Annotated in this window: 106 protein-coding genes, 1 tRNA gene, 3 rRNA genes and 1 pseudogene (2 of these 111 only partly in view); 49 read left to right on the forward strand and 62 right to left on the reverse strand. The window is 69.3% G+C overall.

What is annotated here, in order from left to right:
• The 3 genes from ABRP24_RS00545 to ABRP24_RS00555 all read left to right on the forward strand — a co-directional run.
• Positions 1-224: the final stretch of an allophanate hydrolase subunit 1 gene (locus ABRP24_RS00545; RefSeq protein WP_349849597.1), read on the forward strand. It extends 418 nt beyond the left edge of the window; only the last 224 of its 642 coding nucleotides appear in the window; the start codon falls outside the window, past its left edge; it ends in the stop codon at positions 222-224.
• Positions 221-1,105, forward strand: coding sequence for a biotin-dependent carboxyltransferase family protein (locus tag ABRP24_RS00550; protein ID WP_349849595.1), 885 nt, complete (start codon positions 221-223; stop codon positions 1,103-1,105). The genes ABRP24_RS00545 and ABRP24_RS00550 overlap by 4 nt, the downstream gene beginning before the upstream one ends.
• Positions 1,106-1,168: 63 nt before the next feature.
• A complete protein-coding gene (locus ABRP24_RS00555; RefSeq protein WP_232750604.1) occupies positions 1,169-1,471 on the forward strand; it encodes a putative quinol monooxygenase in 303 nt (100 codons plus the stop codon).
• An 87-nt stretch (positions 1,472-1,558) separates the two neighbouring features.
• On the opposite strand, the gene ABRP24_RS00560 is transcribed toward ABRP24_RS00555, so the two are convergent.
• From ABRP24_RS00560 to ABRP24_RS00575, 4 genes are all read right to left on the reverse strand, one after another.
• Positions 1,559-1,741, reverse strand: coding sequence for a hypothetical protein (locus tag ABRP24_RS00560; protein ID WP_349849593.1), 183 nt, complete (start codon positions 1,739-1,741; stop codon positions 1,559-1,561).
• Between the two features lie 62 nt (positions 1,742-1,803).
• Positions 1,804-2,865 (reverse strand): DUF2891 family protein, encoded by a 1,062-nt coding sequence (locus ABRP24_RS00565; RefSeq protein ID WP_349849591.1) that lies wholly within the window; start codon positions 2,863-2,865, stop codon positions 1,804-1,806.
• Positions 2,852-3,934, reverse strand: a complete 1,083-nt coding sequence (locus ABRP24_RS00570; RefSeq protein WP_349849589.1) for a DUF979 domain-containing protein — start codon at positions 3,932-3,934, stop codon at positions 2,852-2,854. Before ABRP24_RS00570 ends, ABRP24_RS00565 begins: the two co-directional genes overlap by 14 nt.
• Positions 3,931-4,638 carry a DUF969 domain-containing protein gene (locus tag ABRP24_RS00575; RefSeq protein ID WP_027465970.1) on the reverse strand — a complete coding sequence of 236 codons (708 nt, stop codon included), beginning with the start codon at positions 4,636-4,638 and terminating at the stop codon, positions 3,931-3,933. Before ABRP24_RS00575 ends, ABRP24_RS00570 begins: the two co-directional genes overlap by 4 nt.
• A gap of 97 nt (positions 4,639-4,735) precedes the next feature.
• Here ABRP24_RS00575 and ABRP24_RS00580 point away from each other — a divergent pair, with 97 nt between their 5' ends.
• Complete coding sequence (locus ABRP24_RS00580) at positions 4,736-5,380, forward strand: GntR family transcriptional regulator (RefSeq protein WP_111024726.1); 645 nt, start codon at positions 4,736-4,738, stop codon at positions 5,378-5,380.
• An 82-nt stretch (positions 5,381-5,462) separates the two neighbouring features.
• Here the strand turns inward: ABRP24_RS00580 and ABRP24_RS00585 are convergent, their stop codons facing one another.
• The gene (locus tag ABRP24_RS00585) at positions 5,463-6,041 is read right to left on the reverse strand and encodes a TetR family transcriptional regulator (RefSeq protein ID WP_349849586.1); all 579 of its coding nucleotides are present in this window, start codon (positions 6,039-6,041) and stop codon (positions 5,463-5,465) included.
• A 300-nt stretch (positions 6,042-6,341) separates the two neighbouring features.
• On the opposite strand from ABRP24_RS00585, the gene ABRP24_RS00590 reads away from it, so the two are divergent.
• Genes ABRP24_RS00590 through ABRP24_RS00600 form a run of 3 tightly spaced genes read left to right on the forward strand, consistent with a single transcriptional unit; the run spans position 6,342 to position 9,566 of the window.
• Complete coding sequence (locus tag ABRP24_RS00590) at positions 6,342-7,808, forward strand: DUF6421 family protein (RefSeq protein WP_349849584.1); 1,467 nt, start codon at positions 6,342-6,344, stop codon at positions 7,806-7,808.
• The gene (locus tag ABRP24_RS00595; RefSeq protein WP_301600024.1) at positions 7,805-8,488 is read left to right on the forward strand and encodes an SDR family NAD(P)-dependent oxidoreductase; all 684 of its coding nucleotides are present in this window, start codon (positions 7,805-7,807) and stop codon (positions 8,486-8,488) included. The genes ABRP24_RS00590 and ABRP24_RS00595 overlap by 4 nt, the downstream gene beginning before the upstream one ends.
• A 4-nt stretch (positions 8,489-8,492) precedes the next feature.
• Positions 8,493-9,566: a low specificity L-threonine aldolase gene (locus ABRP24_RS00600; RefSeq protein ID WP_349849582.1), complete on the forward strand. Its 1,074-nt coding sequence runs from the start codon at positions 8,493-8,495 to the stop codon at positions 9,564-9,566.
• A gap of 54 nt (positions 9,567-9,620) precedes the next feature.
• On the opposite strand, the gene ABRP24_RS00605 is transcribed toward ABRP24_RS00600, so the two are convergent.
• Positions 9,621-11,114, reverse strand: coding sequence for a CitMHS family transporter (locus tag ABRP24_RS00605; protein WP_301596572.1), 1,494 nt, complete (start codon positions 11,112-11,114; stop codon positions 9,621-9,623).
• 153 nt (positions 11,115-11,267) lie between these two features.
• Here ABRP24_RS00605 and ABRP24_RS00610 point away from each other — a divergent pair, with 153 nt between their 5' ends.
• From ABRP24_RS00610 to ABRP24_RS00620, 3 genes are all read left to right on the forward strand, one after another.
• A complete protein-coding gene (locus tag ABRP24_RS00610) occupies positions 11,268-12,989 on the forward strand; it encodes a sensor histidine kinase (RefSeq protein ID WP_349849580.1) in 1,722 nt (573 codons plus the stop codon).
• The gene (locus tag ABRP24_RS00615; RefSeq protein ID WP_173035209.1) at positions 12,986-13,648 is read left to right on the forward strand and encodes a response regulator; all 663 of its coding nucleotides are present in this window, start codon (positions 12,986-12,988) and stop codon (positions 13,646-13,648) included. The genes ABRP24_RS00610 and ABRP24_RS00615 overlap by 4 nt, the downstream gene beginning before the upstream one ends.
• A 93-nt stretch (positions 13,649-13,741) precedes the next feature.
• A complete protein-coding gene (locus ABRP24_RS00620) occupies positions 13,742-14,080 on the forward strand; it encodes an SdpI family protein (RefSeq protein ID WP_111057928.1) in 339 nt (112 codons plus the stop codon).
• A gap of 52 nt (positions 14,081-14,132) precedes the next feature.
• On the opposite strand, the gene ABRP24_RS00625 is transcribed toward ABRP24_RS00620, so the two are convergent.
• Entirely contained in the window at positions 14,133-15,404 is a 1,272-nt protein-coding gene (locus tag ABRP24_RS00625) for an endo-1,4-beta-xylanase (RefSeq protein ID WP_349849578.1), read from the reverse strand.
• A gap of 271 nt (positions 15,405-15,675) precedes the next feature.
• Here ABRP24_RS00625 and ABRP24_RS00630 point away from each other — a divergent pair, with 271 nt between their 5' ends.
• The gene (locus ABRP24_RS00630) at positions 15,676-16,296 is read left to right on the forward strand and encodes a hypothetical protein (RefSeq protein ID WP_349849576.1); all 621 of its coding nucleotides are present in this window, start codon (positions 15,676-15,678) and stop codon (positions 16,294-16,296) included.
• Between the two features lie 110 nt (positions 16,297-16,406).
• On the opposite strand, the gene ABRP24_RS00635 is transcribed toward ABRP24_RS00630, so the two are convergent.
• Complete coding sequence (locus tag ABRP24_RS00635) at positions 16,407-16,913, reverse strand: hypothetical protein (RefSeq protein WP_301565876.1); 507 nt, start codon at positions 16,911-16,913, stop codon at positions 16,407-16,409.
• Between the two features lie 253 nt (positions 16,914-17,166).
• Here ABRP24_RS00635 and ABRP24_RS00640 point away from each other — a divergent pair, with 253 nt between their 5' ends.
• Together ABRP24_RS00640 and ABRP24_RS00645 are read left to right on the forward strand one after the other, a co-directional pair.
• Positions 17,167-17,676 (forward strand): hypothetical protein, encoded by a 510-nt coding sequence (locus ABRP24_RS00640; RefSeq protein WP_349849574.1) that lies wholly within the window; start codon positions 17,167-17,169, stop codon positions 17,674-17,676.
• 538 nt (positions 17,677-18,214) lie between these two features.
• Positions 18,215-19,534 carry a family 20 glycosylhydrolase gene (locus ABRP24_RS00645; protein ID WP_349849572.1) on the forward strand — a complete coding sequence of 440 codons (1,320 nt, stop codon included), beginning with the start codon at positions 18,215-18,217 and terminating at the stop codon, positions 19,532-19,534.
• A 56-nt stretch (positions 19,535-19,590) separates the two neighbouring features.
• Here ABRP24_RS00645 and ABRP24_RS00650 read toward each other — a convergent pair whose 3' ends face one another.
• The gene (locus ABRP24_RS00650) at positions 19,591-20,532 is read right to left on the reverse strand and encodes a LysR family transcriptional regulator (RefSeq protein WP_027465957.1); all 942 of its coding nucleotides are present in this window, start codon (positions 20,530-20,532) and stop codon (positions 19,591-19,593) included.
• Positions 20,533-20,652: 120 nt separating this feature from the next.
• Between ABRP24_RS00650 and ABRP24_RS00655 the strand changes: the two genes are divergently transcribed.
• Positions 20,653-21,612: a putative oxygenase MesX gene (locus ABRP24_RS00655; RefSeq protein WP_349849570.1), complete on the forward strand. Its 960-nt coding sequence runs from the start codon at positions 20,653-20,655 to the stop codon at positions 21,610-21,612.
• A gap of 37 nt (positions 21,613-21,649) precedes the next feature.
• Positions 21,650-22,699 carry a methionine synthase gene (locus tag ABRP24_RS00660; RefSeq protein WP_214521884.1) on the forward strand — a complete coding sequence of 350 codons (1,050 nt, stop codon included), beginning with the start codon at positions 21,650-21,652 and terminating at the stop codon, positions 22,697-22,699.
• Positions 22,700-22,837: 138 nt separating this feature from the next.
• On the opposite strand, the gene ABRP24_RS00665 is transcribed toward ABRP24_RS00660, so the two are convergent.
• From ABRP24_RS00665 to ABRP24_RS00680, 4 genes are all read right to left on the reverse strand, one after another.
• Positions 22,838-23,290 carry a DUF1648 domain-containing protein gene (locus ABRP24_RS00665; protein WP_349849568.1) on the reverse strand — a complete coding sequence of 151 codons (453 nt, stop codon included), beginning with the start codon at positions 23,288-23,290 and terminating at the stop codon, positions 22,838-22,840.
• A complete protein-coding gene (locus ABRP24_RS00670) occupies positions 23,290-24,138 on the reverse strand; it encodes a serine hydrolase domain-containing protein (RefSeq protein WP_349849566.1) in 849 nt (282 codons plus the stop codon). Before ABRP24_RS00670 ends, ABRP24_RS00665 begins: the two co-directional genes overlap by 1 nt.
• A 269-nt stretch (positions 24,139-24,407) precedes the next feature.
• Positions 24,408-24,806, reverse strand: coding sequence for a hypothetical protein (locus ABRP24_RS00675; protein WP_194650808.1), 399 nt, complete (start codon positions 24,804-24,806; stop codon positions 24,408-24,410).
• 145 nt (positions 24,807-24,951) lie between these two features.
• Positions 24,952-26,838: an alpha/beta hydrolase gene (locus ABRP24_RS00680; RefSeq protein WP_349849564.1), complete on the reverse strand. Its 1,887-nt coding sequence runs from the start codon at positions 26,836-26,838 to the stop codon at positions 24,952-24,954.
• A gap of 505 nt (positions 26,839-27,343) precedes the next feature.
• On the opposite strand from ABRP24_RS00680, the gene ABRP24_RS00685 reads away from it, so the two are divergent.
• The 12 genes and pseudogenes from ABRP24_RS00685 to ABRP24_RS00740 all read left to right on the forward strand — a co-directional run bounded on the left by ABRP24_RS00685 (position 27,344) and on the right by ABRP24_RS00740 (position 36,185).
• Positions 27,344-28,255: a CPBP family intramembrane glutamic endopeptidase gene (locus ABRP24_RS00685; RefSeq protein WP_349849562.1), complete on the forward strand. Its 912-nt coding sequence runs from the start codon at positions 27,344-27,346 to the stop codon at positions 28,253-28,255.
• A 124-nt stretch (positions 28,256-28,379) separates the two neighbouring features.
• Positions 28,380-28,805 (forward strand): hypothetical protein, encoded by a 426-nt coding sequence (locus ABRP24_RS00690; RefSeq protein WP_349849561.1) that lies wholly within the window; start codon positions 28,380-28,382, stop codon positions 28,803-28,805.
• A 3-nt stretch (positions 28,806-28,808) separates the two neighbouring features.
• Positions 28,809-29,077 (forward strand): annotated as a pseudogene (locus ABRP24_RS00695) (methionine synthase); the annotation flags it as partial.
• Between the two features lie 589 nt (positions 29,078-29,666).
• On the forward strand, positions 29,667-30,533 hold the full coding sequence (locus ABRP24_RS00700) for an ATP-binding cassette domain-containing protein (RefSeq protein ID WP_349850024.1): 867 nt from the start codon (positions 29,667-29,669) through the stop codon (positions 30,531-30,533).
• Positions 30,530-31,720: an ABC transporter permease gene (locus ABRP24_RS00705; protein ID WP_349850022.1), complete on the forward strand. Its 1,191-nt coding sequence runs from the start codon at positions 30,530-30,532 to the stop codon at positions 31,718-31,720. The genes ABRP24_RS00700 and ABRP24_RS00705 overlap by 4 nt, the downstream gene beginning before the upstream one ends.
• A 70-nt stretch (positions 31,721-31,790) precedes the next feature.
• Positions 31,791-31,964 carry a hypothetical protein gene (locus tag ABRP24_RS00710; RefSeq protein ID WP_301600004.1) on the forward strand — a complete coding sequence of 58 codons (174 nt, stop codon included), beginning with the start codon at positions 31,791-31,793 and terminating at the stop codon, positions 31,962-31,964.
• A 42-nt stretch (positions 31,965-32,006) separates the two neighbouring features.
• Positions 32,007-32,165 (forward strand): hypothetical protein, encoded by a 159-nt coding sequence (locus ABRP24_RS00715; protein ID WP_349850020.1) that lies wholly within the window; start codon positions 32,007-32,009, stop codon positions 32,163-32,165.
• A 34-nt stretch (positions 32,166-32,199) separates the two neighbouring features.
• Entirely contained in the window at positions 32,200-32,361 is a 162-nt protein-coding gene (locus ABRP24_RS00720) for a hypothetical protein (protein WP_371836698.1), read from the forward strand.
• A 318-nt stretch (positions 32,362-32,679) separates the two neighbouring features.
• The gene (locus tag ABRP24_RS00725) at positions 32,680-34,497 is read left to right on the forward strand and encodes an alpha/beta fold hydrolase (RefSeq protein WP_349850018.1); all 1,818 of its coding nucleotides are present in this window, start codon (positions 32,680-32,682) and stop codon (positions 34,495-34,497) included.
• The gene (locus ABRP24_RS00730) at positions 34,494-35,048 is read left to right on the forward strand and encodes a hypothetical protein (protein WP_301600001.1); all 555 of its coding nucleotides are present in this window, start codon (positions 34,494-34,496) and stop codon (positions 35,046-35,048) included. Before ABRP24_RS00725 ends, ABRP24_RS00730 begins: the two co-directional genes overlap by 4 nt.
• A complete protein-coding gene (locus ABRP24_RS00735) occupies positions 35,038-35,808 on the forward strand; it encodes a class I SAM-dependent methyltransferase (protein ID WP_349850015.1) in 771 nt (256 codons plus the stop codon). Before ABRP24_RS00730 ends, ABRP24_RS00735 begins: the two co-directional genes overlap by 11 nt.
• A gap of 218 nt (positions 35,809-36,026) precedes the next feature.
• Positions 36,027-36,185, forward strand: a complete 159-nt coding sequence (locus ABRP24_RS00740; protein ID WP_349850013.1) for a hypothetical protein — start codon at positions 36,027-36,029, stop codon at positions 36,183-36,185.
• Positions 36,186-36,666: 481 nt separating this feature from the next.
• Here ABRP24_RS00740 and nrdF read toward each other — a convergent pair whose 3' ends face one another.
• The 4 genes from nrdF to nrdH form a co-directional block, all read right to left on the reverse strand.
• Positions 36,667-37,641, reverse strand: a complete 975-nt coding sequence (nrdF, locus tag ABRP24_RS00745) for a class 1b ribonucleoside-diphosphate reductase subunit beta (protein WP_017886894.1) — start codon at positions 37,639-37,641, stop codon at positions 36,667-36,669.
• Between the two features lie 90 nt (positions 37,642-37,731).
• Positions 37,732-39,837: a class 1b ribonucleoside-diphosphate reductase subunit alpha gene (gene nrdE / locus ABRP24_RS00750; RefSeq protein WP_349850012.1), complete on the reverse strand. Its 2,106-nt coding sequence runs from the start codon at positions 39,835-39,837 to the stop codon at positions 37,732-37,734.
• Between the two features lie 17 nt (positions 39,838-39,854).
• Positions 39,855-40,271 (reverse strand): class Ib ribonucleoside-diphosphate reductase assembly flavoprotein NrdI, encoded by a 417-nt coding sequence (gene nrdI / locus ABRP24_RS00755; RefSeq protein ID WP_027465945.1) that lies wholly within the window; start codon positions 40,269-40,271, stop codon positions 39,855-39,857.
• A 110-nt stretch (positions 40,272-40,381) separates the two neighbouring features.
• A complete protein-coding gene (gene nrdH / locus ABRP24_RS00760) occupies positions 40,382-40,615 on the reverse strand; it encodes a glutaredoxin-like protein NrdH (protein ID WP_017886897.1) in 234 nt (77 codons plus the stop codon).
• Positions 40,616-40,970: 355 nt separating this feature from the next.
• Between nrdH and ABRP24_RS00765 the strand changes: the two genes are divergently transcribed.
• Both ABRP24_RS00765 and ABRP24_RS00770 read left to right on the forward strand, forming a co-directional pair.
• Positions 40,971-42,176, forward strand: coding sequence for an MFS transporter (locus ABRP24_RS00765; protein WP_071245113.1), 1,206 nt, complete (start codon positions 40,971-40,973; stop codon positions 42,174-42,176).
• 197 nt (positions 42,177-42,373) lie between these two features.
• Positions 42,374-43,192, forward strand: coding sequence for an aldo/keto reductase (locus tag ABRP24_RS00770; protein ID WP_232750631.1), 819 nt, complete (start codon positions 42,374-42,376; stop codon positions 43,190-43,192).
• A gap of 5 nt (positions 43,193-43,197) precedes the next feature.
• Here the strand turns inward: ABRP24_RS00770 and ABRP24_RS00775 are convergent, their stop codons facing one another.
• On the reverse strand, positions 43,198-43,536 hold the full coding sequence (locus tag ABRP24_RS00775) for a hypothetical protein (protein ID WP_051596813.1): 339 nt from the start codon (positions 43,534-43,536) through the stop codon (positions 43,198-43,200).
• Positions 43,537-43,654: 118 nt separating this feature from the next.
• On the opposite strand from ABRP24_RS00775, the gene ABRP24_RS00780 reads away from it, so the two are divergent.
• From ABRP24_RS00780 to ABRP24_RS00795, 4 genes are all read left to right on the forward strand, one after another.
• Positions 43,655-44,485 (forward strand): hypothetical protein, encoded by an 831-nt coding sequence (locus tag ABRP24_RS00780; protein ID WP_349850009.1) that lies wholly within the window; start codon positions 43,655-43,657, stop codon positions 44,483-44,485.
• 63 nt (positions 44,486-44,548) lie between these two features.
• Complete coding sequence (locus tag ABRP24_RS00785) at positions 44,549-45,070, forward strand: ribonuclease H (protein WP_027465941.1); 522 nt, start codon at positions 44,549-44,551, stop codon at positions 45,068-45,070.
• 58 nt (positions 45,071-45,128) lie between these two features.
• Positions 45,129-45,329 (forward strand): type II toxin-antitoxin system VapB family antitoxin, encoded by a 201-nt coding sequence (locus ABRP24_RS00790; RefSeq protein WP_111232839.1) that lies wholly within the window; start codon positions 45,129-45,131, stop codon positions 45,327-45,329.
• 5 nt (positions 45,330-45,334) lie between these two features.
• A complete protein-coding gene (locus ABRP24_RS00795) occupies positions 45,335-45,733 on the forward strand; it encodes a PIN domain-containing protein (protein ID WP_371836699.1) in 399 nt (132 codons plus the stop codon).
• Positions 45,734-45,740: 7 nt separating this feature from the next.
• Here ABRP24_RS00795 and ABRP24_RS00800 read toward each other — a convergent pair whose 3' ends face one another.
• Complete coding sequence (locus ABRP24_RS00800) at positions 45,741-45,992, reverse strand: DUF6458 family protein (RefSeq protein WP_027465939.1); 252 nt, start codon at positions 45,990-45,992, stop codon at positions 45,741-45,743.
• Positions 45,993-46,056: 64 nt separating this feature from the next.
• On the reverse strand, positions 46,057-48,627 hold the full coding sequence (locus tag ABRP24_RS00805) for a DUF3516 domain-containing protein (RefSeq protein WP_349850005.1): 2,571 nt from the start codon (positions 48,625-48,627) through the stop codon (positions 46,057-46,059).
• 122 nt (positions 48,628-48,749) lie between these two features.
• On the opposite strand from ABRP24_RS00805, the gene ABRP24_RS00810 reads away from it, so the two are divergent.
• Positions 48,750-49,763, forward strand: coding sequence for an LLM class flavin-dependent oxidoreductase (locus ABRP24_RS00810; RefSeq protein WP_027465937.1), 1,014 nt, complete (start codon positions 48,750-48,752; stop codon positions 49,761-49,763).
• 490 nt (positions 49,764-50,253) lie between these two features.
• Here ABRP24_RS00810 and ABRP24_RS00815 read toward each other — a convergent pair whose 3' ends face one another.
• Positions 50,254-52,734, reverse strand: coding sequence for a glycoside hydrolase family 3 C-terminal domain-containing protein (locus ABRP24_RS00815; protein ID WP_349850003.1), 2,481 nt, complete (start codon positions 52,732-52,734; stop codon positions 50,254-50,256).
• Between the two features lie 176 nt (positions 52,735-52,910).
• Between ABRP24_RS00815 and ABRP24_RS00820 the strand changes: the two genes are divergently transcribed.
• Positions 52,911-53,501 (forward strand): TetR/AcrR family transcriptional regulator, encoded by a 591-nt coding sequence (locus ABRP24_RS00820; protein ID WP_027465935.1) that lies wholly within the window; start codon positions 52,911-52,913, stop codon positions 53,499-53,501.
• A gap of 113 nt (positions 53,502-53,614) precedes the next feature.
• A complete protein-coding gene (locus ABRP24_RS00825; protein ID WP_071245140.1) occupies positions 53,615-54,478 on the forward strand; it encodes an NAD(P)-dependent oxidoreductase in 864 nt (287 codons plus the stop codon).
• Between the two features lie 3 nt (positions 54,479-54,481).
• Here the strand turns inward: ABRP24_RS00825 and ABRP24_RS00830 are convergent, their stop codons facing one another.
• Together ABRP24_RS00830 and ABRP24_RS00835 are read right to left on the reverse strand one after the other, a co-directional pair.
• A complete protein-coding gene (locus ABRP24_RS00830) occupies positions 54,482-56,068 on the reverse strand; it encodes a methyltransferase (protein WP_349850001.1) in 1,587 nt (528 codons plus the stop codon).
• Entirely contained in the window at positions 56,065-56,430 is a 366-nt protein-coding gene (locus tag ABRP24_RS00835; protein ID WP_071245119.1) for a helix-turn-helix transcriptional regulator, read from the reverse strand. Before ABRP24_RS00835 ends, ABRP24_RS00830 begins: the two co-directional genes overlap by 4 nt.
• 103 nt (positions 56,431-56,533) lie before the next feature.
• On the opposite strand from ABRP24_RS00835, the gene ABRP24_RS00840 reads away from it, so the two are divergent.
• Positions 56,534-57,790 (forward strand): MFS transporter, encoded by a 1,257-nt coding sequence (locus tag ABRP24_RS00840; protein ID WP_349849999.1) that lies wholly within the window; start codon positions 56,534-56,536, stop codon positions 57,788-57,790.
• A gap of 10 nt (positions 57,791-57,800) precedes the next feature.
• Here the strand turns inward: ABRP24_RS00840 and ABRP24_RS00845 are convergent, their stop codons facing one another.
• Complete coding sequence (locus tag ABRP24_RS00845) at positions 57,801-58,250, reverse strand: TIGR02611 family protein (protein WP_173035268.1); 450 nt, start codon at positions 58,248-58,250, stop codon at positions 57,801-57,803.
• 130 nt (positions 58,251-58,380) lie between these two features.
• The gene (locus ABRP24_RS00850) at positions 58,381-58,713 is read right to left on the reverse strand and encodes a TraR/DksA C4-type zinc finger protein (protein WP_349849997.1); all 333 of its coding nucleotides are present in this window, start codon (positions 58,711-58,713) and stop codon (positions 58,381-58,383) included.
• Positions 58,714-58,763: 50 nt separating this feature from the next.
• Here ABRP24_RS00850 and ABRP24_RS00855 point away from each other — a divergent pair, with 50 nt between their 5' ends.
• Positions 58,764-59,801 carry an LLM class flavin-dependent oxidoreductase gene (locus ABRP24_RS00855; protein ID WP_111235972.1) on the forward strand — a complete coding sequence of 346 codons (1,038 nt, stop codon included), beginning with the start codon at positions 58,764-58,766 and terminating at the stop codon, positions 59,799-59,801.
• 10 nt (positions 59,802-59,811) lie between these two features.
• On the opposite strand, the gene ABRP24_RS00860 is transcribed toward ABRP24_RS00855, so the two are convergent.
• Positions 59,812-61,272, reverse strand: a complete 1,461-nt coding sequence (locus tag ABRP24_RS00860) for a P-loop ATPase, Sll1717 family (RefSeq protein ID WP_139178820.1) — start codon at positions 61,270-61,272, stop codon at positions 59,812-59,814.
• Between the two features lie 300 nt (positions 61,273-61,572).
• Between ABRP24_RS00860 and ABRP24_RS00865 the strand changes: the two genes are divergently transcribed.
• The gene (locus ABRP24_RS00865; RefSeq protein WP_349849995.1) at positions 61,573-62,019 is read left to right on the forward strand and encodes a DUF2510 domain-containing protein; all 447 of its coding nucleotides are present in this window, start codon (positions 61,573-61,575) and stop codon (positions 62,017-62,019) included.
• 146 nt (positions 62,020-62,165) lie between these two features.
• Here the strand turns inward: ABRP24_RS00865 and ABRP24_RS00870 are convergent, their stop codons facing one another.
• The 28 genes from ABRP24_RS00870 to infC form a co-directional block, all read right to left on the reverse strand.
• Positions 62,166-63,146 (reverse strand): site-specific tyrosine recombinase XerD, encoded by a 981-nt coding sequence (locus ABRP24_RS00870; protein WP_349849993.1) that lies wholly within the window; start codon positions 63,144-63,146, stop codon positions 62,166-62,168.
• A gap of 37 nt (positions 63,147-63,183) precedes the next feature.
• A complete protein-coding gene (locus ABRP24_RS00875) occupies positions 63,184-63,783 on the reverse strand; it encodes a DUF1349 domain-containing protein (RefSeq protein WP_349849992.1) in 600 nt (199 codons plus the stop codon).
• On the reverse strand, positions 63,780-64,355 hold the full coding sequence (locus ABRP24_RS00880) for an NUDIX hydrolase (RefSeq protein WP_071245128.1): 576 nt from the start codon (positions 64,353-64,355) through the stop codon (positions 63,780-63,782). Before ABRP24_RS00880 ends, ABRP24_RS00875 begins: the two co-directional genes overlap by 4 nt.
• Before the next feature lie 99 nt (positions 64,356-64,454).
• Positions 64,455-66,170 carry a CTP synthase gene (locus ABRP24_RS00885; protein ID WP_111057956.1) on the reverse strand — a complete coding sequence of 572 codons (1,716 nt, stop codon included), beginning with the start codon at positions 66,168-66,170 and terminating at the stop codon, positions 64,455-64,457.
• 125 nt (positions 66,171-66,295) lie between these two features.
• Entirely contained in the window at positions 66,296-67,990 is a 1,695-nt protein-coding gene (gene recN, locus ABRP24_RS00890) for a DNA repair protein RecN (protein WP_349849990.1), read from the reverse strand.
• Positions 67,991-68,006: 16 nt separating this feature from the next.
• On the reverse strand, positions 68,007-68,930 hold the full coding sequence (locus ABRP24_RS00895; protein WP_071245131.1) for an NAD kinase: 924 nt from the start codon (positions 68,928-68,930) through the stop codon (positions 68,007-68,009).
• A complete protein-coding gene (locus ABRP24_RS00900; RefSeq protein WP_349849988.1) occupies positions 68,927-69,760 on the reverse strand; it encodes a TlyA family RNA methyltransferase in 834 nt (277 codons plus the stop codon). The genes ABRP24_RS00895 and ABRP24_RS00900 overlap by 4 nt, the downstream gene beginning before the upstream one ends.
• Entirely contained in the window at positions 69,753-69,920 is a 168-nt protein-coding gene (locus ABRP24_RS00905) for a hypothetical protein (RefSeq protein WP_175474972.1), read from the reverse strand. The genes ABRP24_RS00900 and ABRP24_RS00905 overlap by 8 nt, the downstream gene beginning before the upstream one ends.
• A 10-nt stretch (positions 69,921-69,930) precedes the next feature.
• Positions 69,931-70,902 carry an HAD-IIA family hydrolase gene (locus ABRP24_RS00910; RefSeq protein ID WP_349849986.1) on the reverse strand — a complete coding sequence of 324 codons (972 nt, stop codon included), beginning with the start codon at positions 70,900-70,902 and terminating at the stop codon, positions 69,931-69,933.
• Positions 70,903-70,933: 31 nt separating this feature from the next.
• On the reverse strand, positions 70,934-71,773 hold the full coding sequence (locus ABRP24_RS00915) for a hypothetical protein (RefSeq protein ID WP_349849984.1): 840 nt from the start codon (positions 71,771-71,773) through the stop codon (positions 70,934-70,936).
• Positions 71,774-73,162: 1,389 nt separating this feature from the next.
• Positions 73,163-73,279, reverse strand: a 5S ribosomal RNA gene (rrf, locus tag ABRP24_RS00920).
• 158 nt (positions 73,280-73,437) lie between these two features.
• Positions 73,438-76,565: ribosomal RNA gene (locus ABRP24_RS00925) — 23S ribosomal RNA — on the reverse strand.
• A gap of 427 nt (positions 76,566-76,992) precedes the next feature.
• A 16S ribosomal RNA gene (locus ABRP24_RS00930) occupies positions 76,993-78,514 on the reverse strand.
• Together the 16S, 23S and 5S rRNA genes form the textbook arrangement of a ribosomal RNA operon.
• 581 nt (positions 78,515-79,095) lie before the next feature.
• The gene (gene tyrS, locus ABRP24_RS00935; RefSeq protein ID WP_349847788.1) at positions 79,096-80,409 is read right to left on the reverse strand and encodes a tyrosine--tRNA ligase; all 1,314 of its coding nucleotides are present in this window, start codon (positions 80,407-80,409) and stop codon (positions 79,096-79,098) included.
• 63 nt (positions 80,410-80,472) lie between these two features.
• A complete protein-coding gene (locus ABRP24_RS00940; protein ID WP_176709398.1) occupies positions 80,473-81,171 on the reverse strand; it encodes a DNA-3-methyladenine glycosylase in 699 nt (232 codons plus the stop codon).
• Entirely contained in the window at positions 81,168-82,604 is a 1,437-nt protein-coding gene (gene argH, locus ABRP24_RS00945) for an argininosuccinate lyase (protein ID WP_027466542.1), read from the reverse strand. The genes ABRP24_RS00940 and argH overlap by 4 nt, the downstream gene beginning before the upstream one ends.
• Positions 82,605-82,642: 38 nt before the next feature.
• Positions 82,643-83,839 carry an argininosuccinate synthase gene (locus ABRP24_RS00950; RefSeq protein ID WP_027466543.1) on the reverse strand — a complete coding sequence of 399 codons (1,197 nt, stop codon included), beginning with the start codon at positions 83,837-83,839 and terminating at the stop codon, positions 82,643-82,645.
• An 18-nt stretch (positions 83,840-83,857) separates the two neighbouring features.
• Positions 83,858-84,781, reverse strand: a complete 924-nt coding sequence (argF, locus tag ABRP24_RS00955) for an ornithine carbamoyltransferase (RefSeq protein ID WP_071405139.1) — start codon at positions 84,779-84,781, stop codon at positions 83,858-83,860.
• Entirely contained in the window at positions 84,778-86,001 is a 1,224-nt protein-coding gene (locus tag ABRP24_RS00960) for an acetylornithine transaminase (RefSeq protein WP_027466545.1), read from the reverse strand. Before ABRP24_RS00960 ends, argF begins: the two co-directional genes overlap by 4 nt.
• Entirely contained in the window at positions 85,998-87,050 is a 1,053-nt protein-coding gene (argB, locus tag ABRP24_RS00965) for an acetylglutamate kinase (protein ID WP_110865442.1), read from the reverse strand. Before argB ends, ABRP24_RS00960 begins: the two co-directional genes overlap by 4 nt.
• Positions 87,050-88,249, reverse strand: a complete 1,200-nt coding sequence (argJ, locus tag ABRP24_RS00970) for a bifunctional glutamate N-acetyltransferase/amino-acid acetyltransferase ArgJ (RefSeq protein ID WP_349847787.1) — start codon at positions 88,247-88,249, stop codon at positions 87,050-87,052. The genes argB and argJ overlap by 1 nt, the downstream gene beginning before the upstream one ends.
• Complete coding sequence (locus ABRP24_RS00975; RefSeq protein ID WP_071244125.1) at positions 88,246-89,343, reverse strand: N-acetyl-gamma-glutamyl-phosphate reductase; 1,098 nt, start codon at positions 89,341-89,343, stop codon at positions 88,246-88,248. The genes argJ and ABRP24_RS00975 overlap by 4 nt, the downstream gene beginning before the upstream one ends.
• Positions 89,344-89,420: 77 nt before the next feature.
• Positions 89,421-91,913, reverse strand: coding sequence for a phenylalanine--tRNA ligase subunit beta (pheT, locus tag ABRP24_RS00980; RefSeq protein ID WP_349847786.1), 2,493 nt, complete (start codon positions 91,911-91,913; stop codon positions 89,421-89,423).
• On the reverse strand, positions 91,913-92,953 hold the full coding sequence (gene pheS / locus ABRP24_RS00985) for a phenylalanine--tRNA ligase subunit alpha (RefSeq protein WP_027466550.1): 1,041 nt from the start codon (positions 92,951-92,953) through the stop codon (positions 91,913-91,915). Before pheS ends, pheT begins: the two co-directional genes overlap by 1 nt.
• Positions 92,954-93,048: 95 nt before the next feature.
• The gene (locus tag ABRP24_RS00990) at positions 93,049-93,900 is read right to left on the reverse strand and encodes an RNA methyltransferase (RefSeq protein WP_349847785.1); all 852 of its coding nucleotides are present in this window, start codon (positions 93,898-93,900) and stop codon (positions 93,049-93,051) included.
• Between the two features lie 65 nt (positions 93,901-93,965).
• Entirely contained in the window at positions 93,966-94,349 is a 384-nt protein-coding gene (gene rplT / locus ABRP24_RS00995; protein ID WP_017887975.1) for a 50S ribosomal protein L20, read from the reverse strand.
• Positions 94,350-94,377: 28 nt separating this feature from the next.
• Complete coding sequence (gene rpmI / locus ABRP24_RS01000; RefSeq protein ID WP_017887976.1) at positions 94,378-94,572, reverse strand: 50S ribosomal protein L35; 195 nt, start codon at positions 94,570-94,572, stop codon at positions 94,378-94,380.
• A gap of 60 nt (positions 94,573-94,632) precedes the next feature.
• Positions 94,633-95,307: a translation initiation factor IF-3 gene (gene infC, locus ABRP24_RS01005; RefSeq protein ID WP_081827403.1), complete on the reverse strand. Its 675-nt coding sequence runs from the start codon at positions 95,305-95,307 to the stop codon at positions 94,633-94,635.
• A 283-nt stretch (positions 95,308-95,590) separates the two neighbouring features.
• Between infC and ABRP24_RS01010 the strand changes: the two genes are divergently transcribed.
• Positions 95,591-95,941: a DUF1844 domain-containing protein gene (locus tag ABRP24_RS01010; RefSeq protein ID WP_027466553.1), complete on the forward strand. Its 351-nt coding sequence runs from the start codon at positions 95,591-95,593 to the stop codon at positions 95,939-95,941.
• Between the two features lie 76 nt (positions 95,942-96,017).
• Here ABRP24_RS01010 and ABRP24_RS01015 read toward each other — a convergent pair whose 3' ends face one another.
• The gene (locus ABRP24_RS01015) at positions 96,018-97,331 is read right to left on the reverse strand and encodes a phosphotransferase (protein ID WP_349847784.1); all 1,314 of its coding nucleotides are present in this window, start codon (positions 97,329-97,331) and stop codon (positions 96,018-96,020) included.
• Positions 97,332-97,459: 128 nt separating this feature from the next.
• On the opposite strand from ABRP24_RS01015, the gene ABRP24_RS01020 reads away from it, so the two are divergent.
• From ABRP24_RS01020 to ABRP24_RS01035, 4 genes are all read left to right on the forward strand, one after another.
• Positions 97,460-98,953, forward strand: a complete 1,494-nt coding sequence (locus tag ABRP24_RS01020; protein WP_349847783.1) for a CHAD domain-containing protein — start codon at positions 97,460-97,462, stop codon at positions 98,951-98,953.
• A gap of 20 nt (positions 98,954-98,973) precedes the next feature.
• A complete protein-coding gene (locus tag ABRP24_RS01025; protein WP_027466555.1) occupies positions 98,974-99,429 on the forward strand; it encodes a MaoC/PaaZ C-terminal domain-containing protein in 456 nt (151 codons plus the stop codon).
• 90 nt (positions 99,430-99,519) lie between these two features.
• Positions 99,520-101,400 (forward strand): glycoside hydrolase family 2 TIM barrel-domain containing protein, encoded by a 1,881-nt coding sequence (locus ABRP24_RS01030; protein ID WP_349847782.1) that lies wholly within the window; start codon positions 99,520-99,522, stop codon positions 101,398-101,400.
• A 150-nt stretch (positions 101,401-101,550) separates the two neighbouring features.
• A complete protein-coding gene (locus tag ABRP24_RS01035) occupies positions 101,551-102,771 on the forward strand; it encodes a hypothetical protein (protein ID WP_301626735.1) in 1,221 nt (406 codons plus the stop codon).
• A gap of 105 nt (positions 102,772-102,876) precedes the next feature.
• Here the strand turns inward: ABRP24_RS01035 and ABRP24_RS01040 are convergent, their stop codons facing one another.
• A complete protein-coding gene (locus tag ABRP24_RS01040) occupies positions 102,877-103,932 on the reverse strand; it encodes an amidase domain-containing protein (protein WP_349847781.1) in 1,056 nt (351 codons plus the stop codon).
• A gap of 107 nt (positions 103,933-104,039) precedes the next feature.
• On the opposite strand from ABRP24_RS01040, the gene ABRP24_RS01045 reads away from it, so the two are divergent.
• A complete protein-coding gene (locus ABRP24_RS01045) occupies positions 104,040-104,423 on the forward strand; it encodes a hypothetical protein (RefSeq protein WP_071405149.1) in 384 nt (127 codons plus the stop codon).
• A 72-nt stretch (positions 104,424-104,495) separates the two neighbouring features.
• On the opposite strand, the gene ABRP24_RS01050 is transcribed toward ABRP24_RS01045, so the two are convergent.
• The 4 genes from ABRP24_RS01050 to galU all read right to left on the reverse strand — a co-directional run bounded on the left by ABRP24_RS01050 (position 104,496) and on the right by galU (position 107,491).
• Positions 104,496-104,571, reverse strand: a tRNA-Ala gene (locus ABRP24_RS01050).
• Positions 104,572-104,644: 73 nt separating this feature from the next.
• Positions 104,645-105,736 carry a hypothetical protein gene (locus ABRP24_RS01055; RefSeq protein ID WP_349847780.1) on the reverse strand — a complete coding sequence of 364 codons (1,092 nt, stop codon included), beginning with the start codon at positions 105,734-105,736 and terminating at the stop codon, positions 104,645-104,647.
• Positions 105,737-105,853: 117 nt separating this feature from the next.
• On the reverse strand, positions 105,854-106,513 hold the full coding sequence (locus ABRP24_RS01060) for a GNAT family protein (protein WP_349847779.1): 660 nt from the start codon (positions 106,511-106,513) through the stop codon (positions 105,854-105,856).
• An 87-nt stretch (positions 106,514-106,600) separates the two neighbouring features.
• On the reverse strand, positions 106,601-107,491 hold the full coding sequence (galU, locus tag ABRP24_RS01065; RefSeq protein WP_027466560.1) for a UTP--glucose-1-phosphate uridylyltransferase GalU: 891 nt from the start codon (positions 107,489-107,491) through the stop codon (positions 106,601-106,603).
• 115 nt (positions 107,492-107,606) lie between these two features.
• Here galU and ABRP24_RS01070 point away from each other — a divergent pair, with 115 nt between their 5' ends.
• The 3 genes from ABRP24_RS01070 (at position 107,607) to mscL (ending at position 109,054) form a co-directional block, all read left to right on the forward strand.
• The gene (locus ABRP24_RS01070) at positions 107,607-108,191 is read left to right on the forward strand and encodes a 5-formyltetrahydrofolate cyclo-ligase (RefSeq protein WP_071244110.1); all 585 of its coding nucleotides are present in this window, start codon (positions 107,607-107,609) and stop codon (positions 108,189-108,191) included.
• 1 nt (position 108,192) lies between these two features.
• On the forward strand, positions 108,193-108,483 hold the full coding sequence (locus ABRP24_RS01075) for an FmdB family zinc ribbon protein (RefSeq protein ID WP_027466562.1): 291 nt from the start codon (positions 108,193-108,195) through the stop codon (positions 108,481-108,483).
• 76 nt (positions 108,484-108,559) lie between these two features.
• Entirely contained in the window at positions 108,560-109,054 is a 495-nt protein-coding gene (gene mscL, locus ABRP24_RS01080; RefSeq protein WP_071244106.1) for a large conductance mechanosensitive channel protein MscL, read from the forward strand.
• Between the two features lie 99 nt (positions 109,055-109,153).
• Here mscL and ABRP24_RS01085 read toward each other — a convergent pair whose 3' ends face one another.
• Positions 109,154-109,738: a CDP-alcohol phosphatidyltransferase family protein gene (locus ABRP24_RS01085; RefSeq protein WP_051596961.1), complete on the reverse strand. Its 585-nt coding sequence runs from the start codon at positions 109,736-109,738 to the stop codon at positions 109,154-109,156.
• A gap of 302 nt (positions 109,739-110,040) precedes the next feature.
• Positions 110,041-113,868 carry an ATP-binding protein gene (locus ABRP24_RS01090; protein WP_083404080.1) on the reverse strand — a complete coding sequence of 1,276 codons (3,828 nt, stop codon included), beginning with the start codon at positions 113,866-113,868 and terminating at the stop codon, positions 110,041-110,043.
• 163 nt (positions 113,869-114,031) lie between these two features.
• Here ABRP24_RS01090 and ABRP24_RS01095 point away from each other — a divergent pair, with 163 nt between their 5' ends.
• Positions 114,032-114,699, forward strand: the 5' portion of a protein-coding gene (locus tag ABRP24_RS01095; RefSeq protein WP_027466565.1) for a CoA ester lyase. Its footprint extends 205 nt past the window's final position; the window shows 668 of its 873 coding nt (coding positions 1-668); its start codon is at positions 114,032-114,034; its stop codon lies off the right edge, out of view.

The following is a 114,699-nucleotide window of genomic DNA, read 5'->3' on the forward strand; positions in this document are numbered from 1 at the left end:
ATCGGCCGCTCGACCTGCCCCGCCGCAGCACCGCCCGCACGGCCGTCCCGAGCGGGGCCGTCGCGGTGGCCGGCGAGTTCAGCGCCGTCTACCCGAGGACCTCCCCCGGCGGCTGGCAGCTCATCGGCCGCACCGACGTTCCGATGTGGTCGCTCGACCGCACGCCCCCGGCGGTCGCCCCCGCCGGCACGCTCGTCCGCTTCGTGGTGGCGGGTGCGGCATGACCGCGCTGACCGTCGTGCAGGTCGGCTACGGCGCGACCACGCAGGACCTCGGGCGCCCGGGCTTCAGCGACATGGGCCTCGGCGCGGCCGGAGCAGCCGACCGCGGGTCCGCAGCGCTCGCCAACCGGCTGGTCGGCAACCGTCCCGACGCGGCCGTCCTGGAGGCCCTGCTCGGCTCCGTCACGCTGCGCGCCGACGCGTACGTGGTCGCGGCCACCACCGGCGCGGTCTGCCCCGTCGAGGTCGAGCGGGCGGACGGGTCGGTCCGCGGGGCGGCGTCACACGAGGTGCTGCTGCTGGCTCCGGGCGACACGCTCCGGATCGGCACCGCGACCGTGGGCCTGCGCGCCTACGTCGCGGTCCTCGGTGGCTTCGCGGTCGACCCGGTGCTCGGCAGTCGCTCGTGGGACTCCCTCGCGCGCCTCGGTCCGCCGCCGCTGTCCGCCGGTGACGTCCTGCCCGTCGGTGACGCCCGGGTGTCGTGGCCGATCGTCGACGCGGTGCCGCAGCCCGAGCTCCGGTGGCCCGACGAGCCGGTCGTGCTCGACGTGGTGCCCGGACCGCGCGACGACTGGTTCACCCCGGAGTGGCGTGCGACCCTGACCGGTCAGGACTTCTCCGTCAGTGCGGACAGCAACCGCGTGGGGGTCCGCACCACGGCCGAGACGCCGCTCGTCCGCTCCGTGGCACGCGAGCTGCCGAGCGAGGGCGTGGAGACCGGTTCACTGCAGGTGCCGCCCGAGGGCTTCCCCGTGCTGTTCCTCGCCGACCACCCGGTGACCGGCGGCTACCCGGTCGTCGCGGTCCTGACACCGTCGTCGATCGACCTCGCGGCGCAGCTCCGTCCGGGCGATCCGCTCCGGTTCCGCATCGTCGACTGACCGACCCGGAACAAGCGCAGGGGGTCGGGGGTTGGCTTGGACACCGCTGACGAAAGGTTCCCCATGTCGATGACCGTCCTGCTCGAGGTCCAGTTCCAGAGCGATGCCCCCGACGACGCACTCCGGGGTGCGATCCGCGAGACGCTCGAACAGACCGCGTCGTTCCACGGCCTGGAGTCGCTCGAGGTCCTGGTCGACGACGAGGACCCGGCGCGCATGGTCGTCGTCGAGTCGTGGACGACCGCAGAGGACCACGACACCTACGTGGCCTGGCGTGCGACGCCGGAGGGCGCTCCGGCGATGGCACCGTTCCTCGCCGCCGCTCCGGTCACCCGCACCTTCGCGCGGACCCTGCCGCTCGACTGAGCGGATACCGACACCGAAACTGACGCCAACGCCGGTGCTGACGCCGACGTCGGCACCGGCACCGCGGCACGACGGCGGCGCGATGGCTCAGACCGTGTCGTCGTCGGTGTCGAGCGGCACCGGTCGGTCGTCGTCGGGGAGCAGTTCGTCGTCCGCGTCGTCGACCACCGGCAGGTCGTCGGGGTCGAGAACGGTCGGCTCCGGTTCGTAGTCGGTGTCCTGCGCCTCGCGGAAGTCGTCGAGGGTCTCGTCGTCCTTCGGATCGCTCATGGCCCCGAAGGTACCTCCGGATCCTCGTCGTGTCCGCAGACGATCAGCGGTCCTGAGGACGATCAGCGGGCGGCGTGCTCCCGGGCCTCCATGGCGTCCCAGGCGAAGCTCGCCAGCCAGTGGGTGGAGTAGTACTCCTCGCCCACGCTCGCCGCGAGCCCGGAGGCCAGCAGCCGATGGGCCGCGTCGTCGAGCAGGTCGGCGATCCCGGGGCCGGAGTCGTCCGAACCGTCGGCGCGGAGTGCGTCCGCGATGCGCCGGGCCGAGCCCGCCCGCGACAGGTCGAGCCCGAACAGGTGCACCTGCTGCGGATCGTTCTCGTCACGGACCACGGTCGACCGCAGGACCGCGTCGCCCGGCTGCACCGCGGCGAAGAATCCGCGCGCCCACGTGGTGAACTCCGGGGCGGGCAGCACCGCCCGCATCAGGTCGGCTTCGGCGAGGCCCGCGGACAGGAAGTCGTGCCCGCTCCGCTCCCAGGCGAAGGGCCACCCGGCGTCCGCGCCGAACCAGTCCTTCGCAGCCCCCTCGACGGCTGCCGCCAGGGCCGGACGGTCGAGCGACCGGGCAGCCTCGAGCACGAGCAGCAACCCGAACGCCGAGTTCGAGTGCACGCCGTGCCGGACCGGGTGCGCGGCGCCGTCGATCCACCGGACGACCAGGTCTTCGAGGACGTCGACGACGGGCGCGAAGCCCGGCGCCAGTGCCCGGACGGCGGGCACCTCGGACGCCGACACCTCGGCGCCGAGCCGGGCGAGCCAGGCCCAGCCGTAGGGGCGCTCGTAGTGCGGCGTCCCACGCAGGTAGGCCGCCTCGGTCGCCAGGTGATCCGTCGTGAGGTGCGCCTGCAGGATCGAGGTGAGCCGGGCCTCCAGGTCGGTGGGCAGGCCGTGCGCGACCAGGCGCGCCGCGAGCCAGTGCATGTGCACCGACGAGTGCCAGTCGTACGACGTGGCGAAGGCGGGGTGGAGCTCGACGGGCAGTGCCCGGTCGTCCGGCCCGGACGTCGCGTGGTGCGCGGCGTAGGGGTACTCGCGGGTCGTGTTGTCCGCGGCGACCGCCGCGAAGCGGTCGGCCCACGCGGCCCGGGTCAGGTCGATCGGGGCGGCATCAGAATGCGACAAGGTACATGACTCCCATGTTGACGACGAGCAGGATGGCGGCGGTGGGGATCTGCGCCTTGATCGGGCCGTACTTGTCCCGCATCTCGAGCAGGGCAGCCGGCACCAGGTTGAAGTTCGCGGCCATCGGGGTGACGAGCGTGCCGCAGAAGCCGGCGAGCATGCCGATCGCGAAGATCGCGGCGGGGTTGCCGTCGAAGCCCTGCACCAGGACGGGCCAGCCGATCGCGGCCGTCATGATCGGGAAGGCGGCGAAGGCGTTGCCCATGATGATCGTGAACAGGGCCATGCCCAGGCAGTAGATGACCACGGCGGCGAGCAGCGAGCCGTCGGGCAGGACCGACTTGATGATCGTGCCGACGGCGTCACCGACCCCGGCCTGGGTGAAGACGATGCCGAGCGTCGAGAGCATCTGCGGCAGCAGCGCCGCCCAGCCGATCGCCTGCAGCAGGCGACCGCCCTCACGGATCGGGGTGGCGATCCTCGGCGGGCGCAGGACGAACACGGCCACGACCACGGCGAGCACCGAACCGATGCCCAGACCGGTCAGGGTCGCGCTGCCCTCGGCGAGCAGCGGTTCGCCACCGAACGAGATGAGCGGGCCGAGCGTCGCGACCAGCACGGCGACCACCGGCACCACGAGGGCCGGGATGAAGAGCCGGTTGCCGTACTTCGTCGCGAAGGCCGCGCGCTCGTCCGGGCTGGTGGTGGCGAGCACACTCGTGCTGCCGCTACCGGCATTCGTGACCTTCTGCGTCACGCCGGTGGGTTCGGCGGGGCCGGTCTCGGCACCCGTGCCCGCGCCGGGGATGCTCGCGATCCGGGTGCGGCTCGTCGTGCCGGTGAAGCCGAGTCCGGCGAGCGCGACCATCACGAGGACGGCGATCCCGAGCGTCCAGGCCGGGACGGTGCCGGCGGCGACGAAGGTGCCGGTGAAGAACGACAGCCCGAGGATGCCCCAGAACGCCGCGTTGCCCAGGCGCTTCGCGTGCGCGGTGTCGGTGACGATCAGGACGGCGACGGCGATGAAGAACGCGCCGATGAGCCAGTAGAGCCATTCGCTGGTGATCACGCTGCTGCCCCCAGGGTCGGGGCGTCGGCACGGGCGTCCGCCGCCATCTTGTCGAGTCGGCGGTCGAACAGCAGCAGGCGTCCGCCGTGCACGATGAGCGCCGCGATGCCCGTCGGGATCGCCCACAGGGCCAGGTCGATCGGCTCGAGCGACAGCCCGTAGGTCGAGTCGACGAACGTCGTGATGAGCAGGATCGAGCCGACCGCGACGAAGACGTCCTCGCCGAAGAACACACCGACGGTGTCGGACGACGCCGAGTAGCCCTTGATCTTCTCGCGCATGCGGTCGTCGATCCGCCCGTACTTCTTGGTGGCCGCGCCCTCGGCCATCGGGTAGACCAGCGGACGCACCGTCTGCGCCGGCCCACCGATGCTGGTCAGGCCGACCGCAGCGGTGACCTGCCTGATCACCAGGTACCCGGCGAGCAGACGACCCGTCGTGAGCTTGTCGAGCTTCGCGATCAGGCGCTTCGCCTGGTCCTGCAGGCCGTAGCGCTCGATCAGACCGATGACGGGCAGGACGAGCGCGAAGGTCGTGACGGACCGGCTCGAGGCGAACCCGTTGCCGAACGCGTCGAGGATGCCGACGGGACCGATCCCGCCGATGGCCGCGGTCACGATGCCCGCGACCGTGACGACGAGGAGCGCGTTGATGCGCAGCGCGAAGCCGACGATGACGACGGCGACGCCGATGAGGACGAACATGCGGGACAGTCTGGACCGCATTGTTCAACAATCGCAAGAGCCGGTTCTGGTCTGTAACACGCCCTTCACAAACGCCACCCGTGCCAGGATCGGTGCCATGACCCGAACCGTCGGCGGCGCTGACTCCACGGCCACGCGGTTGCGCACCATGATCGCGTCGGGCGGGTTCTCCCCCGGGGCGCAGCTGTCCGAGGAACGGTTGAGCGACCAGCTCGGGGTCTCACGGAACACCCTGCGCGAGGCCTTCCGGCTGCTCGCCCGCGACCGTCTGGTCGAGCACGTGTTCAACCGCGGGGTCTTCGTCCGCCGGCTCTCCGCCGCCGACGTCACCGATCTCTACGCGGCTCGGCGGGTGCTCGAGGAGGCAGCCGTCCGCGCCTGCACCCCCGACGCACCGGCACTCGCCGAGGCCGCCGCAGCGGTCGCCGACGCCCGGGCAGCAGCGTCCGCGGGCGACTGGGGCGCGGTCGGGACCGCCGACATCCGCTTCCACGCCGAGCTCGTGCGCGCGGTGCCGAGCGAGCGGATCCACGCCCTGATGGACGGCCTGCTCGCCGAGATGCGGCTCGCCTTCCTGACCACCGCGGACCCGGCCTCGTTCCACGCCGACTTCGTCGAACGCAACGACGCGATCGTGTCCGCGTTGCGCGGTGGCGACCAGGACGCCGCCTCGGCGCTGCTCGCCGACTACCTCGACGACGCGGAGCGGACGCTGCGGGTCGCCGCCGGCGCAGCCGACTGAGGGGCGGCCAGGAGGCCCGGTGCGGCCCCGTCCCGCACGCTCGGTCCCAGCGCCCTCACGCTGGTGCTCGCGGCCCCTTCGGTCAGGACTTCCCGCCGAGCAGGGCGGCGACCGCGTCCACCACGACCTGGCGACGCCGCGGCGGCGTCACGGCCTGCACCAGCGGCTCGTACTCCGGAGCGGTCGCGCTCCAGAACGCCGCGGTGTGCAGCACGAGTCCGAGCAGCACCGCCGGACGGAACGCCCGCGGCAGGACCCCGGCGCGCTGCGCGTGCTCGACCTCGGCCACCGCGTCGGCGTAGCTCGTCGCGACGGACTCGAGCGGGATGTCGGCACGCTCGAGCCGGTGCCACGTCGCGAGCCGCTGGGCCCAGGGGCGACGGACGTACGAGTCGTGCACCCGGCCGGCCCATGCGGCGAGGTCGGCGGTGTCGAGCGGGGCCTCGGCGAACGTCTCGGTCGCGGTGTCGGCGACGAGCGCGTCGAACAGCCCCTCCTTGCTGCCGAAGTAGTGGAAGACCTGCGCCTTGTTGCTCGACGCTGCGGCACCGATCCGTTCGACCCTGCCGGCGGCCAGTCCGACCGCAGCGAACTCGTCCCGCGCAGCGAGCAGGAGCCGGGCGCGCATCGCGTCAGCGGCTGGGGGCGTGAATCGGGCCATGGCCACCACCGTACCGATCACACGGCAGCCGAGCCGTCGATGCGGACCAGCGCGCGCAGCAGCCCTGCCCCGAGGCCAGTCGACAGCACTCCCCGGTCCCTTCCGGAGATCCCAGCCACGCGGAGCGACGGTTCCGTGCGCGGCTCGCGTGGATGCCCGCGCGAGCGCCGTGACGACGCACGATTCCACCGGAGATGGGCAACTTTGCGTCCCCCGAACTTCCCTAGGCTCGAGACGATCCGGTAACGCGCACCACTCGTCCGCAGATCCGCGGCCGACCCCAATGACGGGAGGTTCGACATGTCCCAGTTCGTCCAGAAGATCTCGCAGGACGCCATCGTCGGAGAGCCCGAGGTGGTCGAGGACCACCTGTCGGTGCGCGAGATCGCCGCCCACCCCGCCTGGCTCCGGCTCAAGCGTGCGGTCGTCGCCCTGCAGGCCCTGCAGACGCGGGACGGCTCCGTCCCCGAACCGTCCGACCACGCCGCTGCTGCCGGTCACGTCGCGGTGATCGTGCCGGCGATCGCCGAGCTGGCGCCGCACTTCCCGCACGACGCCGCGTTCCTGCAGGTGCTGCAGCACGACTTCGCTCGCTGGCAGGAGCAGGGCTTCGGCGTCCCCGACTTCCTCGACTCCCTCACCGCGTTCCAGCCGCAGCAGCACCGCGTCGACGGGCTCGGCCACCTGGTCGTGTTCCCGATGGTCACGCAGAACGGCAGCACCTCGCGGTTCGTCGAAGCGGTCCTGGTCGAGGTCCTCTGGCCGGAGTTCATCGCCGAGCTCGAGGCCGGCGACCACGGCAACGCGTTGTTCGTCGCGCTGCGGTTCGTCGACTTCACCCCGGGGTACGACACGAACTCGGCGGTGCTGTTCCCCGAGACCGTCGCGATGCGCACGGTCCCCGCCTTCACGTGGGGCGCGATCTTCCAGGACCGCGAGGCCGCCCGCTACCGCCGGGTCGTCCGTGCCGCCGCCGACGTCACCAAGCTCGAGTTGCCGGCCGAGGCCGCTGCGATGCTCGACGACCAGCAGCTGACCGAGCGGGTCTTCGTGATGTGGGACATCATCCACGACCGTTCGCACATGCGCGGGGACCTGCCCTTCGACCCGTTCATGATCAAGCAGCGGATGCCGTTCTTCCTCTACTCGCTCGAGGAGCTCCGCTGCGACCTGACCGCGTTCCGCGAGTCGGTGCGTCTGGAACGCGAGCTGTCCGCCGGACCCGACGCGGGCCTCCAGGACGCGCAGCGCGCCATCCGTGACCACGCGCGCCTGGTGCAGTACGCGGTCGTCTTCGACCGCATCTTCCGCTTCGCGATCACCGGCAGCCGCGTCCGCAACTACGACGGACTCGGCGGCCAGCTGCTGTTCGCCTGGATGCACCAGCACGGCGTCCTGCACTGGACGGACACCCAGCTGACGATCGACTGGCCCGAGGTGCCGGACGTGATCATCGCCCTGAGTGACGAGATCAACGAGCTCTACCGGCGCTCGATCGACCGACCGAAGTCGGCGCACTGGCTCGCCGCGTACGAGATGCTGACCCGCACGCTGACGCCGCACCCGGCGTCCAAGTGGGCGCGTGGCCTGCCCGACGAGACGCTCGCCGGACCGCCGCGCGGCTACACCGACGCGGTGCTCGACGACGAGTTCCCGCTGTCGATGTTCTACGAGGCCCTCGACAAGAAGATGGCGACCGTCATCGCGTCCACCGCCGGCATCACCGGCACCACGGACGCCGAGCTCGTCGGCGAGGCCGCCGCGTGACCGACGGCTCGGCGGCCGGTCGCCTGGTGCTGATCGCCGGTGCGACCAGTGCCAGCGGCGCGGCCGTCGCGCGCGCACTCACCGCCGCCGGTGCGTCCGTCGTCGCGGTCGGCACCAGACCCGACGCCCTGGAGGCCCTGCGTGCGTCCGTCCCGGGCGTCGCGACCCGCACGTGCGACCTGTCGGACCTCGGTGCGGTCACCGCGTTGGCCGACGACGTCCACGCGGACGCCGGCCGCGTCGACGGACTGGTCCACCTGGTCGGCGGGTGGCGCGGCGGTGGCAGCATCGTCGGCCAGTCCGACGCGGACTGGGACTTCTTCGACCGCGCCTTCCGGACCCTGCGGAACACGACCAGGGTCTTCCACGACGACCTGGTGGCGTCCCCTGCCGGACGGCTCGCGTTCGTGTCGTCCACCGCGGTCGACTCCCCCACCGCCGGCGCCGCGAACTACGCGGCGGCGAAGGCCGCGTCCGACGCCTGGGTCCGGGCCGTCGCGCAGGGGTTCCGGAAGGAGGCGCCGGAGACCGCCGCGGCCACCGTGTTCGTCGTCGGCGCGCTGTCCGGCCTCGAAGCGCGGCTCGGCGCCGAGGTCGTCCGGCTCTGGGACGCCCCATCGGCCGACGTCAACGGTGCCCGCATCCCGCTCACGGCGCCTGATCCCTCGAACCTAGGATGAACGAGTGACCCTCCGACTGCACGACCTGGACCTGCGGGGCTTCGCCTCGGACAACTACGCCGGCGTCCACCCCGACATCCTCGCCGCCATCGCCGCGGCCAACGACGGCCACCAGATCGCCTACGGCGAGGACGTCTACACCGCACGTCTCAACGAGGTGATCCGCGAGCACTTCGGGTCGCAGGCCGAGGCGTTCCCGGTGTTCAACGGCACCGGCGCGAACGTCGTCGGCCTGCAGTCGATGCTGCCGCGTTGGGGAGCGGTCGTGTGCACCGCGACCGCGCACATCCACACCGACGAAGCCGGTGCGCCCGAGCGCGTCGCCGGCATCAAGCTCCTGCCGGTCGAGGCGCCCGACGGCAAGCTGACGCCCGAGCTCATCGACCGCGAGGCCTGGGGCTGGGGCGACGAGCACCGCGCCCAGCCGCTCGTCGTGTCGATCACGCAGACCACCGAGCTCGGCACCGCCTACACGGTGGACGAGGTCCGGACGATCGCCGACCACGTCCACTCGCTCGGCATGAAGCTGCACATGGACGGCGCCCGCATCTCGAACGCCGCGGCGTCCCTCGGGGTGCCCCTGCGCGACTTCACCACCGACGCCGGTGTCGACGTGCTGAGCTTCGGCGGCACGAAGAACGGCATGCTCTACGGCGAGGCGATCGTCGTGCTGAACCCGTCGGCGTCCGAGGGGTTGCACTACCTGCGCAAGATGAACATGCAGCTCTCGTCGAAGATGCGGTTCGTCTCCGCCCAGCTGATCGCCCTGCTCAGCGACGACCTGTACCTGCGCTCCGCCGGGCACGCCAACGCCATGGCCGCCCGACTGCGCGGTGCGCTGGAGGCCGGCATCGCCGACGGCAGCATCCGCGGTGTCGGCTTCAGCCAGCAGACCCAGGCGAACGGGGTCTTCGCGACCCTGCCCGCCGGGGTGGCCGACCGCCTGCGGAAGCACTTCCGGTTCTACGACTGGGACGCCAGCCGCAACGAGGTGCGGTGGATGTGCGCGTACGACACCTCGGAGCAGGACATCGACGACTTCGTCACGGCCCTGACGCGGGAGCTCGACGCCGCCTGAGCCGGTCGGGCCCGGCCCGGTCGGGCGCGCGCCGAGTCGGCACCGGCGGTCGGTTCAGCCGAACGGGATGACCCGCACGACGATCGCCACCACGAGCATCGCCATCGCCACCACGGCCGCCCGCCACAGCACCTTCCGGTGGTGGTCGCCGAGGTTCACGTTGGCCAGCGACACCAGCAGCAGGATCGCGGGGACCAGCGGGCTCTGCATGTGCACCGGCTGCCCGACGACCGAGGCCCGCGCCATCTCGGCCGGGGTGATCCCGTACGCCGCGGCGCTCTCGGACAGCACCGGCAGGATCCCGAAGTAGAACGCGTCGTTGCTCATGAAGAACGTCAGCGGCATGCTCAGCACACCGGTGATGCCCGCCAGGTACGGGCCCATCGAGTCCGGGATCACCGCGACGAGCCAGTCGGCCATCGCCGCGACCATCCCGGTGCCGTCGAGCACCCCGATCAGCACCCCGGCGGCGAACACCATCGACACGACACCGACGATGCTCGGGGCGTGCGCCACGATCTGCGCGGTCTGCTGCTTGAGCTGCGGGAAGTTCACGAGCAGGGCGATCGCCGTGCCGATCATGAACACGAAGTGCAGCGGCAGGAGCCCCAGCACGAGCGCCACCATCACGGCGACGGTCAGCGCCAGGTTGAACCAGATCCGCTTCGGCCGCAGGGTCGGACGGTTCGGGTCGAGCATCGTCTCGGCCATCGTGCCGGTCCCCGTGCTGTCGTCCCCCGACCCGGTGCCGTCCACGCCCTCGCCGTCCGCACGCCGGCCGTCGGCCTTCCCACCGCGCAGTCCGAGCGCGACCGTGGGGCTCGTGAACATCCCGCCGCCGGTCCCGCCGACCGCCGCGAGCACCCGTGACCCGGCTCGGGCGTTCGCCCGCTCCGGCACCCGCGCGCCCCGTGAGGCCTCGGTGAACTCGATCAGCCCGAGGCGCTTGCGCTCCCGCAGGCCCATCGTCCACGCGAACGTGAAGCACAGCAGCAGCCCCACCACGAGCGAGGGCACGAGGGGCACGAAGATGTCCGTCGGGTCGATCTTCAGCGCGGCGGCGGCACGGGCGGTGGGACCGCCCCACGGCACGATGTTGAGCGTGCCGTTCGTCAGACCCGCCACACACGTCATCACGACCGGGCTCATGCCGAGCTTCAGGTAGATCGGCAGCATCGCCGCCGTGACCACGATGAACGTCGTCGAGCCGTCCCCGTCGAGCGAGACCGCACCGGCCAGCAGAGCCGTGCCGAGCACGATCTTCGCCGGGTCGTTGCCGGTCACCCGCAGGATGAACCGGACGAGGGGGTCGAACAGGCCGACGTCGATCATCAGCCCGAAGTACATGATCGCGAACATCAGGAGCGCGGCCGTCGGTGCCAGCGTGCCGATCGCCTCGGTCACCATGTCGCCGAGTCCCAGACCCGCCCCGGCGAACAGTCCGAACACGGTCGGCACGATGATCAGCGCGAGCATGGGCGACATGCGCTTGGTCATGATCAGGACCATGAAGGTCAGGACCATCGCGTACCCGAGGATGACGAGCATCAGGACTCCTTCGTCCGTGTCTGGCAGTCCGGGCACGCTACGACCCGGCCTGGAGGCGCGGCGCGCTTCTGCACATTGGCGCACCATCGCGCGTTGACCGCTTTCTGCGCATTGTGCGCAGGCAGGTCGGCTCGCCCTCCGTACGCTGGGGTCGTGACCGACGACCGTTCACGGCGCCCCAGGCTCCGCTTCGCCACCGAGGTGCTCGTACTGCAGCTCGCCGTGGTGGTCGCCGTCGTCGCCCTGACCAGTGCCGTGTTCGTCCGGATCGAGGTCACCCGGCTCGAGCGCGCTGCCGAGGGGACCGCCCTCGCGATCGCACAAAGCGTCGCCGCGCAGTCCGACGTCCGGGCCGCGGTCGCCCGGCTCAGCGTCGACGGCACCGACCTCGACCCCGCGGTCCTCGCCGACGGACCCGTCCAGCGTGCGGCACTCGCAGCCCAGCGTCGGACCGGGGCACTCTTCGTCGTGGTCACCGACGACCGGGGCATCCGGCTGGCCCACCCCGACACCGACCGGATAGGCGAGATGGTGAGCACCTCTCCCGACGCCGCACTCGCCGGCCGCGAGACCGTGTCCTGGGCGCGCGGCACCCTCGGTGAGTCGGCGCGGGCGAAGGTGCCCGTCTCCGCGCCCGCAGCCGGCGGGGCGGAGACGAGCCGGGCCTCCCGGCAGTCCGCCGTCGTCGGCGAGGTGAGCGTCGGGTTCAACCGGGCACGCGTCTACGACACCCTGGTCGAGGACAGCATGCCGGTGATCGGTGCCGGGCTGGCGGCGGTCCTGCTCGCGGTGATCGCCTCGGTGCTGATCCGGCGACGACTGGTGCGGCTGACGCTCGGGCTGCAGCCGGAGGAGCTCGTGACGCTCGTGCAGAACCAGCAGGCCGTGCTGGGCGGCGTCGGTGAAGGCGTCATCGCGATCGGCCCGTCGGGGGTCGTCACCGTCTGCAACCCCGAAGCCGTGCGACTGCTCGGACTGGCCGACCCGGTCGGCCGTCCGGTGGCCTTCCTCGACCTGCCCGCGCCGCTCGGGTCGATGCTCGGCGCTTCGGCGTCGACTGCTGCTCACACCCCGGCGAGCGCCACGATCGTCGCCGGGCACCGGGTGCTGCTCGTCGACGTCCGCACGGTGTTCCGCGACGGACGCGACCTGGGCCGGGTCGCCGTCCTGCGCGACCGCACCGACGTCGAGGCCCTGACTCGACGGCTCGACGCCGTCGGGGCGATGAGCACGGCGCTCCGCGCGCAGCGCCACGAGTTCGCGAACCGGCTGCACGCGATCTCGGGGCTGCTCGACATCGGCGAGACAACGCGGGCACGCGCCTACCTGGCGGACGTGCAGGAGCGCGGGCCGCTGCGCTACCCGGTGCAGCACGCCGACCGGTTGACCGAGCCGTACCTGCAGGCGTTCCTCGGGGCGAAGGGCGTCGAGGCCGCCGAGCGCGGGGTGCTGCTGCGGATCGGGGCGGAGACGCTCGTGCAGGGGACGATCACCGAACCGGGTGACGTGACGACCGTGCTCGGCAACCTGGTCGACAACGCGGTGTCGGCGGCCCTCACCGGGGACGAGCAGTCGAGGGACGGCGGATCCCCGTGGGTGGAGGTCGAGGTGCTCGACGACGGCGCGACGCTGCACCTGTCGGTGATGGACTCCGGGCCGGGGGTGCCGGACGATGCCGCGGACTCGCTGTTCGTCCGCGGGCCGGCGGCGGCTCCTGCGTCGAAGGACGTCTCGCAGGTGCACGGGCTCGGGATCGGGCTGCCGTTGTCGCGGGAGATCGCCCGACGGCACGGTGGCGACGTGTGGCTCGCCTCCCCCGGCGGTGCCGACCACGGCGCGGTCTTCTGCGCCCGACTGGAAGGAGTGGTGTCGTGAGTTCCGTCTTCACCGTGCTGGTGGTCGACGACGACTTCCACGTCGCCGACCTGCACCGGCGGCAGGTCGACGAGGTACCGGGGTTCCGGGCGCTCGAACCCGTCGGGACCCTCGCGGCCGCCCGCGCCGCGCTGTCGAGCGGGACCGTGGACCTGGTGCTCGTCGACGTGTACCTGCCCGACGGCAGCGGGCTCGACCTGCTGCGGTCGATCGACACCGACGCCGACGCCTTCGTGCTGAGTGCAGCTTCGGACTCGGGCACCGTTCGGCGGGCGATGCGCAGCGGGGCACTCGCCTACCTGATCAAGCCGTTCGCGGCCGGGGTGCTGGCCGAGCGGCTGCAGGCGTACGCACGGTCGCGGAACGTGCTCGACGAGCGGTCGACCCTCGATCAAGAGGCCGTCGAGCGGGCGTTCCGGATCCTGCACGCCGGCGACAGCGGTGGGGCATCGCCGTCCCGGGCGGCCACGGCGGCGCTGGTGCTCGAGCAGCTCGTCGCCGGTGAGGAACGGTCCGCCGCCGAGGTGGCTGCGGCGATCGGGGTGTCGCGGGCGACTGCGCAGCGGTACCTGGCGCAGCTCACGGCAGACGGCACCGTGGCGATGCAGTTGCGGTACGGGGCTGCGGGGCGGCCGGAGCACCGGTACGTGCGGCGGTGAGTCAGCGGTCCCTGTTGCCCTTGCGTATTTCACCGGATACCGGCAGGTTTGGTCTGACACGCTCCGCGCAGCCTCACTGCGCGCACGAGCGCGATGACCGACCCAGAAGGAGACCACGTGATCGCGATCGAGACGGCGGCCGCCGTCCTGACCATCGTCCTCGTCGCACTGCCGGCGCGGGGCCTCATCGGCAGGAACGGGCTCGTGGGCATCCGGACCCGGGCGACGATGCGCAGTGACGAGAACTGGATCCTCGGGCACCGAGCAGCGGTCGTCCCGACGAGCATCGCCGGCGGCGCGACGGTGGTCGTGAGCCTGGTCTACATCGCACTCGGACGCGCCGACGACGTTCCCGCGTTCGTCGCGTGCGCCGCGATCCTCGTCGGTGGAGCCCTCTGGGGCGTGGAGGCGGCACGACGCGCGACCAGGTGACGGACTGGAGGCGCGGGGCGGGGCCGCACCGGGCCTCCAGTCCGTCAGGTGGTCACGCGACGATCTGCACCTGCGTGGGCACGTCGGTGACGGCGATCGCCGTGGACGCGCCACGCACGTCGACGCGGTAGTCGCCACGGAAGCCGCGGACCTGCACTCGACCGCGGTCGTCGGTGCGCAGCACCGTCGGGCCGAGCCACCACTCCTCCTTGACCAGGTGGCGGAGCGCGTCGTAGGACGGCTTCGGGGTGCCGTCGGCGCGGACGAGTCCGATCGGGGCGCCGAGCCAGGCGCCGGCGTCGGTGATCCCCCAGTAGGTGATCGCTTCGACAGAGGGGTGCCCCACGAGGCTCCGGTAGTGCCGCTCGATGTCGTCGGCCTGGCGCGCCTCGCCCTCGGGCGTCGACGGCCACGAGGCCACCTGGTGGTCGTTGAGGTCGACGATGTGCGCGGGCATGAGGTCACCGGAGACGAGCGAGGTCTCGGTCAGGTGCAGCGGCAGGCCGTAGCGGGCGAACCGGTCGACCATCGCGAGCATCGTGTCCTCGCCCCAGTAGCCCTGGTGCATGTGGGTCTGCAGTCCGATGGCGTCGATCTGCACGCCAGCCTCGAGCACGCCCTCGATCAGGCACTCGTACGCACTCGACAGGTCGAAGTCGTTGAGCAGCAGGGTGGCGTGCGGGTTGGCGGCGCGGGCCTCGTCGAAGGCCATCCGGCTCGTCGGGATGCGGCCCTTGGCCCGGGCGAGCGGAGTGATCGCGTTGTCGCCGTTGTCGAACACCGGCATGATGACGACCTCGTTGATGGCGTCCCAGGTGTCGATCGTGCCGGCGAAGGCGGAGACCTCGCGGCGGATGCGCTCCCGTTGGAGCCGCTCGACCTCGTCCAGCGGGAGCCCCAGCAGCCAATCGGGTTGCACGGTGTGCCAGACGAGCGGGTGGCCCTTGAGGGCGATGCCCCGGTCGCGGAACCACTGCGCCGTCGTCAGGAGCCTGGCGGTGTCCGGGGCTCCGCGCTCGGGCTCGAAGCGGCCCCAGTAGAACGGGAGCGTCGCGGTGTTGAAGACGTCGGTGTAGAGGTCGGCGAGGTGCTCGGTGCCTGCCGCGTCGTGCGCTCCGCCGTTCGATCCGCCGGTCGCTTCGCCGTTCGCTCCGCCGGTCGCTTCGCCGTTCGCGAGGCCGACGAAGTCGAAGCCGATGTTGCCGAAGGCGAAGGCGTGACGGGTCTGTTCGACGGTGAGGTCGACATCGGGGATCGGGTTGGCGGTGCCGTCGATGACCGTCAGGGTCGTCTCACCGAAGCGGTGCTCTGTTGCGTGCGTCATCGCGCGTCCTCCGACATCGTCGTCCGGGATTTGTTGTGCGCGCAAACATAGCAGCGGAGGGCGTGGGCGTCACGCCGCAGATTGATGGTGTGAACTCGCAGAAGCACTGCGCTCGACGCACCTCACGGTGGACGCCGGTGCTCGTCTGCGTGTTCGGAGCCACGCTTGCGCGGGACGCTGGCCAGATGCTCCTTGGCCAAGGGTCAGACTCACCAGAGCCCGGACTTCTGATGCTGACCACAGGGGCGATGAGCAGGGCTGACGGAATCCCGTGATCGATCCGGAGCGTGCAGACTCACCCTTCTTCCGGGCCCCCGACGGCCGCGTGTACGTCGATCGCGATGGCCACGCTGCCGACACCGCGTCTCGGTGGCGCCGACTCCACGATCCCGCTGGCGTACGCCGTCAGACCCGGCTCGCAACAGCGTCCGTCGTGGCGGCCTTTGCGATCGGGTACATGGCAGGCGGCGCGTTCGGCTTCGTGGTCGCGCCGCCGCTGCTGCCCGGAGACGAGCCAGTCGTTGCCCGACTCATCGGCGTGGTCCTCGGCGGAGGCGTCGTCGCCGTCCCCGCGATGCTCTTCGCCTTCTTCCGCAGCGCCGCCCCCGACCGTCGAGTGACCCCAGTACCAGACGAGGTGCTGCAGCATGCGCCCCCGGCTGCGTCGAGTTCCGACATCTGGCGGTGGTCCGTAGCGGTCATTGACGAGGCCGCGGAGCGCCGGACGATCGGGCACGAGACGAACGTCGAGCGCCCGACGGACGTCGCTCGTGCGGATCGCGCGACCGCTCGGTACGGCGAGGTGTACCGCGCCTACCTCACGGCTGCTGCCGAACTCGGGTTGCGGCCGAGGGAGCCTGCCATCGACCTACCGCCCGCTTCTTCCGACTGACCACACGGACAGCGTGCCCTTCGCGCAGGACACGGTCATCTCGGACATGCAGCAGCCGGAGGATTGCGCACGAGCTGTGGTCGAGCGGAGGTCCGTTGATGAGCCCCTGATCAGCTGGTCGACCCGCTCCCGGTCATCTCTCCGTAATCGCCGTCGGCACATTGCGATTCAGCGTCGATGCCGTAGCCACCCACTGTGGAAGCGAGGAAGTCGATCGTCTCGATCGGACCACCGCGGCCCCGGACCCCGAGATCAGGATCGTCACCGCCGCTCCGATACCGCTCGGTTGTGATGCCGAGGCTCTTCCACAACGCCTCGACTTTCCGGAGATCGTCCCTCGGGTCGGCCGCGCCCTCGCGCTGCTTCACGTACACCCAAGTGACTCCACCACTGTCGTCCGCACGCCCCGAGCCGTCAGATCCGGGGCACAGGCCGACTCGCGGTCCACTGGTGACCTTCCAAGGGCCGCCGTCCACGGCACGAGCAGTTTCATCGACGAGATCCACCACGGTGCGCTTGGCTGCATCGGGCTTCACGGTGTGGTTGGTCGAGGGACTTTCCATCGGTTTTCCTCCTGCGCATGCAGTCAGCAGAGACATCGTCACGATCGCGGCCACCGCCGCACCCGACCAACGCGCCGCGGGTCGTCCCAGCGCCGCGCTCCTTGCAATCGTGGAACCGTTCATTCGTTGGTCACCAGGCTTCCTCGTGATCGTCCGCTCGGGTCACCTTGTCACCCCGACCGGCGATGGACGGTGTGTTCGACGTGTTCGGCTGCGAACCCGCACCCTTTGGTCCTGCTGGGGAGCGCGGAGTCCCGCGAACGGGAGGATGCGGTGGGATGCCGATCTCCGGAACACTTGCCACCACATGCGCACACCGTTCCTGCACGCCCGCCGCGACCTTCGACGCAGCGCGCTGGTCATCGGCGTCGCCGTCGTGGCCCTCGTGTCACTCACGGCCTGTTCTGATCACCCGACGCCGGAGGAGAACGACAAGGCGTACTCCCGCTGGATGCAGCGCGTGCAGGACCGATGGGCAGGACAGCCCGGCGAGCTGGGCAGCGGTGCCGGCACGAACGACTCGTCCAGCCGGCTCTCCTTTGGCGATGACGGGGCCGGGGACCGTGCGCGGATCCGCGTCTCGGTCACCTGCCAGGGCGGCGGAACCGTGCAGATGGCCGTGTGGGCAGGACGCATCGGTGCGAACGGGTCGGAGACGGGCAAGCGACTCGCGTCACGCTCCGTCCACTGCAGACACGACGAGGACCTGTACGTCGTCACGTCGAGCGCGGCGATCACGATCGGCCCGACCGCCGGAGACGGCACCGTCGGCTGGTACGCGGCGGCCTACGGCGATCTCGCTGCGCGCACGCGCTGAGCGAGCACCGCAACAGCGGAGCAGCGAGCGCAGCGCTTCCCGCCACGAGCGCTGGCCGATCCTGCGACCGGGCCGGTTTCCGGCCACACCACACGGCGGCCTGGAGGCGCGGAGCGGCGCCGCCACGCGCCTCCAGGCCGTCATCCGGTCGCGTCGAGGGCACCTGCGACCCGCCCCTGGGGTGGTGGGATGCGATCGCTCACGAAGCTCGATGACTGGAGCAGGTTCGACGTCGAGGCCGTCTTCACCCTGGCCGACGACCACCGCGACGGCGGATCTGCCGGTGGGTCGCGGTGCGCCTCCGGCGTGGTCCGGACACGAAACACGTGATCCGCCTGCGGTAGAAAGGTGACGCCGTCGCGCCGGCGAACGACGCGCATTGCCGAGGGAGAACGTCGTGGTGCGTCAGCAGGGGAACGTGGGTCCCGGCTCGTCTGCCAGACGCACGCTTGCGGTCGGTCTGGCGATCGCCCTGTCGGCCGCAGCTCTGGTCGGCATCCGTGCAACGGCAGGATCAGCGGACACCGCAGTCTCGGCGGTGACGGTCACGAAGGTCACCGCGTCCACCACCGGCACCGCTGTGCGCACCACCCTGAAGGTCAAGAACACCGCCTCGGTGCGGAAGGCGGCTTCCTCCGCGTGGCTGTACCTGTCCGCCGGCACCGAGAAGTACACGCTCGGCCGGGTCGCGGTGAAGGCACTCGCCGCTGGTTCGAGCACCTCGGTCACCGCAGTCCGCGGGACACCTTCCCGTGCCGCCGCCGGCAAGTACTCGGTCCTCGCCTGCGCCGGTGCGTACTCCGCGAAGCAGTGCCGCACGTCGACGGCGACCGTCACCACCAAGCCCACGAAGCGCGCGCGTCCGGAGACGGGCGTGATGCTCGACGTCGCTCGCGCCTACTACCCCGTGGCGTTGATTAAGCGGTACATCGACCTCCTCGCCGACGACGGCGGGCGCTTCCTGCACCTGCACCTCACCGATGATGAGAACGTCGGGATCGAGAGCACGGTCCTCGGCCAGACCCCCGCGAACGCGGATCTCGACCACGGCGTCTACACGAGCCGCGTGACCCATCGTCCGTTCCTGAGCGCCGCGCAGGCACGCACGATCTCCGCGTACGGGGCCGAGCGAGGCGTCGCGATCGTGCCGGAGATCGACACCCCCGGACACATGGCCGCCGCGTTCGCCCTGCTCGAGGCGCAGCACGGCACGAAGTGGGTCGACCGCATCCGTTCGGGCGAGAACGAGCTCGACACGTCGGCGCCCGAGAGTCTCGCCCTGGCGAAGAAGCTGTACGCAGAGGTGCAGCGGACCTTCCCCTCCAGCCGAACCGTGCACATCGGCGGTGATGAATGGGGCGACGACGTCACCGCCGCCCAACGCGTCACCTGGATGAACGCGATGGCGGCCGCGCTCGACGACCGCGAGGTCTGGGCCTGGAACGACGGGATCGATCGGGTCGCGGTCGGGCGACTCGATCCGCGCATCCACGTCACGTACTGGAGCTTCGACGGCGACACCGAGGACGCAGCAGAACGGCGCGAACGCCGAGCGCGGCGGGCGAGTGCGGTCGACCTGCAGCAGGCCGGGATCGACCAGCTCAACTACAACTCGTACTACCTCTACGAGGTGCCGACCGACCTCGACCCGGCCGACAGCGATTACACGGTCGCCGATCTCCGCGAGAACTGGACGCTCCGGGCGTGGGACGGCGACTCCGGTTCGCTTCTCGCGGCTCCGATGTCGGGCGCCGCCGTCGCGATCTGGGGTGAGGACCTCGAAGACCCGCCATCCGACGCGCTCCTGCGGTGGAGCGCACCGCACGTGACGGCGATGATCGAGACCGCAGCCTCCTGACGGACGCGTGTCGTGCCTCCAGGCCGATCGCTGGAACCGCCGGACCCGCCGCTTGCCTACCCGAGCGGCTCGACGCCGTAACTGCTGACCACCGCGCGCAACTCGTCCAGGTACGTCTGCGCCTGCACGGTGAGGGGAACCGAAGCGTGCGCGATCCAGCCGATCTCGATGCGCTCGTCGACGTCGAGTGGGATGGCGACGATCTCGGGGTCGAGGTCGTCGCTGATCAGCCCGGTCGAGATCGTGTACCCGCCGAGGCCGATCATGAGGTTGAAGATCGTCGCCCGGTCCGACACCCGGATCTCCCGCTTGCTCGACATCGTCGACAGGATCTCCTCGGCCAGGTAGAAGGAGTTGTTCGCACCCTGGTCGAACGTGAGCCGCGGCAGGTCCGCGAGGTCCTCGAGGGTCGCACGCTCCCGAGACGCGAGCGGGTTCCGCTTCGCCACGAAGATGTGCGGCTGTGCGACGAACAGCGGTGTGAACACGACGCCGGCGTCCCGCAGCAGCTTGCCGAGCACCTGCTTGTTGAAGTCGTTGCGGTAGAGGATGCCCACCTCGCTGCGCAGGGTGCGGACGTCCTCGATGATGTCCCACGTGCGCGTCTCGCGCAGCGAGAACTCGTACTCGTCCGCAGCCGCCGCCTCGACCATCCGGACGAAGGCCTCCACCGCGAACGAGTAGTGCTGGGCGGACACCCCGAGCAGCCGACGCGACCGCTGGCCGCCGACGTACCGCTGCTCGAGGAGGGAGACCTGCTCGACGACCTGTCGGGCGTACCCGAGGAACTCGACGCCGTCGACGGTGAGCACGACCCCCCTGGCCGAGCGGGTGAACAGCGGGCGCCCGATCCGCGTCTCCAGGTCCTTCATCGCCGCGGACATCGTCGGTTGTGACACGTAGAGCAGATCGGCCGCTGCGCTGATCGAGCCCTCCGTCGCCACTTCGATGAAGTACCGGAGCTGCTGCAGGGTGATGTCGTTCGAGACACGAGCCATAGGCCGAGGCTATACCGGTGCATAGCGTCTCGGTATTACCTGATGGCTCGCCATTCCCGCCATGATCGATTCATCCCTCCCACCGCGCCCACGGGCCGCTCGACGAACAGATTGCCGACCATGGCGAACGACCTCACCTTCAGCATCACCCGGACCCGGTTCGACGAGGACTACTCCCCCGCCGACAGCTCCCGGCTGACCACGAACTTCGCCAACCTGGCGCGCGGCGAGCACCGTCAGCAGAACCTCCGTGCTGCGCTGGCGATGATCGACGGGCGCGCGAACGAGCTGGCCGCGGCGCACGACCGCTACCAACTGCAGCTCGACATCGTCTCGGTGGCGCTGGAGTTCTCAGACAGCGGGTCGGACGCGGAGTTCCCGCTGCTCGAGATGCTCGACGTCACGATCCTCGACCAGCACACCGGCGAGCGCCACCAGGGGATCCTCGGGAACAACTTCTCGTCGTACCTGCGCGACTACGACTTCTCCGTCCTGCTGCCCTCGGCGTCGTCCGGCATCCCGTCCGACTTCGGCCAGCTGCACGGGGCGCTCTTCCAGCGCTTCCTGGAGTCAGACGTGTTCGGGTCGCAGTTCGGTGCCGAGCCCGTCGTCTGCATCAGCGTCTCGACGAGCCAGACCTACCGCCGGACCAGGTACGTCCACCCGGTCCTCGGCGCCGAGTACGAGCACGAGCACTCCTCGCTCACCGACGACTACTTCGGTCGGATGGGCATGCGGGTCCGGTACTTCCAGCCCGCCGGGGCGGCTGCCCCGCTCGCGTTCTACACGCGCGGCGACCTGACCGGCGACTACACGGACCTCCAGCTCATCGGCACGATCGCCACCATGGAGACCTTCCAGAAGATCTACCGCCCGGAGGTCTACGCCGCGAACACCCCGGCCGGCAGCACCTACCGCCCCACCCTCGACCACACCGACTTCACGCCCACCCCGGTGACCTACGACCGCGAGGAGCGCAGCCGCCTCGGGATCACGCAGGGCCGGTGGACTGAGGAGCACCTGGTGCGGCCGCACCACGCACTCCTCGCCCGGTGGGCTGACCCCGCCCTCGCGCGCTGACTTCCTCTGCCCTTCGACTGACTGGACCGTCACTCCCATGCGTTCTCTCCTCCCCACCTCGATCGTCGGCAGCCTGCCGAAACCGTCCTGGCTCGCCGAGCCCGAGCGACTCTGGTCCCCCTGGCTCCTCGAGGGTGCCGCCCTGACCGAGGGCAAGCAGGACGCCCTGCGGTCCGCCGTGCACGAGCAGGAGCGCCGCGGCATCGACATCGTCAGCGACGGCGAGCAGACCCGCCAGCACTTCGTCACGACGTTCATCGAGCACCTGGACGGCGTCGACCTCGAGCGCAAGGAGACCGTCCGCATCCGCGACCGGTACGACGCGGCCGTCCCGACCGTCGTCGGCGCCGTGAGCCGTCGGAAGCCGGTCTTCGTCGAGGACGCTGCGTTCCTGCGGGCTCAAACCGATCGCCCCATCAAGTGGGCGCTCCCCGGCCCGATGACGATGATCGACACCCTCTCGGATCAGCACTACAAGAGCCGCGAGAAGCTGGCGTGGGAGTTCGCCACCATCCTCAACCAAGAGGCACGCGAACTGCAGGACGCCGGCGTCGACATCATCCAGTTCGACGAGCCCGCCTTCACGGTCTTCCACGACGAGGTGCAGGACTGGGGCGTGGCCGCGCTCGAACGCGCAGCCGAGGGCCTGCACGCTGAGACCGCCGTGCACATCTGTTACGGCTACGGCATCGAGGCGAACAACAAGTGGAAGGAGACGCTCGGAGCGGAGTGGCGGCAGTACGAGCAGTCCTTCCCGCTCCTGCAGCAGTCCTCGATCGACATCGTCTCGCTCGAGTGCATCCACTCCCACGTTCCCCTCGAGCTCGTCGAGCTGATCCGCGGCAAGAAGGTCATGCTCGGGGCGATCGACGTCGCGACCGAGACCGTGGAGACCCCGGAGGAGGTCGCGGAGGTGCTTCGTCGGGCGCTCGAGTTCGTCGATGCCGACAAGCTCATCCCCAGCTCCAACTGCGGGATGGCTCCCCTGGCGCGGGGTGCGGCGCTGGACAAGCTCGGTGCGCTGTCGGCTGGTGCGGACATCGTGCGGACCGAGCTCGTCGGCACGGCGGTCCCGTCGGCCCGCTGATCGCCGCGAAACACCACGGCGGCTCTCTTCCGAAAGGAGGAGGGCCGCCGTTCGTGTTGCGTCCGCCGCGTGCGCGGCTCTCGATTCGATCGGGAGGCGCGGCTGCGCTCCGGCTGGCAGGTCACGCCGGCAGTGGCGTCACCTTCCACCGCCCCTCGCGGGGGAAAACAACCAGTACGGGACAAACGCCCACACGGGCGCCGAAGCGAGAAGCCACCAAGCCGTCGGACTCAACGTCGATGACGCCAATCCCACGATGATCAACCAACTCATCGCGAGAGCTGCAACGAACCCTGCGGTGACCGCACACGAGATGCGACCTCTGCGCCGGTCTTGAGCAAAAGCGGAGCCGACGGCCGCCACGAGGAACAGCGCCTGTACCGCCGCGATCAGGATCGCGGTTCCCAACGGTGTTCCGTACCCGCTCGGGCTGCCGTCGGGGCCGAACGACGTCGCGATCCGTTCGGGCAACCGATCCCACCAGGCGCTGGTGAGCGCGACCACGATGACGACGGGGAACGCAGCAGCGGTGGCAGCGACGACCCCCTCTCGCATGCGTCGGCCGCGGCCGCTGGACATCGGTGCGTTCATCAGCGGTTGTATGTCTCCCGCACTTCCCGCTCGATGAGCGCCGTGGCGATCGCGTCGGCCGCGCGTGGAGCCTTCGCGAGCGTGTGCACCACCGCGGTGAGCCCTGCCGCGTTGGCGATGACCGCTCCTGCCACTCGCACCTCTCCGTTGATCCACGTCGATGCCCCTTCCCGCTGCCAGCTCACGGTGCGAGAGTGCCCAGCTCCGGGTTCGAGCGCCCAGTCGGCGTAGCGACAGAGATCGTCGAACGTGGACCAGACGCCCCCTGCCGCCGCGAACGACGACTCCCCGAGCGCCCACGGCTTGATGGCACGACCGAAGAGCTTCGGCACCACCCGGTCTGCTGGAGCTGGCACGAGCGCCGCAGAGCTGATCCCCGCCGGCTCGAGGACGTGCTGGCACACAGCGGCGAACCAGTCGCCGTGCACCTCGTCGAGTACTGCACCGAGGAGGGCGTACCCCAGGTTCGAGTACTCGAACTGCCCTCGGGGTGCGACCGGCACTGCGACTGCTGGTTCCAGCGGAACCCCGACGGCCTCTCCGTACGGGTCGCCGAACAGGCGGTCGCGCATCGCGGCCGGAAGCCGTGGAAGACCCGAGGTGTGGTGGACGAGGTCAGCAACGGTCATCTCGGCGTCGGGAACACCGGGGAGGTAGTGCACGACCGGTCGCTCGACTTCGAGTGTGAGCCAAGCCGTCGTGCCCACGAGCCCCTTCGTGATGCTCCCCCACTCGAGCATCGAGGCGGTGGCGTACGGCCCACGGGGCTCGCGGACGGTTCGCCAGCCGCCGGCCCTGCGAAGACTCGCGCGCCAATGTCCGGAGCTCTCAAGCGGATTCTGCGCCATGTGTCCCTCCTTGAAAACGGGCCGAAAGGCGGGCCACTGCGCCTTCCCACAACGACCGAGCTCGGCGGTGGAGACTCACGACGTGGGCATCCACGAAGAGGAGGTCGTACGCGGCCATCACCAGGGCAAACGACGTCAGACCCATGAGCAAGGCAATCGCCAGGTGGAATGTGAGCACGGCTGTGACAGCCACAGGCCTCCCCGCGCGGAAGAAGACGAGTGCGGGGAAGAACACCGACGTCAGCACGGCGTCGGTCAGCCCGGTTTCGTCATTCTTGGCTGTTGAGGCTCATCTTCTCGAAGTCCCCCGCGACGCACTGCGAGCTACCGTCGATCGTGTACCCGCGGGGATCCGCGCGGAAGTCGGACGAGCTCACCGGGCCACCCCTGCCGCGGACGCCGAGGATGGGGTCGTCGCCGCCAGTCTGGTAGCGCTCGGTCGTGACCCCGAGCTCCTTCCAGTGCTGTTCCACCGCCTCGACGTCGGCCTTCGGGTCAGCGCTCGCGGAGCGGACCATGGCGTAGACGTACTGGACGCCCCCTTGCCCAAGACCCCGGCCGCACTTCCCGAGCCCCGGACCGTCGCTGACCTCCCAGCCGTCACCGACCACGTCGGTCGAACCCTCGACGAACGTGACGATGGACTGCTTCGCTTCTTTCGTGTTCATGCCAGACCCTTCGCTGCAACCAGTGAGAACGGCGACAGCGAGCAGTACGGCTCCTGTCGCCCGGAGGACGGAGACGGCTTTCGCCCGTCGTGGTTTCATCTGGGAGTTCCTTCCAGATCACTTTGTTTCGGCGAAATCGGCATGATCAGTTCGTCAATCGTTCGGGCTGGCCGGTCGTGGCGTACGCGACGTTCTGCAACGACTGCGTGTCTTCATCGAGGTAACCGCCGCCGTACCAGGTGTGCACGCCGTGGTCGCGGACGGGCTTGAGGCCGGGCGCCCCGTCAGCGCCGAAGCTCGTCGCGCCGAACTCCGGAGCAGTCGGATCCTGATGATGGTCCGAGCTGAAGTCACGCCCGACCGCCGCCCATTCGTCGCCACTCCAATGTTCGATGATCGGCTTCACCACTTCTGCTTGTCCGGCGTAAACCGCATCGGCGTGGATTTCGTCTGCTTCGCGGATGCTGTCCGGGATCCCGGCCGAAGCGATGGTGGTGAACGAATCCACGTGCACGCCCTCGGTCGTGAGCGCGTAGGACGCGGTCGTGGTGCCGTAGGAGTGTCCGAGGACGTTGACCGTCGGCATGGTAGCGGCTCTCGTCGCGTCGAGGCCCTTGATCGACGCGGCCAGCTTCTCGCCGCCGGCCTTCGCGTAGTCGCTGCCGAACACGGCGGTACTCGCCGGCGGGACGGGCGGTGCTTCGTACCCCATCCACGCGACGACGGCATTCGTGGTGCCGCGTCCTGCGGGAGCGGCCTTTGCCTGCTCGCTGTAGACGTTCTGAGCGGCATCCGCCCAATCGGTCATGCTGCCCGTGCTCGATCCCATCCCCGGCACCGCCCAGGTGACGTTCGTGGCTTCGTCGAGATCTCCGATGGACACCGCAGCCAGGGGCGGATGGTCTGCGCTGAGTACCGTGAGGCTTCGCTGGCCCTTGCGGCCGTTGGGGTTGAGTGATGCCTTGATCGATTCGAGTGCGGAGAGGTCCTCCGCGTTCTTGCGCCCTTCGGCGCTGTAGACGCGGTCCGGACGACCGAGGTCGTCGAGGAACTGCTCGGCGGACGCGATCCGGCGGTCGAGCACAGCGACGTTCGCAGCGCCGCGCGCCCAGTACGGCGCCCCTTCGAGATTCCCCAGAGCGGTCAGCACCGAGGTCGGGAGAAGTGCGAGGTCCGTAGCGTCCGCCCTCGTCAGACCGAGATCCGCCCACATCGCCGCGACCTGGGTCGGGGTCAAGTCGTCGGCGAAGAGCCGCTGAACATCGCGGACGAGCTCGTCGTCGGTCGCCTCGTCGATCCTGGCGTTCGCCAGCGATCCGCCGCTCCCGGCTTGCTCGAACGCGTCCGCGATGCGGTCGATCCATGCGGCATCGGCTCTGTTCTCCTCGAGGAAGCGATCGAACCCAGTCACGAAGGTGCACCCCTCGATCGGCACCCAGGAACACGAAGCGGTGAACGCAGTCCATGCACTGGCGAGCGTTGCGGCCTTTGACTCGGCAGCCGCGTCCTTCGCCCGGCTGACGATACTGAAGTCGCGCAGTCGCGCCGGGTCCGCGGAGCTTCGACCGTGTCCCGTGCCACCTCCGGACCGCCTGCGTTCCCGAGGCGCGAACGCCGCGTGGATCGACGGTGGTCGGACCGCAACCTCCGACGGTTTCGGCGCACGGATCGCGACTGGGGGCAGAGTGGTGGTGGCGAGCAGGGACGTCGCTGCGGCGTGCTGGCGTTCGCGTTCGGCTTCGTTCCAAGCATCGAGTGCGTTCAGCCGTTCCTCCTCAGCCTGCGCGGAGGACTTGGCGTCGCGCACCTGACCGACGAGGTCATCCAGGACGGACGTCAACTTGCCCCGGTCGGTCGACTCAGTCGAGGCGGACTCGGTGAACCGGTCCGCGTAGGCTCCGGAAAAGTCAGCCGCTGCTCCCTCGACGGCGGACCGCCGAGCCCCCGACTGAGCGCGGAGCTCGTCCTTCGCCGACGTGGCCGCTCTGACGACGGCGTCTGCCGCCGCTGCGTCGAACTCGATCTTCCCCATGACGTCCCCCTCAGGCCCACCCCGGTCCGAATGCTGACTCTACCCGAAGCAGCGCCGAAGCATGTATTTCACACAACAGTGGGACCTCGAGGGCATCGTTGCAACGCCAGGTGCACCCGCGCCATCTGCGGAAGCAGACATCGTGCGAGCTGAAATCGTCGACACGGCGCTCCCGTCGACCCATGGTCATCGCGGTAGACCCCGGCGACTCTCTTCCGAGTGAAAGAGAGCCCCCGGTCACGTTGCGCCCTCCGCGTGCGCGGCCCTCGACCCCGCCGTTGACGCCAGGGGACGGATAACGACACCGCGTCTCGCACCACCCTTAGGGGCGTCCGAAGTTTGATATGTTGCCTTCCAGGTGATTGTTTCAGTAGGTTGATCCGCAGGCGCTCAGGTTCCTCCGCCTAGGCAAGGGAGCCGATTGCCGTGATGCGCGGCGCACTCAAGCGAACGGGGGGAGAACATGTTGGGAAGCCCGCGGGGTGTCCGCTGGAGCACGGTCGGCATGTTCGTCCTGCTGGCGTACGGTGCTCCGTGGGTGCTGCTCTGGCCAGCCATCCAGGTGAGCGCGGACCTCTCGGACCCAGCTGGGAACCCCGGTGCGTACATCGCAACCGTGGCCATGATGTTCACACCAGGCCTGGCAGCGCTGCTGGTCGCGGTCACGCTCCAACGTCGCCGTGGAAAAGCGATTCTGGTTGAGCTTGGGCTGACGGGATTCTTCACGCGTCAAGGCTGGCGTTTCGCTCTCACAGGCATCGCCGGAGCTGCTCTGCTGATCTCCGGCAGCTGGGGCCTCGGGATGCTGTTCGGGTGGGTGCAGCTCGACCCCGAACACTCCGTCGCGAAAGAACTCATCGTTCGAGTCACGGGCGAGCAACCGCCGATGCCGATGGCACTCCTGGCGCTGCTGCAGCTGCTGAACCTCCCGATCGGGATTGCCATCACCGCGATCGCTGCGACCGGCGAAGAAGTCGGTTGGCGCGGCTGGCTCCTCCCGAAACTGCTGCCGCTCGGCACTGAATGGGCGCTGTGCGTGAGCGGCGCGATCTGGGGTCTCTGGCACGCTCCCGCGATCCTGCTCGGCCTGAACTACGAGCAACGCAATCCCCTCGGGATCATCATGATGATGATTGGCTGTGTCGGCGCGGGCGTGCTGATCGGCTGGCTCCGGCTTGCGAGTGCATCGCTTCTGCCCTGCGTGCTCACCCACGCGGCACTCAACACCTTCGCCTCGTACCAGTCCGTGCTCTTCCCACCATTTGACCAACGCCTTGTCGGGCCACTCGCCATCACCGGATGGATCGTCATGGCGCTCTTGATCGTGGCGTGCGTGTTGCGGGCAACTCGACTTCGCCAGCGAAACGGCTCGCAACTGGGAAGCCCCAAGGTCCGCAACACGGAGCTGTCCCCGTAGCCGGGCGAACGTCGGAGGAACCGACCGGACCGCCGCTGCCTCGGACCCCGAGGATCGGCTCCTCACCGCCGGCCTGGAGGACGGCGTCTGCGAAGCGTCAGACTCGAGGGCGTTGACTACGTTCATGATCACCAAGGGCGTCATCCACCAGGTCGAGAGTGCGACTGTCCGGGATCGCAACGGCGTTTCAGTCGGCAGGGTCGTGCAGGTGTTCCCCTCCGACGAGGACGGCAGCGCCGCCTACGTCAGTGTCACGACGGGATTGCTCGGGCGTCAGCAGACGCTCGTCCCGGCCGACGACGCCACGTTCGACGGCACGGATGTGCACGTCGGCTACACGAAGGACGGGATCAAGGGCGCGCCGTCCCTCGGAGCAGGACGCACCTTGTCCCTCGCCGAGGCGAACGCCGTCCGCAAACACTTCGGGCTGTCCCCCACCGGCGCTGCGACAGGGGACATGGGTGACCCTCACGAGAACCTCGACCAGGCCGGGACAGCTCCGGCGGGCGCGGACGACACCGAAGGCGCAGGGACGACGCCGCCACCCTGAGCGCCCGCCTTCACCGTCTTCCACGACGAGGTGCAGGACTGGGCATGGTCGCTCTCGGGCGGGCAACGCAAAGCCTGCGCGCCGGGACCGCCGTGCACATCTGTTACGGCTACGGCGTCGGGGCCCACAACAACTGAAGGGCGACGCTCGGGGTGATCGACGTCGCTACCGAGGCCGTGAAGACCCCTGAGGAGGTCGCGAAGGTCCTTCGTCGAGCGCTCGAGTTCGTCGATGCCGACAAGCTCATGCCGAGCTCCAACCGCGGGATGGCGACCCGGCAGCACCGGACGGCTCGCCTCGGCAACGGGGGGGGGGGGGGGGCGGGGGGGGGGGGGCAATCATGTCGCGCCGCCAGGCGATCAGGTCTCGGTCCGACCTGGAGGCACCGCTCGGCTCCGCCTGGCAGATCGTGTCCGGTAGGGACTCACCCGTCGCCGGCCTGACCGTCGGTCAGTCCGAGTTCGTCATTCTTGACTGTTGTGGCTCATCTTGTCGAAGTCACGTGCGACGCCTTGCGAGCCGCCGTCGATCGTGTACCCCCGAGGATCCGCTCGGAAGTCGGAGGGACTCACCGGGCCCCCGCGCCCCGGACGCTGAGGATGGGGTCCTCGGCAGCGACGACGCCAGGGCCGGGGGGGGGGCACAGCCTGGCGGACCGGCACACTGCACGATCACGCCCGCGGTGGTTCGACATCGAGACGCCTCCCTGCCAGCACCGCATCAAGACGACGCCGCGAAGGGTTTGCATCCAGAACGCTACCGTCGATATATTGTGCTCCGGTCGAGGTTGATCTGCTGGAGGGTGTTATGGGGGACGTTATTCGCGTCGACGGTCTGGTCGTGGATCGAGGTGGTCGGCGAGTGCTCGACGGGCTGTCGTTCGCTGTCCCCGAGGGGCAGACGTACGGCTTCCTGGGTGCGAACGGCGCGGGGAAGACGACGACGATCCGTGCCCTGTTGGGACTGCTGGAGCCCACGGAGGGCGAGTTGCTGATCCACGGGGCCAGCTACGACCCGTCCCGGCGCGGCTTGGTCGGGTATCTGCCGGAAGAGCGGGGCCTGTTCCGCAAGGAGACCGTTCTCGACGTCATGGTCTTCTTTGGCCGTGTCCACGGCCTGAGTGCACGCGATGCGCGTCGTCAGGCCCTGGGGTACCTCGAGCGGTGCGGTCTCGGCGGCAAGGCGACGACGCGGATCGATCGGCTCTCCGGCGGGCAGCAGCAGAAGGTGCAGCTCGGCGTGACGATCCTCGGCACCCCCCGCGTGCTCATCCTGGACGAACCCACGAAGGGCCTGGACCCACTGAATCGCCGGCTGCTCGTTGACGTCATCGATGAACGACGTCGGGAAGGCGCGACCGTGCTGCTCGTGACGCACGACATGACCGAAGTTGAACGCTCCTGCGACGGCGTCGTGCTGCTCAAAGACGGGCAGACCTACGCTTCCGGCAGCCTGGACAGCGTCCGAGGCTCCGGCGAAGACCTCGTCCGCGTCGTGTTCCGTGGTTCGTTCCCGGACGACGGACCGTACGACATCGTCGAGCGGGACGGGGACGCCGTGGTGTTGCGACCGCGCGCGCACGTCTCGTTCGAGATGTTGATGCGGTTCCTGTGCGACCGCGGCGTGCAAGCGGAGGACTTCGGCCGCCACCGCCCGTCCCTTGAGGACGTCTTCCTGCAGCTTTACGAATGGGAACCTGCTCGCGACTCCGGGGAGATGGCTGCATGAACGGCGCCGGTCTGACGTTCCGATTTGAGTTCTTCCGCACTCTCCGGAAGCCGTCGTTCTGGATCGCCGCGTTGGTGCTGCCCGTGCTCGCGGTACTCGTCGGACTGCTGATGACCGCGGCGCCTCCGACGACTGCCGGCACCAATGTGAAGATCCCGTTCTCTTACACAGACGCCTCCGGGCAGGTCAACCCTGACGTTGCAAGGCAGCTCGGCGGTACTGCGGTTGGCCTGAGCGGCGAAGAGCGCGCCCGCCGCGCGTCCGAGACTCGCCCCTACCTCGCCTTCCCCAAACAACTCGAACAAGACCCTGTTCAGGTGTACGCCGCGGACCGCGGGCCGCTCGACAACTTGCAGTACACGAACCTCGCCCGTGAGGTCGTGCGGCAGTCAGCTGCGGCGTCCTCATCGGACCAGGCCCTCACGGCCGCGCTGCTTGGTCAAACCGCCGTCGTGTCTCATCTGACCGTGGACGGTGCCCCGCCACGGCCGATCGGCGAGATGCTGCCCCCGCTGATGTACGCGGTGGCCCTGTTCGCGATTCTGCTGATCAGCGGCAACCGGATGTTGGTCAGCACGCTTGAGGAGAAAGAGAACCGGGTCATCGAGATGATCCTCGTCGGGATCCGGCCCTTGCCGATGATCACCGGAAAGATACTGGCGCTGTTCGCGCTCACCGGAGTGCAGATCGTCGTTATCGCCGTCCCCGCCCTCGGCACGTTGCTGCTGACCGGGTCCGAACTGAACGCGCTGTTCGGCGCGGTAACCATCACAATCACCCCGACACCCATGCTCATCGGACTCCTGCTCCTGCTCGGTTCACTCGCACTCTTCACCGGTACGCTTGTTGCAATTGGCTCGCTCACCAACTCTGCGAAGGATGCGGGCCCGTACTTCGCATGTTTCCTGGTGATGATGACGCTGCCGGTATACGCGATCTCGACGGTTCTCGCCGACCCGTCCGACCAGCTCGTGCAGCTGTTCCTCTACTTCCCCTTCACGGCACCAATCACCGCACTCGTGCTGAATGCCACCGGCGTCCTCACCACGATCCAGACGGTGACCGTCGTGACCGAACTGCTCACCCTCGGGGCGGTAGCGATCACCGTCGCTGCGCAGCTGTTCAAGAACGGCGCCCTCAATGCCCCCAGCATCCGGATCCGGCGAACACCGCGCATGACCGCGTAGCCGCGGCCAACAGCCGCTCCGTGACGGAGCTGGATGGAACGACCCTCGACAACGTCAGGAAGGAGGAAACGTGCTTTCACAGCAGTGCAATGCCACCGAGTTCGCGCCGCTGACGCGGACCACCTCGGCGCAGCGGACCCGCGGCGCAGCACCGGTCATGGCGACCCCGCTCGCAGCGGCAGCCGCGACCGCGGTGTTCACCGCCGCAGCCGCCGGCGCGATCATCGGCGCGATCGCCGGCTGACCGCTCAAACACATCAATCACTCTCTGAAGAAAGGGCACTCCATGCTCGCAACCACCATCAACGCCACGACGCGCACGCCGCTCACCCGGCAGACCCGCGCTGCAGTCACCAGTGGCGCAGCGCCCGTCATGGCCACCCCTGTGATCGTCGCAGCATCTGTCGCAGCGTTCGCTGCCGGCTGGGCTGTCGGCCACGGTTGATCTCGCTCACCATCGGTCGAAGAGGGGGCAATTCGTGCTCGAACGAAGCTTCAATGCCGCCGCTCACGCTCCATTGAGTCGACAGACGCGGGCGACGACGACCACCGGCAGCACTCCGGTCATGGCGACCCCACTCGCGGTCGTCGCGACGTTCGCCATCCTCGCGGCGATCGGGCCCGGCAAGACCATCCGCTGATCGCGACAGGTCAGCTCACACTCAACGATGAGAGGCAACACAATGCTCGCAACCTCCACACACCGCGGTATCAGCGTCTCAACACGGGCGAACCAGGACTCCGCACTCGCTGCGATGCCCGTCCGGGCATCGGAAGGGCGAACGTTCGCACCCGCGCAGCCTGTCATGGCAACGCCAGCCGCTGTGGCGTTCGCCGCTGCGACAGTCGCCGCGTTCGGCGTCGGTTTCAACGTCTCCCACGCCGTAGCCGGCGGTTAGCACACACGTGGTGCGGGTCGGAGCCACTCCGGCCCGCACCATCCACTCTCGGGAAGAACCATGACCAGCATCATCGAACGTCTACTCAGTCCCCCATCCGTGAATCGTGAACAGGCGCTCTCGGGGATGGAGCGCGTCTCCGCTCTCACGCACATCGTGGCCAGCGCTGAGTACCTCGTTCGGCGCCGCATCGATGATGAGCCCGGCGCGTTGACCGCTGGTCGGAACCAAGAATCGATCATCGCGCAGTTGAACCTGCCGCGACCAGTTCGCGCCGTCGTGCAGTTCGCAAGCCACCCTCGCGTGGCAACAGCGCTCCACACCGGCCGGGTGCTTGCCGGTCTCGGTCTCGTCGCGAAGACCCCGCCCCCACTGCGAGCAGCGTGCAACGCGTACCTCGCAGTCTCCACCGCTGTGCTCTACCCGAGGAACCGGTGGGGATCCGACGGATCAGACCAGGTCACGCTCCAGACCCAAACCGCCGCGGCCATCGCCCGACTCAGCAAAGACCCGGTCGTCACGGACATTGCGCTCTCCTACATCTCCCTGCAGGGAGCGATGTCGTACGCGATCTCGGGGTGGGTGAAGCTCTTCGGCCAGTCCTGGCGAGACGCTTCAGCGCTCCCTGGCGTCATGCGGACCCGTACGTACGGATGCGGACCGGTGTACCGGTGGGCGACACGCCACCCCGACGCGGCGAAGGTGCTGACGCACTCCATGCTCGTCGCGGAATCCGCGTTCCCGCTCGTCTTCATCACACGCGGCCGCCTCACCAAGCCGATGATCGCGTGGGCACTCGCGTTCCACGTCTCCAACGCCGGGTTCATGGGTCTCGGACGGTTCGTCACCGCGTTCGCCTCGATGCACCCACCCATCGCCTACGTCACCTCCCCGCACCACGGTGGCAGCCGCAGCCGAGCACTCCCGCTTGCGACAGCCGGGCTCAGCGTCGCCCTATTGGGCGTCACCGCAGCACGGACGGTGCTTCGACGGCGACGCGTCTTGTCCGCACCGATGGGGCATGTCACCGTGACCTCACCCACCGGTAACCGGATCTCGGCGGCACGAACCGCCGGCCCCCGAGAGCGGCCAGTGTGCGTCATCGAAGCCGGCATGATGACCACCAGCAGCCACTACCAGCTCCTCGCGGACGAGCTCGCCCGCGACTTCGAGGTGATCACCTACAGTCGAGCCGGGTACGCAGCCTCACGACGCAGCAGCGCTGCACCGTTCGACTTCGTCCAGTCCGGGATCGACGCTGACGCAGTCGTCGACGCGCTCGTTGACAGCGACCGACTGATCGTGTTCATCGGGCACTCACTCGGCGGGTACCTGAGCGCGCAGCATGCCAGACGGCATGGAGCCCGAACGGCGGCGGTGGTCTACCTGGATTCCACCCACCCCGGCCAGCTGCAACGATCACCGCTGCAGAAGCAAGGCGCGGAAGGGTTCAGCGCCTCGTTCAAACTGTCGACCCCGTCGATCCGGAGCGGATGGGGATCGTTGCTCAGCACTCCTCGATGGGCAGACGAGTTCCCGACCGAGCTGCGGAACCGATCCATCACGGAATACCGCGATGCGCGTCTGTGGGTGACCGCCGAGCGCGAATGGTCGGCAGCTTTGGACGTGTTCAGCACCTGGGAGCACCCGCTTCCGCCCGTACCGGGGCGCGCGCTGGTGATCTCCGCGAGCGACACGATCGACCGCGACCCCGAGCAACACGCGCTCCACACCGAACTCGGCGAAGCGCACAGCCACGCCGCCCATCACGTCGTCGACGGGGCAACGCACGACTCGCTGATCAGCCACCGACCCCATGTTGCTGAGGTCGCCGCAGCCATCCGCACCCACCTGCTCGAGAACGAAGCAGCCGCATGAACGCACGAACCATCGCGCGGGCAGCAGCGCTCACTGCCGGCAGCAGCATGCTCGTCGCGACGTTCCTGTCACAGCACCCGAACACGGCGTTCAACCGCATCCGACGGCTCGACCCCTTCGGAGTGTTCGTTCCGAACTGGCGCTTCTTCGCCCCGGAACCCGCAATGCACGACTTCCACCTCCTGCACCGAACCCTCGACGTCGACGATGTGACCTCACCGTGGGAGGACACCACCGCGATCGCACCAAGACGCCCCATCCAGATGGTGTGGTTCCCGGGCCGCCGTGCGGAGAAGGCGACGTTCGATGTAATCAGCGAGTTCCTGCAAGCCATTCATCTCGGCTACGACCAGCTCACCGCTTACCCCGCGTACCAGGCTCTCGCCGCGAAAGCCCGCGCCGCGATCATCGACAGCGCTCCTGACTGCGGAGCGCGCATCCAGGGCTACCAGTTCCTCGTCGCCCGCAACGCGGGCATCGCGCCGGACGCCGAGCCCGAGTACCTGTTCATGTCCGCCTTCATCCCCCTGGAGCACACCGATGACCGATAAGGCGTACGCCACCTACGGAAACCAGTTCGCCGGGATCTACGACGACCTGTTCCCGCAGAACACCATCACCAGCAGCGACATCGCCTGGCTTGCCAGCCACCTCTCGAGGACACCCGGTCGAATCGTGGAGCTCGGCGCGGGTACCGGCCGCGTCGCGATCCCGCTCGCCGAACACCTCGCCGACACGGACGCGCTCGAACGGTTCCACGCCGTCGACATCTCCCCCGACATGATCGCCCACCTCGACGAACGCAACACCGGCAGGATCATCTCCGTCGTCGCGGACATCACAACGTGGACCCCACCCGCCGAGAACGATCTGATCCTGTGCGTCTGCGCGACGCTGCCGATGATCCTCGACCCCGATGAGCAACGCGCGACCATCGACGCGGCAGCACGCTCACTGGCCCCAGGCGGTCGCCTGATCATCGAAGTCCACCACGACGCCTTCGTCAGGAACCTCCACAACCAAACCCCCGATGCCGTAATCGCCGTCCCCTACCCCGGACACCGGCAGGTCCTCGTGTCGTTCCTGCACCTCGAGGACCCCCACTGGGACGTCGAACACCGCTGGATCGACGACACCGAGATGACCATCGCGGCCGAACGAAGCCGCCTCACGGCCGTCGACGAGCTCACCGCCTGGTCCACGAACAACGGACTGCACCGAGTCGGCGTGTACGGCTCCCTCTCCGGAACGCCCCTCGAACCCACGAGCCCAGTCGCAGTCGCCGTCTTCGAACGCCCCACCGACTCCTGAACCGACCCACCACCAACCGAAAGGAAACACCGATGCCTCTCTGGCTGCTGCTACTTGCCTTCCTCCCAGCCATCGCAACCGCCTGGTGGCTCGATGCTCGTCGCCGCAGCCGAGACGACGACGCGAAGTAGAACTCCTCGACCGTCCTTCATCCGCCGATCTAACCGACCGCGCCGGGCACGACACTCGTCGCGACCACTCACGCACAGGAGGAACCCATGATCGCTCGACACATCAACGCAGCCATCCCCGATCCGCTGACCCAGAACGCCAGTCAGACCCGCAACTCGGCAGCAACGCCGGTGCTGGCCACCCCGGTCGCCGTTGTCACGCTCGTCGTTGCCGTCGTTGCCGTCGTCAACGCCCCCGGACACTAGATAGCCAATTGGCTCGGATCGCGACGCCGGTGAGTTCGCGCAAAGGACGCTCACCGGCGTCGTGATAGCCCGTCGGCTACCAGACGCTCTGCATGACGCTGAGCTCTTCGGTTGCGCTGAGACCCGAGCGATGTGGTCGCTCCAGGCCCGTGATCGTTCATCCTCGAGGACGTCGGCCACGTTCGATCCGAGTAGTCGGACACGTCCGCCCATCTGCTGGAAGCTCCGTACAGAGCCCTGGGCGAGGGCCGCATCGGACGGCGGCAATCACAGCGGCAGCGATCGGGGTCCCACCCGGTACCGGAGGTCGCAAGGCGAAGCCGAACGCTGGGGGCTCCGTTCGACGCGCTCGTCGTGGGTGACACCGGCCGCACCAGTGCATCTCGCTTGAGCGCGGAGATTCGCGGTCCGCATCGTCGGGATACCAGGGAACGCCCCGCCAGCCGAAGCCAGCGGGGCGTCCCCATGAGTCAGACCAGGATCAGAAGTCCCAGTCCTCGTCCTCAGTGTTCACGGCCTTGCCGATGACGTACGACGAGCCGGACCCCGAGAAGAAGTCGTGGTTCTCGTCCGCGTTCGGCGACAGGGCGGAGAGGATGGCCGGGTTCACGTCCGTGATGTTCTTCGGGAACATCGGCTCGTAGCCCAGGTTCATCAGCGCCTTGTTGGCGTTGTAGTGCAGGAACTTCTTGACGTCCTCGGTCAGACCGACCTCGTCGTAGAGGTCCTGCGTGTACTGCACCTCGTTCTCGTACATCTCGAACAGCAGCGAGAACGTGTAGTCCTTGAGCTCGTCGCGCTCGGCCTGCGTGAGGGTCTCGAGGCCCTTCTGGTACTTGTACCCGATGTAGTACCCGTGGACGGCTTCGTCACGGATGATCAGGCGGATCAGGTCAGCGGTGTTCGTGAGCTTCGCGCGCGACGACCAGTGCATCGGCAGGTAGAAGCCCGAGTAGAACAGGAACGACTCGAGCAGCGTCGAGGCGACCTTGCGCTTCAGCGGGTTGTCGCCCTGGTAGTAGTCCATCACGATGGACGCCTTCTTCTGCAGGTTCGGGTTCTCCTCGGACCAGCGGAAGGCCTCGTCGATCTCGCGCGTCGACGCGAGGGTCGAGAAGATCGACGAGTAGGACTTGGCGTGCACCGACTCCATGAACGCGATGTTCGTGTAGACGGCTTCCTCGTGCGGGGTGATCGCGTCGGGGATGAGCGACACGGCGCCGACGGTGCCTTGGATGGTGTCGAGCAGGGTGAGACCGGTGAACACACGCATGGTCAGGGTCTGCTCGGCCGGCGTCAGCGTGTTCCACGACTGCACGTCGTTCGACAGCGGCACCTTCTCGGGCAGCCAGAAGTTGTTGACGAGACGGTTCCAGACCTCGACGTCCTTGTCGTCCTGGATGCGGTTCCAGTTGATGGCCTGGACCCGATCAATGAGCTTCAGCTTCTCGACCAACGTGTGTTCCTTACAGAGATGGTGACTAAGTGACGGACTGGAGGCGCGGTGCGGGTTGGCACCGCGCCTCCAGGGAGCAGAGCGGCAGCTCTACAGCATGCAGCTGACGCAGCCCTCGACCTCCGTGCCCTCCAGCGCGAGCTGGCGGAGACGGATGTAGTAGATCGTCTTGATGCCCTTGCGCCATGCGTAGATCTGCGCCTTGTTGATGTCACGCGTGGTGGCGGTGTCCTTGAAGAACAGCGTCAGGGACAGGCCCTGGTCCACGTGCTGCGTCGCCGCGGCGTACGTGTCGATGATCTTCTCGGCACCGATCTCGTACGCGTCCTGGTAGTAGTCCAGGTTGTCGTTCGTCATGAACGGCGCCGGGTAGTAGACGCGGCCGAGCTTGCCTTCCTTGCGGATCTCGATCTTCGACGCGATCGGGTGGATCGACGACGTCGAGTGGTTGATGTACGAGATCGAACCGGTCGGCGGGACGGCCTGCAGGTTCTGGTTGTAGATGCCGTGCTCCTGGACGGACGCCTTCAGCGCCTTCCAGTCGTCCTGCGTCGGGATCGTGATGTTCGAGTTGTCGAAGAGCGAGGCAACACGAGCGGTCGCGGGGGTCCACGTCTGGTCGGTGTACTTGTCGAAGAACTCACCCGACGCGTACTTCGAGTCGCGGAAGCCGTCGAAGGTCTCGCCGGTCTCGATCGCGATCTTGTTCGACGCACGAAGGGCGTGGAACAGCACCGTGTAGAAGTAGATGTTCGTGAAGTCGATGCCCTCTTCGGAGCCGTAGTAGACGCGCTCACGAGCGAGGTAGCCGTGCAGGTTCATCTGGCCGAGGCCGATGGCGTGCGACTTGTCGTTGCCGTCCTCGACGGAACGCACCGAGGTGATGTGCGACATCTGCGAGACCGAGGTCAGGCCGCGGATGGCGGTCTCGATGGTCTTGCCGAAGTCGGGCGAGTCCATCGTCAGCGCGATGTTCAGCGAGCCGAGGTTGCAGGAGATGTCCTTGCCGATCTCCTTGTAGGACAGGTCCTCGTTGAAGGTCGTCGGGGTGTTGACCTGCAGGATCTCCGAGCACAGGTTGGACATGTTGATCCGACCCTTGATCGGGTTGGCCTTGTTCACCGTGTCCTCGAACACGATGTACGGGTAGCCCGACTCGAACTGGATCTCGGCGATGGTCGTGAAGAAGTCACGCGCCTTGATCTTCGTCTTCTTGATGCGCGAGTCGTCGACCATCGCGCGGTAGTTCTCGGAGATCGGGACGTCGCCGAAGGGGACGCCGTAGACCTTCTCGACGTCGTACGGCGAGAACAGGTACATGTCCTCGTTGTTCTTCGCGAGCTCGAACGTGATGTCCGGCACGACGACGCCGAGGGACAGCGTCTTGATGCGGATCTTCTCGTCGGCGTTCTCGCGCTTGGTGTCGAGGAACTTCATGATGTCCGGGTGGTGGGCGCTGAGGTAGACCGCGCCGGCACCCTGACGCGCACCGAGCTGGTTCGCGTAGGAGAAGGAGTCTTCCAGCAGCTTCATCACGGGGATGATGCCCGAGGACTGGTTCTCGATCTGCTTGATCGGGGCACCGGCCTCGCGGATGTTGGAGAGGAGCAGGGCCACGCCGCCGCCGCGCTTCGAGAGCTGCAGCGAGGAGTTGATGCCGCGCGAGATCGACTCCATGTTGTCCTCGATGCGGAGCAGGAAGCAGGAGACGAGTTCGCCGCGCTGTGCCTTCGCCGTGTTGAGGAACGTGGGGGTCGCGGGCTGGAAGCGGCCGGCGACGATCTCTTCGACCAGGTCGATGGCGAGCTGCTCGTTGCCCTGGGCCAGGCCGAGGGCGGTCATGACGACGCGGTCCTCGAAGCGCTCGAGGTACCGCTTGCCGTCGAACGTCTTGAGCGTGTAGCTCGTGTAGTACTTGAACGCGCCGAGGAACGTCTGGAACCGGAACTTCTTCGAGTACGCCAGGTCGTTGAGTCGCTGGATGAAGTCCAGCGAGTACATGTCGATCGTGGCTTTTTCGTAGTACTCGTTCTCGACCAGGTAGTCGAGCCGCTCCTTCAGGTTGTGGAAGAAGACGGTGTTCTGGTTGACGTGCTGCAGGAAGAACTGCTTGGCGGCCTCACGATCCTTGTCGAACTGGATGTTCCCGTCCGCGTCGTAGAGGTTGAGCATCGCGTTGAGGGAGTGGTAGTCCATCCCCGTCTGCGGCGACGTCAGATCGACGTCTGCAACTGCTGCGTCCAAAATGCATCCAATCCTGAGTTGACCGCCGACACGTCGTCAGGGGTCCCGAAGAGTTCGAATCTGTAGAGAAGGGGGACGTTGCACTTCTGCGCGATGACGTCCCCTGCGAGGCCGTACGCCTCGCCGAAGTTCGTGTTGCCACCCACCACCACGCCGCGGATGAGCGAGCGGTTGTGGGCGTCGTTGAGGAACTTGATGACCTGCTTGGGGACTGCACCCTCGCCGTTGCCGCCACCGTAGGTGGGCAGGACCAGGACGTAGGGCTCGTCGACGTGCAGGAACGGTTCGCTCGGGTAGAGCGGGATCCGGTCCGCGTCGCGTCCGAGCTTCTCGACGAAGCGCGCGGTGTACCCGGACACGCTCGAGAAGTAGACCAATCGGCTCATGGTGCGCTCCTCTGGAGAAGGTGCGGAACAGGCGGACCGAGGGTGTCCTGCGGGCGATCGCCGGGCCTCCTGAACGGGACCGGGGTGACCGTCCGCAGGACGGGAGACGACTACGCCAGTTCGGCGCTGAGGGTCGCGATCTTGTCGGGGCGGAAGCCCGACCAGTGGTCGTCGTCCGTGACGACGACGGGGGCCTGCATGTAGCCGAGGCTCTTGACGTGCTCGAGCGCTGCTTCGTCCGTGGAGACGTCGTGCACTTCGTACTCGATGCCCTTGTTGTCGAGGGCCCGGTACGTCGCGGTGCACTGGACGCAGGACGGCTTGGTGTAGACGGTGACGGCCATGTTCTCCCCTGGTTCCTACTGGTTTCTGCTGTGCTGTGGAGGTGGTGCTGATGTCTGTCCGCAGTCGTGTCCGGGAGGGGCCGCTGCGATGCCTCCACACTACATCTAGTGGCTAGCCGCAGCACCGACCACAAGAGGAAGTGTTACAGCCATGTAGTTCTCCACAACGTCCTCCACAGTCTGTGGATTCCCGGGAGGCCCGAGTTTCCGCCAGTCTGCGGCCGACCACCGACACTTCCCCACACCCGTGGACAGTCCCGATCCACAAGTGTGGAATCAGCGCATCGGCGTGTCGCGAACCGCCCCTCCCCAGGACGGGGGACAGCCCCGTCCGGCCGGTCCGTACACTCGTCTCGTGAGTACGTACGGGCCCCTCCTGAAGACCCCTGGCGTGGGTCGTGTCATCGCCGCACAGCTCACCGCGCGGTTCCCGTTCGGCATGCTGTCGCTGGCCTACCTGCTGCACGTCGAACACGTGTTCGGCTCCTACGGCGCGGCCGGTCTGGTGCTGGCGACGACGAGCATCGGGCAGGCGCTGGCCGGTCCCCTGACGAGCCGGTGGATGGGCAGCTGGGGCATGCGCCCCGTCCTCATCCTGACGAGCATCGTCGCGCTGATCAGCATGGTGGTCATCGCGTTCGTGGTCATGCCGCTCTGGGGCTACGTGGTCGTCGGGTTCCTCGGCGGCCTGGCGGTCCCGCCCGTGCAGCCGGCGGTGCGCACCATCTACCCGAAGATGGTGACGTCGGCGCAGCTCACACCCCTCTTCTCACTCGACGCCAGCGCGCAGGAGCTCATCTGGGTCGCCGGCCCGGTCATCACCACCTTCGTCGCCACCCAGGTCGGCACGGTCGAGGCGATCGTCGTCGCGATGGTCTTCCTGGTCGTTGGCGGCGCGTGGTTCATCGCCTCCCCCGAGCTCGGTCGAGTCCGCATCCCCCGCTCCAAGCGCGCCTTCGGTGTCGTGCTGAAGCGCCCCGCGGTCGTCGTCGCCACCCTGACCGGTCTGCTCCTCATCGGGGCGTGCGCAGCGGTCGAGGCGAGTGTCACGAGCGTCTTCGGCGAGGGCAGCCCGAACGCCGGCATCGTCCTCGCGGTGTTCGCGGTCGGTTCGCTCGTCGGCGGCCTGGCGTTCGGCCACCGCCCGATCTCCCGCAACACCCTGTGGACGCGCATGGCCGTCGTCTTCGTCGGCCTCACCCTGGCCCTCGGCGGTACCGGCTTCTGGTGGCTCTGCCTCGCCCTGGTCATCGCGGGTGTGGGCATCGCGCCGGCCCTCGCGGTGATGTTCGGTTCGGTCTCCGCCACCGTCAAGTTCTCCGACACGGCCGAGGCCTACGGCTGGATGGGCACCGGCCAGCTGATCGGTGCCGCCGGCGGTTCGGCGATCGCCGGCTTCCTGATCGACGGCAGCGGCCCCGTCGGCGGCTTCACCGTCGGCGCCGTGATGGCCGGCCTGGGCGTGCTGCTCCCCCTGGCGATGCGCAGCTGGCTGCCCGACCTGCGCGGCCGTGACGCCAGCCCCCTCCCCGACACCGAGCCGGTGCACCTGCCGACCTGAGCGTGCGGGGCGGGCGGTTTCGGGCGTACCTGGTCGAATCGGGCGTACCTGGTCGGGAGTTCTGACCAGGTACGCCCGATTCCACTTGCCATCGCGGCCGGTGTGGGAAGGAACGTGCGCCCGGGGCGCGGGTCGCGTTCTCCACAGATGGCCTGGAGGCCCGGCGCACGCCCGCCAGGCACCGGCAGGATGGGTGCATGGTCACCTCAGTCCCCCTGCGCGACGGCCGCGCGATCCCCGCGATCGGCTTCGGCGTCTACAAGGTCGACGATGCCGAAGCGGAGACGGCGGTCGGTCTCGCGCTCGACGCCGGCTACCGGCACGTCGACACCGCCGAGATGTACGGCAACGAGACCGGCGTCGGCAAGGCGATCCGGGCCTCCGCGCTCGATCGTGACGACGTCTTCGTGACGACCAAGGTGTGGAACGACCACCAGGGGCACGACGCGACCCTGCGGGCGTTCGACGGCAGCCTCGAGCGGCTGGGGCTCGACGCCGTCGACCTCTACCTGATCCACTGGCCGGCCGCCGCGAACGACCGCTACGTCGAGACCTGGCGGGCGCTGGTGGAACTGCGCGAGTCGGGGCGGGCGCGGAGCATCGGTGTCTCGAACTTCCAGGTGCCGCACCTGCAGCGACTCATCGACGAGACCGGCGAGGTACCGGCGCTGAACCAGGTCGAACGGCACCCGTGGCTGCCGCAGCGCGAACTCATCGCGTTCCACGAGCAGCACGACATCGTGACCGGGGCGTGGTCGCCGCTCGGCCGCGGGCGACTGATCGACGAGCCGGTGCTGACGAGCATCGCGGACGCGCACAGCGTGAGCGTGGCGCAGGTGCTCGTGCGGTGGAACGTGCAGCAGGGCGTGGTGGTGCTGCCGAAGTCGGTCACGCCGTCACGGATCCGGTCGAACCTCGACGTCGACGGCTTCGAGCTCACCTCCGACGAGCTCGCGGCGATCGGGACGCTCGAGTCCGGGCAGCGGACAGGCTCCCACCCGGACTCGGTGTCGTAGCCGGATCAGCCCCGGCGGTCCTCCTCGGACTGCCACGGCAGGTGCAGGTCACCCGGTTCGGGCTCCACGTCGCCGGCGTCGTCCGCGCCGCCCGTCCCGGGGGCCGCGATGACCTTGGACGGGTCGATGCCGTCCTCACGCAGGTCGGCGTCGTCGCGCTGCTTCGTCTGGGATGCGTCCATCTCACGCTCGCTCGAGGGGCTGTACGACGTGTCGGCCGCCCGCTGCTCACGGCCGCTGACCCCGTCGACGTCGTCGCTGTGGGCCGCGTCGCGGAGCGCGTCGTTCCGTGCTCGGTCGTCCGACGGCTCGGGGCCGGGGGCGTTCGGGATGCTGTCGCTCATGGTGTTTCCTCCTGTAGCGGACGGTAGTCCCCGGCCCCGTGTAACGAGTCTGGCTCGGTCCGCTCCCCGCACTCCGTGACGCCCCTCGCCCCCGCTACGCTGCCGACGAGGGGGAACGATGGGACGAACACGGACCGCGACGACCGCGGTGATCGGCTCCGCACTGGTGGGGCTGCTGCTCACGGGGTGCACGGCGTTCGGTGGCGACGATGCGATCCCGACACCGACGCGACAGGCGGCCGAGCGCACGGCGGAACCCGCGCCGGACCCGACGCCGGCGGCCGATCCGGCCAAGGTGGAGCAGGCGCTGCCCACCGGCACCGTGGCGGCCGAGACCGACGTCGTCTCGCCGAGCGGTGACACGAGCATCCACGTCCGCGTCGTTGCGAACGACCGCGGCACCTTCGACGCCCAGCTCTCCGGGTACCGGACGACCAATCCGCAGCCGATGCGTCTGGAGTTCCGGCACCGGCCCGCGAAGCCGCTCGACGGTGCGGACGGCGCGGTGCGCGAAACGGTCGAGTGGGCCGCCGCGGTTGCTCCTCCGACCTCGTTCACGATGGGTCAGGCGGGTCCACGCCCCGACTACCTGCGCAGTGTCGTCCTCGTGCCCGCGACGGTGGCCGACGAGGACTCGTCGGCGCGCCCGTGGGCCGGATCGGTGCTCGCCGCCGCTGACCTCACGTGGAGGATCCCGAACCCCTACCCCGGCCTCCGGGTCACCGTCGGCAAGGACCGACCGGGCGCCTACGGCATCGTCACCGACCTCGACGGCCGACCGGCGAACTACCTGGTCGCGCACGGCGACGAGCTCTCGACCGTCGCGGAGCGGTTCGGCGTCACGCCGGCGCAGGTGCAGGTGCAGTGGATGAACCCCTACACGGAGCAGCGCGACGACGACTGGCTGCTCGAGGGCAGCACGCTCAACCTCGACCCCGCTCGGCGTTGAGCCGAGGGGCCGGGCCGGTCCGTTACGGTTGACCAGCACTCGGCACCACCAGGAGGTCCCATCGTGACGATCGTCGCCGCCGCAGACGGCTCAGCCCTCGGCAACCCCGGCCCCGCCGGCTGGGCCTGGTACGTCGACGACGACCGGTGGGCGGCCGGTGGCTGGCCCCGTGCGACGAACAACATCGGCGAGCTCACCGCCGTGCTGCAGCTGCTCCGCGCCACGAAGGACACCGGCGAGCCGCTGCACATCCTGTGCGACAGCCAGTACGCCATCAAGGCCTGCACCGAGTGGCTCGCCGGCTGGAAGCGCAAGGGCTGGCGGAAGGCCGACGGCAAGCCGGTCCTCAACGTCGAGATCATCAAGGAACTCGACGCGGAACTGCAGGGCCGCAAGGTCACGTTCGAGTGGGTGCGCGGTCACGTCGGTCACGAGATGAACGAGGCCGCCGATGTGCGAGCCCGCGGTGCTGCCACCGCGTTCCAGAACGGCACCGACGTGCCGCACGGTCCCGGCTGGCCAGGCGCCGAGGTCCCCGAGCCGTCCGCGCTGCCCGACGCGACCCCGCCCGCGACCCTCTTCTGACCCTTCCGCCAGCAGCCCACCCGGTTATATACTCCTCTGTATAACGGAGGTGATCGGCATGGCAGTGACGACGATCGATCTTGATCCACGCGTGCTCGATGATGCGAAGCAGCTGACCGGCGCCCGCTCCAACCGCGAGGTCGTGCAGAGAGCACTCGAAACCCTCATCGCGGTGCGGCGACAGCCGGCCGCCGTCGAACGCATCATCGCGCGAGACTTCAGCGCCGACCCTTCCGCGGCTGACGAGCTCCATCCCTGATGGCGATGTACATCGTCGACAACTCCGTCTGGTGGAAGGCGCACCGTTCCGCGGGGATCGCACGACGCCTTCGCGAGATCGCAACGCAGGACTTGATCATGACGTGCCCACCTCAGGTCCTCGAGTACTGCCATTCAGCACGCACCGGGCCCGACCACCAGGGACACCGCGATGACATGGACGCCTTCCTCGAAGCATCAGAACACCCGGACGTCCAGGATGTGACGAGCATCCAGAACGCTCTCTGGAACAACGGCCACGTCCGCGGAGCAGGACCGATCGACGTCCACATCGCTGCCTATGCCGTGCGCAACGGGGCAACCGTCCTCAGCTCGGATCGCGACTACGACCACATCGCCGACGCGGTCGCCGATTTCCGGCACGAGTACCTGCCGGAGCACTGACCGCGCGTCAGTAGGTCCCGTCGCGCCGGTCCTGGCGGGTGATCTGCTCCCCCGACGCCGGGTCGACGCCCGAGCGCGTGGTGGTCGTGGTGCGGCGACCGCCGAAGGCCACGGCGAGGCTGATGATGAGCAGCACGACACCGGCTGCCATCAGGATGTAGCCGATCAGGCGGAGGTCGATACCGGCGAGCTGGATGTTCAGCGCGAAGGCGACGATCGCGCCGATGACGATCAGGGCGATGCTGGATCCGATGCGCATGACGCAGTCCTCTCGGGTGGGGGTGGTGCCGGAGACGGTACACGTCCGACAACCCCAGCGCCGATCAGTCGACGTCCACCTCGGCCCACCCGTCGAACCGTCCGATCTCGGTGACCCGCACGACGGCCTCGCCGACCTCGTCCGAGGCGTCCAGGTCGATCGTCGCCGAGAACCCGAAGTCCTTGTCGCCCTCGGGGTCGGCGAAGATCTGCCGCGCCTTCCAGACCCGGGGTGATGCGGTGGCACCGCTCTCGTCGAGCACCAGGTACTGCATCGAACGTGCGTCGGCATCGGTGCCGACGCTGTCGTGCTCCTCGTAGTACTCCTCGAGCACGTTGTCCCACGCCGACCGGTCGAAGCCGACGGTCGCGTCCAGTTCCCCGAGCCCGTCGATGTCGTCGGCCGCGGCGAGCAGCACCCGCTGGAACAGGGCGTTGCGCACGAGGACCCGGAACGCCCGCGGGTTGCCGGTGAGTCGTGCGGGCTGCGGTGGCGCGATCTCCTCGTGCTCCTCGGAGGCCAGCAGGACGTCGCCGTTGAGCAGCGCCTCCCACTCGTCGACGAGCGAGGAGTCGGTCTGCCGCACGACCTCGCCCAGCCACTCGATCAGGTCGTCGAGCTCCTGGGTCCGCTGTTCCTCGGCGATGGTCTGCCGCATGGTCCGGTACGCGTCGGACAGGTAGCGGAGCACGAGCCCCTCGGAGCGGGTGAGCTGGTAGAAGCGCACGAAGTCACCGAAGGTCATCGCGCGTTCGTACATGTCGCGGACGACGGCCTTCGGGGACAGCTGGAAGTCGAGCACCCAGGGCTGTTCGGCGGCGTACGCCTCGTAGGCGGCGGTCAGCAGCTCGTCGAGCGGCTTCGGCCAGGTGACCTCCTCGAGCAGTTCCATCCGCTCCTCGTACTCGATCCCCTCCTGCTTCATCCGGGCGACGGCCTCGCCACGCTCCTTGAACTGCTGCTGCGACAGGATCGCCCGCGGGTCGTCGAGCGTGGCCTCCACGACCGACACCATGTCCAGCGCGTAGGTGGGAGAAGCAGGGTCGAGCAACTCGAACGCGGCGAGCGCGAACGGCGACAGCGGCTGGTTGAGCGCGAAGTTCGGCGCGATGTCGACGGTGAGGCGGTAGGCGCCGTCGACCTTCTCGATCACCCGCGCGTTGATGAGGGTCCGGGCGATGACGAGTGCCCGCCGGGCCATCGCGAGCTGCCGGGAGCGCGGTTCGTGGTTGTCGTAGACCAGCGACCGGACGTCCGCGAAGGCGTCCCCGCCACGGGCGACGACGGACAGCACCATCGCGTGCGTGATCCGCATGCGCGAGACCATCGGCTCCGGCTCGGCCGCGATCAGCCGCTCGAACGACGCCTGACCCCAGGACACGAAGCCCTCGGGCGCCTTCTTCCGCTTGATCTTGTTCTTCTTCTTCGGGTCGTCGCCGGCCTTGGCGACGGCGCGGGCGTTCTCGATGTCGTGCTCGGGTGCCTCGGCGACGACGTCACCCTCGGTGTCGTAGCCGGCACGTCCGGCGCGGCCGGCGATCTGGTGGAACTCCCGCGCGGACAGCTGGCGCATCTTCGTGCCGTCGAACTTCGTCAGCCCCGTGAACAGGACGGACCGGATCGGCACGTTGATCCCGACGCCCAGGGTGTCGGTGCCGCAGATGACGGGCAGCAGGCCGCGCTGGGCGAGCTGCTCGACGAGTCGTCGGTACTTCGGCAGCATGCCGGCGTGGTGCACGCCGATGCCGGCCCGGATCAGGCGCGACAGGGTCTGTCCGAACCCGGCGCTGAAGCGGAAGCCGGCGATGGCGTCGGCGATCTGGTCGCGGCGTTCGCGCGAGGCGACCTTCGCCGACATCAGCGACTGCGCCCGTTCGAGTGCGGCGGCCTGGGCGAAGTGCACGATGTAGATCGGCGCCTTGCCCTCCTCGAGGAGCCGTTCCACCGTCTCCTGCACGGGCGTCATCACGTACTGGTACTCGAGCGGCACGGGTCGCGAGACACCGGTCACGCGGGCGGTGGGCCGACCGGTCCGGCGGGACAGGTCGTCGGCGATGGTGGTGACGTCGCCGAGGGTCGCGGACATGAGCAGGAACTGCGCCCGCTCGAGCACGAGCAGCGGCACCTGCCACGCCCAGCCTCGGTCGGGGTCGCCGTAGAAGTGGAACTCGTCCATCACGACGACGTCCACGTCGGCGTCCGGCCCCTGCCGCAGGGCGAGGTTCGCAAGGATCTCGGCGGTGCAGCAGACGATCGGGGCGTCGGCGTTGACGCTCGAGTCACCGGTGACCATGCCGACGTTCTGCGCACCGAACAGCTCGACGAGCTGGAAGAACTTCTCGGACACCAGCGCCTTGATCGGTGCCGTGTAGTAGCTCCGCTTGCCCTCGGCGAGCGCGGCGAAGTGCGCGCCGGCCGCGACGAGCGACTTCCCGGTGCCCGTCGGCGTGCTCAGCACGACGTTCGCGCCGGACACGAGCTCGATGACCGCTTCGTCCTGCGCCGGGTACAGCGGCCGGCCGCCCTCGGCGGCCCAGGCCGCGAAGGCCTCGTAGACCTCGTCGGGGTCGACGACGCCGTCCACCGCCGCCGGGATCGCGGCGACGAGCGGGGGCACGGTGGTGACGTCGGTCATGTACACATCCTCCCAGGTGCGCATGGGGCGGACGGGAGGCCCGTGGCGGTGCCGCCACGGGCCTCCCGTCCGCCCCGTCGCCGACTCAGGCGCATTTCGATACGTGCGCATAGACTCGCGACATGCGCGAACTCGGCTTCCTCTCCTTCGTCCCGAACCACGGCGGCACCGACGGCGCCGCCGGCGCCCTGGAGGACGGCCTGCGCCTGTTCGAGACCGCCGAGTCGCTCGGCTACGGGACGGGCTGGGTGCGCGGACGGCACTTCGAGCCGTACCTGACGAGCCCGATGACCTTCTTCGCGGCCGCCGCCCAACGCACCAGCACCATCGCGTTCGGCACCGCCGTGCTCGGCATGCGCTACGAGGACCCGGTGCGCCTGGCCGAGGACGCCAGCACGGTCGACCTGCTCAGCGGTGGCCGGGTACAGCTCGGCATCAGCACGGGCATCGCCGGGTACGGCCCGATCCTCGACCCGGTGTTCGGCACGGTCGACCGCAGCTTCCGCGACGAGGCCGAGGCCCGCGCCGCACGGCTGCTCGAGGTGCTGCAGGGTGAGCCCCTGGGCAGTGCCGGCAAGGGCTACGAGAGCATCCCCGCCGGGGCCGACCTGACCCTGCAGCCGCTCAGCCCGGGCCTGCGCGACCGAGTGTGGTGGGGCGGCGGCAGCATGGGCACGGCGGTCCGCACGGCCGAGAAGGGCCTCCTGTTGCACTGCTCGACCCTGAACACCGAGGACACCGGCGCCCCGTTCGCCCAGGCGCAGGCCGACCAGATCGTCGCCTACCGCGAGCGGTTCGCCGAGCTGCACCCGCAGCGCGAGTCCAAGGTCGCCGTGGGCCGGATCGTGGTGCCGCTCCTCGACGACCACGACCGCGCCGTGCACGAGGAGTTCCTGACCGGGTACGCCTCCGGGATGGACGACGAGGGCCGGCCGCTCTCGGGTACCCCGCCGTTCCGGTTCAGCAAGGTCGTGTCCGGCGAACCGGCGGCCATCGTCGACGCCCTGCTCGCCGACCCGGCGGTCACCGCCACCGACGAACTGGTCATCACCCTGCCGGCGAACGGCGACCGTGCGGCACACGAGCGGATCCTGCGCATCGTGGCCGAGGAGATCGCCCCGGCACTGCGGGCCTGAGGGCCGGCGCCGCTGGCCCGACCACCTGCGGTCCCGCCGCCGCACCGCCACCGAGAGTCAAGGGCATCCGGCGGGGCTCTGATCGAGTTGGTGAGGCCCGAGAGCCCGGCCGGATGACCATCTCGTCCCTGATCCGCACGAGATGGTGCACCCATCGTTCCACCTACCGAGCGGTTTGTCACACCGTTCCGCGCACCTGGGACGTAAGAAGTTGACCAAGTGTCACTCGTTTTTCCGAACCGGGACGAAGTGCGGCAACCGGTTCACCGGTGCGCATCGGGGCCGGAACGACGAATGCGTCCCCGCGCGGACGCGGGGACGCATTCTGGGACGCACCGGGGAGGCCAGGGCAACAACGGCCGGATCAGGAGACCGAGTCGCTCACCCAGCGACCCCGTAGTCGGTGCGTGCGCGGACGGTAACCAGCCGACTCGCGCACATAGATGTTACTGAACGGAGTTGGGAGCTGCGCGGAAACCGGACGACTTCGTCACTCCAGTTCGAGGGACGCGGTTCCGGCGTCGTCGGAGACCGAGGCGCCGACGTGCAACGTGAAGGTCCCCGACTCGTACTGCCACGAGCCGTCCCAGTGGGCGAAGGCTCGCGCCGGGACCTCGATCGAGACCTCCGTCGAGGCGCCCGCGGCGAGCCGGACCGGAGCGAACCCGACCAGCCAGCGCACCGGGCGGTCGACCGCAGACTCCGCACGGGACGCGTAGACCTGCACGACGTGCTTGCCGGCGCGGGCGCCCGTGTTCGCGACGGTCGCCGTGACGATGACGGCGTCGCCCTCGCGCACGGTCGGGGTCGCGGAGACGCCCTCGATCGACCACGTGGTGTAGCCGAGGCCGTGGCCGAACGGGTACGCCGGCTCCGTGCCGGCCCGCAGCCAGGCCCGGTAACCGACGTGGACACCCTCGTCGTAGGCGACCTTCCCGTCGACCGGGGTGACGTCGAGCACCGGGACGTCAGCCATCGCGACGGGCCACGTGGTGGGCAGGCGGCCTCCGGGCTCCTGCGCCCCCGTCAGCACGTCGGCCAGGGCGTTGCCGTACTCCTGCCCGCCGAACCAGGTCAGCAGCACCGCGGCGACGTCGTTCCGCCAGGGCATCTCGACCGGCGACCCGGCGTTCACGACGACGACCGTGTTCGGGTTCGCCGCGGCGACCGCGCGCACCAGGTCGTCCTGGCGGCCGGGCAGTGCCAGCGAGGAGCGGTCGTAGCCCTCGGACTCGACCTTGGAGTTCGTGCCGACCACGACGACGGCGACGTCCGCACCACGGGCGGCGTCCACCGCGGCCTCGATGAGCACGGCGGGGTCGTCGTCCGACGGCTCGGTGCCGAACTGGTACGCCAGCACCCCGCCGAGCGTCTCGTCCTGCACGATGTCGTACTCGATGCGGATCGCGACCTGCTGGCCGGTGGTCACCGACACCGGCACGGACCGCGCCGGCGGGTTGAGGAACGCGGCACCGAGCTGGTCGCCCTCGAACGGCACGTCCTCGTCGAGCAGCAGTTCGCCGTCGATCCACATGCGTGACCGGCCAGCCGCGCCGATGCCGAACCGCACGGTCCCGGTCGACTCGGCCGTGTAGGTGGTGGTGATGTCGAGCCGGTCGGCTTCGCGGGTCGGGGCGTCGCCGCCGAACCAGAACAGTGCCGTCGCGCGGCGGTCCTCGACGAACAGCTCCTCGCCGTCCTTGACGAAGGCGACCCGGGCTCCGGGCTCCCCGGTGCCGGGGTTCGTGATGGTGGACAGCGGGAACTCCGCGATGCCCTCCTGCACGACGGCGCCGATCGCGTAGTCCACGCTCGCGCCGGGGAAGGCCGAACGGATGCCGTCGAGCGGTGACACGACCTGCGACGGCACGACCGTGGCCGACCCACCGCCCTGTGTGCGGGCCTGGTCGGCGTTGTGGCCGATCACCGCGATGCGCGACACGGCGGGGGCGTCGAGCGGCAGGACACCGGTGTTGCGGACCAGGACCGTGCCCTCGGCCTCGGCCTCGCGCACGAACGCGATGCCGTCCTCGACGTGCACGGGCGACGCGGCGACGGGCTCGAAGCCCTCGAGCGCGCCGACGCGGGCGGCCAGGGTCAGGATCCGGCGGACCTTGCGGTCGATCGCCGCCATCGGCACCTCGCCGGACTGCACGGCGGCGAGCAGCGGGCCCTCGCTCCACCACGGGTTCGGCCCGGGCATCGCGACGTCCTGCGACGCCTTCGCCGAGTCCACCGAACGCACCCCGGTCCAGTCGGACACGACGATGCCGTCGAAGCCCCACTCCGAGTTGAGCGGGGTCTCGAGCAGGTCGTTCTCCGACGCCGTCACGCCGTTGATCGCGTTGTACGACGACATGATCGCCCAGGCGTGCGCCTCGGTCACGGCCTTCTCGAACGCCAGCAGGTACAGCTCGCGCAGGGCACGGTCCGACACCTCGGTCGACGCGGTGAAGCGGTCGGTCTCGTAGTCGTTCGCGATGTAGTGCTTCGGGGTCGCGGCGACACCGTTGTCCTGCACGCCGTCGACGTACGACGCGGCCAGGTCACCGGTGAGCACCGGGTCCTCGCTGAACGCCTCGAAGTGCCGGCCACCGAGCGGCGACCGGTGCAGGTTGATGGTCGGGCCGAGCACGACGTCGACGCCCTTGCGGCGGGCCTCCACCGCGGCGGCGGCGCCGTAGCGCTTCGCGATCGCACGGTCCCACGAGGCGCTCAGCGCGGTCGCCGACGGCAGGTTCAGGGACGGGTCGCGCTCGTCCCACACCTCGCCGCGCACGCCCGACGGGCCGTCCGACATCAGGATCCGGCGCAGCCCGATCTTCTCGATGGGCCAGGTGGTCCAGAAGTCACGTCCGGTGAGCAGCTGCACCTTCTCGTCGGTGGTCAGCTGGCCGAGGAGCGCATCGATGCGCTCGGTCAGCGGCGTCGACGGACTGGAGGCGGTGCTCGCGTCGTTCACGGTGTTCACGGTGGTCGGTCCTCTCGTTCAGGGCCGCGGGGCGCCGCCTGGACGGCCGGGGCCTCGTCGCCCACACCCACCATCCACCGGGTTCGCCGCCCGCACTGGCAGCTCCTGCACCGTACCACCGAAAACCAACCGTTGCTTGGTTTCTCCGGGTCTCCTGCGGGCGGTACAGTCTGGCCATGGCACGACGGGGTTCGTACGCAAAGGGCATCGCGAAGCGCGAGGAGATCCTCACGGTCGCGCTGGACCTCGTGGCGTCGCAGGGCTTCCGGCGGACGAGCATCAAGGACATCGCCGACGCCGTGGAGCTGACCCAGGCCGGCCTGCTGCACTACTTCGACTCGAAGGACGAGCTCTGGGTCGAGATCCTCCGCCGCCGCGACGAGCTCGACCTCGCGCACGACTGGCAGGCCGCGGACCCGGCAGCCCTGCTCGCCGCGATCGTGCGGCACAACGCCGAGGTCCCGGGTCTGGTGCAGATGTTCGTCAACCTGTCCGCCGCAGCCGCCACCGACGCCGAGCACCCGGCGCACGAGTACTTCCGCGAGCGCTACGACCGCAGCCGCCGCGACCTGTCCGCCGACTTCCGAGCCATGCAGCAGGACGGCCGGCTGCGCACCGACATCGACCCCGACGAACTGACCAGCGTCCTGCTCGCGGTGTCGGACGGCATGCAGATCCAGTGGCTCTTCGACCCCACCCGTGACATGGCCGAGCACGTCGAACTCGTCGCCCGCCTCGCGATCGCCCAGGTCACCCCCACCGCCTGACCACCGCCCGCGACGCTCCGGGGTACGGACAGGGCCTGGTCGCGTCAGGCACGGCGGGGCAGGATGGTCGGTGCCCGCCAGGGTGTGTTCCGACGACGATGTGGAGTGACGCGATGACGCGTGTAGTGGTGACCGGTGGCAGCGGCAAGCTCGGACGAGCGGTGGTGCGCGACCTCGATGCGCACGGGTACGACGTGGTCCTGCTCGACCGTGTCCCCTCCCCCGACAAGCCCGAGCGAGTCCCGTTCGTGCGGATCGACCTGACCGACCACGGCCAGGTCCTGAACGCCCTGCTCGGCATCGACGACCGGTACGACCACGTCGACGCCGTCGTGCACCTCGCGGCAGTGCCGGCCCCGGGGCAGGTCCCCGACGTGGCCCTCATCACGAACAACGTGACCTCGTCGATCAACGTCTTCCACGCCGCACGTGCCGCGAAGATCAAGAACGTCGTGTGGGCGTCGAGCGAGACCCTGCTCGGCATCCCGATGGGCGAGCACCACCCGCCCTACCTGCCGGTCGACGAGGAGTTCGCGGTCCGCCCGCAGTCGTCGTACTCCCTCGGCAAGGCGGTCGAGGAGGAGATGGCCCGCCACTTCACCCGCTGGGACCCGGAACTGAAGATGATCGGCCTGCGCTTCTCGAACGTGATGGACGAGACCGACTACCCGGCGTTCCCGTGGGACGCCACCCCCGAGGCGAAGACCTTCAACCTGTGGTCGTACATCGACTCCCGCGACGGGGCCCAGGCCGTCCGCCGGGCACTCGAGGCCGACCTCACCGGGTTCGAGGCGTTCGTCATCGCGAGCCCCGACACGGTGATGGACACCCCGACGATCGAGCTCGTCGAACGCTTCGTGCCGGACATCGAGCGCCGTGCGGACATCGACGGCGTCAGCTCGCTGCTGTCGTCGGAGAAGGCCCGCGAACTCCTCGGCTACACGCCCGAGCACAGCTGGCGCGACCACCGCGCCTGATCGTCAGGCGGCGGGGACGAGCAGCCCGTCGAGCACCAGGTCGCGCGCCGCCGGCAGCAGGTCGGCGGCGAGCGCCTGCTTGTCCACGCCGGTGATCTGCGCGAGCGCGCCGATGATCGCGGCGACGGACAGGTCGCCGTCGCACGCACCCACGAACGCCGCGAGTGCGGTGTCCGCGTCCACCCGGCGCCCGAGCCCGCCGCCCTGCACCAGGGTCATCACGGTGGGGTCGTCGTTGCCCGGCCAGTAGTACCGCTCCTCGGTGACGTCACCGGCCACCGACAGGTGGGCGGCGGCGAGCGCGGCGTCGTCGTGCGCGGCGAGCCAGGCGGCCGCGTCGAGGACGCGGGCGACCGTCGCGCCGAGGCCCGCGGGGTTGGAGCCGAGCGTCTCGGGAACGCGCTCGAACCGGCGGAGGCCGGACGGGCCTCCTGGCAGGGGGCGACGCACCACGACGTAGCCGAAGCCGACGCCGGTGACGCGACGGTCCGCGAAGTCGTCGAGCCAGGCGCTCATGAGGGTGTCGAACTCGGCCGTGCCGGGCTTCGTCCCGCCGTCGCGGATCCAGGTCTCGGCGTAGGACGTCGGGTCCTGCCGCTCGCGCTCGATCACCCACACGTCGAGGTCGGTGTCGGCGAACCAGGCACGCACGCGGTCCAGGCCGTCGACGCCCCAGTGGTACTCCCAGTTGCCGAGGAGCTGAGCGGTGCCACCGGGCTCCAGGTGGGCGTCGAGGCCGCGGAGCACCGTCTCGACCAGGGCGTCGCCGACCATGCCGCCGTCGCGGTACTCGTACGACGGGACGCCCTCGCGACGGGGTGTGATGACGAAGGGCGGGTTCGAGACGATCCGGTCGAAGCGCTCCCCCGCGACCGGCTCGAACAGCGAGCCGAACCGGAAGTCGATGCCGTCGATGCCGTTGAGCCGGGCGTTGAACCGGGCGATGTCGAGGGCACGGCGCGAGATGTCGGTGGCGACTACCTGGTCGGCGAAGCGCCGCGCGTGCATGGCCTGGATGCCGCACCCGGTGCCGAGGTCGAGCACACGCTCGACCGGTACGGGCACCTGCAGGCCGCTCAGCGTCGTGGTGGCGCCGCCGATGCCGAGGACGTGCTCCTCGCTGATGGCGTGCCCGAGGGCGAGCTCGCCGAGGTCGGAGACGATCCACCAGCTGCCGGCGCCGAGGTCGTCGACGAAGGCGTAGGGGCGCAGGTCGACGGTGGGGTGCACGAGCGCGTCGGCGCTTTCGCCTTCGCTGCGCAGCAGGCCCGCGGCGATGACGGCGTCGAGCCCGACGGTCGGGAACGCCGCGGCGGCCTCGGCCCGCGCCACCGGCAGGCCGAGCACGAACAGCGTCGCCAGGGTGCCGAGCGGCGTGGTCTCGCGGGCGGCAAGCGCGCGGAGCGCGGCGACGCGCGAACCGCGGTGCAGCGATGCGGCGGCCTCGGCGCCCCACAGCGAGTCGAGCCGGTCGACGGTGAAGCCGGCAGCCGTCAGGTCCGCGGCGAGCGCCGTGGTGACGGCAGGGTCCGCGACGATCGACGGCAGCGTGTGCACAGCGTCCACGCCGGTGCCCGCGCCGGCGCTCACGAGGCGATCCCCTCGCGCAGCAGCGCCGCGGGGACCTGCCAGTCGAGCACCAGGTCGAGGAGCCCGGGGAACCGCTGCTGCACGTCCTCGACGCGGACGCGGCTGACGCGGGTCAGGCCCTCCAGGTGCTGCTCGAGCAGGCCGGCCTCGCGCAGGACCCGGAAGTGGTGGGTCAGCGTGGACTTCGGCCGGTCGATGCCGACCCAGCCGCAGCTGCGCTCACCCCCGGCCGCGTCGACCAGGTAGCGGTGCAGGATCGCGAGCCGGATCGGGTCACTCAGGGCGTCCATCACGACCGGGAGGTCCATCTCGGCCACGGACGGCTGCGGCAGCCGTTCAGGAGCATCGACGTGCGCGGGCATGGATGGGACGCTACCACCGTTCGGCTTGCTGTACGACTTGCGTCGTACTGTTCGAGTGCGGTACGAATGCAGTCGTACTGCACGGAGATGGAAAGGGGTGCGCATGCACCAGTCAGCTCGTTCGGTCGCCGGGTTCTGGATCCTGGCGGCGATGCTCCTGGTCTCGGTCGCGTCGTCGGCCGTGCCGTCGCCCATCTACCCGGTCTACGCAGCCGAGTGGCACCTCACCCCGCTCATGCTCACCGGGGTCTTCGCCATCTACGTCGCCGGCCTGCTGGCGAGTCTGCTCGTCGCGGGTCGCCTGTCCGACCACGTCGGCCGCAAGCCCGTGCTCGTCGTCGGCGGCCTGGGCGTCGCGCTGTCGCTCGGCCTGTTCGCGATGGCGGACGGGGTCGTCGCGCTCATCGTCGACCGGATCGTGCAGGGTGTCTCGGTCGGGCTGCTCATCGGGGCCCTCGGTGCGGCCCTCATCGACAACTCCCTCGAACGCCACCCCACCATGGCCGGCGTGCTGAACGGCGTCATCCCGCCGATCGCGCTGGCCACCGGCGCGATGTCGAGCGGCGCGCTGGTGCAGTGGGGTCCGGCGCCGGAGCAGCTCGTCTACCTGCTGTTCGGCGCGCTCCTCGTGCTGCTGGTGCTCGCGCTGTTCGTCGTCCCCGAGCAGGTGCAGCGTCGTCCCGGCGCATTCCGCTCCCTGCGCCCGACGATCAGCGTGCCGCGGTCCTCACGTCGGCTGTTCCGCGGTGTCGCCGGCTCGCTCGTCGCCAGCTGGGCCCTCGGCGGCATGTTCCTGTCGCTCGTCCCCTCGGCGCTCGGCACGGTGTTCGGCATCACCAACCACTTCGCCGCCGGTGCGCTCATCGCCGTGGTCACCGGCGTCGGCGCCCTGACCGGGCTGGCGATCCAGCGGATGGACACCCGTCGCGCGGTCCTGCTCGGGCTCGTCGCGCTCGTGCTCGGCCCGATCGTCACCGTGTCGTTCGTGTTCGCACACTCCCTGCCGGGCATGGTCGTCGGCAGCGCGATCGCCGGTGTCGGCTTCGGCGCCGGGTTCCAGGCGCCGCTCCGGATGCTGCTCGCCACCGCCGCCCCGACCCACCGCGCCGGACTGCTCTCGACGATCTACGTCGTCAGCTACCTGGCGTTCGGGGTGCCCTCGGTCATCGGAGGCCTGCTCGAGCCGTCGGTCGGTCTCGTCCCGGTCATCGCCGGGTACGGCGGATTCATCGTGCTCGCCGCGGTCGTCGCCCTCGTGCTGCAGCTGTGGTCGACGGACGCCGCCGAGGTCGAGGAGCACGCCGCCGAGGTCATCGAGCGCACCGCGACCGGCTCGATCCGGGTCGCCTCCGCCGACTAGTGCCGCCGCGCTAGTGGCCCGGTCGCGCCGAGTTCGCACCGCGAGCGCGCGCACGCACCCCGACCGTCCGCGCCGCACCGGTGTGCGCAGCATCGACGTCGGCCTTGCCCCGGTCTGCAGCATCCCGCAGGCGCTTCGGCCCGTGCCGCTTGGCCCAGTCCCAGAAGCGGTGCAGCTGCGCCCGGAGCCAGGTGATGATCCGGTGGAAGAAGTGGAACTCGCTCGCCAGGACCGTCAGGCCGATGAACACCACGAGCCACCCCGGTCCGGGCAGCGGCACCAGGATCAGCCCGACGATGACGATCAGCCCGCCCACCAGACCCACCAGCACCTTGTAGAGCAGGTGCACGTGCGGCCGCGCGTGGATCCAGGCGCGCAGGCGGTGGAACCACTGGAAGCGCTGGCGCGGCGTGCCGTCGGCCCGGGCGTCGCCGGGTCGGTCGTTCGGGTCGCCGTCCATGCCGAAAACGTAGGGCGCGCGGCTGGGAATCAGCGGCGCACGGGGTGGACACGGGGTGCGCATGCCGGGAGGCGCGTGGCGGGGACAGCCCGCGGCTCCAGGCCGTCAGGCGGCACCGATCGCGTGCCCCTCACGCGTGCGCGACGCACGTCGCCGCCCACGGGACGGCGGCCAGCCGGGCCTCCGGGATCGGCTCGCCGCCGACAGTGCAGCGACCGTAGGTGCCGTCGTCGAGTCGTCCGAGCGCTGCGTCCACCTGGCGGATCCGCAGCTGGGCGCCGTCGCGGACCGCACCGAGCGAGCCGCGTTCCCAGGCCAGGGTCGCGCCCTCCGGGTCGTGCTCGTCGTCGGAGTTCGCATCCTGCCGGGCGTCGCTGACGTCGCGCATGCTCCGCTCGACCTCGGCGAGCAGCCGGACGTTGCGGACGCGTTCGGCCTCGAGCGCGGGGCGGGGGTCATCCATCCCGGACACGGTAGTCGCGGCGGAATGGCCCCGCCTCCGGATGCGTTCGCATGGACATGACGAAGATCGGGTTCCTGTCGTTCGGACACTGGCGTGACGTGCCGGGGTCGAAGGTGCGCAGCGGGCGGGAGGCCCTCGTGCAGGCGATCGACCTCGCGGTCGCAGCCGAGGAAGCGGGCGTCGACGGCGCCTACTTCCGCGTCCACCACTTCGCCCCGCAGCAGGCCGCGCCGTTCCCGCTGCTCTCCGCCATCGCCGCGAAGACCAGCCGGATCGAGATCGGCACCGGCGTCATCGACATGCGCTACGAGAACCCGCTCTACATGGCGGAGGAAGCCGCGGCCACCGACCTGATCTCCGGCGGCCGACTGCAGCTCGGTGTCTCGCGGGGATCACCCGAGACCGCCCTCGCCGGCTACCAGCAGTTCGGCTACGTGCCCGACGCTGCTGACGAGAACGGCGGCGACATGGCGCGCGCGCACACGAACGTGTTCCGCCGCGCGATCGCCGGCGAGCCGATGGCCAACGCCAACCCGCAGATGACCGGGTCGGTCGGGTCCCTGCCGATCTCCCCGCTGTCCGACTCGCTCGGCGACCGGATCTGGTGGGGCGCCGGCACCCGAGCGACCGCGGAGTGGACCGCCGAGCAGGGCATGAACCTGATGTCCTCGACCCTGCTGACGGAGGACACCGGTGTGCCGTTCGACCAGCTGCAGGCCGAGCAGATCGAGCGCTTCCGTCGGGTGTGGTCCGAGTCGGGCTGGGACCGCGAACCGCGCGTCTCGGTCTCGCGCAGCATCATCCCGATCATCGACGACGAGTCGCGCCACTACTTCGGCGTTCGCGCGCAGGTCGAGGGGCAGGACCAGGTCGGGCACCTCGACGGCGGGCTGGCCCGGTTCGGCCGGTCCTACATCGGTGAGCCCGAACAGCTCGTCGCGGAACTCGCGGCCGACCAGGCCGTCCGGGCTGCCGACACCGTGCTCGTCACCGTGCCGAACCAGCTCGGCGTGGACTTCAACGCTCGCCTGCTCGCCGCCGTGAAGGACGTGTTCACCGAGGTCGACGCGGAGCCGGTCCCCGCCTGACCCGGGATCCCTACGGCCGTCCGCGAATAACGAGCCCCAGGCCGTTACGGTAGAGGCGCGGAATTTCGTAAGACGCAGCGGTCTGCACTCGGCCTGTATTTGGCCGCACGACTCCGATCTCGAAGAGCCGTTCGAGGAGCTCGTCACCCGAAGGGGTAAGCCCCTCCATCAAATCAGTCAGCTCTACCTTGGAAAAATCCGCTTTAGTTTGTCCCGTGAAACGACGGAAGTGCTCACGGAGGTCCGGGAATTCGGCAAGGAACGATTCATATCGAATCTCTGAAGTCCTCGTGAAAGCCTCGCGGATAGCCTCTCGCGATAGAAGTGCCGTCGTACCAACCTCCCCGAGGTCCCGCTGCTTGTCGGCTGCGGAATTAGTCAGCACGATAGAATCCCGCGGCAGGACAGTGTCCCGCCCGTCGCGCACTCGCTCAAGGAGCCAGTCCATGATGGCAGCCTCGCGCTCGCCAGGGTAGGCGGTTGTGGGGAGGATCACCGTCAGCGCGTCGAGGCGCTCATCCGCGCTCCAGTCGTCCACCAATCGACCGGCAAGACCCGGACGCTTCTCTTCGACGAATACCCTGACGTCGCCATGACGAAGCGCACGCTTGATCAGGAGGCTGGTTAAGGGAATCGCGGACCAGCCGAGCTCGATTCTCTTATCAGTCAGATGGTCTTTGTTCGTGAAGTCAAGTTCCGTCCACAGGTCGGTCCGCAGCATCACCTTTGGCTGGATCGCCGGGAACGCTCGACGAATTTGCATGACGGCTGTCATGAGCCCTTCAAGCGCTCGTCGACGTTCTTCACGATCGGCGGGCCAAATCTCATCTACCTTGTCAAAAAGGAGCCACAGAGTTTTCCCTTGGGCCTTCAGGGCGTCATTTACATCTTGGAGTAGCGTCACCACGTCAAGACTCCGCTTGCCACCCTTAAGAGAAACCGTCGCCCCTTGAGCGGTGATGCTGATCTGCTCGGGAGGATTACCGACCGTAAGCTGCCAAAGCTCCCGAAGAAGGGGCCCTACGCGCAGATCCTTACGATGACCAACCGCGGCGAGAAGATCCTTCAGGGGCCCCTTCGGCACCTTGAACGACGAGTCAAGTGCGAGCCCTGCCTTAATGGCAATGTACAGCCGCCAAAGCCGATCGTGATCGTAGCTTTCGGCTGAATCACGAAGTGCTTGCAGGTCCCCGGTGGCGATTTCCGAGAGATCCCCAAACCCTGTCCCAGCAGCGATGACGACGTCATCCAGAGCCGAGCCCGCTAACTCTCGCGCTGTACTCTCGAAGCGAGTGAACAGCTCGAAGAGCGCGCTCTTCCCTGTGCCCTTTGCCCCGAGCGCAAGCCACACATGAGGTCTCAAGAACTTGTCGAAATCGCCTGTTCGCACAAAGAGACGATCCAGATCATCTTCGGCTTCAGAATTCACAGAACCAAAGTCCAGAACTGACAGCGCTTCCTCTGCGGTCAAAGCTTCCCCCTCGTAGTCTCCTCAAGGACGCTAGCACAAGATCGCCGCACCATAAATGGTCACAACAGCCTCGCCAGCAGCGAGGCGAGCCCTCGGAGTAAAGGTCGTTACGTCTCCTGGCTGGCTCCTACGCGTCGGCTAGCAGTCGAAGCGACGGGCTGGTTGATTCCCCAGAGGATGTTCCAGCCATTTTTAACCGGCCGGTCCCCCTTCCTGCCGACACCCGGGATGGGACTGTGGCGGCTCCTCGCGATCGCGTAGCGTCAAGGCTCACCATCCGACGCACCTCGAGGAGCAACCGTGACGCTGCCGGCCGCAGGCTGGTTCCCGGACCCGCAGGACGCCCGTCGTCTGCGCTGGTGGGACGGTCGCACCTGGGGCGCAGCCACGCGGGTCCCCGCGGCCGCTGCTGACCCGGTCACGCCGATCGTCGTCGCGCCGGTGGGGCCGTCGTTCTCGGTGCAGACCGCCGCGATCCGGACGGACGCGTGGGCATCGGGCACCGCCGGCGACCGTCGACTCTGCGTGTTCACGGTGCTCGCGGTGCTGCTCGCCGTGGTCTCGGTCGTCGCGAACCCCTGGGGCCTGGCGGGGCTGCTCGGCGTGGTGTGCGGCGTCATCGGCATCGTCCGTCCCGAGGCCGTCGGCGGCTGGGCGGTCCTGGCGCGGAGCGCTTCGGCGAGCGCCCTCGTCGTCGCCGTGACGACGACCGTCATCGCCGCGTCGGCCCAGTTCCACCTGTTCTGAGCAGCGGGAGCCGCCCGCCGCTGTCCGCGGCGCTTCGTGAGCAGAAATGGTCGGGTGCGACGGCGCGACCCGACCATTTCTACTCACGAAACGCGCCCGTCGCGCACCCGCACGGCCCATGCACCCGCACGGCCCGCGCTGCCCGCCTACCGCCTCGCCCGCGGGTGCGCCGTCTGGTAGACGTCACGCAGCATGTCCGCCGTGACCATCGTGTAGATCTGCGTCGTGGCGACACTCGCGTGCCCGAGCAACTCCTGCACCACGCGCACATCGGCACCGCCCTCGAGCAGGTGCGTCGCGAACGAGTGCCGGAACGTGTGCGGTGACACGTGCGCCTCCAGGTCGGCGGCAGCAGCGGCGGCCTGGATCACGAGCCAGGCGCTCTGCCGCGACAACCGCGCTCCACGGGCACCGAGGAACAGCGCGGGCGTCGACGGCCCGCGCGCAGCGAACACCGGCCGTGCGCGCACCAGGTAGGCGTCGATCGCGGCCCGGGCGAAGCTGCCGAGTGGCACGATCCGCTGCTTGTTGCCCTTGCCGGTGACCTTCACGACGGAGAGCTCGCCGTCGGCGTCCGACAGCGTCGTCACGTCGTCGACCGACAGCCCCACCGCCTCGGAGATCCGCGCACCGGTGGCGTAGAGCAGCTCGAGCAGGGCCTTGTCCCGCAGCTGGACGGGGTCGTCGGCGTCGACGGACACCGCCCCGAGCAGCCGTTCCATGTCCTCGACGGGGATCGCCTTCGGCAGCCGCATCGGGGCCTTCGGCGGCCGGACGGCGGTGCCGGGGTCGAGCGGCAGCCAGCCCTCCCCCGCGGCGAAGGCGGTGAACGAGCGCACCGAACTGAGCATCCGCGCGATCGACCGCGGTGCGAGCGGACCTTCCGGTCGGGTGGCCAGGTGTGTCACGAACCCCGAGACGTCCGCCCGTGCGAACCGTGCCACGTCCAGCAGCGCGGAGGACCCCCCGGCCCGGTCCGCACCGTCCGACTCGACGACCGGAGCGGCCGCCAACCACGACGTGAACACGGCGAGGTCCCGCCGGTACGCGGACAACGTGTGCTGCGAGAGTCCCCGCTCGATTGCGACGTGCCGCAGGTACGTCTCCGCGGCACGGTCGATGGGCATCACCTCAGCAGGCTAACCGGCGCGGGGCCACCCGCCGTCAGTGCAACGCCTCGTCCGGCGTGCCCACGCGGAACCCGGTGAACGTCACGGTCAGCCCGGCCCGCGACGGCCCGGCGCACAGCAGCCCCGCGGACACGACGGCGTCCGGGTCGAGGTACGCGACCCGCACCAAGCGGGACTCGTCACCCTCGGCCCACGCCCGGATCGTCACGGCGTCACCATCGCGGCTCGCGCGGACGGTCACCACCCGGCCCGCCCACTCCGGCACCGGCGACACCGACCAGTCCGAGAACCCACGCGTCACCACGGCGCCGAGCTGCGGGGTTCCGTCCGAGAACTCCACGCCGGCCTTGATCCAGGTCTGTTCGTCGACGCGCAGGAACACCCCGGCCTGGTCGAACTGCTCGGTGTAGTCGAGCACGAACGACGCCTCGACCGAGAACGGCCCGTCGGTCGGCTGCAGCAGCGCGTGCTCGGAGTCGTGCACGAACCCGTACGAGGTGGTCCGCCAGGCGTCACTGCCCTCGACCGCGGTGACGCGGAACACGTCGCCGTTCAACTGGGCGGCCTCCGGCTCGTGCGTCCACGTCCCCGTGGCGACCAGCTCGCGCAGACCGTCGCCCGCGGACCCGCTCACTTGCCGCGCTGTTCGATGGCCTCGACGGCGAGCGTCGCGACGACGAGGGCCGAGTTGTTGAGCCGACCGCCCAAGATCCCCTCGAGCAGCTCCGCCCGCGGGACCCAGCGCGTCACGATGTCGGCTTCTTCGGCCTCGCGCTCGAAGGCGGACTCGGTCGACCGAACGCCGCGCGCCCGGTAGATCTGGATGAACTCGTCGCTCCCACCCGAGGACGTGTTGTAGCGGACCAGGGGCTCCCATGTGTCGGCCTCGAGGTCGGCCTCCTCGCCCAGCTCGCGCTTCGCGGCCGTCAGGTGGTCCTCGCCCTCCATGTCGAGCAGACCGGCGGGCAGCTCCCAGTCGCGCAGCCGCACCGGGTGTCGGTACTGCTGGATGACCAGGACGCGGCCCTCGTCGTCCTCGGCGTACACGGCGACGGCGCCCGTGTGGTCGATGTACTCGCGGACCATCGAGTCGCCGTTGTACGCGACGGTGTCGCGGCGCACGTCCCAGACGGCGCCCTCGTACACGACGGTGGATTCGGTGACCTCGAAGGAGGCGGACTCGTCAGCGATCGGTGCGTCTGTCACGTCTCCATCCAAGCACGCGCCCCTGACGCGGCGACAGACGGACGGGAGGCGCGGTGCCAGCTGGCACCGCGCCTCCCGTCCGATCGTGGAGACCGGCGCTTACGCGACCTGCTCCTCGGTCTGCGGGTCGAACAGGCTGGACGCCTCGTGGCGCTCGATCGCGGCCGCGACTAGCCCCGCGAACAGCGGGTGCGCATCGGTCGGACGCGAGCGGAGCTCCGGGTGCGCCTGCGTGGCGATGTAGAAGGGGTGCACGTCGCGCGGGAGCTCGACGTACTCCACCAGCGTGCCGTCGGGCGACGTGCCCGAGAAGACGAGGCCGGCGTCCGCGATCTGCTCGCGGTACTTGTTGTTCACCTCGTAGCGGTGACGGTGCCGCTCGGAGGCCTCCGGCGCTCCGTACAGCTCCGCCGCCAGCGAGCCTTCGGTGAACGACGCCGGGTACAGGCCCAGGCGCATCGTGCCGCCCAGGTCGCCGCCGGCGATGATCTCGACCTGCTCCGCCATCGTCGCGATGACCGGGGTCGAGGTCTCCGGGTCGAACTCCGTGCTCGACGCGTCGGTCAGGCCGACCTCGTGGCGGGCGTACTCGATGACCATGCACTGCAGGCCGAGGCACAGACCGAGCGTCGGGATGCCCTGCTCACGCGCGAACTTCAGCGCGCCGAGCTTGCCCTCGATGCCGCGCACGCCGAACCCACCGGGGATGCAGATGCCGTCGACGTCACCGAGCTGCTTCGCCGCACCCTCGGGCGTGGTGCAGTCGTCGGACACGACCCACTTCAGCGTCACCTTGGCGTCGTGCGCGAAGCCGCCGGCACGGAGCGCCTCGGTGACGGACAGGTAGGCGTCCGGCAGGTCGATGTACTTGCCGACCAGGGCGATCGTGACGGCCTTCTTCGGCTCGTGCACGGCCTTCAGCACCGGGGTCCACGCGGTCCAGTCGACCGGACCGGCGTCGAGCTTGAGTGCATCGACGATGACCTGGTCGAGGCCCTGGTTGTTCAGCAGCGTCGGCAGGTCGTAGATCGAGGGGACGTCCACCGCGTTCACAACGGCGTCCTCGTCCACGTCGCACATCAGCGCGATCTTGCGCTTGTTCGACTCCGACACCGGACGGTCCGACCGCAGCACGAGCGCGTCGGGCTGGATGCCGATCGAGCGGAGCGCGGCGACGGAGTGCTGCGTCGGCTTGGTCTTCTGCTCACCCGAGGCGTTCATGAACGGCACGAGCGAGACGTGCACGAAGAACACGTTGTTGCGGCCGAGCTCGTGCCGCACCTGTCGGGCGGACTCGATGAACGGCTGCGACTCGATGTCGCCGACGGTGCCACCGACCTCGGTGATGATGACGTCGGGCTGCGGGTCGTTCTGCGCCTGCTCGCGCATCCGGCGCTTGATCTCGTCGGTGATGTGCGGGATGACCTGCACCGTGTCGCCGAGGTACTCGCCGCGACGCTCCTTGGCGATCACCGTCGAGTACACCTGACCGGTCGTGACGTTCGCGGCCTGCGACAGGTTGATGTCGAGGAAGCGCTCGTAGTGCCCGATGTCGAGGTCCGTCTCCGCACCGTCGTCGGTCACGAAGACCTCGCCGTGCTGGAACGGGTTCATGGTGCCCGGGTCCACGTTGAGGTACGGGTCGAGCTTCTGCATGACGACCTTGAGGCCGCGAGCCGTGAGCAGGTTGCCGAGGCTGGCCGCCGTCAGGCCCTTGCCGAGAGACGAGACGACCCCGCCGGTCACGAAGATCTGCTTCGTCACCTTCGGGGTCGAGTTCGAAGAATTGGTACCGCCGCTGAGAGTGTCCGCCACGGGATTCCATCGTACGTCAGAACTGCCGGGAGGCGCGACCTCGGTTCGCCGTGGGCGTTGCGCGGGTGGGTGGCCGGGTCCTCGGGCCGTGGCCGGGTCCGCGGGCAGCACCCCCTGTGCGATCGTCAGGCCCGCTGGCCGGCCACGTCGAGCAGCTCGCGTGCGTGCTCGATGCCGCTGGCGCTGTCACCGAGTCCGGAGAGCAGCCGTGCCATCTCCTGCAACCGGTCCTCGCCCTCGAGCCGGCGCACGCTCGACGACGTGACGGCACCGCTGGCGTCCTTCACGACGTTGAGGTGGTTGTTCGCGAACGCCGCGACCTGGGCCAGGTGCGTGACGACGATGACCTGCGTGCGCTCGGCGAGCTTCGCCAGCCGTCGGCCGATCTCGATCGCCGCCGCCCCACCGACACCCGCGTCGACCTCGTCGAACACGAACGTCGGCACCGTGGTGCTGCCGGCCATGACGACCTCGATCGCGAGCATCACGCGGGACAGCTCACCGCCGGACGCCCCCTTGCCGATCGGCCGGGGGTCGGTACCGGAGTGCGGCTGGAGCAGGATCGTGACCTGGTCACGACCGTGGCGGCGGTACTCGCCGGCGTCGGTGACCTCGACCACCAGGGTCGCACCACCCATCGCCAGGGTCTTCAGCTCAGCGGTCACACGCTTCGCCAGGTCGGTCGCGGCCTTGGTGCGCGCCGTGGTGAGCGCGGCAGCGGCGGTCTCGAGCGCCTGCTCGTCCTGCTCGACCGACTGCTGCAACGCTGCGATCCGGTCGTCGTCGCCGTCGAGCTCGAGCAGCCGGTCGCTCGCGCGCTGTCCGTAGGCGATGACGTCGTCCACCGTCTCGCCGTACTTCCGGGTGAGGCCGGCAAGCAGGGCACGGCGTTCGTTGATGAGTTCGAGGTCGTGCCCGGCCTCGGGTTCCAGGGAACCGAGGTAGCTCGAGATGCTCGCCGAGGCCTCGGCCGCCTGGATCCCGAGTTCCGTGAGCTGCTCGAGCACCGGCTGCAGGGCGCTGTCCGACGACACGACGCGCTCCACGGCACGGCGTGCGGACTCGACCAGGCCGACGACGTCGGAGACGCCGTCGAGGGACTCGCTGGACAACGCCTCGTGCGCCAGGGCCGCGGACAACCGGAGCTCCTCGAGGTTGCCCAACCGTTCGGCGCGCTCGGCCAGCTCGACGTCCTCGCCGGGCTGCGGGTCGGCGGCCTCGATCTCGTCGGAGGCCGCGCGGATCCGCTCGGCCTCGGCCACCCGGTCGTCCCGGTCGCGGACCAGGACCTCGAGTTCACCGGCGTGCTGCTGCCAGGCGTCGTACGCGGCGACGTACCGGGCGAGTGCCCTCTCGAGCGAGGCTCCCCCGAACCCGTCCAGGGCAGCCCGCTGCGCCGTGGCCGACGTCAGGCGGATCTGGTCCGACTGCCCGTGCACGGTGACGAGCTGGTCGGCGAGCTCGCCGAGCACCGCCACGGGCGCACTGCGACCGCCCACCGTCGCACGGCTGCGCCCCTCGGCGGAGACCGTGCGGGTGAGGATGAGTTCGCCGTCCTCGACGGTGCCGCCGGCGTCCTCGACGCGTTCGGCGACGGCGTCCTGATCGGGGACGTGCCAGCGGCCTTCGACGACGGCGCTCGACGCACCGCGGCGCACCGAACCGGCATCGGCCCGCGCACCGAGCAGCAGCCCGAGCGCCGTGACGATCATGGTCTTGCCCGCACCGGTCTCCCCGGTGACGACGGTGAAGCCCGGCCCGAGTTCGAGCATGGTCTCACCGATGACACCGAGGTCGCGGATCGCGATCTCCTCGATCATCGGTCGTCCTCCGTGCTCATCGGTCGTCCTCGTCGCTCTGGGGGCCGCGCCACCCGGCGACGGGCAGCTGGAACTTCGCGACCAGGCGGTCGGTGAACGGAGCGTCCTTGAGTCGGGCGACCCGCACCGGGTCGGGCGAACGCCGGACCTCGACACGGGCGCCCGGAGGCAGGTCGTGGGTCCGTCGGCCGTCGCACCAGAGCACACCGACGCCGCTCGTGCGCCGCAGGACCTCGATCGCGAGCGTGCAGTCCGGCCCGACGACGATCGGACGGGCGAACAGGGCGTGGGCGCTCAGCGGCACCATGAGCAGCGCGTCGACATCCGGCCACACGATGGGGCCACCACCGGAGAACGAGTACGCCGTGGAGCCGGTCGGGGTCGACACGACCACGCCGTCGCAGCCGAAGGACGACAGCGGGCGGCCGTCGACCTCGGTCACGACCTCGAGCATCCGCTCCCGCGAGGCCTTCTCGATCGTGGCCTCGTTCAGCGCCCAGCTCGAGTAGACGATCTGGTTGCCCACGACCACGTCGACCTGCAGGGTGACGCGTTCCTCGACGTTGTACTCGCCGGACAGCGCGCGCTCGACCGTCTCGGACAGGCCGTCACGCTCGCTCTCGGCCAGGAACCCGACGTGCCCGAGGTTCACCCCGATGAGGGGAGCGCCGGTGTTCCGGACGAGTTCCGCCGCGCGGAGGATCGTGCCGTCGCCACCGAGCACGATGACGATCTCGAGCTGGTTCGGCTGGACGTCGACGCCGAGGATGTCGACCTTGCCGACCGACGCTTCGGCACGACGGATGTCCGCGTACTCGTCGAAGGGCATGACGGGCGTGAGACCGGCCGCGTGCAGGAGGTCGCAGACCTCGACCGCAGCGTCGATCGAGTCACGGCGACCCGTGTGGGACACGAGCAGGATGTGCCGTTCGTCACTCATGAAGACCCTTCCGTGAGTTCGGTCGCCCGGACTCTCCATTCTGTCGGATTGCCCCCGACACCGCGCTGGAAGCGGGCCAGGTACTCGTGGTTGCCGTGCGTCCCGACGATCGGGGACGCGGCGAGCCCACTGGTGCCGAGGCCCAGGTCCCACGCCGCCCACAGCACGTTCATGAGCGCGTCGTTCCGGAGTCCGGCGTCGTGCACGATGCCCTCGCGCACACCGCCACGGCCCACTTCGAACTGGGGCTTCACCAGGAGCACGAACTCGTCCGCGGGGACGGCTTCGGCCAGCGCCGGCAGCACGAGTCGGAGCGAGATGAAGGACAGGTCCCCCACCACCAGGCTCGTCTCGGCGGCGGCACCGTCGAGCGCCAGGTAGTCGGCGCGCGTGAGGTTCCGCGCGTTCGTCCCCTCGACCACGGCCACGCGTTCGTCGAGTGCGATGGTGGGGTGCAGCTGTCCGTGGCCCACGTCGAGCGCGATGACGCGGCGCGCGCCGCGCGCGAGCAGCACCTGGGTGAACCCGCCGGTGCTCGCACCCACGTCGAGCACGACCCGGTCGGCGGGGTCGACGTCGAACGCGTCGAGTGCGCCGACGAGCTTCCGGGCCGCACGCGAGACCCATTCGTCCGCGGCGTCGACCTCGATGTCCGCATCGGATGCGATCGGCGTCGACGGTTTCAGGACGGCACGGCCGCCCACGAGCACCCGGCCGTCCTGGATCAGCTTGCTGGCGACGGTGCGCGACCGTGCGAGCCCGCGTGCAGCGAGGAGGGCGTCGAGGCGGACCGGGGTCGCGTCGTGCACGGCTCCGTCCGGCTCAGGCACTCGCGGAGCCGCCGCTCTCGAGCCGCGTCCGCAGCTCGTCGTGCAGGGCGGAGAAAGCGTCGGCACGGTCGGCGAGCGGCAGGGCCTCGGCCTCGGCTGTACGCGCGGCGAAGTCGTCCTGCTGCTCGGGATCGGCGGACGGCTGCTCGGGGTTCGGCACGTCCGACACGCTACTCGCCGCCGTACAGCTGCGGGTCCACGTCGAGGCCGTAGATGGCCAACCCGGATTCCCAGATGAGCGTCGAGCCGGCACGGAGCCGATCGATGTCGGTCCCGGCATCGAGCACCCGGACGACGTGCCCGCGCATGGCCACCGTCGAGGTGCCGACGGTCATGTACCTGGTGCCGTCCTCGTCCTCGCGCCGCACCGTTTCCGGATACGGCTGGGACAGCCCCCGGAGATCTTCGAGCACGTAGGTGGGACGCGAGCGCTGGTCGGCCGCGAGCACCTGCTTCGCCTTGTCGATGCCGGTGAGCACGAGCACGCTCGGGATCCCGGCGTCGTTCGCGCCCTTGATGTCGGTGTCCAACCGGTCCCCGATAAACAGGGTGCGACCGCCGCCGAAGCGCTCGACCGCTGTGTCGAAGATCGGCCGCTCGGGCTTGCCGGCGACCACGGGCATCCGGCCGACCGCCTGGTGCACGGCGGACACGAGTGTGCCGTTGCCGGGCGCGATGCCCCGCTCGACCGGGATCGACCAGTCCATGTTCGTGGCCACCCACGGCACGTCCGGGTCGGCCAGTGCGAACGAGGCCTCGGCCAGTTCCTTCCAACCGAGGTCCGGCGAGAAGCCCTGGATGACCGCGGCCGGGGAGTCCTCGGCACTCGAGGTGACCGTGAACCCGGCTGCCTCGACGATGCTCGACAGGCCGAGCCCGCCGGTGACCAGGACGGTCGACCCGGCCGGCACCAGGGTCGCGAGCAGCTGGACGCCGGCCTGCGACGAGGTGACGACGTCACCCTCGGACACCTCGAGCCCGTACCGCTCGAGGTGCTCTGCTACGTCGATCGGGCGGCGCGACGCGTTGTTCGTGATGTAGCCGACCCGCGCCGTGAGCGATGCCCGGGTGAGGGCCTCGACCGCGTGCGGGATGGCGTTGCGGCCGCGGTAGACGACGCCGTCGAGGTCGGTAAGGACCACGTCGACACCGTCGGTCAAGGCCGCAGACTGATCAGTCGGCTGCGGAGCCGTCGACGTCGCGGGGGTTGTCGTCGTCGATCTCGCCGGGCTCGTCGGCTGCGGAGGTGTCGTCGTCGAGGTCGTCGAGGGCGGGTTCGTCGTCGAGGTCGTCGGCGGAACCGTCGTCGCCGTCGAGTTCGTCGGTCGCGACGTCGTCGGCTCCGAGGTCATCGGCGTCGTCGTCTCCGGCGTCTCCGTGTTCTTCGACTTCGAGCGTTTCCTCGACCACATCAACTGTCTCCCAAGCGTTGTCGTCCGCGATTTCGGCGAGGGCCGCTGCCGCGCGGTCCACACGGGCCCACCACTCGTCGGCCTCGTCCTGTCGACCGAGCTCCTCGAGCGTGGCCGCGTAAGCACTGTAGAGCGCCGGGGACCACGTGTAGGCGGTGGACGGGTCGAGCTGTGGAATCTCCAGCTCACCGAGGGCGGCTGTGGGGTTCCCGAGGTCGAGACGAGCGCCGGACATGGCGATCGCGAGCTCGACCTGCACCGGGGTGTCGAGGGCCGAGCGCTCGACCGAGCGACCGAGCTCCAGTGCCCGCTCCGGACGGCCCAGGCCACGCTCGCAGTCCACCATCATCGGCAGCTGGTCGTTGCGACCGGAGATCCGACGGTAGGTGCGGAGCTCCCGGAGCGCGGTGGCGAAGTCGCCGAGGCGGTACGCGGTGATCGCGGCCGTCTCCCGGACGACACCGACACGACCCGCACGACGAGCAGCGCTCAGGGCGTGCTGGTTGGCCGTCTCGGGGTCGTCGTCGACGAAGAGCGCCGCTGCCACGAGGTGACGCGCAACCCAGTCGGCGTTGTCCTTGCTGAGGGTCTTCAGCTCCATCCGGGCCGCAGGGTCGAGGTCGCGCGCCTGGATCTCCTCGGGGATCTCGGGGTCGTCGTGGCGCGGACGGATCGACTTCGTGCCGTAGGGGTCGCGGTCTTCCCAGTCGTCGCGCGCGGCCTCACCGAAACGGGCGCCGGCGTGACGGCTGCCGTCACCGAAACGACGACGGTCCTCACCGCCGTCGCGGGCCGGGCGGTCTGACGAACCGCCGCGGAACGGACGGTCGGACGAACCACCACGGGCCGGACGATCGGAGGATCCACCGCGGTACGGGCGGTCCCCGTCACGAGCGGGACGGTCCGAGCCACCGCGGTACGGGCGGTCGCCATCTCGGGCGGGACGGTCCGAGCCACCGCGGTACGGGCGGTCGCCATCTCGAGCGGGACGATCCGAACCACCACGGTACGGACGGTCGCCATCTCGGGCGGGACGGTCCGAGGAGCCGCCACGGTACGGACGGTCACCGTCCCGAGCCGGGCGGTCAGAGCCACCACGGAATGAACGGTCGCCATCACGCCGCGGACGGTCCGACGAACCGCCACGGTACGGGCGGTCGCCATCACGAGCGGGACGGTCCGACGATCCGCCACGGTACGGACGGTCGCCGTCACGAGCGGGACGGTCCGAACCACCGCGGTACGGGCGGTCGCCATCACGGCGCGGACGGTCCGAGCCGCCCTGGAACGGGCGGTCACCGTCACGACGCGGACGATCGGAGCTCCCGCCACGGAACGGACGGTCACCGTCACGAGCCGGACGGTCGGAGCCACCACGGAACGGACGATCGCCATCGCGCCGCGGACGATCGGCACCGCGCGGACCATCGCCGCGCGGCGGCCGGCCGGAGTCACCACGGTCGCCCTGCCACGACGGACGGTCGTTCCGGTCGCCGGAACGGAACGGACGGTCGCCGTCGCGACGCGGAGCGCTGTCCCGTCGAGGCACGCCGTCACGGAACGGACGGTCTCCACCCTGCGGACGATCGCGACGGTCGCCTTCGCGGCGCTCGAATTCGCGAGGACCGGACGACCAACGACCATCACTCTGGCCGTCCCGACGCGGAGCGCCGTCGCGACGCGGGAACCGGTCGCCGTCCCGCCGGGGTCGATCTCCGCGGTCCCCGTCGTTCCGCCGCTGATCGTCGTCGTTCGCCACCGTTGCTCCTCATCGCGTGCCCGGTGCAGTGCCTCGGGCGTTCGTCCGCTGTGTCGTTGTGTTGGGTGCCGCGTCGGTCACCCGACGTCGGCCTCCAGTCCATCACGAACCAGAGCCGGCGTCGAGCGAACGGCGGCGAAAACAGAAATGGCCACCGGCCCCGACCGAGAACGAGGGTTTCCCCTGCGAATTCTCGATGGAGGGCCGATGGCCACATCTTTCATACGTTAAGTCCGGCGGCGTCCTACTCTCCCACAAGGTCCCCCTTGCAGTACCATCGGCGCTGAGAGGCTTAGCTTCCGGGTTCGGAATGTGACCGGGCGTTTCCCTCTCGCTATGACCACCGGAACACTCTCGACCAGATCATGCATTTGGTCTCAAAGCTGTCCCAGCTACCATCTCCCGTGAAGAAGACAGAGCGGTGTATTCAGTTTCGATTCCCGATCGTCTGTCGGGAACCACAAAGTGGACGCGAGCCCGTGCAACAAGTGCACGGAAATCAGTGTGTTATCAAGTCTTCGGCTTATTAGTACCGGTCAGCTCCACGGGTCGTTAGTCCCCGCTTCCACATCCGGCCTATCAACCCAGTAGTCTGCTGGGAGCCTCTCACACTCAAGGTGCATGGAAATCTCATCTCGAAGACGGCTTCCCGCTTAGATGCTTTCAGCGGTTATCCGGTCCGAACGTAGCTAATCAGCGGTGCCCTTGGCAGAACAACTGACACACCAGAGGTTCGTCCATCCCGGTCCTCTCGTACTAGGGATAGATCTTCTCAAATTTCCAACGCGCGCAGCGGATAGGGACCGAACTGTCTCACGACGTTCTAAACCCAGCTCGCGTACCGCTTTAATGGGCGAACAGCCCAACCCTTGGGACCTACTCCAGCCCCAGGATGCGACGAGCCGACATCGAGGTGCCAAACCATGCCGTCGATATGGACTCTTGGGCAAGATCAGCCTGTTATCCCCGAGGTACCTTTTATCCGTTGAGCGACAGCGCTTCCACAAGCCACTGCCGGATCACTAGTCCCGACTTTCGTCCCTGCTCGACCTGTCAGTCTCACAGTCAAGCTCCCTTGTGCACTTACACTCGCCACCTGATTGCCAACCAGGTTGAGGGAACCTTTGGGCGCCTCCGTTACTCTTTGGGAGGCAACCGCCCCAGTTAAACTACCCATCAGGCACTGTCCATGAACCCGATCAGGGTCCTACGTTAGACATCCAAAGTGACCAGAGTGGTATTTCAACAATGACTCCACGAACACTAGCGTGCCCGCTTCACAGTCTCCCACCTATCCTACACAAGCCACTCCGAACACCAATACCAAACTGTAGTAAAGGTCACGGGGTCTTTCCGTCCTGCTGCGCGTAACGAGCATCTTTACTCGTAGTGCAATTTCGCCGAGTTCGCGGTTGAGACAGCTGGGAAGTCGTTACGCCATTCGTGCAGGTCGGAACTTACCCGACAAGGAATTTCGCTACCTTAGGATGGTTATAGTTACCACCGCCGTTTACTGGGGCTTAAATTCAGAGCTTCGCCCAAAGGCTAACCCTTCCTCTTAACCTTCCAGCACCGGGCAGGCGTCAGTCCGTATACATCGTCTTGCGACTTCGCACGGACCTGTGTTTTTAGTAAACAGTCGCTTCCCACTGGTCTCTGCGGCCTTCAACGCTCACGGAGTAAATCCGGTCACGTGTCCGGCCCCCCTTCTCCCGAAGTTACGGGGGCATTTTGCCGAGTTCCTTAACCACGATTCTCTCGATCTCCTTGGTATTCTCTACCTGACCACCTGAGTCGGTTTCGGGTACGGGCGGCTGCAACCTCGCGTCGATGCTTTTCTCGGCAGCATAGGATCACTGATTTCCCCTTACGGGTACGCGTCGGATCTCAGGCACACAGACGACGGATTTGCCTATCGTCAGCCCTACATCCTTACACCAGGTTCACCTTACGGATACCATCGCCTGGCTCAGCTACCTTCCTGCGTCACACCTGTTCATACGCTAACCGCACCAGCATGGGGTCGAGCGTTAGACCGGCCACCATCACCCCGAAGGGATCCGGTTGTACCGGGTTAGGACTCTTAGCACCACTGGATTAGCTTGGGCGGTTGTTCGCCGGTACGGGAATATCAACCCGTTGTCCATCGACTACGCCTGTCGGCCTCGCCTTAGGTCCCGACTTACCCAGGGCGGATTAACCTGGCCCTGGAACCCTTGGTCTTTCGGAGGACGGGTTTCTCACCCGTCTTTCGCTACTCATGCCTGCATTCTCACTCGTGTAGCGTCCACGGCTGGATCACTCCGCCGCTTCACTCGCCACACGACGCTCTCCTACCACTCCGCACGACTGAACCACGAAGGCTTGTCTATAGTGCGAAATCTACAACTTCGGTGGTGTGCTTGAGCCCCGTTACATTGTCGGCGCGGAATCACTTGACCAGTGAGCTATTACGCACTCTTTCAAGGGTGGCTGCTTCTAAGCCAACCTCCTGGTTGTCTGTGCAACTCCACATCCTTTCCCACTTAGCACACGCTTAGGGACCTTAGTTGGTAGTCTGGGTTGTTTCCCTCTCGACGATGAAGCTTATCCCCCACCGTCTCACTGCTGCGCTCTCACTCACCGGCATTCGGAGTTTGGCTGACGTCAGTAACCTGTTGAGGCCCATCGGCCATCCAGTAGCTCTACCTCCGGCGAGAAACACGCAACGCTGCACCTAAATGCATTTCGGAGAGAACCAGCTATCACGAAGTTTGATTGGCCTTTCACCCCTATCCACAGCTCATCCCCTCCATTTTCAACTGAAGTGGGTTCGGTCCTCCACGACGTCTTACCGTCGCTTCAACCTGGCCATGGATAGATCACTTCGCTTCGGGTCTAGAACATGCGACTCAAACGCCCTATTCAGACTCGCTTTCGCTACGGCTGCCCCTCACGGGTTAACCTCGCCACATATCACTAACTCGCAGGCTCATTCTTCAAAAGGCACGCCGTCACCCCTACTAAGGAGGCTCCGACGGTTTGTAAGCAAACGGTTTCAGGTACTATTTCACTCCCCTCCCGGGGTACTTTTCACCTTTCCCTCACGGTACTTGTCCGCTATCGGTCATCTGGGAGTATTTAGGCTTATCAGGTGGTCCTGACAGATTCACACGGGATTTCTCGGGCCCCGTGCTACTTGGGATACACATCCGGCCATAACACCATTTCGTCTACGGGGCTGGCACCCACTACGGCCCGGCTTTCAAACCGGTTCGACTATGATGCGCTGTAACCGTCCCAGTCCGGCAGAACTGAGTGACGTGTCCCACAACCCCGACCATGCAACGCCCGCCGGCTATCACACATGATCGGTTTAGCCTCATCCGCTTTCGCTCGCCACTACTCACGGAATCACATGTTGTTTTCTCTTCCTGTGGGTACTGAGATGTTTCACTTCCCCACGTTCCCTCTACCCGCCCTATATATTCAGGCGGGAGTCACCAGGTCGCAAAACGCCTGGCGGGGTTTCCCCATTCGGAAATCCTCGGATCGAGGCTCGATTATCAGCTCCCCGAGGCTTATCGCAGATTTCTACGTCCTTCATCGGCTCCAGATGCCAAGGCATCCACCGTTTGCTCTTAGAAACTTGACCACAAAGATTAAAATTGCGATCCAACGTCACCAATCAACAACCTAAAAGTCTGATCATGGATGACGCGAATCAAAGATGCTCGCGTCCACTGTGTAGTTCTCAACATACGATCGGCACCAGCACTCCCCCACCACAACGGTAGGTTCACCCTGGCCCGAAGAAGGACCCGTAGGCCCAACCCCCACCACCACTCACGTGACGACAGGAAGCCTGGTCCCTCAGGACCCAACAACGTGCACCAGCCAGCAGCTCCACCCCGACCCGTCCCAACCCTGCAAGCAGAGCGTACTGAGGTCGGAAGCATCACTCCCAACTGCACTGTCAATGTTCCACCCATGAGCTACCCGTCGGACACGTTCGGTCCGAATCAGGCGCCTGGACCATGCGTGCCCCGATAAGGGACAACACGAGGCCAGATGCTCCTTAGAAAGGAGGTGATCCAGCCGCACCTTCCGGTACGGCTACCTTGTTACGACTTAGTCCTAATCACCGATCCCACCTTCGACGGCTCCTTCCACAAGGGTTAGGCCACCGGCTTCGGGTGTTACCGACTTTCATGACTTGACGGGCGGTGTGTACAAGGCCCGGGAACGTATTCACCGCAGCGTTGCTGATCTGCGATTACTAGCGACTCCGACTTCATGAGGTCGAGTTGCAGACCTCAATCCGAACTGAGACCGGCTTTTTGGGATTCGCTCCACCTTACGGTATCGCAGCCCTTTGTACCGGCCATTGTAGCATGCGTGAAGCCCAAGACATAAGGGGCATGATGATTTGACGTCATCCCCACCTTCCTCCGAGTTGACCCCGGCAGTCTCCTATGAGTCCCCGGCATAACCCGCTGGCAACATAGAACGAGGGTTGCGCTCGTTGCGGGACTTAACCCAACATCTCACGACACGAGCTGACGACAACCATGCACCACCTGTACACCGACCACAAGGGGGCGACCATCTCTGGCCGTTTCCGGTGTATGTCAAGCCTTGGTAAGGTTCTTCGCGTTGCATCGAATTAATCCGCATGCTCCGCCGCTTGTGCGGGCCCCCGTCAATTCCTTTGAGTTTTAGCCTTGCGGCCGTACTCCCCAGGCGGGGCGCTTAATGCGTTAGCTACGACACAGAAACCGTGGAAAGGTCCCTACATCTAGCGCCCAACGTTTACGGCATGGACTACCAGGGTATCTAATCCTGTTCGCTCCCCATGCTTTCGCTCCTCAGCGTCAGTTACGGCCCAGAGATCTGCCTTCGCCATCGGTGTTCCTCCTGATATCTGCGCATTCCACCGCTACACCAGGAATTCCAATCTCCCCTACCGCACTCTAGTCTGCCCGTACCCACTGCAAGCCCGAGGTTGAGCCTCGGGATTTCACAGCAGACGCGACAAACCGCCTACGAGCTCTTTACGCCCAATAATTCCGGACAACGCTTGCACCCTACGTATTACCGCGGCTGCTGGCACGTAGTTAGCCGGTGCTTTTTCTGCAGGTACCGTCACTTTCGCTTCTTCCCTACTAAAAGAGGTTTACAACCCGAAGGCCGTCATCCCTCACGCGGCGTTGCTGCATCAGGCTTTCGCCCATTGTGCAATATTCCCCACTGCTGCCTCCCGTAGGAGTCTGGGCCGTGTCTCAGTCCCAGTGTGGCCGGTCACCCTCTCAGGCCGGCTACCCGTCGTCGCCTTGGTGAGCCATTACCTCACCAACAAGCTGATAGGCCGCGAGTCCATCCCCAACCAAAAAATCTTTCCACCACCAGACCATGCGGCCAGTGATCATATCCAGTATTAGACGTCGTTTCCAACGCTTATCCCAGAGTCAGGGGCAGGTTACTCACGTGTTACTCACCCGTTCGCCACTAATCCACCCAGCAAGCTGGGCATCATCGTTCGACTTGCATGTGTTAAGCACGCCGCCAGCGTTCGTCCTGAGCCAGGATCAAACTCTCCGTAAAAAAATACAGACCCAACACCCGAAGGCATCAGACCGAGTTGATTCTGACTGTTGACTGTCTACTGACAATCTTCAATCCAAAAGGAATTGCTTCATGACCCAGTCAGCAAGCCGACCAGGCACGAGGTCAATCAATAAATTGGCATTGACAATGTGCACGCTGTTGAGTTCTCAAGGACCAGACGCACTTGCTCCTCGGCTCGAGTTCGAGCTTCAGCCACAAGGCTTGTGTTCTTGGCTTGCCACCGGTTGTTCGTCGGACCCGGAGGTCCAGTGGCTCATCCCGAGGGGAGAGAACCGGTGGGCTTGTCATCCTAGGCGTCGAAGCGATCCGGCGCAAGGCCCGATCTGAACTTCAGTGGAGGATGGTCCCGCTTGAGGGCCGACGTGCTCTGGGCTTTCGCTCCAGCCGCTCCGCCGCACCTTTGGGGTGACGAGTAAGAACTATACGCAGCCCTGAGCGAGTGCGCCAAGCCAGCTCCCATCCCGGGCGTGTCGCGTTGTGCAACACACGTCGCCCGGACGCAGCGATGCCCGGTTCCACAGGGGAACCGGGCATCGCAGGGGGTCGAGCAACCGGGGTCAGGCGAGGGTCACGCCGGCGAGGGTCTTCTTGCCACGACGCAGCACGAGCACTCCCCCGGGCAGGGCGAGGTCGGACAGCGGGGCGGCCGGGTCTTCGGCCCTGACGTTGTTCACGTAGACGCCGCCCTGGTCGATCGCGCGGCGGGCCTCGCCGAGGGACTTCACGAGTTCGGTCTCCACGAGTGCGCGTGCGACGTCCGCTCCGGAGTCGAGCGTGACCGTGCCCGGCAGCGCGGCGATCGCCGACCGCAGGGTCTCCGGGTCGAGCGCGCCGAGCTCGCCGTTGCCGAACAGCGCGGCCGCGGCATCGATCGCCGCCTGGGTCGCCGCCACCCCGTGCACGATCGAGGTCACCTCGAACGCCAGGGTCCGCTGGGCCTCTCGTCGGAAGGGTTCGTCGGCGACGGCCTGCTCGAGTCGTTCGATCTCGGCACGCGTCAGGAACGTGAACTGCCGCAGTCGGGCGATGACGTCGGCGTCCGCGGTGTTGAGCCAGAACTGGTACAGCGCGTAGGGCGAGGTCATCTCGGCATCGAGCCAGATCGCGTTGCCCTCGCTCTTGCCGAACTTCGTGCCGTCGGAGTTCGTGATGAGCGGGGTCCCGAGGGCGTGCACCGTGGCCCCTTCGGCACGACGGATGAGCTCGGTCCCGGAGGTCAGGTTGCCCCACTGGTCCGAGCCGCCGGTCTGCAGCGTGCACCCGTACTGGCGCCAGAGCTCGCGGTAGTCGAGCCCCTGCAGGATCTGGTAGCTGAACTCGGTGTAGCTGATCCCCGCATCGGAGTTCAACCGCGCGGCCACCGCGTCCTTCTTGAGCATCGAGTTGACGCGGAAGTACTTGCCGACGTCACGCAGGAAGTCGATCGCGGACAACGGTGCGGTCCAGTCGAGGTTGTTCACCAGGCGGACGCCGTTGTCGCCGTCCGGACTGAGGAACCGGGACACCTGTGCCTGCAGCCGGGACACCCACTCCGCCACGGTCTCCGGGGTGTTCAGCGTCCGCTCGGCCGTGGGACGGGGATCGCCGATGAGACCGGTCGACCCACCCACCAACGCGAGTGGCTTGTGCCCGGCGAGCTGCAGCCGGCGCATGGTCAGGAGCTGCAGCAGGTTGCCGCAGTGCAGCGACGGCGCCGTCGGGTCGAAGCCGCAGTAGTACGTGATCGGCTCACCGTCGAGGGCCTCTTGCAGCGCGGTCTCGTCGGTCGAGACCTGCACCAGACCGCGCCACTGGAGTTCGTCCCACACCGAGTCGAAGGCGGGATCGTTCTGCTGGCGCGTCAGGACGTCTTGAGCGGTATCACTGGACACTCCGCCATCGTAGCGGCGACGGACGTCCGGCAGGCGCGGCGGCCGGGAGGCCCGGGGCCGGGTTCACGAGTCGAGGGCGCCCTTGTGCCGTCGGTACGTCGAGACCGTGGGGTCACCCGTCAGCCAGAAGCGCCAGGGGTACCGCACCCCGCCGGCGATGCCGCCGACGCCGGTGCGCGGGCCGCGGGAGATCCGCGGGACCGCAGCGCCCGCGGGCGGACCGGCCAGGGTCTCGGACAGGAGCTCGTCGACCACGTGGGCCGGTCCGGCGGAGGCGAGCCGGGCCTCCAGGCCGGGTGCCAGGGTGAGCACGAACGGACCGGACCCGTCGAGGAGCGACGTGCCGTCGTCCTGCCCGAGGACCGCTCCGAGCGCACCACCGAGGTTGCCGGGACCGCGTGCCAACGCGACGTCCGCGACCGTCGACCCGCGACGCGCTCGCGCGACGTCCAGTCCCTCGACGACCTCGGCACCGCGCAGCAGCGAGCCCGACGAGGTTCCGGCCGGCCCGCTCACGACGTTGACGCAGGTGTGGATGCCGTACGAGCGGTAGGCGTACAGGGTGCCGGGCGGACCGAAGAGGTGGCGGTTGCGCGCCGTCATCCCCCGGTGTCCGTGTGAGCCGGGGTCGGTGGGGCCGGAGTAGGCCTCGACCTCGGTGATGCGGAGCGCCACGCCGCGCCCCGCGATCGTCGCACCGAGCAGGGCCGGCGCGATGATCGGGGCGGGCTCGGCGAGCAGCGCGGCGATCCCCGGGGTCATCGCGAGAAGGGTGCGCCCTCGGCCAGGTCGCGGACGCGGCGGGTGACGGACGCGAGCTGCTCGGCGACCCGGTCGGGTGCGGTGCCGCCGACGCCGGAGCGCGATGCGACGCTGCCCTCGATGGTCAGGACGGAACGGACGTCGGGCGTGAGGTGCTCGGACACCGACCGGTACTCGTCGTCGGTCGGCTCGTCGAGCTCGATGCCGCGCTCCTCGCAGTACCGGACGAGCGCGCCGGAGACCTCGTGCGCATCCCGGAACGGGACGCCCTGACGGACCAGCCACTCGGCGACGTCCGTCGCGAGCGAGAAGCCCTGCGGTGCGAGCTCGGCCATCCGGTCGGTGTCGAAGGTCAGGGTCGCGATCATGCCGGTGAACGCGGGCAACAGGACCTCGAGCGTGGCGACGGAGTCGAAGACCGGCTCCTTGTCCTCCTGCAGGTCGCGGTTGTACGCCAGCGGCAGTCCCTTGAGGGTCGCGAGGAGCCCGGTCAGGTTGCCGATCAGGCGCCCCGACTTGCCCCGGGCGAGCTCGGCGATGTCCGGGTTCTTCTTCTGCGGCATGATGCTCGAGCCGGTCGAGAACGCGTCGTGGAGCCGGACGAAGCCGAACTCCTTCGTGTTCCAGAGGATGACCTCTTCCGACAGGCGCGAGACGTCGATGCCGATCTGCGCGAGGACGAACGCGAACTCGGCGACGACGTCACGGGCTGCCGTGGCGTCGATCGAGTTGTCCGCCGGACGGTCGAAGCCGAGCTCCGCGGCGATCGCGGCGGGATCGAGGCCGAGGGAACTGCCCGCCAGCGCACCCGCACCGTACGGGCTGACGCTCGCGCGGCCGGCCCAGTCGCGGAGGCGCTCGAGGTCGCGGACGAGCGGCCAGGCGTGCGCGAGCAGGTGGTGGGCCAGGAGCACCGGCTGTGCGTGCTGCAGGTGCGTGCGCCCCGGCATGATCGCGGCCGGGTGCTCGGTCGCCTGCTGGGTGATCGCGTCGACGAGGTCGATGACGAGTCGGCCGATGCGCCGCCCGTGGTCGAGCATGTGCATGCGGCCGAGGGTGGCGATCTGGTCGTTGCGGCTCCGACCGGCACGGAGCTTGCCGCCGAGCTCGGGACCGAGGTCGGCGATGAGCAGGCGTTCGAGGGCGCCGTGGACGTCCTCGTCGGAGTCGTCGGGCTGCAGTGTGCCGTCGACGTGCGCCGCTTCGAGCCGGTCGAGGCCGGCGAGCATGCGTTCGAGCTCGTCGGCGGTCAGGTAGCCCGCGGTGTGCAGCGCTCGGGCGTGGGCACGGGACCCCGCGATGTCGTAGGGCGCGAGTTGCCAGTCGAAGTGCGTCGACTTCGAGAGCGCGGCGAGGGCCGCACTCGGGCCGTCGGCGAAGCGGCCGCCCCAGAGGGCACCGGTGTTGGTGGCGTCGGTCTTCTCGTCGGTCATGTCGTCCTGCGTCGTTTCGTCTGTGGTGCGGCTGTCGGTCAGTTCGCCGCGTCGCGGCGGGCGGAGATCTTGCTGGGCAGTGACCAGAGCTCGATGAACCCCCTGGACACGGACTGGTCGAACGCGTCGCCGGTGTCCGACGTCGCCAGGTCGAAGTCGTAGAGGCTCTGCTCCGACCGACGGCCCGTCACGGTGGCACGCCCGCCCTGCAGCCGCAACCGGACGTCGCCGGAGACGTGCTGCTGGGTGTGCTCGACGAAGGCGTCGAGGCTGCGCTTGAGTCCGCCGAACCACAGGCCGTCGTAGACCAGGTCGGCCCACTCGGACTCGACGCCGCGTTTGAACCGGGCGACGTCGCGCTCGAGGGTGAGGCTCTCGAGCTCCTCGTGCGCGGCGATGAGCGCGATCGCGGCCGGCGCCTCGTAGACCTCGCGCGACTTGATGCCGACCACCCGGTCCTCGACGACGTCGATCCGCCCGACGCCGTGCTTGCCGGCGACCGCGTTGAGCTCCTGCACCATGCGCAGCACGCTGAAGCGCTGCCCGTCGAGGGCGACCGGGACACCACGGTCGAAGGTGATCGTGACCTCGTCGGCCTGCTGCGGGAGCGCCGGGTCCTGCGTGGTCGCGTAGAGGTCGGCGGCGGGGGCGTTCCACGGGTCCTCGAGGAGCCCGGTCTCGACGGCTCGGCCCCACACGTTCTGGTCGACCGACCACGGCTCCCGCTCCGAGTGCTGGATCGGCAGCCGGTGCTCCTGCGCGTACGCGATGGCGCGGTCGCGGGTCAGGGCGAGGTCCCGCACCGGGGCGACGGTCCGCAGGTCCGGTGCGATCGCCGCGACGGCTGACTCGAAGCGGACCTGGTCGTTGCCCTTGCCGGTGGAGCCGTGCGCGACGCTGTCGGCACCGAGTTGCTTCGCCGTCAGCGCGAGGTGCTTCGCGATGAGCGGGCGGCTCAGTGCCGAGACGAGCGGGTACCGCTTCTGGTAGAGCGCGTTGGCCCGGAGCGCCGGCACGATGTACTCGTCGGCGAACTCGTCCTTGGCGTCGACGACGAGTGACTCCACGGCGCCGCAGTCGAGCGCACGCTGCCGGACCGCCCCGAGGTCTTCTCCGCCCTGGCCGACGTCGACCACGAGTGCGACGACGTCCTTGCCGGTGGCGTCGCGCAGCCAGCCGATCCCGACGGAGGTGTCGAGACCGCCGGAGTACGCGAGGACGACGCGGTCAGCCACTGGTGATCGGTCCGTCGGCTAGTCGTTGGCGAGCAGCCAGGCCAACAGCGCCTTCTGGGCGTGCAGACGGTTCTCCGCCTCGTCCCAGATGATGCTGCGCGGGCCGTCGATGACGTCGGCGGTCACTTCGAACCCACGGTCGGCCGGCAGGCAGTGCATGAAGACGGCGTCGTCGGCGGCGTGCGCCATGAGCGCGTCGTCGACGCGGTACCCCGCGAAGGTGTCGAGACGCGACTGCTTCTCGGACTCCTTGCCCATCGACACCCAGGTGTCGGTGACGACCACGTCGGCACCCGCGACCGCGGCCACCGGGTCGGTCACCACGAGGACGGAGCCACCCGTCACGGCGGCGCGTTCCTCGGCGTCGGTGACGACCTGCGCCGACGGGGAGAACTCGGCGGGGGCGGCGACGCGGACGTGCATGCCCGCCGTCGCCCCGGCGAGCAGGTACGACTGCGCCATGTTGCTCGCGCCGTCGCCGATGAACGCCACGGTCTGCCCGGCGAGGGCGCCGCGGTGCTCACGGATGGTGAGCAGGTCGGCGAGGAGCTGGCAGGGGTGGAAGTCGTCGGACAGCGCGTTGACGACGGGGACCGTCGTGCCGGCGGCCATCTCCTCGAGCCCGGCCTGGCCGTAGGTGCGCCACACGATCGCCGACACCATGCGCTCGAGCACGCGGGCGGTGTCCGACGGGGTCTCCTTGCCGCCGAGCTGGCTGTTCGCCGTCGAGATGATCAGCGGGCTGCCGCCGAGGTCGGAGATGCCGACGTGGAAGGACACCCGGGTACGGGTCGACGACTTGTCGAAGATCACCGCGACGCTCTGCGGACCGGCCAGCGGCTTCTCCGCCCAGCGGTCGGCCTTCATGCGGTCGGCGATGTCGAGGATCGCGGACTGCTCGGCCTGGCTCAGGTCGTCGTCGCGGAGGAAGTGGCGGGTCATGCGGTGGGCTCCTGCGCTGCGGCGACGGCCGCGAGGCTCTGGGCGAGGATCGACAGGAACTCGTCGATCTCGGCGTCGGACACGATGAGCGGCGGCGCGATGCGCAGGCTCGACTCGTTGGGGGCGTTGATGATGAGGCCACGCTCGAGGGCGGCTGCGTTGACGGCCGGACCGATCGGACCGGTCAGACCGACGCCGATGAGCAGGCCGGTGCCACGGACCTCTTCCACCAGCGGGGAACCGATGGCGCGGATGCCGTCACGGATCCGCTCACCCTTGACCACTGCGCCGGCGACGAGGTCGGCGCGCTCGATCTCCTCGAGCACCGCGTTGGCGACGCGGGTGCCGAGCGGGTTGCCGCCGAAGGTCGAACCGTGCTGCCCGGCCGAGAACAGGTCGGAGGCCCAGCCGAACGTGACGAGGGCGCCGATGGGGAAGCCACCGGCGATGCCCTTGGCGACGGTGATGGCGTCCGGCGTCACACCGTGGCCCTGGAACGCGAACCAGTTGCCGGTCCGGCCGACACCCGTCTGGATCTCGTCGAGGATCAGCAGTGCGCCGTGCTCCGCGGTCAGTCGGCGTGCCGCCAGCAGGAAGCCCTCCGGCAGGTCGACCACGCCGGCCTCGCCCTTGATGGGTTCGAGGATCAGGGCGGCGACGGAGTCGTCGATCGACGCTTCGAGCGCCTCGATCGAGGTGTCGATGTGCTCGACACCCGGGATCATCGGCAGGAAGTCCTGCTGCAGCGCGGGCTTGCCGGTGAGCGCGAGGGCGCCCATCGTGCGGCCGTGGAAGCCCTGCTTGAGCGCGAGGATCCGGGTCTTGGTGCCGTCCGCACCCTTGTTGAGGCGGGCCAGCTTGAACGCGGCCTCGTTCGCCTCGGCGCCGGAGTTGCCGAAGTACACGCGGCCAGCGTCGCCCGCGCCGGTGATGCGCTTGAGGCGCTCGGCGAGTTCGAGCTGCGGCGGGGTGGCGAAGTAGTTCGACACGTGCACGAGCTTCGCGGCCTGGTCGGCGATCGCCTCCACCAGGGCGGGGTGCGCGTGGCCGAGCGAGTTCACCGCGATGCCGGCGAGGAAGTCGAGGTACTCGTTGCCCTCGACGTCCCAGACGCGGCAGCCCTGGCCGCGCTCGAGCATGATCTTCGGCGGGGTCAGGGATCGCATGAGCGACGCCCCGAACCGGTCGTTCCAGGTCTCGGTCTGCGTCTCGGTGCTCACTGCTGGTGTCCCTTCTCGTCCGTACCCGCCACGTGCTGGCCGGTACTGCTGTCGATCGACGGCGACGCCACGCGACGGCCGATCTCGGCGTGGGTCATCTGGTTCTCGGTTCGTCGGCTCGGGTCCGGGATCACCTCGGTGCCCGCACCCCGCAGGGTGAAGACCTCGAGCAGGATCGAGTGCGGGATCCGGCCGTCGATGATCGTCGCACCGCCGACCCCGCCGACCACGGCGTCGAGGCACGCGGTCATCTTGGGGATCATCCCCGACTCGAGGCTCGGCAGGAGCTCGCGGAGCTCGTCGACCGCGATGAGGTCGACGATCGAGTCACGGTCGGGCCAGTTGCGGTACAGGCCGGGGACGTCGGTGAGCATCATGAGCTTCGAGGCCCGGAGCGCGATCGCCAGGGCACCGGCTGCAGCGTCCGCGTTCACGTTGAGCGCCTGGTCGGGGTGTGCGTCGTCGATCGCGATGCTCGAGACGACCGGGATCCGGCCGGCCTCGATCGCGGCGAGCACACCGGACGGGTCGACGTGGGTGATGTCCCCGACATGGCCGAGGTCGTACTCCTGCCCGTCGACCACGACGCCCTTCTTCTCGCCGGTGAACAGCGATCCGCCGTCGCCGAACACGCCGACGGCCAGGCCCTCGCCGTGTTCGTTCATCAAGTCGACGATCTCGCGGTTGACCTCGCCGGCCAGGACGTCGCGGACGACCGTGATCGCCTCGGTCGTCGTGACGCGGTAGCCGCCGCGGAACTCGGACTCGATGCCCTGTTCCTTGAGGGCGGCGGAGATCTGCGGCCCCCCACCGTGCACGACGACCGGGTGCAGGCCGGCGTAGCGCAGGTAGACCATGTCCTCGGCGAAGGCGCGCTTCAGGTCCTCGTTCACCATGGCGTTGCCGCCGAACTTGACCACGACGACCTTGCCCGAGAAGCGCTTGAGCCATGGCAGCGACTCGATGAGCGTCGCCGCCTTGACCGCGGCGAACTCGTGTTCTTCTTCCTTCGTGAGGGGCGTGCCGGCCCCGTTCGTGTCGGCCGCCATCAGCTGGAGTACGCGCTGTTCTCGTGCACGTAGTCGTGCGTGAGGTCGTTGGTCAGGATCGTGGCCGAGTGCGTGCCGACACCGAGGTCGATGCGCACGTGGGTGTCACGCGGGGTCAGGTCGACGGAGTCGCTCGGCTCGTCGGGTGCGCCCGCGTGGCAGACCCGGACGCCGTTCATGCTGACGTCCACCGCGTACGGGTCGAACTCGGCGTCGGTGGTGCCGATCGCTGCGAGCACCCGGCCCCAGTTCGGGTCGTTGCCGAAGACCGCAGCCTTGAACAGGTTGTTCCGGGCGACGCTCCGACCGACGGTCACGGCGTCGTCCTCGGTCGCGGCGTGCACGACCTCGATCGCGATGTCGTGGCTCGCGCCCTCGGCGTCCTGCTGCAGCTGGCGGGCCAGGTCGGCACAGACCGCGGTCAGGGCCTCCTGGAAGTCACCGACCTCGGGTGTCACCCCACTTGCACCCGACGACAGCAGGACGACGGTGTCGTTCGTCGACATGCAGCCGTCGGAGTCGACCCGGTCGAACGTGATGCGGGTGGCGGCGCGGAGCGCCTGGTCGAGCTGGTCCGGCGTCTGCACGGCGTCCGTCGTGATGACGACGAGCATCGTCGCGAGCCCGGGCGCGAGCATCCCCGCACCCTTGGCCATGCCGCCGACGGTCCAGCCGTCCTCGGTCACGACGGACTGCTTGACCTTCGTGTCCGTCGTCATGATCGCGGTCGCCGCATCCGGACCGCCGTCGTCGCTGAGTGCCGCACTCGCCAGGTCGACGCCGCGGAGCACGTTGTCGCGGAAGGTCTGGTCGCCCACACCGATGAGCCCGGTGGAGCAGACGACGACGTCGCCGGCCCCGATCCCGAGGGCGTCGCCCACGGCTTCGGCCGTCAGGTGCGTGGTCTGGAAGCCGAACGGGCCGGTGAAGCAGTTCGCGCCGCCGGAGTTCAGGACGACGGCACGCGCGACGCCGTCACCGACGACCTGGCGGGACCAGATGACGGGGTGCGCCTGGGCCCGGTTGCTGGTGAAGACGGCGGCCACGGCCGCGTCGGGGCCGTCGTTGACGACGAGGGCCACGTCCGGCTTGCCGCTCGTCTTGAGACCGGCGGTGACGCCGGCGGCGCGGAAGCCCGCTGCCGCGGTGACGCCCTGGAGGCCCGGCTCGGTCTGGGTGGTCGTGCCTGCGTCGGTCACGGTGCGACTCCGTCCACGCTGAGGCCCGTGGTCTCGGGGAGACCGAGGGCGATGTTCGCCGACTGGACGGCGGCGCCCGCCGTGCCCTTGGCGAGGTTGTCGAGCGCGGTCACCGCGACGACACGGCCGGCGGCCTCGTCGACGGCGATGCCGACGAGCGCGGTGTTCGCACCGATCGTGTCCGCGACCCGGGGGAACTCGCCCTCGGGCAGCAGGTGGACGAACGGCTCGTCGGCGTACGCCTGTTCCCAGGCGAGTCGGACGTCGCGTGCGCTGACGCCGGGCGAGAGCTTCGCGGTGGTGGTCGCGAGGATCCCCCGCGACATCGGGACCAGGACCGGCGTGAACGAGATCGTCACGTCGGAGGCCCCCGCGACCTGCAGGTTCTGCTGGATCTCGGGGACGTGCCGGTGCGAGCCGCCGACGGCGTACGCGCTGGCGGACCCCATGATCTCGGAGGCCAGGTAGGTGGTGCTGAGCTTCTTGCCGGCACCGCTCGGGCCGACGCTGAGCACCGCGACGAGGTCATCGGACTCGACGAGACCTGCCTGGATGCCCGGCTGGATGCCGAGCGTCACCGCGGTGACGTTGCAGCCGGGCACCGCGATGCGCTTCGTGCCGACCAGGGCGGAACGCTGCTTGCCCTGCGAGGCGATGTCGTCGACCTCGCGCCATTCATCGGCCGAGCCCGGGGTGGGCGCCGCGAGCAGGAGCTCGGGCAGCCCGTAGGTCCACGCGCCGAAGTAGTCACCGCCGTAGAACCGCTCCCACGCCGCCGGGTCCGTCAGACGGTGGTCCGCGCCGCAGTCGATGACGAGCGTGTCGTCGCCGAGTTCCGCGGTGATCGCTCCCGACTGCCCGTGCGGCAGCGCCAGGAACACCACGTCGTGCCCGCGCAGCGTCTCGGCCGTCGTCTCCGCCAGGGTCAGGTGCGACAGTGAACGGAGGTGCGGCTGCGTCGCGATCAGGGGCTGTCCGGCGTTCGAGAACGCCGTCACCGTCCTGACCTCGAACTCGGGGTGGGCGGAGAGCACGCGCAGGAGCTCACCACCCGCGTAGCCGGAGGCTCCCGCCACGGCGACGGATACGGACATGGGATTCCACCTTTGGTCGGACTGGTCGTCGAGAGAGTCGGAGGCGGCGACCCCGGGCGGTGCTGATCCCGTGTGGGTCAGTCGCGCAGGGTCGCCCCGAATCGCTCGCCGGCACGTCGGACAGCGCCGTCACGGGCCTCGGTGGCCTCGGCAGCGGTCAGCGTGCGGTCCGTGGCACGGAAGCGCAGGGCGAACGTCAGGGACTTCTGTCCCTCGTCCACGCCGGAGCCCCGGTAGTCATCCACGAGCCGAGCATACTCCAACAGGTCTCCGGCGCCAGAGCGCACCGCATCCAGCACGTCACCGGCCGGCACGTCGGCGTCGACGACGAGCGAGAGGTCCTGCGTGGCTGCCGGGTAGGAGACGATCGGCGCGACCGCGACGAGTTCCGGGGCCGCGGCGACCAGTGCGTCGAGGTCGAGCTCGACGACCGCCACCACGCGGGGCAGGACGGCGGCCTCGGCCAGATCGGGCAGGAGCTCTCCGGCGACGCCCACGACCGTGCCGTCGACGAGCAGCGACGCGGCGCGGCCCGGGTGCAGGGACGGGTGGGTCGTCTGCGCGACGGTGAGTTCGACACCGACGGCCCAGGCGACCTGGCGGGCCGCATCGATCGCGTCGGCGATGCCGAACGGTTCCGCCGTGGTGCCCGGCTGCTTGACGACCCGGTGGCCGGTGAGCAGTGCGGCGACGTGGAAGGGCTGGGCGGGCAGCGAGGCGTCCAGCGCCTCGAGCGTCGCACGGTCGGGCCGGGCGGCGCCCGCCGGGACCTCGTCGGTGCCGAGCGTCACGCCCGTCACCGGCAGGAACACCCGGGACGTCTCGTAGAGCGCGACGTCGACGAGCCCGCGCGACACGTTGCGACGGGCGGCGTCGACCAGGGCCGGCACGCCGCTGCGGCGCAGGAGGTTCTGCTCGCTGTCCAGGGCGTTGGCGAGCACGACGCTCGGTCCGCCCTGCGGGTCGATCCCCGGGTAGGCGTCCTGCGTGGCAGCGGACACGAACGGCGCCGTGACGACCTCGGTCAGGCCCGCCGCGGCCAGCGCCGAGGCAACCCGACGACGAGCCTGCTGGTGCCGGGTCAGGCCCCGACCGGGCGGAGCGACCGGCAGCACGCTCGGGATCCGGTCGTAGCCGACGATGCGCGCGACCTCTTCGACGAGGGTGGTGTCGTCGGTCAGGTCGGGACGCCAGGTGGGCGGGGTGACCGCGAGCTGCTCACCGTCGGCCTCGACCGTGGCGCCGATCGCGCGGAGCGTGTCGATGACCTCGGCGTCGGTGTACTCGACGCCGACGAGCTCGGCCGGACGCGAGAGCCGCATCGTCACGGTCGCCCGCGGCTCGGTGTCGACGAGTGTCGACCCGAGGGCGTCAGCGGTGCCGCCGGCGAGCTCGACGAGGAGCTCGACGGCACGGTTCGCCGCGGCCTCGGCCACCTGCGGGTCGACACCACGCTCGAAGCGACGGGATGCCTCGCTGGGGAGCTTGTGGCGACGAGCGGTGCGGGCGATGGAGACCTGGTCGAACCCGGCGGCCTCGATCAGGACGTCGGTCGTGCTCGCCGAGATCTCGGTGCGGGCTCCGCCCATGACGCCGGCGAGGCCGACGGGACCGTCGTCGTCGGTGATGACGAGGTCTTCGGGGTCGAGCTTCCGGACGGTGCCGTCGAGGGTCTCGAGCGTCTCGCCAACGGCCGCCCGGCGCACGCCGAGGCCGCCCACGACGGCCTGCAGGTCGTAGCCGTGGAGCGGCTGGCCGAGCTCGAACATGACGTAGTTCGTGATGTCGACGGGCAGGGAGATGGAGCGCACCCCGGCCAGCGACAGGCGCGACACCATCCAGGACGGTGTCTTCGCGGCCGGGTCGATCCCGCGCACGACACGCGTGACGAACGTCGATGCTCCGGCCCGACCCCGGATCGGGGCCTGGTCGTCGATCGTGACCCGGAAGCCCTCGGCCGTACGCGGCGCGACGCGGTCGACGGGGTCGTGGAAGCTCGCTCCGGTGGCGTGCGCGTACTCACGGGCGACCCCGCGCATGCTGAGCACGTAGCCGCGGTCCGGCGTGACGTTGATCTCGACCGCGGCGTCGTCGAGGCCGAGGAGCGCGATGGCGTCGGCACCGACGGTGGGGTCCATGCCGAGGTCGGCGAAGCGCAGGATGCCGTCGTGCTCGTCGCCCAGCCCGAGCTCGCGGGCCGAGGCGATCATGCCGTCGGACACGTGCCCGTAGGTCTTGCGGGCTGCGATCGGGAACGGCCCGGGCAGGACTGCGCCGGGCAGCGTGACGACGACGAGGTCGCCGACGTCGAAGTTGTGCGCGCCGCAGACGATGCCGCGGGGCTCGGCTTCGCCGACGTCCACCTGGCACCAGTTGATGGTCTTGCCGTTCTTCTGCGGCTCGGGGACGCGCTCGAGGACCCGACCGACCACGATGGGTCCGGTCAAGTCGAAGGTGTGGACGTCCTCTTCCTCGAAGCCGACCGACACGAGCGCCGCGTGGACGTGCTCGAGGGTGACGTCCTCGGGGAGGTCGACGGACTCACCGAGCCAACGGAGTGGGACGCGCATCAGACCACCGTTCCGAACTGCTGCGAGAAGCGGATGTCGCCCTCGAGGAAGTCACGCATGTCGTTCAGGCCGTTGCGGAACTGCAGTGTCCGCTCGATGCCCATGCCGAACGCGAAGCCCTGGTACTCGTCCGGGTCGATGCCGGCGGCACGCAGGACGTTGGGGTTCACCATGCCGCAGCCACCCCACTCGACCCACCGCGCGCCACCCTTGGCGTTCGGCTGCCAGACGTCCATCTCGGCACTGGGCTCGGTGAACGGGAAGTAGTTCGGGCGAAGCCGGATCTGCGCCTCGGCGCCGAACATCTGCCGGGCGAAGTGCTCGAGCGTGCCGCGCAGGTGCGCCATCGTCAGGCCCTTGTCGATCGCGATGCCCTCGACCTGGGTGAAGACCGGCAGGTGCGTGGCGTCGAGCTCGTCGGCGCGGTAGACGCGACCCGGGGCGATGACGTACAGCGGGAGGTCACGCGACAGCAGCGACCGCACCTGCACCGGTGAGGTGTGGGTGCGCATGACCAGGTGCCGGTCGACGGGCTCGACGAAGATCGTGTCCGCCATGGCCCGGGCCGGGTGGTCCTGGTCGAAGTTCAGCGCGTCGAAGTTGAACCACTCGTGCTCGAGCTCGGGGCCTTCTGCCACTTCCCACCCCATGCCGACGAAGATGTCGGCGACGGCTTCGTTCAGCAGCGAGAGCGGGTGGCGGGAGCCGGTGGCGCGGTGGACCGGCAACGCGGTGACGTCGACGCGCTCGGCTTCGAGCCGCGCGCGCTCCTCGGCCACCGCGAGGACGGATTCCTGCTCGGCGATCGCCGCGTTCACCCGCCCACGGGCCTGCCCGACGAGCTTGCCCGCCGCGGCCTTCTGCTCCGGCGGCACACTGCGCATCGATGCGTTCATCCGCGCCAACGGTGACTGCTCACCGGTGTGCTCGGCCCTGGCCTGCTTCAGTTCTGCGACCGTCGTCGTGGCACGGACGGCGGCGAGGGCCGCGTCCACCGCGTCGGCGACGGCCGATTCGCTGATCTCGAGAGGTTCTGACACGAGACCCAAGCCTACCGGCCGTCGGGATACCACCCACCTGCACCGAGCGGACGGTGGATGGCCGACGCCGACGACGGCCTGGGGAGGGACGAGGGTCAGCTCCGGAGCGCGAAGGCCGACTCGTACAGGCACACCGACGCGGCCGTTGCGAGGTTCATCGACTCCGCCTGCCCGTAGATCGGCACCTTGACGGCCCGGTCGACGAGCGCCAGGTCGTCGGCGGTGAGTCCGCGGGCCTCGTTGCCGAAGACCCACGCGGTCGGTCCGTCGAGCATCCCCTCGGCTCGGACCACCGGCAGGTCGTCGCCGGAGACGTCCGCCGCGAGCACCGTGTAGCCCAGGGCCTTCGCCCGCTCGATCGTGTCCGCCAGGGTCACGCCGACGGACACCGGGACGTGGAACAGGGACCCGGTCGTCGACCGGACGACCTTCGGGTTGTACGGGTCGACCGAGCGTCCGGTCAGCACCACCGCGTCGGCGCCGGCCGCGTCGGCGGCCCGGATGATCGTGCCGGCGTTCCCCGGGTCCCGCACCTCTTCGAGGATGGCGATCAGTCCGGGCAACGCGGCCTGCTCGTCGTACGCATCTCGGGCCTCCTGGTCGGCGGCGGTCGCAGCGCGGTCCGGGAAGACGTCCTTCACCGACGTCGGGAACTGCTGGCACACCGCCACCACGCCCTGCGGGGTGACCGTGTCGGCCATCGCGTCGAGCACCTGCTCGGTCACGAACCAGGTGTCCACCGGCGCGTCGTCGAGCCCGTATCGGGCAGCGGCGGTCGGCGTCACGTAGAGCTCGCGCAGGAGCTCCGGGGCGTACTCCAGCGCTTCGCGGACCGCTTGGGGCCCTTCCAGCAGGAACAGGCCGGTCTCGGCCCGGACGTCCTTCTTGGCCAGGGCCGCAACGGCCTTCACGCGTCCGGCACGGGGGTTCTCGAGGAGATCGCTCACGACCCAAGTCTAGGAACGACGAAACCCCCGCCGTGCGGCGGGGGTTTCGCGAGTAGAAGAACTGACTACGCAGCCTTCGGGGCCGAGGTGTCGGCCGGGAGGGCCTTCTTCGCGGTCTCGACGAGCGCGGTGAAGGTCTCGGGGTTGTTCACCGCGAGGTCGGCGAGGATGCGACGGTCGACCTCGACGCCGGCCAGGTTGAGACCCTGGATGAGGCGGTTGTAGGTCAGGCCGTTCGCACGGGACGCAGCGTTGATGCGCTGGATCCAGAGGCGACGGAACTCGCCCTTCTTCGCGTGACGGTCGCGGTACGCGTAGACGAGGGAGTGGGTGACCTGCTCCTTGGCCTTGCGGTACAGGCGCGAACGCTGGCCGCGGTAGCCCTCGGCGCGTTCGAGGATGACGCGGCGCTTCTTGGCGGCGTTGACCGCTCTCTTTACTCGTGCCATTGCACTATTCCTTTACGATCTGCGGGGCTCAGTGGCCGAGGAGCTTCTTGACGTTCTTCGCGTCACCCTTGGAGAGGACCTGGTCCTCGTTCAGGCGGGCCTTGCGCTTGGAGCTCTTGACCTCGAGGTTGTGACGCATACCGGCCTGCTGCTTCATGATCTTGCCGGTACCGGTGACCTTGAAGCGCTTCTTCGACCCGGAGTGGGTCTTCTGCTTGGGCATGGTGGTGCCTTTCCGTGGGATGGATGGGGGGCCGCGTCGTTGCGGGGTCGGTCCGGGGACCTATTCGGCCGCGGCGTCCGTGGATTCCGCGGCTGCCTCGGACGTGGAACCGGCCTCGGCCTCGTCCTTGCCCTTCGCGGCGTGCTCGGTGGCACGACGCTCGGCCTTCTGTGCAGCACGCTTGGCGTTCTGCTCGCCCTTGACGTCGGACTTGTTCTTGAGCGGGGCGATGATCATCGTCATGTTGCGGCCGTCCTGGGTCGGACGCGACTCGACGACACCGAACTCGGCGATCTCTTCCGCGAACTTCTGGAGGAGACGGACACCCTGCTCCGGACGCGACTGCTCGCGGCCACGGAAGAGGATCATCGCCTTCACCTTGTCGCCACCGAGGAGGAACCCCTCGGCGCGCTTGCGCTTCGTCTCGTAGTCGTGCACGTCGATCTTCAGGCGGAAACGGACCTCTTTCAGGTCCGTGTTCACCTGGTTGCGACGAGCTTCCTTGGCCTTCTGAGCGGCCTCGTACTTGAACTTGCCGTAGTCCATGATCTTGGCCACGGGCGGCTTCGAGTTCGGCGCGACCTCGACCAGATCCAGTTCGGCTTCCTGCGCGAGACGCAGTGCCATGGCGATCGGGACAACGCCGACCTGCTCACCCTGCGGACCGACGAGTCGGACTTCGGGAACGCGGATTCGGTCGTTGGTACGGGGATCGGTGATGCGGAGCTCCTTCAATCAGGTGGTGGCCGTCCGGGGCGTTTGCCCTGGACGACAGCACGAGAGAGGAGATCTGACGCACGGGATGTCGACCCGTTCGGCAGCCGCCCTGCATCGGATCCGTGGGATCCGACCGACGAGCACAACACGTGCACTCGCGGAGCGGTGGTGACCCGGTAGCCTGGTGGAACGCGGCCGCGGGTGGGAGAGACTCCTCTTTCGTGACACCGTCCGGGTGTTGTCGAGGAACTGACGGCACACGGACAGCATCTGCCGCGAGCAAGCCTAGCAGAGGAGCACCGTGAGCGACACCCCGATCGACGACACCGGCATCGACGCCGCCAGGGACATCGCGGAGGTGCCGGCGGTCGAACTCATCAACACCGTTGCGGTGCACCTGCTCAGTGCCGCGGCCGTGAAGGTCGGCCTGGCCGACGACCCGCAGGAACAGACCGACCTGGACGAGGCGCGGAAGCTCATCACCGCGCTGGCCGGCCTGGTCACCGCCGCCGCGACCGAGATCGGCGACCACCACGCCCGTCCGCTCCGCGACGGACTGCGGTCCCTGCAGCTCGCCTTCCGCGAGGCGTCGGCGATCCCGGACCCGATCGGTGCCGGACCGGGCGAGAAGTACACGGGTCCCGTCAACTAGACGACGTCACCCGGTGACGGACGGGAGGCCCGTGGCGGTGTCGCCACGGGCCTCCCGTGGCGTCCGTGGGTCGCGCTCAGGCCCCGCTGTCGCCGACCAGGCGCGCGACGGCCGCGAGCGGGATCCCGACCCAGTCGGGTCGGTTGCGTGTCTCGTAGACGACCTCGTAGACCGCCTTGTCGAGCTCGAAGGCGTCGAGCAGCGCGCTGTGGACGGCGAGGTCCGCGCCGGTCCCCTGCTGGTAGCCCTCGAGGAAGCGGGCTCGCGCCTCGGCTGCCCACGAGGCGGCGTCGACCGGTTCGGCATCGTGTGCCAGCGCGCCCGCGACGTAGTCGAAGGAGCGCAGCATGCCCGCGACGTCGCGCAGGGTGACGTCCGGCAGCGAGCGTTCGTCGAGGGGGCGGAGCGGCTCGCCCTCGAAGTCCAGGAACACCCACCCGCGGGGGTCCGGTGCCGACAGGACCTGTCCGAGGTGCAGGTCACCGTGGATGCGCTGCAGATCCGGCCACGTCGCGTCAGCGGCACGGGCGTAGACCGCGCGGATGGCGTCGACGTGGTCGGCGACGGCCGGGGCCTCGCGGGCGGCGGTGTCGAGTCGGGCGTGCATCGTGGCGACGGCGGCGTCCCGTCGGGGCGCGTCGGCCGGTTCCGTCGGCAGCGCGCCGGCGAGGGTGATGTGCACGTCGGCGAGCGCGGTGCCGAGCTGCTCGGCGCGGTCACCGAACGGGGTGCCGGCCTGCGCCTCCTGCAGGGCGACGCGCCAGGCGTCGTCGAGCCCGGGCAGGAACTCCTGGGCGAAGGCGAGGTGCCCCGTCGCCGTGCCGTCCGGGCGTCCGACGTCGGGCCAGTCGGCGCGGAGGGCGCCGTAGACCCGCGGCACGCGCGTGCTGCCCGCCGCCGTGAGGGCGAGCTGCGTGGTCACGTCGGGGTTGTCGCCGTGGTGCAGCACGCGGAAGACCTTGATGATGACGCGGTCCCCGGACTCGGTGTCGCAGATGACCGACGTGTTGGACTGCTCACCCGTCAGGACGCGGGCAGCGGTGACCCGGCCGATCGGGCTGAGGCTGTCCGGTGCCCCGTCGATGCGTGCGGCGAGCGCCGAGACCCACGCGAGGTCGGTGGTGGCGTCGACGATCGCGCCGTCGGCGTCGCTGGTGATCGGTGACTGGTAGAGGACGGGGACCGCGGGGGCCTCGTCGAGCACCAGCCGGGTCCCGTCGTCGGTGGAGATCGTCCGGAGGCGTGGCACGGACCCCTTCGAGGCGTACCAGCGGCGGTCGGCGATCCAGGACTCGAGGTCGCGGTCGCTCGGCGTGCTGGTGGGGGCCGTGGTGTCGGGGGCGCTGTGGTCTGCGCGGGTGTCGGGGGCGCTGGGTGCTCCGTCGCTCATGCAGCGGAACCTACGCGCCGGGGCCTGGCGAGGTGCCGAGTCCCCCACAGGACACCCCGGGCAGGACTCCGTCCACAGAACCCCGCTGCCCCCGGTCTGACACGGGCGCGTCGGACGACACTTGCGGCATGCCCCGATCCGCTGCCGCTCCTGCCTCCGCCGCTGACGCCGCACCTGCGCTCCCCGACCCCCGCCGGACCTGGCGCATCCTCGACGACCGCAGGCTCCCCGCACTCGAGCCGTTCGCCGCCGACGTACGCCGTCACGAAGCGGTGACGGTGCGCGAGACGGTGTGGGACTCCGACGACCGGGTGCTGGCCGCCGAGGGTGTCGTGCTCACACGCTCGCCGGACGGCGACTGGACGATCGACCGGGGCGGGCACGGGACCGGCCCGGAGCCGCTCGGGGGCGTGTCAGACGATCCCCCACGAGACGCCGTCGAGGTGTTCCTGCGTGGTCGTCCCCTGCGGACGGTCCTGGTCCGTGACACCACCACGACGCTCGTGACCCTGCGCGGCGGGGACGGCCGGGTGCGGGCCGAGGTCGCCGACGTGCGCGTGGACGACGGCGACCCGGACACCACCGTGCTGCGGTCGTCGCGGTGGTGGGCCCTGACGGACGACGGACGCGACGGCGCCACGGCTCGAGCGGCCGAACGAGCGCTGCACGACGCGGCGACCGATCCCGTGGACGTCGCGTCGGTTCCGCTCCCCCGCGGCCCCGAGCCCGCCCCGGAGCAACGACGCGGCCGAGCGAAGCGCCCCCGGCCGGACACCGCCGCCGGGTTCGTCCTGCGGGTGCTCGATGCCCTGCGGCGTGACCTCGTCGCGGTGGACCCTCGGGTACGGGCCGACGAGCCCGAGGCCGTGCACGACCTGCGGAAGGTGCTGCGCCGCCTGCGGAAGGTGCTGCGCCGCCTGCGGAGTGTGCTCGCGGCGTTCCGCGGCGCCCTCGACCGCCGGGCGACCGAGGAGCTCCGTGCCGCCCTGGCCCAGACCGGTCGGGTCGCCGGGACCGCTCGCGACGCCGAGGTGCTGCACGCCGGCTTGTCCCGGTCGGCGGCACGAGCCCCCGACGGGTACGTGGACGCCGAGACCCTGGACCGCATCGGTTCGGCGACCGCGGAACGTCGCAGCGTCACCGCTGCTGAGCTCCGGCGAGCGCTGCGCTCCGACGCCTGGTTCCGGACGCTCGACGCCCTCGACGACCTGCTGCTGCGGGCACCGGCCGGCCCGCACGCGGACGACGACGCAGCCGCGTTCGTCACCAGGCGCATCCGGCACGAGCGAGCACGCGTCGGTCGGCTGCTGGGCGATCCCAGCGACGACCTCGACACCCTGCACGAGGTCCGGAAGGCCGCGCGCCGGTTGCGCTACGCGCTGCAGGCGGCCGGGGACCTGCCCGACGTCGGCAAGCGTCGGCTCGGACGGCTGCGACGGGTGCAGGAGACCCTGGGCGAGACGCTCGACGCCGCGCACGCAGCCGATGCGTACCGAGGGCTGGCCGCTGTGGCAGCGCAGCACGGCGAGGACACGTTCGGGTACGGGGTCCTGGCGACGACCGAGCGGGCGGCCAGTGCGCAGGGCCTGCACCGATCGCGGAAGCTGCTCGCCCGACTCTGACCGGGTGCGAGAATCGGGCCGTGCCGCACTACTTCGAGGACCTCGCTGCCGGACAGACCTTCACCACACCGGGGCGCACCATCACCGAGGCGGACGTGGTGTCGTTCGCCTCGTGGACGAACGACAACAACCAGGTGCACACGGACGTCGAGTTCGCCGGGAAGACCCGGTACGGGCAGCGGATCGTGCACGGGCTGCTCGGCACCTCGCTGTGCCTCGGGCTCATCGCGCGCACGGGCGTGTTCGAGGGGTCCGCGGTGGCACTGCTCGGGATCGACCAGTGGCGCTTCACCGAGCCCGTGTTCATCGGGGACACCGTGACCTGCACCGTCGAGGTCCTGGGCACCCGGCTGACGAGTTCGGGCACGACCGGGATCGTCGAGCGGGCGGTGGCGCTGCGGAACCAGCACGGCGTGGTCGTCCAGCAGGGACGGATGGACGTCATGGTGCTCACCCGCGACGCCGCGATCGACTGAGCGACCGCTCGACGAGAGCCCCGCCGAACCTGTTCCGCGCAATCCCGGCTCCCTCTTTACAACGATGTACCGGCACGGGAGCATGGACGCATGAGCACGCTCGACGGCACCGTGGCCGCACCTGACTCCGCTTCCGCCCCCGGCCTCCCCCTCGCTTCGCGGCAGGACGGCACGTACCCCCGGCCGCAGATGCTCCGCACCGCGTGGGCCGACCTCGACGGCACGTGGTCGTTCCGGAACGACGGCGACGACCCCGCCTGGCACACGGGCTTCGCCGACGCACGGGACATCGTCGTCCCGTTCCCGCCCGAGTCCCCGGCCTCGGGCATCGACGAGCCCGGTTTCCACCCCGTGGTCTGGTACTCCCGTGCGATCACCCGCTCCGAGCTCGACGCCGCCGGGTTCGGCGACGGCGCCCCTCGACTCGTCCTGCACTTCGGCGCCGTCGACCACCGTGCCCGCGTCTGGATCGACGGGCAGTTCATCGGCGGACACGAGGGCGGCCACACCCCGTTCTCCTTCGACGTCACCGAAGCCCTGGCCGCCGACCCCGACGCCGTGCACACCCTGGTGGTCCGCGCCGAGGACGACCCGCACGACCTGACCCAGCCGCGCGGCAAGCAGGACTGGCACGAGGACCCCCACGCGATCTGGTACCGCCGGACCACCGGGATCTGGCAGACGGTCTGGCTCGAGGCCGTGCCGACCGCCTCGATCGCGTCCCTGCGCTGGACGAACGTCGACCACGCGACCATGCGCCTGACGGTCCGGCTCGACGGTCACCGCACCGGCGGCGAGCGCCTGCGCGTCGAGGCCCGCTGGGACGACCGCGACGAGCACCTCGCCACGATCGAGACCACCGTCGGCGAGACCGGCGACGAGTTCGACGTGGTCGTGCCGATCGCGCGGCAGACGAACGGGCAGGCCGAGGACGAGCTGCACTGGACGCCGGACACGCCCCGGCTGATCGACGCCACGGTCACGCTGCTGCCGAGTGCCGGCAACGCCACGACTGCGAGCACGGGCGCGCTCGACGCCGTCGCCAGCTACTTCGGGATCCGGACGGTCGGGGTCGACGGCGGCGCGTTCCTGCTCAACGGCCGACGCCACGACGTCCGCAGCGTCCTGAACCAGGGCTACTGGCCCGAGTCGCACATCGCCGCCCCGTCCCGCCAGGCACTCCGCCGCGAGGTCGAACTCATCAAGGAGCTCGGCTTCAACGCGGCCCGCAACCACCAGAAGATCGAGGACCCGCGGTTCCTGTACTGGGCCGACCGACTCGGACTCATGGTGTGGGGTGAGGCTCCCGGCGCCTACGCGTTCTCCCCCCGCGCCGTGCAGCGTCTGATGCGCGAGTGGATGGACGCCGTCGAGCGTGACGCCTCGCACCCGTCGATCGTCACGTGGGCGCCCGCCAACGAGAGCTGGGGCGTGCAGCACATCGCCACCGACCCGGCCCAGCAGGCCTACGCCCGGGCCCTCGCCGACGTCACGCGGGCATTGGACCCGACGCGTCCGGTGATCTCGAACGACGGGTGGGAGCACACGAACTCCGACATCGTCACGATCCACGACTACGAGGGCGACGGCCCCCGGCTCGCGGCCACCTACGCGGACGAGACCGCACGGGCTCGACTCCTCGGTGGCATCGGTCCGGCGGATCGCCGCATCCTGGTCGGCGGCGCCGAGGACCTCGGCCAGCCGGTCATGCTCACCGAGTTCGGGGGCGTGAACTACCAGCCGGGCGTCCAGCGCGAGGACGGCTGGGGCTACACGTCGGCCACTGACGGCGACGACTGGGTCGCCCGCATCACCGCGCTGTACGACGCGATCCGTGCGAGCTCGTTCCTCGCCGGGTCCTGCTACACGCAGCTCACCGACACCATGCAGGAGACCAACGGCCTGCTCAACGCCGACCGGTCGCCGAAGGTGCCGATCGAGCAGATCCGTCGCGCGGTCACGGGGCGCTAGCCGGGAGGCCCGCACTTCGTGAGCAGGAATGGTCGGGTCCGGCAGACGGACCCGACCATTCCTGCTCACGATGCACACAGGTTGCCTCGCGGCGGACGCGGGACGGCCCGCGATGCGGGGCGCGGCCCGCGGTCTGGGAGGATCGGGCGGGTGACGAACGTGACGGAAGCGAGCCGGGCCTCCAGGCGGGGGTTCCGCAGCCTGCTGACCGGACGGCGCAGCGCCTGGACCGCACCGTTGCTGATCTGGGCGGGCTCGCGGGTGGTCAGCACCGTGCTGCTGGCGACCGTGTACCTGCTGGCGACCGCGAACGGCTGGCCGTTCGCCTCGTACCGGCAGGATCCCTCGTTCTTCACGTTCTCGGGCTCGTGGGACGCCTCGTTCTACCGGATCATCGCCGAGCACGGGTACCCGGCGACGCTGCCGACCGATGACTCCGGGCACGTCCTGCCGAACGCGTGGGCGTTCCTGCCGGTGTTCCCCGCGGTGGTGCGGGTCGTGATGACGCTGACCGGAGCGTCGTTCTGGGTCGCCGGGGTCCTGGTGGCGTCGATCGCCGGAGCGGGCGCCTGCGTGCTGCTGTACCGGCTGGTGCTCGCCGTCGGGTGTTCGCACCGGGCCCGCTGGGCGACCGCACTGTTCGCGTTCGCGCCGACGGGGTTCCTGCTGCAGGTCGCCTACGCGGAGAGTCTGCTGCTCGTGCTGCTGTTCGGCGCCCTGCTCGCCCTGGTCCGGCGACGGTACTGGCTGATCGCCCCGCTCGGTGTCGTGGCGGCGTTCACGAAGCCCGGGGTCCTCGCGCTGGCGCTGGCACTGGCCGTGCACCTGGTCCTGCGGTGGGTGGCCTGGCGCCGGCAGCAGGACGCGTTCCCGTGGCGCGACCGGATCGCGATCGTGGTGACCGGCATGGTCGTCGCGGCTGCGGGACTGGCGTGGCCCGTCATCGCGACGGCCGTGACCGGGCGACCGAACGCGTACCTGGACACCGAGCTGTCGTGGTGGGTGGGGTTCGTCGGCCGCCGGCACTTCGCGCCGCTGACGCCGTGGTTCACGATGGCGTCGACGTGGCTCGGGCCGCTCGGCATCGGACTCGTCGTGGTGGTGCTCGCCGGCGCGGTGTGGTTCTTCTCGCGCAGGAGCACCCGGGCCCTGGGCACCGACGTACTCGCGTTCACGGCGTCCTACGGGCTGTACCTGGTGGCGGTGTTCCTGCCGCAGCAGTCGTTGCCGCGGTTGCTCATGCCGATGGCGCCGTTGCTCGGGTCGGACGTGTTCGTGGGGACGCGGCGGCGGGCGGTGACGTGGCTGGTCGTCGGGGTGTGCCTGCAGCCGGTCGCGATCGTGCTGCTGTGGTTCCTCGGGTACCCGTGAGCGGTGCTGGTCGTCGACTCTGCAGGACACCGGTGTTCGCCGGTTGAACACGCGCAGACCGCGGTGCGACGCGCGAACACCGGTGTCTTGCGGGCCTGGACAGCGCTACGCGTCGAACGTGTGGAACCAGGCCGATCCGCCGGGGTGCTGCACCGTGATCATCTCGTCGAGGTCGCGGTAGGGGCCGTCCTGGTTGTGGCTCGCCGACTTGATGCGGATGGTGCCGTCGGGCTCGGTGAAGACCTCGGACACGATGGTGGTGTGGTCGGGTGAGCCGTTGGCGTTCCAGTCGAAGAACACGATGTCGCCGACCTTGACCTTGTCGCGCTCGTCCGAGGAACGCCGGGTGAGCCCGAACTCGCCCGCGTTGTCCGCGAGCCAGGGGTCCATCGTCGGGCAGTAGGTCCACGTCGCGCTGTGCTCGGCACCGGCGGCCCGGTTGTACCAGTCGGACCGCTGCTCCCACCCACGGGCGATGAGCGTCTGGCTGACGTAGTTCGCGCAGTCGCCGCCGATGGGGTTCATCGTGCCGTACTCGGCGAGGTTGTAGTCCTTCCAGTACCGCATCGCGTAGGCGAGCTGCCGGTCGACGTCGGTCAGTGCGGCGTAGGCGAGGGTGGTCGAGGCGACCGCGCTGCCCGCAGCGGGCGTCGCTGCGGCGGTCGGCGTCGGTGATGCGGTCGCGGTGTCCTGGGTGGCGCCGCTCTGCCCGTCGTTCGCGGCGCTGCCGTTGCCGTCGGAGGACTGGTTCGCCGACGGGGTCGGTTCGATCGCGGACGTGAAGAGTGCGACGTCGGCGTCGCCGGCCGTGTACATCGCCTGGTGCGGGGCCGTGAAGGTCACCTTCGACGCGGTGGCCTGCACGTCACGCGCCGCGACTCCGCCGACGGTGACGCCCTTGACGGCGGCGAGTCCGGTCCCCGCCACGGTGACCGTGACGCCACCGACGAGCGGGACCTGCGCCGGAGCGAGGGACTTCGCGACGGGCTTCGCGGTCGGTGCGGACGAGGCGTCTCCACCGGAGCTCCCACGCCCGCCGCCCGAGCCCTTGCCCGAGTCGCCGCCCTTGTCGCTGCCGGAGGAGCACGCCGCGACGGCGAGCCCGATCCCGGCGACGCCGGCGAGGGACAGGAGTGCGCGGCGGTTCATCGAGGCAGTCATGACACGACCAGCGTAAGCGACACCTCCGTCGTTCCGACACGGCATGATCGTCTTCGGGGGCGAGCGTCCTCCGTGTCCCAGCGGACCCGTTCGGAAGGAACACACACATGCCCGAGAGCCACGACTTCTTCGTCGCGACCGACCCCGAGACCGCCCGTGCACAGGTGCGCGAGGCCCTGTCCCGCGAGGGCTACACCGTCGACGACGCCGAGCAGGGCGCCCTCCGTGCGACCCGCGGCAGCCTCGGCCTGACGCTGCTCATCGGCGGCATGGCGAACGACCGCACGTTCCACACCCGCCTGGACGTGCAGATCATGATCGCCCCGGACGGCCGCACCGTCGCCCGGCTGCTGCGCGGCTCCGGCAAGTCCGCGATCAAGGGCGGAGCGCTCGGCATCTCGCGCGGCAACCGGGCCTTCGAGCAGGCCGCGAACGCCATCCACACCACCTTCGCGCAGTCCGGCGTGCTGACGGAGAGCATCGCGGGCTGACGCACGACGAACAGCCCGACAACGGCAGAACGGCCCGGAACCTGTGGGTTCCGGGCCGTTCGTGTTGCTACCTGGTGGAGCTAAGGGGATTCGAACCCCTGACCTTCTCATTGCGAACGAGACGCGCTACCAACTGCGCCATAGCCCCAAGTGCTCGATCACACTAGCACCCTCGGTCGGCCCAGCCGAAATCGCAGGTGGCCCGTCGGGCGTGCCGCGGGTCAGACCGCGCGGCGCCGTCGCATGATCGCGTCGAGGTCGGCCTGCTGGTAGGCGTCGTCGTCGAGGACCCCCATGCCGGCCCACTTGCTCGGCGGACCGGCCGGAGCGGCGGGTTCGTCGGCAGCGGGAGCAGCGGCAGCAGGAGCAGCGGGCGCCCGCAGCCCGAGCCGCTCGGCCAGACGCCCCTGGTCGTGCGCGGACAGCGATGCCGCAGCTTCCTCGAGCTCGGGTCGCATCCGCGAGACCCGCGCCAGCGACGGGTCGGACTCCCCCGCGCGGATCGCCGCCGCTTCGGCCTCGGCTTCCGCCTTGGCCGCGGCGACGCGCTCCTTCAACCGCGCGGCGAGTTCCGCCGACGACTCGGGCGATGCAGCCGGTGCGCTCGGCCGCTCCACGTAGAGGGGCTTGGGCACGTGGTTCGGGGTCCACGAGCGGTCCGCAGCGGGTGCAGCGGGCTGCTCGGTCGACAGGGGCGGGGCCGGGTCGGTCCAGGCGGTGGCCGGCCGGGAGGCGCGGGTCGCGCCCGTCTCGCCGGCCGCGAGACGCTGCTTCCGCGCCGTCGCCACCTGGTGCAGCTGGGCCAGGACCGCTGCGGACCCACCGGCGGCGACGAGGCCTGCGACACCGACGAGCCAGAGCGACGGTGCCGCGACGAACACCACGAGGGCCACGACGATGCCGAGCGTGCCGAACAGGGTCGCCCCGAGCCGGGAACGGCGCATGCGCATCGCGGTCAGGGCCGGCACGGCGGACGCCCGCTCGAGCACCGGGGCCTGCTCGGCCAGGCGGCGGGTGATCTCACGCTGCCGCGCCGCTTCGTGGGCTCGGACGATGGCGGTGCGCTTGGCCTCTTCGGACCGGGCGACGCGCTGCGCCTGGGCGAGGGACTTCGCGTTCATCTCGATGCGGACCTCGTCCGGCAGCTCGGCGGTCTGCGCGAGGATCCGGAGGGTCTGCTGCAGCCGGATGGCGTTCCGCTCGGTGGCCAGGTACTGACGGCGGGCGGCCCACGACGGCATCAGGTAGACGAGCCAGAGGACGGCCGCGACGAGCAGGACGATGCCGCCACCCCACGAGCCGATTCCTGCCATGCGAACACGGTAGGGGCGGCCGTTCCCGCGCCGCGTCATTGCCGGACGCGTGTTGCGCGTGTCGGGGCCGAATCTGCGGAGGGCGAGCCGCGCCTCCAGGCCGTCAGCGGTGGCTCGTCAGATGCGGGGCGTCGTGTCCAGCGGCATCGCCGCCTCGTCGCGTGCGGCGACCGGCACGGTCCCCACACCGGGAGGCACCTGCCCCTGGACCCAGCGCTCGAGGACGCCGCCGCGGACCTCTTCCGCCACCAGCGCGAAGCAGAAGTGGTCGCGCCAGTCCCCGTTGATGTGGATGTAGCGGCGACGGAGACCCTCGTACCGGAAGCCGAGCTTCTCGACGACGCGCAGGCTCGGGGCGTTCTCCGGCCGGATGCAGATCTCGATCCGGTGCACGCCGAGCGACCGGAAGCAGTGGTCGACGGCGAGGGCGACCGAGATCGGCGTCACGTTGTGGCCGGCGGCGTCCTCCACGACCCAGTAGCCGATGGAGGCACTCGCGAGCGAGCCGTAGGAGATGCCGGAGACGTTGAGCTGACCGACGAAGCGGCCGTCGAGCTCCATCGCGAACGGGAGTCCGAGTCCCGCGCGGGCGTTGGCCTGGAGCGCGCGGATGCTGCCCCGGACGTCGGTGGAGACGTGTCCGGAGGGGTTCGTGGCCTCCCAGGTGCGGAGCCACGAGCGGTTCGTCGCGAGTGCCGCGTCGAGGTCGCGGGTGTCGCGGAGCCGGAGGGGCCGGATGGTGACCCGCCCGTGGGACAGGGTCGGGATCGTCGTCATCGCTGGGTTCCTCCGGGGTCCCGCCGCTGTGCGGACGGGGTGTCCCGCCCGGGTCCGTCATGTGACGGACCCGAGCGGGATGGCCGACTATTCGCCCGCGTTGAACTCCTTCAACCACGACTTGAGGTCGGGGCCGAGGTCATCGCGGTCCGAGGCAAGCTGCACGATCGCCTTGATGTAGTCGAGTTTGTCACCGGTGTCGTACCGGCGTCCACGGAACACGACGCCGTACACGCCGCCGGTCCACTCTTCGGCGCTCGCCATCTTCATGAGCGCGTCGGTCAGCTGGATCTCGCCGCCCTTGCCCGGCTCCTGCTTCTCGAGGACGTCGAAGACCTCGGGACGGATGACGTAGCGGCCGATGATGGCCAGGTTCGAGGGTGCCTCGCCCTGCGGGGGCTTCTCGACGAGCCCGGTGATCTTCACCACGTCGTCGGTGTCGGTCGGCTCGACCGTGGCGATGCCGTACAGGTGGGTCTGCGACTCGGGGACCTCGAGCAGGGCCACGATGGTGGCGTTCTTCTCGCCCTGGACCTCGATCATGCGCTGGAGCAGCGGGTCACGGGCGTCGATGATGTCGTCACCGAGGAGCACGGCGAACGGCTCGCGGCCGACGTGCATCTTCGCGCGGAGCACCGCGTGGCCGAGGCCGAGCGGGTCGCCCTGCCGCACGTAGTGCATGTCGGCGAGGTCCGTCGACTGGTTGACCTTCTGCAGCTTCTCGTGGTCGCCCTTCTTGCGGAGGGTCTCCTCGAGCTCCGACACGTGGTCGAAGTGGTTCTCGAGCGCGTTCTTGTTGCGCCCGGTGATCATCAGCACGTCGGTCAGCCCGGCACCGACAGCCTCTTCCACCACGTACTGGATGGCCGGCTTGTCGACGACGGGGAGCATCTCCTTCGGCATCGCCTTGGTCGCGGGGAGGAAGCGGGTACCCAGCCCTGCGGCCGGGATCACCGCCTTCGAAATCTGGAAGCCCATGGTCAGACCGTATCCGATCCCCCTTTCGAGGGCATGTCGTCGCTCCGGGGGACACGGGACCCCGCGGGTTCCCGGCGGGAAGCCGCAACCGTGCCCCCTCGGTAGACTCCTGCCCATGATCGCCGATCTCGGGAACGAGAAGCGCGCCCTGCGAGCCGAACTCCGGCAGCGGCGGCGCACCCGGACCACGACCGAACGCGACGCGGACACCCAGACCCTGACCGCGACCCTGCAGCGCTTCGTCGAGGAACGCCAGGTGACGTCCCTCGCCCTGTACCTGTCCGCACCGGACGAGCCGAACGTCCGCCCGTTCCTGAACTGGGCGTTCGGGCAGGGCATCCGCGTGCTGCTGCCGGTCACCCGCGAGGACGGGCTGCTCGACTGGGCCGTCGGCGACGGCGAGAGCGAGACCGAGAGCCTGCTCGGCCTGCCCGAGGTGGTCGGCGAGGTCCTGTCCCCGCTCGCGATCAACGACGTCGACGCGATCCTCGCCCCGGCGGCGGCGGTCGGGCACGACGGCGTCCGCATGGGCTGGGGCCGCGGCTACTACGACAAGACCCTCGGGTCCATGGCGAACCGCCCGCCCGTCTATGCTGTGATCTTCGACGCGGAGTACCTCGACGAGGTCCCGCGCGAACCCCACGACGAACCCGTTGACGGCATCATCACGCCATCGCGCATCATCACGTTCCGGAGCTGACGTGCCCACCTACTCGTACCGTTGCACCGAGTGCGACAACGCGTTCGACATCAAGCAGTCCTTCTCCGACGCCACCCTGACGGAGTGCCCGGTCTGCGGCGGCGTCCTGCGGAAGGTGTTCTCCCCCGTCGGCGTGACCTTCAACGGTGGCGGTTTCTACCGCACCGACTCGCGTCCGGCCCCGAAGTCCGAGGGCTCGTCGAGCACCCCCGCGAAGTCCGAGCCGAAGAAGTCCGAGCCGGCGAAGAAGGCCGAGTCGAAGCCCAGCGGCTCGAAGCCCGCCGCGTCCTGACGCGGCCTGCGCTCTCCGGATAGGTTGGGGCGCGTCGCCACCCGGCGGCCGTCCTCGACCGGAAGGAGACCCTCGTATGAAGGGCTTCAAGGAGTTCCTGCTCCGCGGCAACGTCATCGACCTGGCCGTCGCAGTCGTCATCGGTGCGGCGTTCACCGCGATCGTCAGCACGATCGTCAGCGCCCTGATCAACCCGCTCATCGGTGCGGTGTTCAACGCCTCGAGCCTCGACAAGGCGCTGGTCGTGGCAATCCCCACGTTCTCCGGCGGTGACGCACAACTGAAGTTCGGCGCGATCATCGGCGCCGTCCTGAACTTCGTCATCGTCGCCGCGGTCGTGTACTTCGCGCTGGTCGTGCCCGTCAACCACCTGAAGAAGGCGGCGTTCGAGCGCGTCAAGAACGACGAGGAGCAGACCCCGCAGGACGTGCCCCCGACCGACGTCGAGGTGCTGCTCGAGATCCGCGACCTGCTCCGCCCGCAGACCGGCGGTGCCACGAGCGCGGGCGCGCACATCGCCCCGTCGAACGCTCCCGAGGGGCCCGGCATCGGCGGCTCGACGAAGCTCTAACCCCGGAGCCGTCGCAAGACACCGGTGTTCGCGCGCTGCACACCCGCAAACCGCGGTGCGCAGCGCGAACACCGGTGTTTTGCGGAGAGGGCGGCCCCGTCAGGCGGCGGGGACCGCGCGGCGCTTCGCGAACATCGCGACGGCGTACTGGGCGCCGGCGAGCACGTGGCCCGCTGTGCCGAGGTACACGAACACCAGGGCCACGACCCGGACCCACGGTGCGTTCTCGTCGACGGTGTGCACCGCGGAGAACAGCAGCACCGGCAGCCCGACGAACAGCAGGGCCGAGCGGATCTTGCCCGTCCACGTGACGTCGAGGTCCGGGTTGCCGTGGAACAGCACGCTCGACAGGACGACGAGCACCAGGTCGACGAGCACCACGACCGCCACCACCCACCAGGGCAGCAGGCCGACGAGCACCAGGGACAGCACGATCGCGATGATGGCCAGGCGGTCGGCGACGGGGTCGATCGCCTTGCCGAGCTTGGACCCCTGGTCGAACTTGCGGGCGATGAAGCCGTCCGCCCAGTCGCTCACGCCGATCACGACGAGGGCGACGAGCGCCCACCCCGGGTGTCCGGCGACGACGAGGCCGATGAACACCGGGATCAGCACGAGGCGGAACAGCGTGATCAGGTTCGGCCAGGTCTGCCAGTCGGGGCGCTGTCGCGCGGTGTCAGTCATCACGGGCCAGGCTACCGGTTACCAGTGCGGGGGGACGTCGCGTCGAAGCTGGTCGTCGTTCTCACCGTCGCGGTGCCGCGCCGGTTCCGGCGGCGGAGCGGGGTCGTAGCCCGCCACCGGCTGGGTGGTGACGCGTCTGCGGCGCCGCGCCGGGCCTCCCGGCTGGTCCGCCGTCTCGCGTCCGGACGACGCTGTCGGACCGGGAGGCGCGGCTGACGACGCGTCGTCGGCCCGGGTCCATGTGCCCACCAGCTGGTCCGTCTCCGGCGTCACCGGACCCGCGGGCCGCGAGGCCCGGCGGCTCATCGGCGCGCGGGGATCGGCGGGATCGAGATCTCCTGCGTGGCGCCGCGGTCGACCCCGAGCACGGCGGCGACGGTGTCGGCGACGCGGTCCGGGTCGGAGAACAGCTGGAACGCGTGCACGCGCACGTAGTGCCAGCCGAGTCGGCGGAGCACCTCGGGACGCAGGCGCAGGGACTCGCGCAGCGATCCCTTGACCAGCGACGCATCGGTCTCGATCGTGACGCACACCCCGCCGTGCGCGGCGACGAGGCCGAGCTTGCCGCGGTGTCCGAGCGCCACCGGGATGCCACGCATCTCGAGGCGCCGGGCCAGGTCGACGAGCAGGGGGTCGGAGTCGTCCGGCACGTACTCGGCGGTGGTCCGGGCACGCACCTCGGCCAGGATCTCGGCGAGGGCGACGGTGCCGTGGCCCATGCGCTCGGCCTCGATGTCCGACGGCTGGAAGCAGGTGACGATGACCATCGAGCGACGCGCGCGGGTCATGGCGACCGCCAGCAGCCGCTCGCCGCCGGGCTTGCCGAGCGGACCGAAGTCACGCAGCACACGGCCGTGCGGGGTGCGGCCGTAGCCGATGGAGAACACGACGCGGTCGCGGCTCTGCGCCACCGACTGCTCGAGCGTCGCCACGATGAACGGCTCGGCACGGTCGCCGATGACGAACTCGGTCAGGTCCTTGTGGCCCTGGGCGGCGGTCAGCACGGCCTGCTCGACGCGCACGGCGTGCTTCGCCGACGCGGTGATGACCATGAGCGACTCGGTCGGACGGGTGCGGGCGTGGTCGATGACGAGCCGCACCACGCGGTCCACCTCGGCGTCGACGCTCTCGACGGCACCGGACTCGGGGTCCGGGACGGCCTTGCCGTCGCTGACGTAGTCGAGCGCGATCGACCCGTGGCCGAGGAACGAGCCGGCCCACGGCAGGGACTCGATCTTGCCGCCGTAGAACCGACGGTTCACGAGCTCGGCGAGGTCCTCGCCGCCGGCGCGGTACGACCGCGACAGCGACAGGGTCGGCAGCAGGGTGGACAGCTTCGCCAGGGCGGAGTCGGCGTGGAACGCGTCGAGCGTGCCCTCGTCGACCTGCAGCGCCCGGTGCTCGGGGTCCACGGCGATGCGGAACGGCGACGGCGTCTGGGTGACCGGGTCACCGAACACGACGGTCTGCCGGGCACGACGGACGGCGCCGACGGTCTCGGCGATCGTCACGGCGCCGGCGTCGACCAGGATCACGGTGTCGAAGGGCATCGTGTCGGCGATCTGCGGCACCTCGTACGGGCTGGCGAGCCAGACGGGTGCGATCGACCGGGACAGGTGCGGTGCGGAGTCCTGCAGCAGGCGCGAGGTGATCGCGCCGTCGCGGAGCTGGGTCTTGAGCGCCGTCGCCTCTTCGGGCCAGTCGACGAGACCGACCTTCCAGTTCTCGGCGAGCTGCCACGCGAGGCCCTGGGAGACCCCGGCCGCGTGGGCGTCGTCCACCAGGCGGAAGTCGGCCTCGACCCGGTCGAGCATGTCGGTGTTCGCGCCGAGCAGGGCCCGGTCGGACTCGAGCATGGTCTCGAGGGCGGACTGCCACCAGGCGAGCTCGAGCTCGGCCGGCACCTGCACGTCCGGCACGTGCCGGTTCGCCAGGTCGGTGATGAGCGGCTCGAGCTGCAGGTCGCGAAGGGTCTGCATGAGCTCGGTGCGCTCCTGCAGGTTGTGCAGGACGTCGGATTCGGCCGCGAGTTCGGCGATGGTCGGGACGAGCTGGTCGACCGGGGTGTTCGCGAGCTGGCGGTCACGCTCGGTGCGGCCCAGCGGCTCGTCGAGGCGCGCGAGGTCCTCGGCGACGTTCGAGAACAGGACCTGGACGTCGGCGATGCCCGTGGGCACCTCGGGGTTCACGCCGGCGGCGACGTAGCGCTGCCAGAGCACCCGCTGCTGCTGGACGCGGGTCAGGGCCTCGTGCAGGTCGGACACGTGCACGCCCGGACGGACGTACTCGCGGGCGAGCTTCTTGAGCCGGCGACGGTTCGTCGACGACATCGGGGCGCCCTCACCGCGAGGGGCGGTGGCGGCCACGAGCTCGGACACCGAGCGGTCGAAGACCACCGGCAGGAAGCGGTCGAGCGTGTCACGGATCTCGGTGAGCAGGCGCAGGTAGATGCCGAGCTCGTTGATCGTCGTGAACTGGCGCATGTGCGTCGAGCTCACCAGGTCGTGGGCGCGGCGGAGCAGGGTCGGCAGGCCGTCGGCGTCGAGGTCCTTCGCGATGCGGTGCGCACGCTGGGCACCGTCGCTCGAACCGAACTTCGCGCCGTACCAGGGCGAGTCGTCGGGGCCGTAGCGGAACTCACCGAGGTTCGCGGCGCTGACCATCGTCTCGGCGACGCGCGAACGGCCGTCGACCATCGAGGCGACGGACTGCTTCGACAGGCGCGCGGTGGTCGACGGGGCGACGGGCAGCAGCGACAGGCGCGACAGCTCCACCAGGCAGTCGAGCACCGAGACGCCGAAGTCGGGGTCCTTGCGGGTGAGCGACCCGCGGTAGTCCTTCAGCACCTTGCGCAGGCGGACCAGTGCGTCGTCGACCTCGCGGAGGTTCGGACGCGCGGCCTTCTCGTTCCGGGCGATGGCACGGACGACGTCGCGGCGCAGGGTCGACGGCGTGACCGCGACCCCGGGCAGCTGGACCTCACCGAAGCGGGCGGCGATGCCCCGCAGGGTCGCGCGGCGCGGGCTCACGACGAGCACGCGCTTGTTCGCGGCGACCAGGCCGCCCAGGGCGTTCACGATGGTCTGGGTGCCACCGGTGCCTGGAAGGGTCTTCACGACGATGGAGTTGCCGGCCGTGATCTGCGCGATCACGTTCTCCTGCTCGTCGTCGGCGTCGAGCAGGAGCGTGTCGGTCTCCGGGCTGCGCTCGTCCGACGGGGTCTGCTCGACCGGGTGGTAGGACTGCTCGACCTGCCACTTCGCGCTCGGGTTGCCGGCGAGGGCGTCGAGCACGGGGTGCGACAGGTCGCCGGTGTCCTCGACCATCCCGGTCGCGACCTCGGCGAAGGTGGACACCACGAGTCGGGCGTGCACCGAGAAGCCGGGGATGTGCGCGGTCAGGCCACGCAGGCGGTCGATGACGGGGTTCGGCGTGAAGGAGCCGTCCTGCTGCGCGAGGGCCACGAAGGACTGCGCGTCGAGGATGACCCCGAACTGCTCGTGCAGCGCGTCGGCGAGGCCCGGGTTGAGCACCGGTTCGCCGAGCAGGCGCACCTCGAAGTCGCGTCCGTGCCGGCGGATCGCCAGGGGGCGCAGGAGCACCGGGCCGCGGAACTGCTCGTCGCCGTGCTTCCAGTCGGCCATGCCGATGCCGAGCTTCACCGCGTCGATGCCGCGCACGGTGGCGAGCTCGGTGCCCTTCGCCTCGACGTGTCCGGCGGCCACGCGGGCGGCACGGAGCGCCACCTCGTCGCGGATCAGGCTGGACAGCAGGGTCGTCTTGCCGGTGATGAACTGCGCGAGACCGCCCGGGTGGGTGGTCGAGAGCTCGATGCGGGCGCGCGGGTGGTCGCTGAAGTGCGTGAGCGGGCTCGTGCCGCCGACACCGGTCAGCTGGGTGCGCCAGCCGTCCCACGTCGGTTCGGCCGCGTTGCCGGCCTGCAACCGCGGGTCGCCGAGGCTGATCGCCTGCGGGCTCGTCATCTGCAGCTCCGGGCGGAGCGTGCGGTCCGGCTCGTCGTCGGTCCGTTCCTGGTCCACGTCCTGCTGCTCGTCTCGATCGTCGTCGGGGCGCGCGCGGGCACCCTCGACGGGGACGTCGTCGTTCACGTCGTCCTCACCGTCGGTCACCCTGTCCGCTCGCCACACATCCGACACTGTAGGCGGAACCGGACGGCCTCTCTGGCAATGACCCGAGGTTTCGGGGTTTCCGCACGGACCTGACCGGCGTCAGAGCCGACGTGCGGCGCGTCCGATCCGACGGCGGCCCCGTCCGGTGTGGTACCAACGGGGCATGGCCATCGACGACCGCACCACTCCGTCCGCCCCCACGCCGAACCGGCGTCGATCGGTCCCCGCCGAGATCTCACGGTCGTGGCTGCTGGTCTCCGGCACCGCCACCGACCGGTTCGACAAGTCCCAGCGCTCCCGCGCCGACCAGATCATCCTGGACATCGAGGACGCCGTCGACCCCGCCGCGAAGCCCTCGGCCCGGCAGGGCGTCGCCGCCTGGCTCGCCGGCGGCGGCGAGGCCTGGGTGCGCATCAACGACGTCACCACGGACTTCTGGGCGGATGACGTCGAGGAGCTCCGCGGCCTGCCCGGGCTGCAGGGCGTCATGCTCGCCAAGACCGAGTCCCCCGCGCAGGTCACCGACACCTGGCACCGGCTCGGCGGCCAGACGCCGGTGATCGCCCTCGTCGAGTCGGCCCTGGGCATCGAGGAGTCGGTGTCGATCGCCAAGGCGCAGGGCGCGTTCCGCCTGGCCTTCGGTTCCGGCGACTACCGCCGTGACACCGGGACCAGTGCCGACACGCTCGCGATGGCGTACCCGCGGTCGAAGCTGGTCGTCGCCTCGCGCGTCGGCGACCTGCCGGGTCCGATCGACGGCCCCACGGTCGGGTCGTCGCACCCGATCCTCCGCGAGCAGTCGCAGGTGGCCGTGTCGCTCGGCCTCACCGG

It is taken from the genome of Curtobacterium sp. WHRI 8282 (genome assembly GCF_040223925.2).
GTDB classification, from domain to species: domain Bacteria; phylum Actinomycetota; class Actinomycetes; order Actinomycetales; family Microbacteriaceae; genus Curtobacterium; species Curtobacterium flaccumfaciens.

Coding starts and splice junctions, on each gene's coding strand:
- ABRP24_RS00550 (WP_349849595.1), top strand. CDS start 221: ATGACCGCGCTGACCGTCGTGCAGGTCGGCTACGGCGCGACCACGCAG.
- ABRP24_RS00555 (WP_232750604.1), top strand. CDS start 1,169: ATGTCGATGACCGTCCTGCTCGAGGTCCAGTTCCAGAGCGATGCCCCC.
- ABRP24_RS00560 (WP_349849593.1), bottom strand. CDS start 1,741: ATGAGCGATCCGAAGGACGACGAGACCCTCGACGACTTCCGCGAGGCG.
- ABRP24_RS00575 (WP_027465970.1), bottom strand. CDS start 4,638: ATGTTCGTCCTCATCGGCGTCGCCGTCGTCATCGTCGGCTTCGCGCTG.
- ABRP24_RS00580 (WP_111024726.1), top strand. CDS start 4,736: ATGACCCGAACCGTCGGCGGCGCTGACTCCACGGCCACGCGGTTGCGC.
- ABRP24_RS00585 (WP_349849586.1), bottom strand. CDS start 6,041: ATGGCCCGATTCACGCCCCCAGCCGCTGACGCGATGCGCGCCCGGCTC.
- ABRP24_RS00590 (WP_349849584.1), top strand. CDS start 6,342: ATGTCCCAGTTCGTCCAGAAGATCTCGCAGGACGCCATCGTCGGAGAG.
- ABRP24_RS00605 (WP_301596572.1), bottom strand. CDS start 11,114: ATGCTCGTCATCCTCGGGTACGCGATGGTCCTGACCTTCATGGTCCTG.
- ABRP24_RS00620 (WP_111057928.1), top strand. CDS start 13,742: ATGACCGACCCAGAAGGAGACCACGTGATCGCGATCGAGACGGCGGCC.
- ABRP24_RS00625 (WP_349849578.1), bottom strand. CDS start 15,404: ATGACGCACGCAACAGAGCACCGCTTCGGTGAGACGACCCTGACGGTC.
- ABRP24_RS00640 (WP_349849574.1), top strand. CDS start 17,167: ATGCGCACACCGTTCCTGCACGCCCGCCGCGACCTTCGACGCAGCGCG.
- ABRP24_RS00650 (WP_027465957.1), bottom strand. CDS start 20,532: ATGGCTCGTGTCTCGAACGACATCACCCTGCAGCAGCTCCGGTACTTC.
- ABRP24_RS00655 (WP_349849570.1), top strand. CDS start 20,653: ATGGCGAACGACCTCACCTTCAGCATCACCCGGACCCGGTTCGACGAG.
- ABRP24_RS00660 (WP_214521884.1), top strand. CDS start 21,650: ATGCGTTCTCTCCTCCCCACCTCGATCGTCGGCAGCCTGCCGAAACCG.
- ABRP24_RS00665 (WP_349849568.1), bottom strand. CDS start 23,290: ATGAACGCACCGATGTCCAGCGGCCGCGGCCGACGCATGCGAGAGGGG.
- ABRP24_RS00670 (WP_349849566.1), bottom strand. CDS start 24,138: ATGGCGCAGAATCCGCTTGAGAGCTCCGGACATTGGCGCGCGAGTCTT.
- ABRP24_RS00675 (WP_194650808.1), bottom strand. CDS start 24,806: ATGAACACGAAAGAAGCGAAGCAGTCCATCGTCACGTTCGTCGAGGGT.
- ABRP24_RS00680 (WP_349849564.1), bottom strand. CDS start 26,838: ATGGGGAAGATCGAGTTCGACGCAGCGGCGGCAGACGCCGTCGTCAGA.
- ABRP24_RS00685 (WP_349849562.1), top strand. CDS start 27,344: ATGTTCGTCCTGCTGGCGTACGGTGCTCCGTGGGTGCTGCTCTGGCCA.
- ABRP24_RS00690 (WP_349849561.1), top strand. CDS start 28,380: ATGATCACCAAGGGCGTCATCCACCAGGTCGAGAGTGCGACTGTCCGG.
- ABRP24_RS00705 (WP_349850022.1), top strand. CDS start 30,530: ATGAACGGCGCCGGTCTGACGTTCCGATTTGAGTTCTTCCGCACTCTC.
- ABRP24_RS00715 (WP_349850020.1), top strand. CDS start 32,007: ATGCTCGCAACCACCATCAACGCCACGACGCGCACGCCGCTCACCCGG.
- ABRP24_RS00725 (WP_349850018.1), top strand. CDS start 32,680: ATGACCAGCATCATCGAACGTCTACTCAGTCCCCCATCCGTGAATCGT.
- ABRP24_RS00730 (WP_301600001.1), top strand. CDS start 34,494: ATGAACGCACGAACCATCGCGCGGGCAGCAGCGCTCACTGCCGGCAGC.
- ABRP24_RS00735 (WP_349850015.1), top strand. CDS start 35,038: ATGACCGATAAGGCGTACGCCACCTACGGAAACCAGTTCGCCGGGATC.
- ABRP24_RS00740 (WP_349850013.1), top strand. CDS start 36,027: ATGATCGCTCGACACATCAACGCAGCCATCCCCGATCCGCTGACCCAG.
- nrdE (WP_349850012.1), bottom strand. CDS start 39,837: ATGGACTACCACTCCCTCAACGCGATGCTCAACCTCTACGACGCGGAC.
- nrdI (WP_027465945.1), bottom strand. CDS start 40,271: ATGAGCCGATTGGTCTACTTCTCGAGCGTGTCCGGGTACACCGCGCGC.
- nrdH (WP_017886897.1), bottom strand. CDS start 40,615: ATGGCCGTCACCGTCTACACCAAGCCGTCCTGCGTCCAGTGCACCGCG.
- ABRP24_RS00770 (WP_232750631.1), top strand. CDS start 42,374: ATGGTCACCTCAGTCCCCCTGCGCGACGGCCGCGCGATCCCCGCGATC.
- ABRP24_RS00775 (WP_051596813.1), bottom strand. CDS start 43,536: ATGAGCGACAGCATCCCGAACGCCCCCGGCCCCGAGCCGTCGGACGAC.
- ABRP24_RS00780 (WP_349850009.1), top strand. CDS start 43,655: ATGGGACGAACACGGACCGCGACGACCGCGGTGATCGGCTCCGCACTG.
- ABRP24_RS00790 (WP_111232839.1), top strand. CDS start 45,129: ATGGCAGTGACGACGATCGATCTTGATCCACGCGTGCTCGATGATGCG.
- ABRP24_RS00795 (WP_371836699.1), top strand. CDS start 45,335: ATGTACATCGTCGACAACTCCGTCTGGTGGAAGGCGCACCGTTCCGCG.
- ABRP24_RS00800 (WP_027465939.1), bottom strand. CDS start 45,992: ATGCGCATCGGATCCAGCATCGCCCTGATCGTCATCGGCGCGATCGTC.
- ABRP24_RS00805 (WP_349850005.1), bottom strand. CDS start 48,627: ATGACCGACGTCACCACCGTGCCCCCGCTCGTCGCCGCGATCCCGGCG.
- ABRP24_RS00810 (WP_027465937.1), top strand. CDS start 48,750: ATGCGCGAACTCGGCTTCCTCTCCTTCGTCCCGAACCACGGCGGCACC.
- ABRP24_RS00820 (WP_027465935.1), top strand. CDS start 52,911: ATGGCACGACGGGGTTCGTACGCAAAGGGCATCGCGAAGCGCGAGGAG.
- ABRP24_RS00825 (WP_071245140.1), top strand. CDS start 53,615: ATGACGCGTGTAGTGGTGACCGGTGGCAGCGGCAAGCTCGGACGAGCG.
- ABRP24_RS00835 (WP_071245119.1), bottom strand. CDS start 56,430: ATGCCCGCGCACGTCGATGCTCCTGAACGGCTGCCGCAGCCGTCCGTG.
- ABRP24_RS00840 (WP_349849999.1), top strand. CDS start 56,534: ATGCACCAGTCAGCTCGTTCGGTCGCCGGGTTCTGGATCCTGGCGGCG.
- ABRP24_RS00845 (WP_173035268.1), bottom strand. CDS start 58,250: ATGGACGGCGACCCGAACGACCGACCCGGCGACGCCCGGGCCGACGGC.
- ABRP24_RS00850 (WP_349849997.1), bottom strand. CDS start 58,713: ATGGATGACCCCCGCCCCGCGCTCGAGGCCGAACGCGTCCGCAACGTC.
- ABRP24_RS00855 (WP_111235972.1), top strand. CDS start 58,764: ATGGACATGACGAAGATCGGGTTCCTGTCGTTCGGACACTGGCGTGAC.
- ABRP24_RS00870 (WP_349849993.1), bottom strand. CDS start 63,146: ATGCCCATCGACCGTGCCGCGGAGACGTACCTGCGGCACGTCGCAATC.
- recN (WP_349849990.1), bottom strand. CDS start 67,990: ATGATCGAGGAGATCGCGATCCGCGACCTCGGTGTCATCGGTGAGACC.
- ABRP24_RS00895 (WP_071245131.1), bottom strand. CDS start 68,930: ATGAGTGACGAACGGCACATCCTGCTCGTGTCCCACACGGGTCGCCGT.
- ABRP24_RS00915 (WP_349849984.1), bottom strand. CDS start 71,773: ATGGAGCTGAAGACCCTCAGCAAGGACAACGCCGACTGGGTTGCGCGT.
- ABRP24_RS00940 (WP_176709398.1), bottom strand. CDS start 81,171: ATGACCCCGGGGATCGCCGCGCTGCTCGCCGAGCCCGCCCCGATCATC.
- argH (WP_027466542.1), bottom strand. CDS start 82,604: ATGACCGACGAGAAGACCGACGCCACCAACACCGGTGCCCTCTGGGGC.
- argF (WP_071405139.1), bottom strand. CDS start 84,781: ATGACCCGCCACTTCCTCCGCGACGACGACCTGAGCCAGGCCGAGCAG.
- argB (WP_110865442.1), bottom strand. CDS start 87,050: ATGGCGGCCGACACGAACGGGGCCGGCACGCCCCTCACGAAGGAAGAA.
- ABRP24_RS00975 (WP_071244125.1), bottom strand. CDS start 89,343: ATGTCCGTATCCGTCGCCGTGGCGGGAGCCTCCGGCTACGCGGGTGGT.
- pheT (WP_349847786.1), bottom strand. CDS start 91,913: ATGCGCGTCCCACTCCGTTGGCTCGGTGAGTCCGTCGACCTCCCCGAG.
- rplT (WP_017887975.1), bottom strand. CDS start 94,349: ATGGCACGAGTAAAGAGAGCGGTCAACGCCGCCAAGAAGCGCCGCGTC.
- rpmI (WP_017887976.1), bottom strand. CDS start 94,572: ATGCCCAAGCAGAAGACCCACTCCGGGTCGAAGAAGCGCTTCAAGGTC.
- ABRP24_RS01015 (WP_349847784.1), bottom strand. CDS start 97,331: ATGAGCGACGGAGCACCCAGCGCCCCCGACACCCGCGCAGACCACAGC.
- ABRP24_RS01020 (WP_349847783.1), top strand. CDS start 97,460: ATGCCCCGATCCGCTGCCGCTCCTGCCTCCGCCGCTGACGCCGCACCT.
- ABRP24_RS01030 (WP_349847782.1), top strand. CDS start 99,520: ATGAGCACGCTCGACGGCACCGTGGCCGCACCTGACTCCGCTTCCGCC.
- ABRP24_RS01040 (WP_349847781.1), bottom strand. CDS start 103,932: ATGACTGCCTCGATGAACCGCCGCGCACTCCTGTCCCTCGCCGGCGTC.
- ABRP24_RS01045 (WP_071405149.1), top strand. CDS start 104,040: ATGCCCGAGAGCCACGACTTCTTCGTCGCGACCGACCCCGAGACCGCC.
- ABRP24_RS01055 (WP_349847780.1), bottom strand. CDS start 105,736: ATGGCAGGAATCGGCTCGTGGGGTGGCGGCATCGTCCTGCTCGTCGCG.
- ABRP24_RS01060 (WP_349847779.1), bottom strand. CDS start 106,513: ATGACGACGATCCCGACCCTGTCCCACGGGCGGGTCACCATCCGGCCC.
- galU (WP_027466560.1), bottom strand. CDS start 107,491: ATGGGCTTCCAGATTTCGAAGGCGGTGATCCCGGCCGCAGGGCTGGGT.
- ABRP24_RS01070 (WP_071244110.1), top strand. CDS start 107,607: ATGATCGCCGATCTCGGGAACGAGAAGCGCGCCCTGCGAGCCGAACTC.
- mscL (WP_071244106.1), top strand. CDS start 108,560: ATGAAGGGCTTCAAGGAGTTCCTGCTCCGCGGCAACGTCATCGACCTG.
- ABRP24_RS01085 (WP_051596961.1), bottom strand. CDS start 109,738: ATGACTGACACCGCGCGACAGCGCCCCGACTGGCAGACCTGGCCGAAC.